This is a genomic window from Stenotrophomonas sp. GD04145, assembly GCF_029835135.1.
GTDB lineage: Bacteria > Pseudomonadota > Gammaproteobacteria > Xanthomonadales > Xanthomonadaceae > Stenotrophomonas > Stenotrophomonas maltophilia_P.
In genome coordinates this window covers 113,800-198,851 of the sequence record NZ_JAODZG010000003.1, presented here as the reverse complement: position 1 = coordinate 198,851, position 85,052 = coordinate 113,800, and the positions used below count along the sequence as shown (strand labels likewise).

87 protein-coding genes, 3 tRNA genes, 1 other RNA gene and 1 pseudogene (1 of these 92 running past the window's edge) are annotated in these 85,052 nt (G+C 62.8%); 29 read left to right on the top strand and 63 right to left on the bottom strand.

The features are described 5' to 3' along the window. On the bottom strand, positions 1 to 675 hold a 675-nt coding region (locus N7367_RS03120; RefSeq protein ID WP_279941706.1), incomplete at its 3' end, for a YitT family protein. A gap of 158 nt (positions 676 to 833) precedes the next feature. Here N7367_RS03120 and N7367_RS03115 point away from each other — a divergent pair. After that, positions 834 to 1,736, top strand: a complete 903-nt coding sequence (locus N7367_RS03115; protein ID WP_279941705.1) for a LysR family transcriptional regulator — start codon at positions 834 to 836, stop codon at positions 1,734 to 1,736. A gap of 30 nt (positions 1,737 to 1,766) precedes the next feature. Here N7367_RS03115 and N7367_RS03110 read toward each other — a convergent pair whose 3' ends face one another. The 3 genes from N7367_RS03110 to N7367_RS03100 form a co-directional block, all read right to left on the bottom strand. Continuing rightward, positions 1,767 to 2,750, bottom strand: coding sequence for an aldo/keto reductase (locus tag N7367_RS03110; RefSeq protein ID WP_065175975.1), 984 nt, complete (start codon positions 2,748 to 2,750; stop codon positions 1,767 to 1,769). Between the two features lie 157 nt (positions 2,751 to 2,907). Beyond that, positions 2,908 to 4,050 carry a PilT/PilU family type 4a pilus ATPase gene (locus N7367_RS03105; RefSeq protein ID WP_074900446.1) on the bottom strand — a complete coding sequence of 381 codons (1,143 nt, stop codon included), beginning with the start codon at positions 4,048 to 4,050 and terminating at the stop codon, positions 2,908 to 2,910. 99 nt (positions 4,051 to 4,149) lie between these two features. Next, positions 4,150 to 5,187 (bottom strand): type IV pilus twitching motility protein PilT, encoded by a 1,038-nt coding sequence (locus N7367_RS03100; RefSeq protein ID WP_053519259.1) that lies wholly within the window; start codon positions 5,185 to 5,187, stop codon positions 4,150 to 4,152. Between the two features lie 87 nt (positions 5,188 to 5,274). On the opposite strand from N7367_RS03100, the gene N7367_RS03095 reads away from it, so the two are divergent. Beyond that, positions 5,275 to 5,952 carry a YggS family pyridoxal phosphate-dependent enzyme gene (locus N7367_RS03095; protein ID WP_128989763.1) on the top strand — a complete coding sequence of 226 codons (678 nt, stop codon included), beginning with the start codon at positions 5,275 to 5,277 and terminating at the stop codon, positions 5,950 to 5,952. A gap of 18 nt (positions 5,953 to 5,970) precedes the next feature. Further along, positions 5,971 to 6,792 carry a pyrroline-5-carboxylate reductase gene (gene proC, locus N7367_RS03090; protein ID WP_279941703.1) on the top strand — a complete coding sequence of 274 codons (822 nt, stop codon included), beginning with the start codon at positions 5,971 to 5,973 and terminating at the stop codon, positions 6,790 to 6,792. An 18-nt stretch (positions 6,793 to 6,810) separates the two neighbouring features. Here proC and N7367_RS03085 read toward each other — a convergent pair whose 3' ends face one another. After that, positions 6,811 to 7,686 (bottom strand): LysR family transcriptional regulator, encoded by an 876-nt coding sequence (locus N7367_RS03085; RefSeq protein WP_111187135.1) that lies wholly within the window; start codon positions 7,684 to 7,686, stop codon positions 6,811 to 6,813. A 100-nt stretch (positions 7,687 to 7,786) separates the two neighbouring features. On the opposite strand from N7367_RS03085, the gene N7367_RS03080 reads away from it, so the two are divergent. After that, positions 7,787 to 8,389 carry a short chain dehydrogenase gene (locus tag N7367_RS03080; protein ID WP_065175971.1) on the top strand — a complete coding sequence of 201 codons (603 nt, stop codon included), beginning with the start codon at positions 7,787 to 7,789 and terminating at the stop codon, positions 8,387 to 8,389. Positions 8,390 to 8,430: 41 nt separating this feature from the next. On the opposite strand, the gene soxR is transcribed toward N7367_RS03080, so the two are convergent. Then, a complete protein-coding gene (soxR, locus tag N7367_RS03075; protein WP_053519250.1) occupies positions 8,431 to 8,865 on the bottom strand; it encodes a redox-sensitive transcriptional activator SoxR in 435 nt (144 codons plus the stop codon). An 81-nt stretch (positions 8,866 to 8,946) separates the two neighbouring features. Between soxR and N7367_RS03070 the strand changes: the two genes are divergently transcribed. Continuing rightward, on the top strand, positions 8,947 to 10,314 hold the full coding sequence (locus tag N7367_RS03070) for an MFS transporter (RefSeq protein ID WP_279941701.1): 1,368 nt from the start codon (positions 8,947 to 8,949) through the stop codon (positions 10,312 to 10,314). Positions 10,315 to 10,359: 45 nt separating this feature from the next. Here N7367_RS03070 and N7367_RS03065 read toward each other — a convergent pair whose 3' ends face one another. Both N7367_RS03065 and N7367_RS03060 read right to left on the bottom strand, forming a co-directional pair. Then, a complete protein-coding gene (locus N7367_RS03065) occupies positions 10,360 to 12,384 on the bottom strand; it encodes an alpha/beta hydrolase (RefSeq protein ID WP_279941700.1) in 2,025 nt (674 codons plus the stop codon). Continuing rightward, positions 12,384 to 13,358 (bottom strand): DUF4105 domain-containing protein, encoded by a 975-nt coding sequence (locus N7367_RS03060; RefSeq protein WP_053519243.1) that lies wholly within the window; start codon positions 13,356 to 13,358, stop codon positions 12,384 to 12,386. Before N7367_RS03060 ends, N7367_RS03065 begins: the two co-directional genes overlap by 1 nt. Before the next feature lie 174 nt (positions 13,359 to 13,532). On the opposite strand from N7367_RS03060, the gene N7367_RS03055 reads away from it, so the two are divergent. The 4 genes from N7367_RS03055 to N7367_RS03040 all read left to right on the top strand — a co-directional run bounded on the left by N7367_RS03055 (position 13,533) and on the right by N7367_RS03040 (position 17,040). Continuing rightward, on the top strand, positions 13,533 to 13,937 hold the full coding sequence (locus N7367_RS03055) for a GFA family protein (RefSeq protein ID WP_053519241.1): 405 nt from the start codon (positions 13,533 to 13,535) through the stop codon (positions 13,935 to 13,937). Positions 13,938 to 14,304: 367 nt separating this feature from the next. After that, positions 14,305 to 14,979 carry a class I SAM-dependent methyltransferase gene (locus tag N7367_RS03050; RefSeq protein WP_279941699.1) on the top strand — a complete coding sequence of 225 codons (675 nt, stop codon included), beginning with the start codon at positions 14,305 to 14,307 and terminating at the stop codon, positions 14,977 to 14,979. Positions 14,980 to 15,118: 139 nt separating this feature from the next. Further along, a complete protein-coding gene (locus N7367_RS03045; RefSeq protein WP_065175969.1) occupies positions 15,119 to 15,895 on the top strand; it encodes a DeoR/GlpR family DNA-binding transcription regulator in 777 nt (258 codons plus the stop codon). 11 nt (positions 15,896 to 15,906) lie between these two features. Next, positions 15,907 to 17,040 carry an MFS transporter gene (locus N7367_RS03040; protein WP_279941698.1) on the top strand — a complete coding sequence of 378 codons (1,134 nt, stop codon included), beginning with the start codon at positions 15,907 to 15,909 and terminating at the stop codon, positions 17,038 to 17,040. A gap of 9 nt (positions 17,041 to 17,049) precedes the next feature. On the opposite strand, the gene N7367_RS03035 is transcribed toward N7367_RS03040, so the two are convergent. The 4 genes from N7367_RS03035 to N7367_RS03020 all read right to left on the bottom strand — a co-directional run bounded on the left by N7367_RS03035 (position 17,050) and on the right by N7367_RS03020 (position 21,782). Beyond that, positions 17,050 to 18,555, bottom strand: coding sequence for a PepSY domain-containing protein (locus N7367_RS03035; RefSeq protein ID WP_279941697.1), 1,506 nt, complete (start codon positions 18,553 to 18,555; stop codon positions 17,050 to 17,052). Positions 18,556 to 18,566: 11 nt separating this feature from the next. After that, on the bottom strand, positions 18,567 to 20,702 hold the full coding sequence (locus N7367_RS03030; protein ID WP_279941696.1) for a TonB-dependent receptor: 2,136 nt from the start codon (positions 20,700 to 20,702) through the stop codon (positions 18,567 to 18,569). Between the two features lie 120 nt (positions 20,703 to 20,822). Next, a complete protein-coding gene (locus N7367_RS03025) occupies positions 20,823 to 21,209 on the bottom strand; it encodes a DUF2946 family protein (protein WP_253118943.1) in 387 nt (128 codons plus the stop codon). Positions 21,210 to 21,401: 192 nt separating this feature from the next. Next, the gene (locus tag N7367_RS03020; protein WP_279941695.1) at positions 21,402 to 21,782 is read right to left on the bottom strand and encodes a tautomerase family protein; all 381 of its coding nucleotides are present in this window, start codon (positions 21,780 to 21,782) and stop codon (positions 21,402 to 21,404) included. Between the two features lie 567 nt (positions 21,783 to 22,349). Between N7367_RS03020 and N7367_RS03015 the strand changes: the two genes are divergently transcribed. Further along, the gene (locus N7367_RS03015) at positions 22,350 to 22,766 is read left to right on the top strand and encodes a hypothetical protein (RefSeq protein ID WP_279941694.1); all 417 of its coding nucleotides are present in this window, start codon (positions 22,350 to 22,352) and stop codon (positions 22,764 to 22,766) included. A 114-nt stretch (positions 22,767 to 22,880) separates the two neighbouring features. Beyond that, a complete protein-coding gene (locus N7367_RS03010; protein WP_279941693.1) occupies positions 22,881 to 23,726 on the top strand; it encodes a DNA adenine methylase in 846 nt (281 codons plus the stop codon). On the opposite strand, the gene N7367_RS03005 is transcribed toward N7367_RS03010, so the two are convergent. The 17 genes from N7367_RS03005 to N7367_RS02925 form a co-directional block, all read right to left on the bottom strand. Next, a complete protein-coding gene (locus tag N7367_RS03005) occupies positions 23,701 to 25,545 on the bottom strand; it encodes a nucleoside triphosphate pyrophosphohydrolase (protein ID WP_279941692.1) in 1,845 nt (614 codons plus the stop codon). The two genes, N7367_RS03010 and N7367_RS03005, sit on opposite strands and share 26 nt — an antisense overlap. Before the next feature lie 728 nt (positions 25,546 to 26,273). Continuing rightward, on the bottom strand, positions 26,274 to 26,810 hold the full coding sequence (locus N7367_RS03000) for a hypothetical protein (RefSeq protein ID WP_279941691.1): 537 nt from the start codon (positions 26,808 to 26,810) through the stop codon (positions 26,274 to 26,276). A gap of 155 nt (positions 26,811 to 26,965) precedes the next feature. After that, positions 26,966 to 27,628 (bottom strand): hypothetical protein, encoded by a 663-nt coding sequence (locus N7367_RS02995; RefSeq protein ID WP_279941689.1) that lies wholly within the window; start codon positions 27,626 to 27,628, stop codon positions 26,966 to 26,968. 152 nt (positions 27,629 to 27,780) lie between these two features. Then, a tRNA-Val gene (locus N7367_RS02990) sits at positions 27,781 to 27,855 on the bottom strand. 113 nt (positions 27,856 to 27,968) lie between these two features. Beyond that, positions 27,969 to 28,322: a PilZ domain-containing protein gene (locus tag N7367_RS02985; RefSeq protein WP_053520428.1), complete on the bottom strand. Its 354-nt coding sequence runs from the start codon at positions 28,320 to 28,322 to the stop codon at positions 27,969 to 27,971. Continuing rightward, complete coding sequence (locus N7367_RS02980) at positions 28,319 to 29,275, bottom strand: DNA polymerase III subunit delta' (protein WP_111187151.1); 957 nt, start codon at positions 29,273 to 29,275, stop codon at positions 28,319 to 28,321. The genes N7367_RS02985 and N7367_RS02980 overlap by 4 nt, the downstream gene beginning before the upstream one ends. Next, on the bottom strand, positions 29,272 to 29,937 hold the full coding sequence (gene tmk / locus N7367_RS02975; protein ID WP_065182455.1) for a dTMP kinase: 666 nt from the start codon (positions 29,935 to 29,937) through the stop codon (positions 29,272 to 29,274). Before tmk ends, N7367_RS02980 begins: the two co-directional genes overlap by 4 nt. Then, positions 29,934 to 30,995, bottom strand: a complete 1,062-nt coding sequence (gene mltG / locus N7367_RS02970; protein ID WP_065175958.1) for an endolytic transglycosylase MltG — start codon at positions 30,993 to 30,995, stop codon at positions 29,934 to 29,936. The genes tmk and mltG overlap by 4 nt, the downstream gene beginning before the upstream one ends. A 155-nt stretch (positions 30,996 to 31,150) precedes the next feature. Next, positions 31,151 to 32,515: an aminodeoxychorismate synthase component I gene (locus N7367_RS02965; RefSeq protein ID WP_065182457.1), complete on the bottom strand. Its 1,365-nt coding sequence runs from the start codon at positions 32,513 to 32,515 to the stop codon at positions 31,151 to 31,153. A gap of 101 nt (positions 32,516 to 32,616) precedes the next feature. Continuing rightward, entirely contained in the window at positions 32,617 to 33,879 is a 1,263-nt protein-coding gene (gene fabF / locus N7367_RS02960) for a beta-ketoacyl-ACP synthase II (protein WP_053519103.1), read from the bottom strand. A gap of 142 nt (positions 33,880 to 34,021) precedes the next feature. Beyond that, positions 34,022 to 34,261 carry an acyl carrier protein gene (gene acpP, locus N7367_RS02955; protein WP_053519101.1) on the bottom strand — a complete coding sequence of 80 codons (240 nt, stop codon included), beginning with the start codon at positions 34,259 to 34,261 and terminating at the stop codon, positions 34,022 to 34,024. A gap of 152 nt (positions 34,262 to 34,413) precedes the next feature. Continuing rightward, positions 34,414 to 35,157: a 3-oxoacyl-ACP reductase FabG gene (gene fabG / locus N7367_RS02950; RefSeq protein ID WP_279941687.1), complete on the bottom strand. Its 744-nt coding sequence runs from the start codon at positions 35,155 to 35,157 to the stop codon at positions 34,414 to 34,416. Positions 35,158 to 35,239: 82 nt separating this feature from the next. Then, positions 35,240 to 36,184 carry an ACP S-malonyltransferase gene (fabD, locus tag N7367_RS02945; RefSeq protein WP_279941686.1) on the bottom strand — a complete coding sequence of 315 codons (945 nt, stop codon included), beginning with the start codon at positions 36,182 to 36,184 and terminating at the stop codon, positions 35,240 to 35,242. A gap of 188 nt (positions 36,185 to 36,372) precedes the next feature. Further along, the gene (locus N7367_RS02940; RefSeq protein WP_065182460.1) at positions 36,373 to 37,155 is read right to left on the bottom strand and encodes a serine/threonine protein phosphatase; all 783 of its coding nucleotides are present in this window, start codon (positions 37,153 to 37,155) and stop codon (positions 36,373 to 36,375) included. A 75-nt stretch (positions 37,156 to 37,230) separates the two neighbouring features. After that, the gene (locus N7367_RS02935; RefSeq protein ID WP_053519093.1) at positions 37,231 to 38,208 is read right to left on the bottom strand and encodes a beta-ketoacyl-ACP synthase III; all 978 of its coding nucleotides are present in this window, start codon (positions 38,206 to 38,208) and stop codon (positions 37,231 to 37,233) included. A gap of 93 nt (positions 38,209 to 38,301) precedes the next feature. Next, the gene (gene rpmF, locus N7367_RS02930; protein WP_005408308.1) at positions 38,302 to 38,496 is read right to left on the bottom strand and encodes a 50S ribosomal protein L32; all 195 of its coding nucleotides are present in this window, start codon (positions 38,494 to 38,496) and stop codon (positions 38,302 to 38,304) included. Between the two features lie 107 nt (positions 38,497 to 38,603). Beyond that, positions 38,604 to 39,113: a YceD family protein gene (locus N7367_RS02925; protein ID WP_049404889.1), complete on the bottom strand. Its 510-nt coding sequence runs from the start codon at positions 39,111 to 39,113 to the stop codon at positions 38,604 to 38,606. Between the two features lie 113 nt (positions 39,114 to 39,226). Between N7367_RS02925 and N7367_RS02920 the strand changes: the two genes are divergently transcribed. Then, positions 39,227 to 39,796, top strand: a complete 570-nt coding sequence (locus N7367_RS02920) for a Maf family nucleotide pyrophosphatase (RefSeq protein ID WP_065182461.1) — start codon at positions 39,227 to 39,229, stop codon at positions 39,794 to 39,796. Positions 39,797 to 39,813: 17 nt separating this feature from the next. Here N7367_RS02920 and N7367_RS02915 read toward each other — a convergent pair whose 3' ends face one another. Continuing rightward, positions 39,814 to 41,655: a glycosyltransferase family 39 protein gene (locus tag N7367_RS02915; protein WP_053519089.1), complete on the bottom strand. Its 1,842-nt coding sequence runs from the start codon at positions 41,653 to 41,655 to the stop codon at positions 39,814 to 39,816. A gap of 42 nt (positions 41,656 to 41,697) precedes the next feature. On the opposite strand from N7367_RS02915, the gene N7367_RS02910 reads away from it, so the two are divergent. Genes N7367_RS02910 through N7367_RS02895 form a run of 4 tightly spaced genes read left to right on the top strand, consistent with a single transcriptional unit; the run spans position 41,698 to position 46,061 of the window. Continuing rightward, a complete protein-coding gene (locus tag N7367_RS02910) occupies positions 41,698 to 42,651 on the top strand; it encodes an AAA family ATPase (RefSeq protein WP_065175954.1) in 954 nt (317 codons plus the stop codon). Positions 42,652 to 42,653: 2 nt separating this feature from the next. After that, a complete protein-coding gene (locus tag N7367_RS02905) occupies positions 42,654 to 43,598 on the top strand; it encodes a DUF58 domain-containing protein (RefSeq protein WP_053519085.1) in 945 nt (314 codons plus the stop codon). Next, a complete protein-coding gene (locus N7367_RS02900) occupies positions 43,591 to 45,540 on the top strand; it encodes a DUF3488 and transglutaminase-like domain-containing protein (protein ID WP_279941685.1) in 1,950 nt (649 codons plus the stop codon). The genes N7367_RS02905 and N7367_RS02900 overlap by 8 nt, the downstream gene beginning before the upstream one ends. Continuing rightward, positions 45,537 to 46,061: a Slp family lipoprotein gene (locus N7367_RS02895; protein WP_053519081.1), complete on the top strand. Its 525-nt coding sequence runs from the start codon at positions 45,537 to 45,539 to the stop codon at positions 46,059 to 46,061. The genes N7367_RS02900 and N7367_RS02895 overlap by 4 nt, the downstream gene beginning before the upstream one ends. A 78-nt stretch (positions 46,062 to 46,139) precedes the next feature. On the opposite strand, the gene N7367_RS02890 is transcribed toward N7367_RS02895, so the two are convergent. The 4 genes from N7367_RS02890 to dnaX all read right to left on the bottom strand — a co-directional run bounded on the left by N7367_RS02890 (position 46,140) and on the right by dnaX (position 49,566). After that, the gene (locus tag N7367_RS02890) at positions 46,140 to 46,499 is read right to left on the bottom strand and encodes a histidine triad nucleotide-binding protein (RefSeq protein ID WP_128989833.1); all 360 of its coding nucleotides are present in this window, start codon (positions 46,497 to 46,499) and stop codon (positions 46,140 to 46,142) included. Between the two features lie 64 nt (positions 46,500 to 46,563). Then, on the bottom strand, positions 46,564 to 47,163 hold the full coding sequence (recR, locus tag N7367_RS02885; protein WP_053519077.1) for a recombination mediator RecR: 600 nt from the start codon (positions 47,161 to 47,163) through the stop codon (positions 46,564 to 46,566). Positions 47,164 to 47,223: 60 nt separating this feature from the next. Beyond that, positions 47,224 to 47,544: a YbaB/EbfC family nucleoid-associated protein gene (locus N7367_RS02880; protein WP_010483846.1), complete on the bottom strand. Its 321-nt coding sequence runs from the start codon at positions 47,542 to 47,544 to the stop codon at positions 47,224 to 47,226. Between the two features lie 6 nt (positions 47,545 to 47,550). Continuing rightward, entirely contained in the window at positions 47,551 to 49,566 is a 2,016-nt protein-coding gene (gene dnaX, locus N7367_RS02875) for a DNA polymerase III subunit gamma/tau (RefSeq protein WP_279941684.1), read from the bottom strand. A gap of 132 nt (positions 49,567 to 49,698) precedes the next feature. Between dnaX and N7367_RS02870 the strand changes: the two genes are divergently transcribed. Both N7367_RS02870 and N7367_RS02865 read left to right on the top strand, forming a co-directional pair. Further along, positions 49,699 to 49,791 (top strand) — tRNA-Ser (locus N7367_RS02870). 82 nt (positions 49,792 to 49,873) lie between these two features. Beyond that, complete coding sequence (locus N7367_RS02865; RefSeq protein ID WP_279941683.1) at positions 49,874 to 51,295, top strand: DUF6538 domain-containing protein; 1,422 nt, start codon at positions 49,874 to 49,876, stop codon at positions 51,293 to 51,295. A gap of 493 nt (positions 51,296 to 51,788) precedes the next feature. Here N7367_RS02865 and N7367_RS02860 read toward each other — a convergent pair whose 3' ends face one another. The 6 genes from N7367_RS02860 to N7367_RS02835 all read right to left on the bottom strand — a co-directional run bounded on the left by N7367_RS02860 (position 51,789) and on the right by N7367_RS02835 (position 57,496). Next, complete coding sequence (locus N7367_RS02860) at positions 51,789 to 53,357, bottom strand: MobA/MobL family protein (protein WP_279941682.1); 1,569 nt, start codon at positions 53,355 to 53,357, stop codon at positions 51,789 to 51,791. 175 nt (positions 53,358 to 53,532) lie between these two features. Next, entirely contained in the window at positions 53,533 to 54,726 is a 1,194-nt protein-coding gene (locus tag N7367_RS02855; RefSeq protein WP_279941681.1) for a hypothetical protein, read from the bottom strand. A gap of 41 nt (positions 54,727 to 54,767) precedes the next feature. Next, positions 54,768 to 55,886: a nucleoid-associated protein gene (locus N7367_RS02850; RefSeq protein WP_125429706.1), complete on the bottom strand. Its 1,119-nt coding sequence runs from the start codon at positions 55,884 to 55,886 to the stop codon at positions 54,768 to 54,770. 276 nt (positions 55,887 to 56,162) lie between these two features. After that, complete coding sequence (locus tag N7367_RS02845; RefSeq protein ID WP_125429703.1) at positions 56,163 to 56,693, bottom strand: hypothetical protein; 531 nt, start codon at positions 56,691 to 56,693, stop codon at positions 56,163 to 56,165. A gap of 34 nt (positions 56,694 to 56,727) precedes the next feature. Next, positions 56,728 to 57,027 carry a hypothetical protein gene (locus tag N7367_RS02840; RefSeq protein WP_279941680.1) on the bottom strand — a complete coding sequence of 100 codons (300 nt, stop codon included), beginning with the start codon at positions 57,025 to 57,027 and terminating at the stop codon, positions 56,728 to 56,730. A gap of 13 nt (positions 57,028 to 57,040) precedes the next feature. Then, on the bottom strand, positions 57,041 to 57,496 hold the full coding sequence (locus N7367_RS02835) for a hypothetical protein (protein ID WP_279941708.1): 456 nt from the start codon (positions 57,494 to 57,496) through the stop codon (positions 57,041 to 57,043). Positions 57,497 to 57,599: 103 nt separating this feature from the next. Between N7367_RS02835 and N7367_RS02830 the strand changes: the two genes are divergently transcribed. Further along, positions 57,600 to 57,956 (top strand): helix-turn-helix transcriptional regulator, encoded by a 357-nt coding sequence (locus tag N7367_RS02830; RefSeq protein WP_312023527.1) that lies wholly within the window; start codon positions 57,600 to 57,602, stop codon positions 57,954 to 57,956. A gap of 420 nt (positions 57,957 to 58,376) precedes the next feature. Here N7367_RS02830 and N7367_RS02825 read toward each other — a convergent pair whose 3' ends face one another. From N7367_RS02825 to N7367_RS02800, 6 genes are all read right to left on the bottom strand, one after another. After that, positions 58,377 to 59,321 (bottom strand): hypothetical protein, encoded by a 945-nt coding sequence (locus N7367_RS02825; protein ID WP_279941679.1) that lies wholly within the window; start codon positions 59,319 to 59,321, stop codon positions 58,377 to 58,379. A gap of 185 nt (positions 59,322 to 59,506) precedes the next feature. Beyond that, a complete protein-coding gene (locus N7367_RS02820) occupies positions 59,507 to 60,844 on the bottom strand; it encodes a hypothetical protein (protein WP_125429691.1) in 1,338 nt (445 codons plus the stop codon). Position 60,845: 1 nt separating this feature from the next. Further along, the gene (locus tag N7367_RS02815) at positions 60,846 to 62,828 is read right to left on the bottom strand and encodes a DUF87 domain-containing protein (RefSeq protein ID WP_279941678.1); all 1,983 of its coding nucleotides are present in this window, start codon (positions 62,826 to 62,828) and stop codon (positions 60,846 to 60,848) included. A 10-nt stretch (positions 62,829 to 62,838) separates the two neighbouring features. Then, the gene (locus N7367_RS02810; protein WP_125429685.1) at positions 62,839 to 63,735 is read right to left on the bottom strand and encodes a Dam family site-specific DNA-(adenine-N6)-methyltransferase; all 897 of its coding nucleotides are present in this window, start codon (positions 63,733 to 63,735) and stop codon (positions 62,839 to 62,841) included. 152 nt (positions 63,736 to 63,887) lie between these two features. Further along, entirely contained in the window at positions 63,888 to 65,009 is a 1,122-nt protein-coding gene (locus N7367_RS02805) for a DUF4062 domain-containing protein (protein ID WP_279941677.1), read from the bottom strand. 129 nt (positions 65,010 to 65,138) lie between these two features. Then, positions 65,139 to 65,528, bottom strand: a complete 390-nt coding sequence (locus tag N7367_RS02800) for an H-NS family nucleoid-associated regulatory protein (protein WP_279941676.1) — start codon at positions 65,526 to 65,528, stop codon at positions 65,139 to 65,141. A gap of 524 nt (positions 65,529 to 66,052) precedes the next feature. On the opposite strand from N7367_RS02800, the gene N7367_RS02795 reads away from it, so the two are divergent. From N7367_RS02795 to N7367_RS02785, 3 genes are all read left to right on the top strand, one after another. Then, on the top strand, positions 66,053 to 67,450 hold the full coding sequence (locus N7367_RS02795; protein ID WP_279941675.1) for a site-specific integrase: 1,398 nt from the start codon (positions 66,053 to 66,055) through the stop codon (positions 67,448 to 67,450). A gap of 693 nt (positions 67,451 to 68,143) precedes the next feature. Next, positions 68,144 to 68,428: a hypothetical protein gene (locus tag N7367_RS02790; protein ID WP_279941674.1), complete on the top strand. Its 285-nt coding sequence runs from the start codon at positions 68,144 to 68,146 to the stop codon at positions 68,426 to 68,428. A gap of 80 nt (positions 68,429 to 68,508) precedes the next feature. Continuing rightward, positions 68,509 to 69,279, top strand: coding sequence for an NYN domain-containing protein (locus N7367_RS02785; protein WP_279941673.1), 771 nt, complete (start codon positions 68,509 to 68,511; stop codon positions 69,277 to 69,279). A gap of 209 nt (positions 69,280 to 69,488) precedes the next feature. Here the strand turns inward: N7367_RS02785 and N7367_RS02780 are convergent, their stop codons facing one another. The 6 genes from N7367_RS02780 to N7367_RS02755 all read right to left on the bottom strand — a co-directional run bounded on the left by N7367_RS02780 (position 69,489) and on the right by N7367_RS02755 (position 73,656). Further along, positions 69,489 to 70,289: a hypothetical protein gene (locus N7367_RS02780; protein ID WP_279941671.1), complete on the bottom strand. Its 801-nt coding sequence runs from the start codon at positions 70,287 to 70,289 to the stop codon at positions 69,489 to 69,491. A 9-nt stretch (positions 70,290 to 70,298) separates the two neighbouring features. Next, the gene (locus N7367_RS02775; RefSeq protein ID WP_279941670.1) at positions 70,299 to 71,132 is read right to left on the bottom strand and encodes an abortive infection family protein; all 834 of its coding nucleotides are present in this window, start codon (positions 71,130 to 71,132) and stop codon (positions 70,299 to 70,301) included. Positions 71,133 to 71,144: 12 nt separating this feature from the next. Beyond that, positions 71,145 to 71,450: a hypothetical protein gene (locus tag N7367_RS02770; RefSeq protein ID WP_279941669.1), complete on the bottom strand. Its 306-nt coding sequence runs from the start codon at positions 71,448 to 71,450 to the stop codon at positions 71,145 to 71,147. Between the two features lie 18 nt (positions 71,451 to 71,468). Then, positions 71,469 to 72,083 carry a hypothetical protein gene (locus N7367_RS02765; RefSeq protein WP_279941668.1) on the bottom strand — a complete coding sequence of 205 codons (615 nt, stop codon included), beginning with the start codon at positions 72,081 to 72,083 and terminating at the stop codon, positions 71,469 to 71,471. 64 nt (positions 72,084 to 72,147) lie between these two features. After that, entirely contained in the window at positions 72,148 to 72,561 is a 414-nt protein-coding gene (locus tag N7367_RS02760) for a hypothetical protein (RefSeq protein ID WP_279941666.1), read from the bottom strand. Between the two features lie 9 nt (positions 72,562 to 72,570). Next, positions 72,571 to 73,656: a tetratricopeptide repeat protein gene (locus tag N7367_RS02755; RefSeq protein ID WP_279941665.1), complete on the bottom strand. Its 1,086-nt coding sequence runs from the start codon at positions 73,654 to 73,656 to the stop codon at positions 72,571 to 72,573. Between the two features lie 177 nt (positions 73,657 to 73,833). Here N7367_RS02755 and N7367_RS02750 point away from each other — a divergent pair. Then, positions 73,834 to 73,986: pseudogene (locus N7367_RS02750) on the top strand (transposase); the annotation flags it as partial. A gap of 40 nt (positions 73,987 to 74,026) precedes the next feature. Here N7367_RS02750 and N7367_RS02745 read toward each other — a convergent pair. Further along, positions 74,027 to 74,326 carry a hypothetical protein gene (locus N7367_RS02745; protein ID WP_185695358.1) on the bottom strand — a complete coding sequence of 100 codons (300 nt, stop codon included), beginning with the start codon at positions 74,324 to 74,326 and terminating at the stop codon, positions 74,027 to 74,029. 571 nt (positions 74,327 to 74,897) lie between these two features. Further along, positions 74,898 to 75,125, bottom strand: a complete 228-nt coding sequence (locus N7367_RS02740; protein WP_241874594.1) for a hypothetical protein — start codon at positions 75,123 to 75,125, stop codon at positions 74,898 to 74,900. Positions 75,126 to 75,353: 228 nt separating this feature from the next. On the opposite strand from N7367_RS02740, the gene N7367_RS02735 reads away from it, so the two are divergent. Next, positions 75,354 to 76,379, top strand: coding sequence for a HipA domain-containing protein (locus N7367_RS02735; RefSeq protein ID WP_241874593.1), 1,026 nt, complete (start codon positions 75,354 to 75,356; stop codon positions 76,377 to 76,379). Positions 76,380 to 76,947: 568 nt separating this feature from the next. On the opposite strand, the gene sugE is transcribed toward N7367_RS02735, so the two are convergent. Next, complete coding sequence (sugE, locus tag N7367_RS02730) at positions 76,948 to 77,265, bottom strand: quaternary ammonium compound efflux SMR transporter SugE (RefSeq protein WP_279941664.1); 318 nt, start codon at positions 77,263 to 77,265, stop codon at positions 76,948 to 76,950. 300 nt (positions 77,266 to 77,565) lie between these two features. Here sugE and ffs point away from each other — a divergent pair. Then, positions 77,566 to 77,662: signal recognition particle sRNA small type (gene ffs, locus N7367_RS02725), an RNA gene on the top strand. A gap of 65 nt (positions 77,663 to 77,727) precedes the next feature. Here the strand turns inward: ffs and N7367_RS02720 are convergent. The 3 genes from N7367_RS02720 to N7367_RS02710 are packed head-to-tail and all read right to left on the bottom strand — an operon-like array spanning position 77,728 to position 79,630. Continuing rightward, positions 77,728 to 78,117: a nuclear transport factor 2 family protein gene (locus N7367_RS02720; protein ID WP_053519070.1), complete on the bottom strand. Its 390-nt coding sequence runs from the start codon at positions 78,115 to 78,117 to the stop codon at positions 77,728 to 77,730. Then, entirely contained in the window at positions 78,114 to 78,881 is a 768-nt protein-coding gene (locus N7367_RS02715; protein ID WP_065175949.1) for an MBL fold metallo-hydrolase, read from the bottom strand. Before N7367_RS02715 ends, N7367_RS02720 begins: the two co-directional genes overlap by 4 nt. Further along, positions 78,881 to 79,630 (bottom strand): 3-deoxy-D-manno-octulosonic acid kinase, encoded by a 750-nt coding sequence (locus tag N7367_RS02710; RefSeq protein WP_053519066.1) that lies wholly within the window; start codon positions 79,628 to 79,630, stop codon positions 78,881 to 78,883. The genes N7367_RS02715 and N7367_RS02710 overlap by 1 nt, the downstream gene beginning before the upstream one ends. Positions 79,631 to 79,650: 20 nt before the next feature. On the opposite strand from N7367_RS02710, the gene N7367_RS02705 reads away from it, so the two are divergent. Next, complete coding sequence (locus N7367_RS02705) at positions 79,651 to 80,697, top strand: glycosyltransferase family 9 protein (protein ID WP_111187162.1); 1,047 nt, start codon at positions 79,651 to 79,653, stop codon at positions 80,695 to 80,697. 46 nt (positions 80,698 to 80,743) lie between these two features. Here N7367_RS02705 and N7367_RS02700 read toward each other — a convergent pair whose 3' ends face one another. Together N7367_RS02700 and N7367_RS02695 are read right to left on the bottom strand one after the other, a co-directional pair. Then, complete coding sequence (locus N7367_RS02700; protein ID WP_053519062.1) at positions 80,744 to 81,148, bottom strand: DUF6165 family protein; 405 nt, start codon at positions 81,146 to 81,148, stop codon at positions 80,744 to 80,746. Positions 81,149 to 81,281: 133 nt separating this feature from the next. Beyond that, positions 81,282 to 81,372: transfer RNA gene (locus N7367_RS02695), tRNA-Ser, on the bottom strand. Positions 81,373 to 81,534: 162 nt separating this feature from the next. On the opposite strand from N7367_RS02695, the gene N7367_RS02690 reads away from it, so the two are divergent. Further along, a complete protein-coding gene (locus N7367_RS02690; protein ID WP_053519060.1) occupies positions 81,535 to 82,239 on the top strand; it encodes a protein phosphatase 2C domain-containing protein in 705 nt (234 codons plus the stop codon). 35 nt (positions 82,240 to 82,274) lie between these two features. Here the strand turns inward: N7367_RS02690 and dnaQ are convergent, their stop codons facing one another. From dnaQ to N7367_RS02675, 3 genes are read right to left on the bottom strand one after another with little or no spacing between them, the layout of a single operon-like run. Beyond that, the gene (gene dnaQ / locus N7367_RS02685; protein WP_053519058.1) at positions 82,275 to 83,006 is read right to left on the bottom strand and encodes a DNA polymerase III subunit epsilon; all 732 of its coding nucleotides are present in this window, start codon (positions 83,004 to 83,006) and stop codon (positions 82,275 to 82,277) included. A 4-nt stretch (positions 83,007 to 83,010) separates the two neighbouring features. Further along, positions 83,011 to 83,463, bottom strand: coding sequence for a ribonuclease HI (rnhA, locus tag N7367_RS02680; RefSeq protein WP_053519056.1), 453 nt, complete (start codon positions 83,461 to 83,463; stop codon positions 83,011 to 83,013). Positions 83,464 to 83,476: 13 nt separating this feature from the next. Beyond that, positions 83,477 to 84,121: a methyltransferase domain-containing protein gene (locus N7367_RS02675; protein WP_053519054.1), complete on the bottom strand. Its 645-nt coding sequence runs from the start codon at positions 84,119 to 84,121 to the stop codon at positions 83,477 to 83,479. 11 nt (positions 84,122 to 84,132) lie between these two features. Between N7367_RS02675 and gloB the strand changes: the two genes are divergently transcribed. Both gloB and N7367_RS02665 read left to right on the top strand, forming a co-directional pair. Beyond that, entirely contained in the window at positions 84,133 to 84,897 is a 765-nt protein-coding gene (gene gloB / locus N7367_RS02670) for a hydroxyacylglutathione hydrolase (protein WP_279941662.1), read from the top strand. Then, a protein-coding gene (locus tag N7367_RS02665) for a lytic transglycosylase domain-containing protein (RefSeq protein WP_279941661.1) crosses the window boundary here: on the top strand, positions 84,894 to 85,052 show its 5' portion. The gene runs 1,047 nt beyond the window's last position; the window shows 159 of its 1,206 coding nt (coding positions 1-159); the start codon lies at positions 84,894 to 84,896; its stop codon lies off the right edge, out of view. The genes gloB and N7367_RS02665 overlap by 4 nt, the downstream gene beginning before the upstream one ends.

Sequence of the window (85,052 nt, the reverse complement as noted above, 5' to 3'; positions counted from 1 at the left end):
GAACATCAGCACCAGGCTGAGCACCACCGCGCCGATCGCCGAATACATCACCTTGGACGGCGAAAGCACGAAGAACGCGGCGATCATCAGACAGGCATCGTAGGACATCTGCACCTTGCCGGCGCTCCAGCCACGGGTGCGCTGCAGGTAGACCGCCAGGATGCCAATGCCGCCCAGGCTGGCGCGGTGGCGGATGAAGAACAGGATGCCCAGCCCCGACAGCGCGCCGCCGACGATCGCCGAGTACAGCGGATGGATATGCGAGAAATCGATCCAGCGCGGCAGCAGATCGGTCAGTACGCCGCAGGCGGTAACCGCGGCAAAGGTCTTCAGGGTGAACTCCCAGCCCATGCGCCGCAGCGCCACCCAGTAGAAGGGCAGATTGACCAGCACGAACACCAGCCCGAAGTTCCAGCCCATGGAGTAGTGCAGCAGGAAGGCCATGCCGGCCATGCCGCCGATCATCAGCCCGCCCTTGGCAAAGATGGCCAGGCCCAGCGAGGCCACCATCGTCGCCAGCACCATGCCCTGCACGTCCTCGGCCACCGAGTGGCGCAGCGCTTTCTCGTCGGCGGTGGTACCGGCGCTGTCCGGCGGCGGAGTCAACGGACCGGCGGTGACCAGGTGGCCGTCAGCGTCGTCGCACGGCGCGGGGCCATGGGAAGGATGGGACATGCGGGTGGGGGGACAGCGGGGGGAGGCGGTATTAGACACGATCCGCATGACAGTTGCAGATGAAATCGTTCAGCTGGATGCGCCGCCCTGCCTGAGGGCTCCCCGGAAAGCATCAGCCTGCGCGGCAGCGGGCAGCGGCGGCGCCGTATCATTCCCGCATGCCGCGCGAAAACCTCAACGACCTGCAGGCCTTTGTCCACGTCGCCCGCGAGGGCAGCTTCACCCGCGCGGCCGCCCAGCTGGGTGTCTCGCAGTCCGCGCTCAGCCACGCCATGCGCGGCCTCGAAGAGCGGCTCGGGGTGCGCCTGCTGACCCGGACCACTCGCAGCGTCTCCACCACCGAGGCTGGCGCCAGCCTGCTCGCCACGCTGGCACCACGCCTGGCCGAGATCGAGCACGAACTGGCCGCGTTGGCCGAGTACCGCGACCGCCCCGCCGGGACCATCCGCATCAACGCCACCGGCCACGCCGCTGAGTATCTGGCGTGGCCGCGGCTGGCCCCCCTGCTGCAGCGCTTCCCCGACCTGAAGATCGAATTGACCACCGACTATGGCCTGGCCGACATCGTCGCCGAGCGCTATGACATCGGCATCCGCCTCGGCGAGCGCCTGGCACGCGACATGATCGCCGTGCCCATCAGCCCCCCGCTGCGGATGCGCGTGGTCGGTGCCCCGGGTTACTTCCGTCAGCACGCCGCCCCCGCGCATCCGCACGACCTGGCCAGCCACAACTGCATCACCCTGCGCCTGCCCACCCATGGCGGACTGATGCCATGGGACTTCGGCCAGGATGGCCACGAACTGAGCGTGCGCGTGAGCGGGCAGTGGACCTTCAACACGATGGGCATGACCCGCAGCGCAGCACTGGCCGGCAGCGGGCTGGCCTGGCTGCCGGAAGACCAGGTCCTGCCGATGCTGGACGATGGCCGCCTGCAATCGGTGCTGGACGACTGGTGCCCGCCGTTCGATGGCTACTACGCGTACTACCCCTCGCGCCACCACGTGACCCTGGCGATGCGCACGGTGCTCGATGCCCTGCGCGGGCCGATGATGGACCGATGAGTGCGGGCCCAAGGCCCGCACCCACCACGATCAGCCCTTGACCTGCGCCGCACGCTGGGCGTTGTAGCGCTCGCCGACGATCGACACTTCATCCAGCGCCTGCGCGATGCGCTGCCGTTCTTCGCTCGACAGCTGCAGGTCCACCGCTCCCAGGTTCTCTTCCAGGCGATGCACCTTGGTGGTACCCGGAATCGGCACGATCCAGTCCGCCTGCGCCAGCAGCCAGGCCAATGCCACCTGTGCCGGGGTGGCACCGCGGGCGGCGGCAATGGCGCCGATCCGGTCCACCAGCGCCTGGTTCGCCCGGCGCGCTTCGACTTCAAACCGCGGCACGGTGTTGCGGAAGTCGTCGGCCTCGAACGTGGTCTCTGCATTGATCGTACCGGTCAGGAAGCCCCGGCCCAGCGGACTGAACGGTACGAAGCCGATGCCCAGCTCCTGCAGGGTCGGCAGCAGTTCGCGCTCCGGCTCGCGCCACCACAGCGAGTACTCGCTCTGCACCGCAGCCACCGGCTGCACGGCATGTGCGCGGCGCACGGTGGCGGCACTCGCTTCGGAGAGCCCGAAGTGGCCGACCTTGCCTTCGGCAATCAGGTCGCGCACGGTACCGGCGACGTCCTCGATCGGCACGTTGGGATCGACACGGTGCTGGTAGAACAGATCGATGTGGTCGGTACGCAGGCGCTTGAGGCTGGCTTCTGCCACGGCACGGATGTTCTCCGGGCGGCTGTCCAGCCCGGTATCGGCCTGGGCATTGCGGAAACCGAACTTGGTGGCGATCACCAGCCGGTCCCGATGCGGCGCCAGCGCCCTGCCCAGCAGTGCCTCGTTGGTGTACGGGCCGTACACCTCGGCCGTGTCGAAGAAGGTGACCCCGCGCTCCACGGCTGCGTGCAGCAGCGCGACGCCCTGCTCCAGTTCCACGGGCTTGCCGTAGCTGTGGCTCAGGCCCATGCAGCCCAGGCCGAGGGCGGAAACCTTCAGGCCGCTGCGGCCGAGTTCACGTGTCTGCATTGTCATGCTCCAGAGGGGGAGCGCTGACGATACGCCTGCGGCGCCATCGGATTGAACCGGCTGCGCCGCAGTCGGTCATGACTGGATTTCATGAATCCGGCCGCCCCGGTGACCTTCCGCGGCGCCGGGCGATGCCCGGCTGCCGTCCCCTGCTGCTTCAACGGATCTCGGAGATTTCCACGCCGTCCAGCCCCTGCGACAGGGTGCGCGCGTCACCGCCCTGGCTCAGCTTGATGCGCAGCCGCACTTCATTCTGCGAATCGGCATACCGCAGTGCATCCTCGTAGCTGATCTCACCGGCCTGGTACAGCTCGAACAGGCTCTGGTCGAAGGTCTTCATGCCCAGCTGGACCGATTCCTTCATCACTTCCTTCAGCTTGTGGATCTCGCCGTCGCGGATGTAGTCCTGCACCAGCGGCGTGCCCAGCAGGATCTCCATCGCAACCTTGCGCGAGCGGCCATCGGGGGACGGCACCAGCTGCTGGGCGACCACGCCCTTGAGGTTCAGCGACAGGTCCATCAGCAGCTGGTTGCGACGGTCTTCCGGGAAGAAGTTGATGATGCGGTCCATCGCCTGGTTGGCGTTGTTGGCATGCAGCGTCGCCAGCACCAGGTGGCCGGTCTCGGCGAAGGCGATGGCGTGGTCCATGCCTTCGCGGGTACGCACCTCACCAATCATGATCACGTCCGGCGCCTGGCGCAGCGTGTTCTTCAGCGCGGCCTCCCAGCTGTCGGTATCGATGCCCACTTCGCGCTGGGTGATGATGCAGCCCTCGTGCTTGTGCACGAACTCGATCGGATCCTCGATGGTGATGATGTGGCCGGTGGAATTCTGGTTGCGATAACCGATCATCGCTGCCAGCGACGTGGACTTGCCGGTACCGGTCGCACCGACGAACAGGATGATGCCGCGCTTGGTCATCGCCAGCGTCTTGATGATCGGCGGCAGGCTCAGTTCTTCCACGGTCGGGATGCGCGTCTCGATGCGACGCAGCACCATGCCCACCTGGTTGCGCTGATAGAAGCAGCTCACGCGGAAACGGCCGACACCGGACAGGCCGATGGCGAAGTTGCATTCGTGGGTCTTCTCGAACTCTTCGCGCTGTGCCGGCGTCATCACGTTCAGCACCAGGTCGCGGCTCTGCTGCGGCGTCAGGGGTGTCTGCGTGATCGGCGCGATCTTGCCATTGACCTTCATCGCCGGCGGCATGCCCGCGGTGATGAACAGGTCCGAGGCGCGCTGGTGCGCCATCAGCTTGAGGAAGGAGGTGAAATCGATGGTGGTGGCGGTGGTGTTCACGGCAGGCTCCCAGGAGGCATGTGCCAGGCTTCAGTCGATGGTCGGAACATCGCGGAGTCGCCGGCGCGGTCGCGCGCCGGGGCCCGCTTCTGCCTTGCCTTACTCGAACAGTCGCTTGTCCTTGGCGTACTCGCGCGCCTGGTTGCGGGTGATCAGGCTGCGCTTGACCAGGTCCTGCAGGTGCTGGTCGAGCGTCATCATGCCCTGCTGCTGACCGGTCTGGATCGCCGAGTACATCTGCGCCACCTTGTCTTCGCGGATCAGATTGCGGATGGCCGGCGTGCCCACCATGATCTCCCACGCTGCGGTACGGCCGCCGCCCACCTTCTTCAACAGTGCCTGCGAGATCACCGCGCGCAGCGACTCGGACAGCATCGAGCGCACCATCGGCTTCTCGCCGGCCGGGAACACGTCGATGATGCGGTCGATGGTCTTGGCCGCCGAACTGGTGTGCAGGGTGCCGAACACCAGGTGGCCGGTCTCCGCGGCGGTCAGTGCCAGGCGGATGGTTTCCAGGTCGCGCAGTTCGCCGACCAGGATGATGTCCGGGTCTTCTCGCAGTGCCGAGCGCAGTGCCTCGTTGAAGCCATGCGTATCGCGGTGTACTTCGCGCTGGTTGATCAGGCACTTCTGCGAGGTGTGCACGAACTCGATCGGATCCTCGACGGTGAGGATGTGGCCGTATTCGCTCTTGTTGATGTAGTCGATCATCGCGGCCAGCGTGGTCGACTTGCCCGAACCGGTCGGGCCGGTCACCAGGATCAGGCCCTGCGGCTGCTGGATCAGTTCGCGGAAGATCGGCGGGCAGGCCAGATCCTCCAGCGTCAGCACCTCCGACGGAATGGTACGGAACACCGCGCCCGCACCCCGGTTCTGGTTGAACGCATTCACGCGGAAACGTGCCAGCGACGGGATCTCGAACGAGAAGTCCACTTCGAGGAATTCCTCGTAGTCGCGGCGCTGCTTGTCGGACATGATGTCGTACACCAGCGCATGGACCTGCTTGTGGTCCAGTGCCGGGATGTTGATGCGGCGAACGTCGCCGTCCACGCGGATCATCGGCGGCAGGCCTGCGGACAGGTGCAGGTCGGACGCTTTGTTCTTTACGGAAAACGCCAACAGCTCGGCGATATCCATGAGCGGCTACTCCCCAATAACGGCTTCGACTGGAAGGATCTTTCCCCGGGCGGCAGTATAGCCTCCTGATCGATTGGAACGCGTTACGTGGCCACTGCCCTGCCCCAGATCCTGAGTACCCTGCACGCTGCGGCCGAGGCCGCAGGACGTGCGCCGCCGCGCCTGCTGGCGGTCTCCAAGACCCAACCGGCCGAGGCCGTGGCCGCCCTTGCTGCACAGGGCCAGCGCGCCTTCGGCGAAAACTACGTGCAGGAGGCGCTGGCCAAGATGCAGGCGCTGCAGCACCTGGACCTGGAATGGCACCTGATCGGCCATCTTCAGTCCAACAAGGCCGAAGCGGTGGCCACGCATTTCGACTGGGTGCAGAGCGTGGACCGTCCCAAGCTGGTGACCGCGCTGGCCCGCCATCGACCGGCGGCGCGCGGAGCGCTGAACGTGCTGATCCAGGTCAACATCGATGATGAATCGAGCAAGCACGGCTGCGCGCCAGAGGACGTCCAGGCCCTGGCCGAGGCCATCGCCGCCGAGCCTGGCCTGCGGTTGCGGGGTCTGATGGCGATCCCGGCGCCGTGGCCGGAGGCGGAACGCCGCCGCGACGCATTCGTGCGCATGCGCACACTTTTCCAGACACTGGCCGACCGCTTCCCGCAGGTCGATACCCTTTCGATGGGCATGAGCAGCGACTACACCGAGGCCATCGCCGAAGGCGCCACCCTGGTGCGCATCGGCACCGCCCTGTTCGGCGCCCGTCCGCGGCCGGCCTGACATTCCGAGGAGACTTCCATGGCAGCAGATTCCATCACCTTCATCGGCGGCGGCAACATGGCGCGCAGCCTGATCGCCGGCCTGATCCGCCAGCGCGTGCCTGCCACGCGCATCCACGTGGCCGAGCCGGTCGCCGCCGTGCGCGATGCGCTTGCCAGCGACTTCGGCGTGCATACCCACGACAGCGCCAGCGCGGCCGCCGCGCAGGGCCAGACCTGGCTGCTGGCGGTCAAGCCACAGGTACTGCGCGACGTCTGCCAGTCGCTGCAGCCGCTGGCGCAGGACAACCGACCGCTGGTGGTCTCGATCGCCGCCGGCATCACCAGCACGCAGCTGCAGCGCTGGCTGGGCGGCACGTTGCCGGTGGTGCGCGCGATGCCCAACACGCCCGCGCTGCTCGGTGCCGGCGTCACCGGCCTGTACGCAACACAGGCAGTGGATGCACCGCAGCGGGCCCAGGCCGAGCACCTGCTGGCCAGTGCCGGACGCACGGTATGGATCGACAGCGAGCCGTTGATGGATTCGGTCACCGCTGTCTCCGGCAGCGGTCCGGCCTATGTGTTCCTGCTCGCCGAAGCGATGGAAGCGGCAGGCATCGCCCAGGGTCTGCCCGCCGACGCCGCACGCACGCTGGTGGTGCAGACGCTGCTCGGCGCCTCGCGCATGCTCGATGAAGCGGGCGAAAGTCCCGCCGAGCTGCGCCGCCGCGTGACCTCGCCCAACGGCACCACCCAGGCTGCAATCGAAAGCTTCCAGGCCGGTGGCTTCGAGGCACTGGTGGATGCCGCGCTGCGCGCCGCACAGGTGCGCGGCCAGGCACTGTCAGCGGCAAACGACTGACCCCATCTCCCCCGATGCTCATTGCCCCAACGTGGTCATGACGAAGTCGACGAAGCACTGCAGGCGCGGGCGCGGGCGACGGTCCGGCAGATAGATCAGGTGCATCGGCCGCGGCGCCGGCAGATGGTCGCGCAGCAGCGGTTTCAGCCGGCCCGCGGCGATCTCCGTGGCCAGCAGCGCCGTCGGTTGCAGAATCAATCCTGCGCCCGCCACGGCAGCCTCGCGCAGCGCGAAACCGTCATTGCTGGTGAGCCGTGCCTCCCAGTCCACATGCTCGCCACTGGCCAGCTGCCAACCGTGCCCGCCACGCCACGCCAGGTGGCTCAGGCAATCGTGCCCCTGCAGATCCGCGGGCGTCCGCGGCGTGCCTCGACGGCGAAGGTACGACGGCGCTGCGCACAGGCTCATCGCATAGGGGGGCAGCGGACGCGCCACGATGTCCGCCGAGGGCAGCGGACCGACCCGGATCGCCGCGTCGAAGCCGTCTTCGATCAGGTCCACCCGGCGATTGCTCAGATCCAGTTCGATGTTCAGCAGCGGCTGTGCGCGCAGCAGTTCGGCCAACCGGGGCGCCAGCACGCAGCTGCCCCAGGTGGTGGGAGCACTGACCCGCAACACACCGCGCGGCTGCAGCTGCAGGCCGGCCACGTCCGCCTCGGCCTGCTGCACCTGTTCCAGCACCTGCCGGCAACCGGCCAGATAGGCGCTGCCCGCTTCGGTCAGGCGCTGCCGCCGCGTGTTCCGCTGCAACAGCGCGGTGCCGAGGTGGCTTTCCAGCTGCTGGATGTACTTGCCCACCATCACCGCAGACACCTGCAGGTGCTCGGCGGCAGCGGCGAAACTCCCGCGCTCGGCCACGGCGACGAAGGCCTGCATGCAGCGCAGCATGTCCATTGCTAAGTCCTGATTAGTAATCAGCGAATGATACGCGGCTTACCAAACCGCGTCGTCACGGCGCAGACTGCGCTTCATCTCCCCAAAGCAAGGAACCGTCATGAAGATTCTTCTCGTGGGCGCCACCGGCACGCTCGGCCAGGCCGTCGCGCGCCAGCTCGGCCAGCAGCACCAGATCCTGGACGCAGGGCGCAGCAGCGGCACGCTGCGCGTCGATCTGACCGACGATGCCAGTGTCAACGAACTGTTTGCCCGCACCGGCGCGGTCGATGCGGTGATTTCCACCGCAGGCAAACTGCATTTTGGTCCTCTACGTGAAATGACGCCCGAACGGTTCAACGTCGGCCTGCAGGACAAGCTGCTCGGTCAGGTACGGCTGGCACTGGCCGCCCAGCATCACCTCACCGCCGGTGGCTCGATCACCCTGACCAGCGGCATCGTCAGTGCCCAGCCGATCCGCGACGGCGTCAATGCAACCTCGGTGAACGCCGCGCTGGAAGGATTCGTGCGCGCAGCGGCCCTGGAGCTGCTGCCCCGCGGGCTGCGCATCAATGTCGTCAGCCCGAATGTGCTGGTCGAATCAATGGATGCCTACGCGCCCTACTTCCCCGGCTTTGAAGCGGTGACCGCCCAGCGCGCGGCACTGGCGTACCAGCGCGCGGTGGAAGGCATCCTGAGCGGTGAAACGATCACCGTCTGGTGATGCATGATCCAGCCTGGCGTGCCCTCCGATGTGCCGGGGCCTCAGCCCCAGCGCATCGGACCGTCACCCCGTTCCCCGAGGACATCTTCGGGGTTGGCCAGCCGGCAGCGCTTCAGTGACAGGCAGCCGCAACCGATGCACCCGGTCAGCTCGTCGCGCAGCAGCTGCAGCATGTGGATGCGCTCATCCAGCTCGGTCCGCCAGCGTGCAGACAGCGTGGCCCAGTCGGCCTTGGTCGGTGCCCTGCCCTGCGGCAGGCTTTCGAAAGCGCGCGCCACCGCCTCCAGCGGCATGCCCACGCGCTGTGCAACGCGTATCACCGCCAGCCGGCGCAGCACGTCGCGGCTGAAGCGGCGCTGGTTGCCCGAGGTACGCAGGCTGCTGATCAGGCCCTTGCGCTCATAGAAGTGCAGTGCGGATACGGCCACGCCACTGCGCTGCGACACCTCACCCACACTCAGTTCCTGCGACACCATTGCTTGACCTCAACTATAGTTCAGGTGTCATGCTGCGGTCTTCGCCGCCGGATGACAAGCGCGGCCTCCCAGACTTTCCGCATGACCCCGACTCCACCTGCTGCCGACGCCGCCCCTCCTGCCGAAACCTCCATCCTCTCCGCGCGCTATCGTGCGACCACCCTCGGCATGGTCGCCCTGGTTTCGCTGCACGCCTTCGAAGCGCTGGCGGTGGCCGCAGCCATGCCCACCGTCGCCGCCGCACTTGACGGGCTTCGCCTGTACGCGCTGGCCTTCGGCGGAACCCTCGCCACCAGCGTCATCGGCATGACACTCGCTGGCCTCTGGGCCGACCGGCACGGGCCCGCGCGGCCGCTGTGGTGGGGCCTGGCGTGCTTCGTACTGGGCCTGCTGCTGGCCGGCCTGGCCACGCACATGGGGATACTGGTGGCCGGGCGGCTGCTGCAGGGCCTGGGCGCGGGCGCGATCTCGGTCTCGCTGTATGTGATGGTCGGCCGTACCTATCCCGAATCGCTGCGGCCGAAGGTGTTCGCAGCATTCTCCGCTGGCTGGGTGGTGCCGTCGATGATCGGCCCGGCTGCGAGCGGGCTCATCGTGCAGCACCTGGGCTGGCGGTGGGTGTTCCTGGCCGTGCCGCTGCTGGCGCTACCCGCTGCATTGCTGCTGCGACCTGCACTGTCACGCCTGCAGCCCTCGCCTGCGGGCGACAGCGGCAATCGCAGCCGGGTGGTGCGCTGGGCCAGCGGCGCGTCGCTGGCAGCGCTGCTGCTGTATCTCGGCGGGCAGCAGCAAGGGATGGCGGCAGTGCTGTGCATCGCTGTGGCGATGCTTGCGCTGCTGTTCTGCGTGCAGCGGCTGCTGCCCGCCGGCACCTTGCGCCTGCATCGCGGCCTGCCCAGTGTGATCGCCCTGCGCGGCATCGCCGCTGCGGCATTCTTCGCCTGCGAGGCCTACCTGCCACTGCTGCTGCAGCGCGAGCGCGGGCTGTCACCCAGCGGGGCCGGCGCGGTGTTGAGCCTGGGGGCATTGGGCTGGTTCGCCGGGTCGTGGCTGCAGGGCCACCAGCGCAATGGCTGGTCACGCCAGCAGCTGCTGCGCGCGGGAACGCCGCTGATGGCGATCGGTATCGCGGCCACGCTGGCGGTGCTGTTCCGCACGGTACCGCTGCCGGTGGCTCTGATCGGCTGGACGCTGACCGGCTTCGGCATGGGCATGATCTACGCCAGTCTTTCGGTACTGACCCTGTCCCTTTCCGCACCGCACGAACAGGGAGCCAACACCTCGGCGCTGCAGTTGAGCGAGGCGCTGGCGGTCACCACCGCACTGGCCGTCTCCGGCGCGCTGTTTGCCCTGTTCGTGGACGACAGGCCGCACACCGGCTACGTGCTGTGCCTGGCGATCACCCTGGGCCTGGCTCTGCTGTCCACGCTGATTGCACGCCGGGTGTAACGCCACCGGTTGATGCGGCCGGGCGTGGCCCGGCGATCAGTGCAGTCATAGCGTGGCCGCCGCACCCACATCATCGATGTCCCGATGCAGGATGCGGCGCACTTCCAGCACGGCCTGTGGCGATTCCTGCACGCTGTGTCCGGAGATGATGACCTTCTCCGACAGCGCCCCCGGCAGGTGCGCGCTCCAGTACGGCACCAGCCCATCGTCGGATTTCTCAAACGGCAGTTCCGGTTTGCGCTGGGCGATGATCGAGTGGTACTTCAGGCCCGCTTCGATCGGCAGCTGTGCGGCCGCCTTCACGAACGGATCGCTGGCCTTGAGGTTGTCGATGCTGTTGGGAATCTTCGGCTTGGCGGTACCGTCAACCTGCTGCTCGGCCTGCGCCAGCGCCAGGAACACATCCTCGAACTTGCCCAGGATGGTCAGCGGCAGGCGCACCAGGCGGCCGATCAGGCGGCCGACCCTGTTGCCGGCGATGTCGGTGCCCTGATGTGGAGCGGCGATGAAGATCGCCCGTTCCACATTCGGCTGCGCCTTGAAGTGCAGCAGCGGGCCCAGCTTGTTCTGCACCCGCTTCAGTCGTTCACCCTTCAGGTCATAGTTGGCCAGCAGGTCGTTCCACAGCACATCGCCCGAGTCGCTCACCAGCAGGCGGGCCAACACGCCGCCCATGCTGTGACCGATGTAGACCATGTCCTTCGATGCGCGCGTGCTGCCATCCGGGTCGAAATGCTTCAGCGTGTCGTTGAATGCAGTAGCGATCTCATAGCGGTTCAGCGCGATCGGCGCGTTGGTCGGGTAATACACCTGCCACACCTGGAACTGCTGGCGCAGCTCGGGATCGCCCATGATCTCGTTGGCCAGGTTCACCCACGCTTCCGGGCTGCTGGCCAGGCCATGCAGCATGAAGATGATGCGGCGGTTCGGATCCCACGGCTGCATCAGGTAGATGTGCGGCTCACCGATACCCTCGCTCATGCCGAACAGCGTGCGCAGCGATTGCCGGGCGAAGCCACTCTGCGCCAGCCACAGGCCGTAGGCGGCAGTAAAGTTGCCGGCCAGCGGCACCTGCTCGCCGTGCAGGGTGATGCGCTCGGTCGCTTCGGGCGAATAGGCGTCCAGCTCGACCCGGCGGGTACGCATCACGTCCTCCAGCGTGCTGCCCTCGAAGCGCAGCAGCGCGGTGACGTTGATCGAGGACATCTCGCTGAACTCCGGCACCGCATCATCATGGCGATGGCGGCGACCACGACGCGCATCGCTGTCGTCGTCCTGCCCGCCGTCCGCCTTCGGGCCATCTGCGGAGACCGCCGGAGTGACCAGCTTCGGCGGGTCCATCACCATCACCAGCTCCGCACCGAAACCGTCGCGTCGATAGGTACTGCGCAGGCCGACGAAGCTGACCGTACCGGCGGGTACCAGCTGCGCCGGAATGCTCTTCAGGGCCAGCTGCTGGTAGTTGGAGGCCAGCGACCAGCTGCCGACCGTGATCGGCTTCGTATAGTCCTCGCCGGCGAGCGCGGCGGCGCGCGCCCGCACGAACAGAACCACCGCGGCCTTCTCGGCTGCATAGTTGTAGTAGTCGCGCACCTGCGTCTGCCGGTCCTCGAACGCCCGATCGGACGGCGAACGGCCGCTGTAGAACAGGTAGGCGTAGGCATAGCGCGCCGCTTCCAGCCACGCATCCAGTGCCGCATCGCTCATCGGTGGATCCCCCGCCGCCGTCTTCTTCGGGGTCAGCGCCAGCGCTGCCTTCACCCACAGCTCCGACAACGCGGACAGCCGCTGTTCGACGTTGAGATCGTCGGTCATCAACAGCGTGCTGCGACAGACCACGAAGTCCTTCTCGCACTGCGACTCATCCAGCCCGGCTGCACTCAGCGTTTCCCGGGCCGCCGGGCTGAGCTTGCCGGTGTTGAGCACATCGGCACGCTTGTTGACCAGCGAGTCACTGGATTTCACCTGCTTGACGGTGACCATCGCGCAGCCGCTGCCGGCCAGCAGCATGAAGATCGCCAGCGACGCCGGCAGCACGCGCTGCCAGCGGGAAAGTATGGACATGAGCATCACTGCGGGTCCTGCTCGGTGCCGGGCACGCCCTGGCGGATCACGGTGGAAAAGTTGCCGCCGTCACCCAGGTCCAGCGCGCGCTGGGTGATCCGGCCCTTGGCATGCAGCACTGCGTACGGCACCCCCGGCGTCAATGCCCCGACCTCCTGCGCGTACTCGGCCAGATAGCCGGACAGCAGCAGGCGGTAGTCCAGCGGCAACCGCGGCGCGATATGCCTGGCCAGATCGAAGACGATGGTGGTGCAGTTGCTGGTCAGCGTGTTGTAGAAGCCGGGCTTTGCATCCAGCTCGCGTGCCTGCGCGATGTAGGCAGCGAACAGTTCCTTCAACTGTGCGCGGTCCATGCCATGCAGGCGGTACAGATAGACATCCTCGCCACGCGCGTTGGTACGCGTGCGGATGATGTCGGTCTCTTCGGAGGCCACCAGGGTCATCTCGAACTTGCGGAAGAATCCCCCCAGTGCCGAGAACGATTCCCCGCGTTCCTTGCGGATCTCCAGCGAGAACACGACATGGCGGCCATCGTCGAAGCCGAACGAGATCAGGGTGTGGGCGATCGCCGGCCCCATCCAGTACGAAAGCACCAGGTCGGCCGAACGCAGCTGGTCCAGGTCGTACGTGCGGCGCACCCAGCGCGCGTCATAGTCGGTTTCGCTGCGCCAGGTGAAATCGCGCACGTTGTCCAGCACCACATGCCGCCCATCGAAGGAGACCACGTGCAGGCGTTGCGCTACGTCATCGGCCCAGACGCGATCCTGGCGCGGGGTCAGCAGCATCCACCACCCCAGCGCCAGGGCCAGCGCCACGCCGAAGGCCATGCCGAGCCGTCGCGTGCCATGGCCACGGGCAACCCGCCAGGACGCCCACAGGGCGGACAGCACCCACAGTACCGCCACGGCCGACGCCAGCCAGCCCGGCCCCGGCAGCTGATAGAGCAGCAGGCCAGCCACCCACAGTGCCAGCAGTGCCATCACACTTCCTGTCATCCAACGTCCTGCGGCTTTCACTGGCGTCCTGTCGTGGTCCCGGGGGCGCATAGTTAGCCACAAGCGGGTTCGCCCTGGCATCTACGGCCCGTTCAGGCTGCTGGGTGCACCGTCTGCAACGCCGTTTTCCACATACCGTTCCCTCTTCCAGGAGCATCGATGGGCATTACCTCCGTGGCCGGTGTTGCGGTCCAACCCCAGCACAGCGCCCGCTGTCATTGCGGTACGGTCGAACTGCTGCTGGACCTGCCGGACGGCATCGTCGACCCGCGCCGCTGCGACTGTTCGATGTGCCGCCGCCGCGGCGCCATCGCCGCCAGCGTCGCCCTCGCAGGGCTGCAGGTGGTGCGAGGGCGGGACCATCTGCGGCTGTACCAGTTCAACACGCATGTGGCCGAGCACTACTTCTGCGATGTGTGCGGCATCTACACCCACCACCGTCGGCGTTCGAACCCCGACCAGTACGGCTACAACGTCGCCTGCCTGGAGGGCATCGATCCCTTCGCGCTGGGCGTGATTCCGGTCAGCGATGGCGTGAACCATCCGGCCGACCGCCCCGCCTAGTGCCGGGTACGGCGTGACGGCGCGGCGACCTTCTGCCAGGGCGCCATGCCGCTGCGGCCGGCCCGCGCGGGGCGTTTGCGCCAGGGCCGGCGTGGCGCGGGCTCCGCTTGAACGGGGCGCGGCGGAGGCGCGGGCCGGCGTGCAGGCCAGAGATGATCAAGCAGCCACATGGTCGGTCTCCGTGGGGGCGGGGACGATCAAGCGTGGACGCTGGCCTGCATAGCCGGCGTGAGGCATCGACGACGCCACGATGACAGGCGGCGAAGCCCTGCGCGCGCACCACGCCGCAGCCGCATCGCGGACTGGGCGGCACCTCTTGACGCCCGCGCTACAGTGATAATTCCCCTCCTGCTGCAGGTGCCCCCGGATGCCTTCGTTCTCCGATGCCCAGGCTGCGGCCCGCTATCACGTGGGACCGCTGCGGCAGGTACCTGGATTCCTCGGTCTGCAACAGATGGCCCACCTGCTGCTGGCCGAGCACGTGCCCGAGCACGGCGACGTGCTGGTGCTCGGCGCCGGTGGCGGCCTCGAGCTGAAGGCCTTCGCTGACGCCCACCCATACTGGCGCATGCTCGGAGTCGATCCGGCCGGCCCGATGCTGGCGCTGGCCCGCGAAACGCTCGGCACACGGATGAACCACGTGGAGCTGCTGGAGGGCTACATCGAGGATGCCCCGGCCACGATCTTCGATGGCGCCAGCTGCCTGCTGACCCTGCACTTCCTCGATATCGACCAGCGCCGGCATACCCTGCGCGAACTGCGCAGGCGGCTGCGTCCGGGCGCGCCATTGGTGGTGGCCCACCACAGCGTCCCGCAGGAGCCGGAGGCGAAGCTGCGCTGGTTGAGGCGCTATGCGGCCTTCGGCGAGGCTTCCGGCATTGCCCGTGCGGATGCACAGCGCGCGATCACCGCCATCGCCGAGCGCCTGCCGCTGCTGTCACCGGAACAGGAGGTGGAGGTGCTGCAGGAGGCAGGCTTCCAGGACATCGAGCTGTTCTACGCCGGATTCACCTTCAAGGGCTGGGTCGCCTACGCGGCCTGATGAACCTGCAGAGCCGGCGCTCGCCCGGCCGGCCCCCGCACCTCGCACTTTCCAAGGCCGCCCGGGAGAAGGGGCTCCCGTGCGTCGATCCGGAATGCACGTTATTGCATGTTCATGCACGAATATGCACACTTATCCCATGAACGCCGATTCCAGCCCCCTCCCCGCCGAACGTACCCGGCAGATCCTCGAGGAACTGCGCCAGCAGGGCCGCGTGATCGCCGCGGAACTGGCGCGTCGTTATGCGGTTTCCGAAGATTCGATCCGCCGCGACCTGCGTGAACTGGCCGCCCAAGGCCTGTGCCAGCGCGTGTACGGCGGCGCCGTGCTGCCGCCGCCGAAGGAGCGCCCGCTGCGCGAGCGCCTGACCCGTGATCGTGGCGACAAGGCCGAACTGGCCGCGCGCGTCTGTGCCCTGCTGCAACCTGGGCAGGTGGTGCTGCTCGATGCCGGTTCGACCAACCTGGCCATCGCCCAGCAGTTGCCGCCCGAACTGGCACTGACGGTGATTACCAACGCGCCGCAGATCGCCACCGCCGCCAGCGTGCATGAAGGCACTTCCGTGCAGCTGATCGGCGGCCGCCTGGCCAGCGGCGGCGGGGCGGTCGGTGCTGAAGCACTGGCCCAGGTGCAGCGCCTGCGCGCCGACGTGTACCTGCCCGGCCCGTGCGCGGTGGACGGCGACACTGGTGTGTGGGCGATGGACGCCGAAGAGGCCACATTGAAGCGCGCCATGGTGGCCTGCAGCAGCCGCGTCATTGTCGCCGCCACCACCGAAAAACTCGGTGCCCGTGGCCACTGGCAGATCGCCGGCCTCGACGAGATCGACGACCTGGTGCTGACCACATCAGCCCCGCCCGCACTGGCAGCGCGCTTCCTCGCTGCCGGTATTGCGGTGCACCCCACCCCGCCCTGACCGAACCGCCCATGTCCGTTGCCTACCGCGCGCGTGCCGAACAGCACGCGACCCGCGCTGCATTCTTCATTCCCGGTTTCGCCACGGCACTGTGGGCGACGCTGGTACCGTTCGCCAAGGCACGCGCGGACCTCAACGACGCCACGCTCGGCGTGGTGCTGCTCTGCCTGGGTGCCGGTTCGCTGCTGGCGATGCCAGTGGCGGGCGTTCTGGCCGCGCGGCTGGGCTGCCGCCGGGTGATGGTGGCCAGTACGCTGTTGATCTGCCTCACCGTGCCGGGCCTGGCCCTGGCCGGTTCAGCGTGGCTGCTGGGCCTGGTGCTGTTCGTGTTCGGTGCCGCGGTAGGCGCGATGGACTGCACGATGAACGTGCAGGCCGTGGTGGTCGAGCGCGAAGCGCGACGTGTGATGATGTCCGGCTTCCACGCCTTCTTCAGCATCGGCGGCTTCCTGGGCGCGGCAATGATGACCGTGCTGCTGTCCCTGCAGCTGCCACCGCTGGCATCGGTGCTGATCGGCGTGGGCGCGATGCTGCTGGCGATGCTGCTGTCGGCGTCGTACTGGCACCGCGAGCGCATGCCGCAGGACACGCCGATGCTGGCCATGCCGCACGGCATCGTGCTGTTCATCGGCGTGCTGGCCTTCGTCGCGTTCCTCGGCGAAGGCGCGATGCTGGACTGGAGCGCGGTCTTTCTCAGTGACGTGCGCAGCGTCGATGCGCGCATGGCTGGCATCGGCTATGTGATCTTCACCCTGACCATGACCGTGGCCCGCCTGCTCGGCGATGCACTGGTGGCGCGGGTGGGACGCGAACGCGCCATCGTGTTCGGTGGCCTGCTCGCGGCCAGTGGCGTGCTGGTGCTGACGCTTGTCACGCCCTGGCAGGTCTCACTGGCCGGTTATGTGCTGGTCGGCCTCGGCTGCGCCAACATCGCGCCGGCGCTGTTCTCGCTGGCCGGCCACCAGACCCGCATGCCCGGCGCGCTGGCGATCACCGCCGTGTCCACGCTGGGCTTTGCCGGCATTCTCGCCGGCCCGGCACTCATCGGCTTCGCCGCCAATCATTTCGGCCTGATCGCTGCATTCATCGGTGTGGCCATCGCGCTGCTGCTGGTGGCGGTGTCCACGCGCTGGCTGCGGGTGTAGCGCGCGGCATCAACGGCGCCGACGCCGGACCTTCATCCGCAATCGTCGATAACCGATCACCGTAGCCGTCGCGCACAGCGCGGTGCCGGCGGTGCTCAACAGCAGCAGCACGCCCAGCCGGGCCGTCTCCTGCCGCAGCATTGCCGGCAGGTCCCAGCTGTGCAGGAAGTAGAACAGCCAGCGCCCGACGCGCTCACGATGCCCCAGGGTCAGCAGTGGATCGCCGCTGGCCAGATCGAAGTAGACGCGCGTCGCCTCGGCATCACCGAAGTCCGCCACCGCCACCGGGAAGCGGCGCACCGCCGCGCCGTTCATCGCCTCCGGCGCACGTGGATAGAAATAGGCATCCGCTGCATGCAGTAGTGCGAACCGATGCATCGGCGCGGCAGACATCGCCTGCGCCTTCTGCTGCAGCCATGCCACCGGCAGCAGCTGCATCATCCGAAGATGCCCTTCGTCTGCGGATACGATGCGCGTATCGCCCTGCCCGTCCAGCAGCAGCGCGAACAGCTCACCGCCGATGCGCCGCCACTGGATCTCCACCGGCATGAACAGCCCATCATGGGCCGCAGCCAGCAGCGCTGCCGGTTCGCCCAGTGCGCCATTCACCGCCACCGCATCGCCGCGATACTGCGCCGTGTCGATCGCCGCGCGCGTACTGCTGAACACGCCCAGCGGATTCATCGACATCAGCCCGCTGAAGATCCAGGTGAACACGAACGCCGCAGCCGCCAGACCGATCAGATGATGCCAGCGCATCCACGGCTCGACGTACGGCGTCTTCGCACCGGAACGATAGTGGCCAGCGAAGCGCCAGCGCCACACCCCCACCACGATGCCGCTCACCGCCGCCACCGTGCACAGTGCGGACAACACGATCACCACCCACGTCCACACCGGGTCCACCGATTGCATGCGCAGGAAGTACAGCCAGTGCAGCCAAGCGCCCACATAGTTCCAGCGCTGCTGCACATGCGGTGCATCCAGCACCACTTCGCCGGTGCGAGAAGACACATACAGGTCACCCGGCCGCGCACCGCCCACCTCGACCCGGTACAGCGGCCGATGCGCATCCAGCGCACGCGAATGCGTCCAGCGGTCCTCATCCACGCGCATCGCACCCACGAATGCCGGGCCGCCGGCAAACTGCGCCGCCGAGGCTTCGGCGCGCTGTGCCGATACTGGCAGCAGGACCTGCCCGGTGCGCGCCGACCAGGCTCCCACGTGGCTGCCACTACGCACCACATAGGCGGGCTCGCCACGCAGCGTGGTCAGCGCCACGCTTTCCGGCTCAGCCTGCACGGCCGCTGGCAACGCCGACAGTCCCAGCAGCCCATGCGCGTCTCCCAGCACCGGCAACGCCGCCAGCCGCTCGCCGGGCGTCAGCTTCGGGTAGCCGACGAACAGCATCACCATGCCGCTGACAAACCACAGCAGCATCAGCAGGCATCCGCCGATGCCCAGCCAACGGTGCACCAGGTAGGTCCAGCGCTTGGCAGTGGATCGCAGCGACATGGTGTGCGTCCTCAGAAGCGATGGTCGAGCGTGAACTCGACGCGGCGGTCCGCACCCAGCAGCCACTGCGTGCTGGTGTAATACGCCGTCGCGTAGTACGCCTTGTCGAACACGTTGAACAGGCGCGCGCTCACCCGCGTGCGCGGTGCCGCCTGCCAGGTCAGCGCCAGATCGGTGGTGCTGTAGCCCGGCAGCTCCAGGGTGTTGGCGTTGTCGGCGTAGCGCTTGCCGACGTAACGCGCACCGCCGGCCACGGTCCAGTCCGGCAGGACCTGCCAGCTCAGCCACACATTGGCCAACCGCTCGGCCACGTTCGGCGGCACGTTGCCATCGCGCGAGACCAGCACGGCCGGCGAACCGGTGGTTTCCAGGAAGTCCTCGAACTCGGCCTTCAGCGCCGTCGCGTTGGCATCGAGCGTCCATTGCGGCGCGAAATTCCAGTTCAAGGACGCCTCGATTCCGCGTGAGGTCTGCGCGCCCACCTGCACCCGACGATCCGGCAGCAGCGGATCACGGCTGAGCAGCCCGGTCTTGCGGATCCGGTACGCCGCCAGCGTCCACTCGCCACCGTCGAAGGCCTGCTTCAGGCCGAGTTCGACCTGACGCCCCTTGGCCAGGTCGAAGGCACCGTTGGCCGGACTGATCATCAACAGGCCGCTGACCGGGTCGGCCGCCTGCGAATACTGCGCGTACAGGCTCAGCGTCGGCTGCAGCGCGAATACCGTGCCTGCTCGCCAGCCGGTGCTGCTGTAGGTCTTCGAGAATGCCTTCTGGCCGCTGATCAGATCGGTACGATCAATGCGCGCGCGGTCGTGGCGCAGCCCGCCCAGTACCGACCAGCGCTCGCTCAGGGCCAGCCGGTCTTCCACGAACAGTGCGTACTGCTCGGCACCGTTGCGGTAGCGCGGCAGGTTCGGCGCATCGCTGGCAAACTGCCCCGGCACCGGATGGAACGGATCGACCGGGCCGGAGCTGCCGGCATAGGTGTTGTTGGTGTGCTTGAAGTGCGCGCGGTTGGCATCCATCCCCAGCGCGAAACTGTTGGCAAGACCGCCCACCTCACCCTGCACGCGCAGCGTCGAGGTCAGCCCGGTCTGGTCCTGGTTATGGGTGATCTGGGTATTGCCGGAGCGATCGATCAGCCCGGTGCGTGGGTTGTAGACATAGGCCTCGGCATTGCGCCAATCGCGCTGGCTGTCGATCTGGTAGAGGCGCGTGCGCCATTCCACGTTCGCATTCGGTGTCCACAGCGCATCAAGCTGGGTCCAGCGGTCGCGGTAGCGGATCTCGCTGTCGTCCACGTTGTAGTTGCGGTGGCGCAGCGCTTCCAGCTGGCGGCCCTCGACCAGCGGCGTGCCGAAGTAGCGCATCGGCTGCTGGTAGCCTTGCGCATGGGTGAGCGTCAGCTGCAGATCCGCACGCGGCTGCCACAGCAATGCCCCGGAGAAAGTCGCGTCACTGTTGCGACCACGGTCCACCCAGCCACCGCTGTAGTTGCCACTCACATCCAGCCGGTAGGCCAGCTCGGGGGTCAGCGCGCCACCACTGCCGAAGCCCAGGCGCGCGGTGTCCTCGCTGCCCACCGTCACACTGATCTCGTTCTCGACGGCACCGCGCGAAGGCTTCTTCGGCACGATGTTGATCACACCGCCGATCGCACCGTCGCCGTGGATCACCGAGGCCGGCCCGCGCAGCACTTCGATGCGCTCGATGGACCAAGTATCGAACGGGAACGTGATGCCGACGCCCCCGTACTGGCGCAGCCCGTCGTACAGGCGCATCACCGACGCCCCATCGGTGAAACCCCGGCTGGACAGTGCGCTGAGGCCATTGCCCGGATGCGGCATCGCGCTGATCGCACCCGCGCGGCTGATCGCATCGTTGAGGTTGGAGTCACCGCGCTGCTCCAGCTGGTCGCGGTCGATCACGGTGAGGGCCGCAGGTGTCTGCAGCACGTTCAGGCCCAGCGCGGAACCTGCGCCGGGGGTGGCCGACAGCGCACCGTGCCGGGTATCGACCACGCGTACGGTGTCCAGGGTGGTCGGGCCCGCCACTTCGGCACGGGCAGGTGCAACAGGCAGGGCGCAGGCGCACAGCGCCGGCAGCGTCGCCCAACGCAGGGCAACGCGCTTCGGATGTCTTTTCATTTTTTCACGGCATGCAATGCCACCCCGCACTGCGGGGCAGCAGGAAGGAAAGCGCACGCGGTAGCGTCAGGCCATGCCTGGCGGCTTCCATCAGAGGGAATGCACGGCCGCGTGCGCGGCTCAGCCCGCCAATGCCGCCGGTGGTCCCCGCGCCCCGAGGGTTCCCGCCAGGCGCGCGGGCACTGCCAGCACAGCGCCCAGCCGCGCCCGGCAGACCGGCGCCAAGGGCACCAGCAGCAGGAACGTCGCCACCAGCAGGGTGATCAGCCGCGCCGCGATCAGGCAGTAATCGCAATCCACGCCCATTTCATGGTCGGCGTGTGGATCGGCGGGCGGATTCTTCGCGGCCTCATCGTGCGGCGTCGCCATCGCATGATGGTCGTGATGGCCTTCCATCGTGTGCTGCGCATGCAGCGAATGATCCATCGCCGCCACCGGCGCCGCCGCTGCCACGCGGCCATGCGCCACCCAGCGGCTCACCAGCGGGGCAAGCAGCACCAGCAGCAGGGCGAGCCATGCCAGGGCCTGGAACCGGCGGTGGAATCGGGGGCGGTGCACCCGGGCATTCTACGGCGCGGCGCCGCAACCTTGGACCACGTTCAGGGTTTTGCCCCTGCGACAGGGTGACGCAGGGCTGCCCTTCCCCGCGCACGTCCTCCATTCAGTAGATCCACGCCATGCGTGGATGCTTTTCGCGCATCAACTCACGTACTGGGCCACACCATTACCGAACGACCAATTTTCCCGCTTCACTTCCACCAGATTGATGAACACATCCTCGCGGCGGATGCCCACCGCCGCATGCAGTCCATCGGCGATGCCGGCGTACAGCGCCTTCTTCTGCTCCAACGTACGCCCCTCGTTCCAAGTGATCTGGATGCAGATCAAGTCATCGGTACGGTCCACATCCAGGTAACCCGGGTCGTAGATCAGCGTGCCAGGGGCGTGCTCCTGGAGGATCTGGAAGCGATCGTTTTCCGGCACGCCCACCGCGCGCATGGCCTGGTAGATGGTTTCACCGACGCGTTGCAGGTAGTCGGCGGATTTACCTTTGCGAAGATCGATGCGGGCGAGCGGCATGGTGGCACTCCAGAGTGGATGGGCACGGCAACGGGCTGAGACTACGCCTGCCCGGGGCGGTGGGACAGCGCAGGGATGGAACCTTCTGGCTCCATGCGTGGCATGGTCCCGCCTCCGCCGCGCGGGGTGACGTGATTGCCGTGGCGGCGCCGCTCTGGAGTCGCCTCGTGCACGGTCGGCAGGGGCGGCGATGCGCGCCATCAGTGATGGGCCGCACTACTCGCAGGTGTCGGACGGCACACAACGGGAAATGTCTGCCCTGCCTAGGGACGGTTGAGAACTTTCCTTACAGACCGATGTGATTGCCCGGCTTGAAGATCGCCGCGCCGAGGCAAGACGCCTTGGCCGGGATTGGCGTCTCGAATAAACGAACAGGCTCACAGGATGTTGCGATATCGATCGCAGCAAAGAGAATGCACCGATTGCCTTCAATGGCGGGCGGTGCGTGGGGATCGCAAGATCCGCCGGGCCTTTTCTCCCTGTGAGCTTTTCAGCCTTGGTACGCCAACCCGCACCGTCCGCCACCTTCACTCCGGAAGGTGGCCTTACGCCAATGAGGGTTTAGCCATGACCAACCGCACCGCCATCCATTCCCGCCTGCACGCCCTGATCGGCGACGTCGCAGCCGACGTGCCCGAAGACCTCGCGCGTGAGATCGAGTGCGCGCTGAACGAAGATCAAGCCTCTACTACTGGATCTTCCTTTCTGGAACGATTGAATGCAATTCGGCAGGGCGATTGCGCAGATGGACGAGGCTGGACGGGAGAGGCTCTTGGGTCGAGGGAAATGGCTTCAATCAGCCGATCAGTAAACGGTCTTGAGACAATCTTGGATGTGCTCCACGCAGCATCGCGCACCCATTCGGATGGATTGCCCAGCGAACACATCGGTGACTTCTACAGCGATGGACTGATCCTAGCCGCCAGGCAAATAGTGTGTGCGTTGCGGATTGCCGTAGACCGCTCCCGTACAATGCCGACCTAGACGGAGAGCCTTGAAGGAATCAACTACGAGGCCACTTCTGGCCCGTGCTCGCTATCCGGTCAGGTAGCCCATTCGCCCGATGTCATAGGTAAAATGCACCGAACCGGAGATCCTATGTCATTCGATACACCACTCAGATACCCCGGCGGCAAAGGCAGACTTGCGATCTGGCTAAGGGACGTGCTTCGCGCAAATGACCTCACGCGCGGAACGTATATTGAACCATACGCCGGGGGTGCTGGAGCTGCGATTTCGCTCCTTGTCAATAGACACGTAGATCGCATCCACATCAATGATATAGACCCAGCAATCTATCTCTTCTGGAAGAGCGTAGTTGAACGCCCGCGCGAGCTCGCAAGCCTTGTCCGCAACGCAGAGATTTCAGTTGATACCCGCCAGGCCGCGAAAAATATCATCCGCAATCCCAGCAATTACGACGAGACAACGATAGCGTTCTCGACGCTGCTACTCAACAGAACCAGTCGCTCTGGCATCCTTTCTGGAGGTCCGATTGGAGGAACACTGCAAAAAGGAAAATACAAGATAGATGCAAGATTCAACAGAGAAGCAATTGCCTTAAGAATAGAAAAAATAGCATCGTTGCGAAAAAAAATAACGGTAACAAATGAGGATGCAAAACATCTTATCGAATATACCGGGAGACAGCGCAGAAAGACAATAATCTACTGCGACCCTCCCTACTTCATCAAGGGATACCAGCTATATAGAAATCATTACCAACAAGCGGATCATGAAAATTTCGCAGCGATCGTGAAAAGTCTAAAATGCCCTTGGATTGTGACTTATGACGACCACCCCGAAATTGAAAGAATCTACCAGCCCTTCACCCCAACAAAGTTCAACCTTTTCTACTCAACGCACCTATCCAGAGAAAAATCGAGCGAACTACTTTTTCATGGAAATATAAGAATCCCTACCCCCCCTTTCCTTCATCGTTAGCTGATGCTCCTTCACCATCTCCAAAAAGATTCAATTGATAGGGCGCATTAGAAAGAACAAGCTTAAGACGCAACTCGCCACCACTTCTGGTGGCGGTGGCCTCCAAGCGCATAGGGTGACTTTGGCCAATTGGTGTTTCCAAATCAAACACCGGACGAACCAGCGAGAATTCTGGGCTAGAGACGGGCATTGACCACCTAATTATGCGCTCCGCCCCAACTCCGACTTTTCTTTTATCTATATTCACAACTGAATCGTGCTTCGGTATTTGCCGCACCGAACTTATGATCGGAAGATCTTCAACCTTCGACTCAAGTCCTTCTTCTGGAAGGGCAGTTAGTCTCGTCTGCAAAAGCATCAGACCTTGCGAGAACCCTCCTCTCGCATCCCTCTTTCGCCTCCTTACTCTCTCTACCGTAGCGCGATCTATGCCAAGTACGGACTCCACCCCCTCTACAACCTCAAGGAGATCGGCAAGCTCCTCAACGATTGAATCGGAATCCGATGCATCTACGACCTCCAGAGCTTCTTCGACCAATTTTTCCTTCAAAGCATGAAGAAGTGCATCACCTTTGAGGCGAACCAATTCAACCGCTTCGCCTTTCGATTCAATTGTGGCTGGAATATTGTCTCTGACCAGCTTGTTGAATTCGAACGTTTCATCGTCGGTCCCAACTTCGTCCACGCAGAGAACATCACAACCGGCTCTTTGCAAAGTATAGTAAACGTGCGAAAGCATTCCGCCTCGAAGCTCGACGCTATAGCCACGCTCTTTCACGACATCGGCTAGGCGATCAATGAACTTTGTATCGCGAACGATCGCACTATCCTTAGGAACGACAGCGACCCGAGAGACCCCGAGATGAACTTGCTCGTCGTTTCGCAAAGATTGCAAATCATCCTCACAAGTGATGGTAAAAATCTTGAAGGACTTTGAGATTTTCCCAAGACTACTGACTTCCGAGCTCTCCTGAGCACGCCACTCCTCATGGTACCAGGGAATTACCGCATCTCTCCCATCCTTGAGACCTATAAACCACATGACCACGACTGGATGCCCAGCGTAATCAGCAATCCTGCGAGTGGTTTGAGCAATTTCCTTTACCCAATCTTGGCTCGAAATACTTGGAGCCCAATCGTGTGGCCGAGCAACCTGATGAATATCCCATTGCCCCGCCGCGTTGGGAGCGATGAATTTTGATTTAAATCTAAAGCGCTCCAGTATTATATTGGCCCCAGCAACTTCATTCTTATTGCTTGAAACTTTCGCTACATCCACCTCAAACACATCATGAGGGAAATAGTACAAACCTTCCGGAATACCCCAGAGTGACTCAATACGAACCCGTCTCGCTCCAGGATATGATCTAGCCCATGCAGACGAAATAGCTGGAACGAAGTGATGCCCAATCAACGCAGCATTCACTTCAGCAACATCAATACCATTCAATTTTTCAAGAAAAACTTCTTCTAGCCATTTTTTTGCAGCCATTTCGTCACGCAGCTCATCGCTACGGGGGAGCATCTGACGACGCTCCTCAGGAATATCCTCCCCATCCGTACGAATGACAAAGGGACTCTTACAAAGCAGTTGCAGGTCGCTAAGCAGTGAATCAGGAACTCCCTGACCACTTTGAATCGAAGCGAGCAAATCGCGATCCTGGCACACATAAAACTTCGGCAACGAGTATCCAAGCTCTCTATAGAGTCTTGCATTTGCCAGCTTTCTGTATTTTACAAAATCATCTTCGCCAGCGATTTTAAAATGATTAAGCTGGTCATTTGATAGATCAGGGGCAAGTGGAGACTCTTTGACCAAGCTAGATGGTTTTATCCCAGAACCTCCATCCGCAGGTTCGCACTGGACAATCCAAATTCGCCCCCCGTCCCAAACCCACTCCCAATGCAGGCGCCGATCACCAGCCCAAGCAGCGACATAACGAAGCGTTCGATATATGTTTGCACGTAGCTCACAGGGCAAAGCAGGCGACAAATCAATGCCATCTCGCCACCTCCTGACTGCGACGCTTCCACAGCCGGCGATCTGCCCTGGACTCGGTTCAATTTCAGCCCGCCAATCCCTAGCCTTCTGCGAGACGCGCCGCTCATTCGAAAGGTGCCCTTTAGCGACCGTCCTCACCCGTCTCTGAACTATAAAGTGAACATTTTGGGACTTGGAAGCATCTGCAATCGCCGGCAATCGCCGAAGTGATCGGAGAGTCGAGGCAGCTTCTCCCAACGTCGTTGCTTCACTGTGGAGGGTGCCTCGTTCATCGATCCCCTCCTGGGTTCCGCTAGATCTCACTAGCACAGGATCTGTCGGTGCCATTCCGATCATTGAACCAGCAAGATTCAAGGATGCCTGAGAGGGAAAGCATCCAGCCGAAACGCAAAAGAAATCCGGAACCCAATCCTTGGGCACTCGAGACAAGCCGAATGCCTTCACACCCACCCGCTCGACACTAATCGATTCAATTGCGAATAAAACAGGCCCAGACTTTTCCAAAATTACAAGCCATTCCCGCAGCCGGTAAGATTTCATTCGTCTCAGTTCTTTCTTGGCTTCACGGCCGGATGGCCAAACAGAGTTTCCGCGACCTCCTGAAGCTTTCGCGAGGCACTATCCGCGAAGTATCCGACGATGAATCCCAGCGCAACATATGATGAACCACCGGATGCATAGCTTGTAGCAAAGCCAAATACGCCCGCATCCGTCAACGCACCTGATGCCAAAGCTAATCCACCTGACAGAAGCGGAGACGTATAGCGCCAGATCGCCCGATCCTGATTCCAGTAGCCGCGGGCGACAACTTTATACAGATATTTCAGCCCAAATAACGCGCCACCCAGAACGCCAGAAACGAGCAGGTACGAGTATTTCTTCAGCGTTGGCAACTGGCAATTGGGCTGGCACGTATCGACAAGGGCTCTTACGGAGCCTCCGTGCCAGACAATAAATAGAAGTGCAAGACAAATAGTAATAACAGAAACTACAAATATAGTTTCACGGCGAATTTTCTTTCTCGCTTCCTTATCTGGGTAGCGAGTCTGCCAATAGAGAAACTTTCGCTCATCGTCATTCAACACCTCGTCCTCGGGGCCGGGCGAGACAGACTCTCTCTTTGCCAAATTAGACCTCTCGGCCACCCCATCGTTGACGCCATATTGTTTGGTTCGGAGCAATTTCCGCCTAGCCCCAAAAGATCCCGATGCCGAACTCCTTGGCAAGTGGCTCATGATTACGCAGCCAAATCTTTCAACGAATTCATTTCAGCCCTCAGAATTTCAGCCGTACGCACACTTTCAGAACGATTTGGGTGAGTTCGGTAATTAAATTCTGACGGCCTGCCAAGATGGAGAGCTATAACCCGCCGAAAGAACTGAGAGCGCCCTTCACTGAGACATGCCAGCATTCCACGGGTTTCTCGACCGTTAAAGGCCGAAGCGACAAATAGATACTCAGCCTCTCCGGCCACCCTAGGGATTTCTCTAACAGGACACTCTATCCAGTCCAAATCAGCGTCGAAGCTACGACTAGCCTGCTCAAGGTCGAAGCTAACGGGAACAATATGAAGATGTGCGTGAGCAGTGCCACAACTTGTAAGTGAAGACGAAGAGGTACAACCATGCTCAAAAATGGCTACTCGACCAAACTTCGCCTCCACGACCCGCACTGCTCTTTCGACAAAAGCCAGGAAGTCATCGGTCTGCAGATGCAGACCTAGGTTCAAGCAGTGATTACGGGGCAGTACGAGGGACCAGCCCGGGACTAAGCCACCCACTGAGGCAAGCGCGAAGTTGTTCTCGTCTGCCATCCATGGCGAATCCAGTTCAGCATCTGTCAGCGCACCACCGGCGATGGCGCAGAACCTGCACTCTTGACTGGCGGCGAACTTAGACATGGTCTTCTCCTATCATCTAGCGCCACGATAGCGCTGCTCTGCACGCTTGGGAAGATGGTCATGAGCGTCAACTCAGCCTCTATCAATCAATTCACCGCAAAAGAAGCAACAAAAAAGCCCCCATTGCTGGAGGCTTTTTTCGTTCTGCAACATGGTGGGCGGTACAGGGATCGAACCTGTGACCCTTGCCGTGTGAAGGCAATGCTCTACCGCTGAGCTAACCGCCCGGTGTGTTGCTGAGCCGCTCATTATAGGAACTTTTCAGAGGCCGTCAACAGTTTTCACATTCGTCTTCACGGGTGTTTTCGAGGCGTGCCGCCGGGCGTGGCCCGGCGCTGCCTCACATCGTGTGGGTAGGCTTGTCCGAGCTGGTCAGGCCGGCCAGCTGGGTCTCGATCTTGTGGCGCACGCCCTCCCCTTCAGCGCCGTCTGCCAGCTGCACGCCGATGCCCGCGGTACGGTTGCCCTGCGCCCCTGCCGGGGTCACCCAGATCACCTTGCCGGCCACCGGCAGGCGCTCGCTGGAATCGGGCAGGGTCAGCAGCAGGAACACCTCGTCGCCGAGGAAGTAGCGCTTGGGCGTGGGCACGAAGATGCCGCCATTCTTCACGAACGGCATGTACGCGCTGTACAGCGCGGCTTTGTCCTTCACGGCCAGGGACAGGATGCCCTGGCGGGCGTTGCTGGCACTCATCGATTTCCCCTTGCGGCAGGCCGCTCGTTCACCTTGTTCCAGGCCAGCAGCAACTCGACCACCGCAAGGTCTGCACGCACCGTGGTGCGCAGCAGGTCGCGGGTGCGGTTGGCAGCGTCGAACCAGGCTGCCAGCTTGTGCAATCGCTCCGGCGCGGTCAAGGCGTCCGTGCTGGCCTGGGCCAGCGCCAGGTCGGCGGCGAAGCGCAGGCGCAGCGCCGCGTTGTCGTCACCGCACCATTTCTGCGCCAGCTCCACCGCGCCGGTCCTGCCGGTGGCCAGCTGCTCCAGGTCGCGGGCCACCTCACGGCGCAGGCTCAGCCCGTCCTCGCGCAGCCAGTTGTCGGCCTGGCCGGGATGGCCGCGCGCGGCGTCCAGCGCTTCGCGTGCGGAGGCGTCGCTGTGGCCCTGCTGCTGCAACCAGGCCAGCGCTTCCTCGTGCGGCGGCAGCTTGAACTCCAGGCGCTGGCACCGGCTGCGGATGGTCTGCGGCAGGCGTGCCGGGTCGCTGCTGATCAGCCACAGGTAGCGGCCGGGCTGCGGCTCTTCCAGCGTCTTGAGCAGTGCATTGGCCGCGGAGCGGTTGATCGCATCGGCCGGATCGACGATCACCACCTGGGCCACACCGTACTGCGGGGTCAATGCCAGTTTGTCGGTGATCTCGCGCACCTGCTCGATGACGATCTCGGTACGCAGCTTGTCGCCGCTCTTGTTCGGAATGAAGCTCACCAGCTGCAGGTCCGGGTGGGTACCGGCAGCGATCAGGTGGCGGGTGCGCGTGGCGTGCGCGGCATCGCCCTGCGCCAGCACGTGGTCGGCCAGCGCCAGTGCAACCTCGCGCTTGCCCAGCCCGGCCGGGCCGCAGATCAACAGGCCATGCCCCAGCCGGCCCGCGTCGAGCGCGGCCACGGTCTGATCGAATGCGCGCTGCTGCCAAGGCGAGAAGGTGCTCATGCGCCCTTTCCTTCCTGCAGCCAGCGCTCGACCTGCGCGATCACGTCGGCGGCCACGCGTTCCTGCACCTGGCCCGCGTCGATCACGGCGAAGCGCTGTGGGTCCTGCTGGGCGCGGCTGCGGAACACTTCACGCACGCGCTGGAAGAAATCGTCCTGCTCGCTCTCGATGCGGTCCGGCCACAGGTCGCGGCCATTGGCGCGCGCACGACCGACCGCCACGTCCACATCCAGCAGCAGGGTCAGGCCCGGCAACAAGCCAACGGCACGGCGCTCCAGCTCGGCAATCCACTGCGGGTCCAGGCCACGTCCCCCTCCCTGGTAGGCGTAGCTGGAATCGGTGAAGCGATCACTCAGCACGTAGGCACCGCGCTGCAGGGCCGGCTGGATCACCTCCCGCACGTGCTGCGCGCGGGCGGCGAACACCAGCAGCAGCTCGGCCTCGGCGCTGAGCGGCTCGGCGGCGATCTCGGCATCGGGCTTCAGTATCAGGCTGCGGATGCGCTCGGCCAGCGGCGTGCCGCCCGGTTCACGCGTCAGCACGACCTCATGGCCATGCTGGCGCAGGCACGCGCGGATGGCATTGATCGCAGTGGTCTTGCCGGCGCCTTCGCCGCCTTCCAGGCTGACGAAACGTGGGTGGCGTAGCAGCGCGGGACTCATTGCGCCGGGGTCTCCTGGGTGCGTTGCTGGCGCAGCTGCTGCAGGTAGCGCGCTACCGCAGCGTTGTGCTGGTCCAGGCTGGACGAGAACACGTGCGCGCCACTGCCATCGCCAACGGCGACGAAATACAGTGCATCCCCCGCTGCCGGCTGTGCCGCGGCCATCAGGGCGTCGCGGCTGGGCATGGCGATGGGGGTCGGGGTCAGGCCCGCACGGGTATAGGTGTTGTAAGGCGTATCGGTGGTCAGGTCGCGGCGGCGGATGTTGCCGTCATAGGCCGCGCCGATGCCATAGATCACGGTGGGATCGGTCTGCAGGCGCATGCCGATCTGCAGGCGGCGCATGAACACGCCGGCAATCTGCGGGCGCTCGCTGGCCAGCGCGGTTTCCTTCTCGATGATCGATGCCAGCGTCAGCAGCTCGTACGGCGTGTTGATCGGCAGGTCCGGTGCACGGCTCTGCCAGGCCTCGTCCAGCGCCTTTTCCATTGCCGCATGCGCACGCTTGAGCACATCCACGTCGCTGTCACCGCGCTGGTAGATGTAGGTCTCCGGCAGGAACCGGCCTTCCGGATGCTGGCCGCCGAAGCCCAGGCGCTGCATCAGTGCCGCATCATCAAGATCATCGGTGGTGTGCAGCAGTGGATCGGCACGCTTCAGCGCCGCGCGCAGCTGGCGGATGTTCCAGCCTTCGATGATGGTGACGCGGTGCTGCAGGACCTTGCCGGCGCGCATGCGCAGCAGCAGCTCGCGCGGGGTCAGCTGGCTGTCCAGCGCGTACTCACCCACCTTCAGCTTGCCGGCGGCGTCGAGCTGGCGTGCCAGCAGCTGCCACTGTGCGTCCTGGCCTTCGTCCACGCCCGCCTCGCGCAGCTTGCGCAGCACGGTGTTCAGGCCATCGCCGCTGGCGATCACCACGGTCTCTGCGGAGGGGGAGATCCGGGCATCGGCGAACTGGGTCTGCTTGTAGAAGAACCACGCGCCCGCGCCGGCCACGACCGCGACCAGCACCACCAGCAGCGTTACCACGAACAGACACCCGCGCTTGGCTCCCGCCATGGATTACCTCAGAACTCGATTCCGTCGTGCAGGATACCGTGCCGGTGGTGTGGGGTCATGGCCGGATGAGGCGCTCAACCCCGCTTCGCTCGCCGGGCATGGCCCGGCGGTGATGCATCGGTAGCGCCGGGCCATGCCCGCCGGGGGTCGATCGCCTACCCTTGCTGGCCCAGGGCGCGCAGCAGGCCACGCGCTTTGGCGCGGGTCTCGTCCAGCTCCTTGTCCGGGTCCGAATCGACCACGATGCCGGCACCGGTGCGGAAACTGACCTCGTAGCCGTCCACCTCGGCGGTACGGATCAGGATGTTCAGGTCCAGGTCGCCATCGCGGTTCAGCCAGCCGAACGCCCCGGTATAGGCACCGCGCGGCACCTGCTCCAGCTCGCTGATGATCTGCATGCAGCGCACCTTCGGGCAGCCGGTGATGGTGCCGCCGGGGAACGTTGCGGCGATCACTTCGCCGGGGGTGACCTCCGGGCGCAGATGGCCGCTGACGTTGCTGACGATGTGGTGCACATGGGCGTAGCTCTCCACCGTCATCAGTTCATCGACCACCACGGTGCCGGGCAGGCAGATGCGGCCCAGATCGTTGCGCTCGAGGTCGATCAGCATCACGTGCTCGGCGCGCTCCTTCGGGTGCCCGACCAGCTCCTGGATGCGCGCGGCATCATCGTCACCCTCGAAACGTGGGCGCGTGCCCGCGATCGGCCGGGTCTGCGCGTGGCCGGCATGCACCGATACCAGCCGCTCCGGCGAGGAGCTGACCACGTGCCGCCCAAACGCACTGAACAGGCCGGCAAACGGTGCGGGGTTGGCGCGGCGCAGCTGTGCGTACAGGGCCTGCGGGCTGACCGGCGTGGCGAACTGCGCGCTCCAGCGCCGCGACAGGTTCACCTGGAACACATCGCCGGCGCGCAGGTAGTCGATCACCCGGCGCACGCCGTCGGTGAAGCGCTGCGGCGCGTCTTCGCCGACCGACTGCGGCGGCTGCCAGCCCTGCCCCGCCTCCGGCAGCGCCTGCGCGGCCAGCGCCACCAGCGAGTCCAGCAGCGCCTGCTCGCCCGCTTCGGCGATGACGAAGCTGGCGTGGTTCTGGTGATCGTGCAGCACGGCCGCCGGGCAGCGCAGCGCCAGTGCCGTCGGCCGGCCATCATCGCGCGCACGCGCCGGCAGCACCGGCTCGATCTGGCTGGCCACTTCGTAGTCGAGCATCAAGGCCCAGCCGCCGCGGAACGGCAGGCTGTGACTGCCATCGTGCGGCAGCCGTGCCTGCTGCCAGGCGCGGTCCAGCGCCTGCAGGAAACTGCCGGGCTGCACCGTATCCTGCTGGTCGCGCACGCAACCATCGGCATCCAGGCGCAGCGTGTCGCCCTGTGCGGCCAACAGCAGGCTCCAGCGCCCCTGCGCGGTGCCGGAAGCGGTGGACTCCATCAGCAGCGGGAAACGTTCCGGCGCTTGCTGCTGCAGGGCCAGCAGATCGATCGGATGCGGCAGCGGGTGGATCAGCGGGGCGTGGGTCATGGTGGCCTGCAGGGGAATTCAGATACACGGAAGCCGCCTTGCGGCGGCTTCCTCGTGCGTGGAGCACGTCCGGTCGAGCATGGCCCGACGCGACAACCCGGTCAGACGCGCTTGAAGATCAGCGTGCCGTTGGTGCCGCCGAAGCCGAAGCCATTGGACATCACCACGTCGACCTTGGCCTGGCGCGCTTCATTGGGGACGTAGTCCAGGTCACAGCCCTCGCCCGGCTCCTGCAGGTTGATGGTCGGCGGGATGACGTTGTCCTGCAGCGCCATCACCGAGAAGATCGCCTCCACACCGCCGGCCGCGCCGAGCAGGTGGCCGGTCATCGACTTGGTGGAGCTGACCATCATCTTGTAGGCGTGGTCGCCGAAGGCGGTCTTCATCGCCATGGTTTCGCCCAGGTCGCCCAGCGGCGTGGAGGTGCCATGTGCGTTGAGGTAACCCACCTGTTCCGGATTCAGGCCAGCGTCCTTCAACGCCATGGTCATGCAGCGGGCAGCGCCTTCGCCGTTCTCGCTCGGCGCGGTCATGTGGTACGCGTCGGAGCTGGCGCCGAAGCCGGCCAGCTCGCAATAGATCTTCGCGCCACGGGCCTTGGCGTGCTCGTACTCTTCCAGGATCAGGATGCCGGCACCGTCGCCCAGCACGAAGCCGTCGCGGTCCTTGTCCCAGGGGCGCGAGGCCTGTTCCGGTGCGTCGTTGCGGGTGGACATGGCCTTCATCGCGCAGAAGCCGCCCACGGCGGTCGGCGAGGAGCCGCGCTCGGCGCCGCCCACCACCATCACGTCCGCATCGCCGTACTGGATCATGCGCATGGCGGTGCCGATCGAGTGGTTCGAGGTGGCGCATGCCGAAACCGCCGAGAACGACGGGCCCTTCAGGCCGGTGATGATGCTCAGCTGGCCCGGCAGCATGTTGATGATGGTCTTGGGCACGTAGAAGGGCGAGATCTTCTTGCCCTCGTGGAATTCGATGGTCTGCTCTTCGATGCCGAGCAGGCCGCCGATGCCGGCGCCGACGATGGCGCCGATGCGCTCGGCATTGGCGTCGGTGATCTCCAGGCCCGAATCATGCAGGGCCATGAACGAGGCACCGAGGCCGTAATGGATGAACGGGTCCATCTTCTTGGCATCCTTGCCGCTGACCCGATACTTGCCGAACAGTGCATTGTCGGCGGTGATGTCGAAGCCCTTGACCTCACCTGCAATCTTGGTGGTGAACCGTTCCAGGTAGGAATCGGCGACGTTGGTCAGCGGACCGATGCCCGAACGACCATGGGTGATGCCTTCCCAGCTGCTGGCCAGATCATTGCCCAACGGCGAGACGATACCCAGGCCGGTTACGACGACGCGACGCTTCATTGCTGATTCTCCTGACCCGAAGATGCTTTCGGGCAACGCGGTTTGCTTCGGTGTGATGCGCAAACACACGGGGCCGCAACAGCGGCCCCATGGGGTGCGGTGCGCGCCGGGCGGATGCCCGCACGCGCACTGCCGTCTGACATCAGGCCTTGACGTGGGCCTTGATGTAGTCGATGGCGGCCTGCACGGTGCTGATCTTCTCGGCTTCTTCGTCCGGGATTTCGCACTCGAATTCTTCTTCCAGCGCCATCACCAGCTCGACGGTGTCCAGCGAGTCAGCGCCCAGGTCATCGACGAACGATGCGCTGGTGGTGACTTCTTCTTCCTTGACGCCAAGCTGTTCGACGACGATTTTCTTGACGCGTTCTTCGATGGTGCTCATGGGATCTCGCTCCAGATGGAGTTGTGGTTCAAAAGTGGTCGCCATCAAGGGCGATGGCCGTGGGATAGTGTAGTGGAAACCGGCGCGCCCTTGCATTGCAGCAAAAATCCACGCAGATCAACCACTTGCGGCGCAATCCGTGCGCCCCTTGCTTACGGCATGTACATGCCGCCGTTCACATGGAGGGTTTCGCCGGTGATGTAGCCGGCAGCCGGGCTGGCCAGGAAGGCCACCGCATGGGCGATGTCTTCCGGCGAACCCAGGCGTTCGAGGGCGATGTCGTTGATCAGCGCGGTGCGCGCTTCTTCCGGCAGTGCCTTGGTCATGTCGGTGTCGATGAAGCCCGGCGCGACCACGTTGACGGTGACGCCACGCGAGCCGATCTCCTTGGCCAGCGACTTGCTGAAGCCGATGATGCCGGCCTTGGCGGCCGCGTAGTTGGCCTGGCCGGCATTGCCGGTCACGCCCACCACCGAGGCGATGTTGATGATGCGGCCCTTGCGTGCCTTCATCATGCCGCGCATGACTGCCTTGCTGGTGCGGAACACGCTGGTCAGGTTGGTGTCGATGATCGAGGCCCAGTCATCGTCCTTCATGCGCATCAGCAGATTGTCGCGGGTGATGCCGGCGTTGTTGACCAGGATCGAGATCTGGCCGAACTCCTTGGCGATGCCATCCAGCACGCTGTCCAGTGCGGCGGCATCGGTGACGTTCAGCGCGCGGCCGTGACCACCGTGGGCCGCCAGGCGCTCGCCGATCGCAGCAGCGCCGGACTCGGTGGTGGCGGTGCCGATGACGGTGGCGCCCTGGGCGGCCAGCAGATCGGCAATGGCGGCACCGATGCCACGGCTGGCGCCGGTGACCAGTGCGATTTCACCCTGCAGGGGCTTGCTCATGATGGTTTCCTCAGACGGGGGCAGCCGCCCCACCCGCGCCGCGTGCAGCGGCCACTGGCAGGGTCGGCAGGAACAGGGGCGATCAGGCCGACCATGCCTCGCGGGCGCTTTCAAAGTCGCCCGGGGTCGCCAGCGAACGGCCGTCGATGGCCTTGTCGATGCGCTTGACCAGACCGGTCAACACCTTGCCCGGGCCACATTCGGCAACCTGGGTGATGCCACGGGTGGCCAGGGCCTGCACGCAACCGGTCCACTGCACCGGCTGGTACAGCTGCTGGACCAGCGCGGTGCGGATGGCATCCACGCCGTCGTGCACCTGGGCATCGACGTTCTGTACCACCGGCAGCTGCGGAGCCTGCCAGGACAGCCCGGCCAGCACTTCGGCCAGACGGTTGGCGGCCTCGCGCATCAACGGGGTATGCGAGGGCACGCTGACGGCCAGCTTCACTGCCTTGCGCACGCCCTTTTCGGCCAGCAACGCCAGCGCGCGGTCGACTGCTGCCGCATCGCCACCGATCACGATCTGGCCGGGCGAGTTGAAGTTGGCCGGTACCACCACCTGGCTGCCCGCTGCTTCGGCGCAGACGTCCAGCACCAGCTGGTCTTCGGCGCCGAGCACGGCGGCCATGGCGCCCACGCCGGCCGGAGCCGCGTCCTGCATCAGCTGGCCGCGCAGGCGCACCAGGTGCGCACCGTCATGCAGGCTCAGCGCGCCAGCGGCGACCAGCGCCGTGTACTCGCCCAGGCTGTGGCCGGCCAGCACCGACGGGCGCGGACCACCCGCGGCGTTCCAGGCGCGCCAAACGCCGATGCTCGCCGCCAGCAGGGCCGGCTGCGTGTATTCGGTACGGTTGAGCATTTCCTCCGGGCCACCCTGGGACAGCGCCCACAGGTCGACGCCGGCACCATCGGATGCCTCGGTGAAGGCCTCACGCACCTGCGGGTGCAGCTCGGCCAGCTCGGCCACCATGCCCACAGACTGCGAGCCCTGGCCGGGGAAGACAAAAGCGAGGGTGGATACGGTCACGCGGTCATCCGCTTGTTGCAATCGAAGCGGGCCATGATAAGGGTGAATCCGCCGTGTCGTCTGTACGTGCGCGTATGCAGGGCGTATGGAGCGCGCCAGCAATGCCGGGCCGGCGAACGGTTGCGGCAGCGCCAAGCCGTGCCCGGTGAACGGCTCCGGTAGCGCCGGGCCATGCCCGGCGGATGCAATCAGCAGAACAACTGCAGAATGTCCAGTTCGCCATCGGCAAAGAAGTCCATGCACAGCCCGACCACCATCAGCACCCCCATGGTGGTGGCGCCGTGCGCGATGAAGATCGAATGGGCCAGCGTGCGCGCCGAGCGTCCGAGCTTCATGCAGACCCGGGCCAGGCGCTGCAGGCGGCCGCTCACAGCGTGCACGTGCTCGCGTACCGGCGCCTGCACGGTGCCGATCGCCTCGGCCATCATCGCCTGCAGGCAGTCAGGCCGGTCGGCGTAGTACTTGGCCACGCCATAGCCGAACATCAGCCAGTCGCGCGCCTGGGCTTCGGCCAGATCCATCACTTCCAGCGGATCTTCCTCGAAGTCGATGAAACCGACCCGCTCGCCATCCCAGGTGAGGTTGCGCGGCAGCGGCTGGCCGAAATAGGCGCCACGGCTGTGTGCTTCGGCAAGTGCCCGCATTGCGGCCATCACCAGCCGGTCCCGCCCGGCGTCGTCGGCCTCGCGCAGGCAGGTGTTGAACGAGCTGCCGTTGTCCCCGATCACCAGCGCGGCATGGCCGCTGCCGATCACGTCGGGCACGTTCACCCCTTGTGCCTGCAGTTCGCCCAGGCGGCGGGCCTCGACCTCGCGTGCGGCGTCTCCGCCCCGGTGCGGCGGCGGGCGCAGCGCGTCCAGCTGGAACCGGCGGGCGACGAAATTGAGCAGGCCCAGGGCCATGGCTCGGCTTCCCTTGCCGTACTGCTTCAGCCAGGCGCGCTGCCCGTCGATGACGATGGGCTCAACCATGACAGGACCTCCTTAAACGCGTTACGGCCCCGGAGGGCCGCAACGACAGACTTCACGTTGTCGTAACTTGCACTATCAATAGCGCAACAGGGCCGAACCCCACGTGAAGCCGCCACCAAAGGCTTCCAGCAGCAGCAGCTGACCGCGCTCGACGCGGCCCGAGCGGACCGCAGCGTCCAGCGCCAGCGGCACCGAGCCGGACGAGGTGTTGCCATGCTGATCGACGGTGACTACGACCTGGTCCATCGACATTTCCAGCCGCTTGGCGGTGGCTTCGATGATGCGCAGGTTGGCCTGGTGCGGGATCAGCCAGTCCAGGTCCGACTTGTCCAGGCCATTGGCAGCCAGGGTCTCGTCCACGACCGAGTCCAGCGCCTTGACGGCGTACTTGAACACGTCGTTGCCCTTCATGTTGATGGTGCCGCCGCCATTGGCGCCGTCCTTGAAACCGGCCGAAACGCCGACCGGATTCCACAGCAGTTCCTTCTTGCTGCCATCAGAGTGCAGATGCGTGCTGAGGATGCCGGTTTCCTCGTCGGCCTTGAGCACGACGGCGCCAGCACCATCACCGAACAGCACGCAGGTGGTGCGGTCGTTCCAGTCGACGATGCGGGTCAGGGTTTCCGCGCCGATCACCAGCACGTGCCTGCAGTCGCCGGAACGGATGAACTTGTCGGCCACGCTCAGCGCGAACACGAAGCCCGAGCAGGCCGCGTTGACGTCGAAGGCGGGGCAACCGGCCACACCGAGCTTGGCCTGGATGAGGCACGCGGTGGACGGAAAAATCAGATCAGGCGTGGTCGTGCCGACCACGATCATGTCGAGCTGGGAAGCGTCGATGCCCGCCGCTTCAAGCGCACGCAGCGCAGCCTGGTAGCCGAGATCGCTGGTGGTCTCGCCTTCGGCCGCAATGTGCCGCTCACGAATACCGGTGCGCGTCTGGATCCACTCGTCCGAGGTTTCGACCATTTTTTCCAGGTCGGCGTTGGTCAGGACTTTTTCCGGCAAATAGCTGCCGGTGCCCGCGATCCTCGAGTAGATCCGCTTGCTCATCATGTTTCCTGTTGCGCGGGCCGCCGATCACCGGCACGCCCGGGGAAAGAAGGCAAAGGCCGCTGCCCGTCGGGCAGCGGCCTTCCCGGCACATCAATCTTCTTCGACGGCCGAGGTCTTGGTCTGGATGACCTTCTTGCCACGGTAGAAACCGTCGGCAGTGATGTGGTGACGCAGATGCACTTCACCGGTGGTCGGGTCGGTCGACAGCTGCTTGGCGCTCAGGGCGTCATGCGAACGACGCTGGCCGCGACGGGACGGGGTAACACGGGATTTCTGGACAGCCATGGGATTGCTCCAAACTCGGTTCGTTTTGCTTCGTCGTTTCGTCGCACAGGACGCCAGCGCCCAGCACACTTTTCGCTTTCGCCGCAGCCGCCGACGACAACCGGCTGCTATTGTTTCTTCAACGCCGCCAACGCCGCGAACGGGTTGGCCTTCTTCGTTTCTTCTTCGCTCGGTGCCCAGTCCTTGTCGACTGCTTCACCGTCGGGTGACAGCGGTACCACCGGCACCGCCAGCACCAGTTCGTCCTCGACCAGGTCCAGCGGACGCAGCTGGCCATCTTCCGGCACCAGCAACGCCTCGTACTCCTCCGGCAGGGACGATTCCTCGTCCTCGTCGCGGATCAGGCCAAGCCTCTGGGTCACCTTCACCGGCAACAGGAATCGCTGCATGCTGCGCTGACAGGTCAGCGGCAGCGCGGTGTCGATGGTCAGTTCCACATAGGATACCCGCAAGACGTCGTCGCGACCGAACTCAAGCGAGTACACGCACTCGCCGTCGGTATCTGCGACCAACCCCTGCAGGCGGGTCAATTCAGCCAGGGACACCTGACCGTCGAAGCGCCTTCGCGCTACAACCATCCGCCAGGCATCCAGCGTTTCGGGCACGTTCGCGGACATAAGCCGCTGAATACTAAGGATCCGGGCGGCGGCTGTCAAATGCCCGCCACATGAGGCTTGCCGCTGGCAGTCAGGCCGGGCCAGACTGCCGCACCCTGCCCCGGTATTGTTGCATGACCCTGGTCCTGGCCTCCACCTCCCGTTACCGCCGCGAACTGCTGCAGCGGCTGGCCCTGCCGTTCGGGTGCGCGCGCCCGGAGGTGGATGAAACGCCGTTGAGCGGTGAAGCCCCGCTGGATCTGGCGGTACGCCTGGCCGCGGCCAAGGCGGCCGATGTGGCCGCCCGCCACCCGGGCGCCTGGGTGATCGGCTCGGACCAGGTCGCCGATCTGGAAGGCCGGCCGCTGGGCAAGCCAGGCACGGTCGATGCCGCCTGTGCGCAGTTGGCGGCCATGGCCGGACGCACCGTACGCTTCCACACCGCCCTCAATCTCACACGCGACGGAGAATCTTTCGCAGCGCTGGATCTGACCGAAGTGCGCTTCCGTCATCTTGATGCCGCGGAAATCGCCCGTTATGTCGCTGCCGAGCAGCCCCTTGACTGTGCCGGCAGCTTCAAATGCGAAGGACTGGGCATCAGCCTGTTCGAAGCCATCGACAGCCGCGATCCCACCGCGCTGGTCGGCCTGCCCCTGATCGCCCTGTGCAGCCTGCTGCGCAGGGCCGGATTCCGGGTGCCCTGAGCCCCGGGGTAGCGCCTTCAGCGCTTCTCCACCACGAACGGCTGCTCCTGCCATGCTTCCACGCTGCCGTCGTGGCCGTACAGGCGCAGGCCCAGCCAGTGCTTGCCCGGTGCCAGCACGGAGGTATCGAGGCTGGCATCGAAGCCCACGGCCGGATGCTGCGGATCGGTGCTGTCCGGCCAGGCCGGGCGCAGGTCGAACTCGCGACCGTAGCGTGCATCGCCGATCGAGCGGCCATCGACCAGCACCTCCACGCGCGCCAGGCCGACACCGTCCTTGAAGGCCCAGCCCCGGATCGCCAGCGTGCCGGACACCTTCTCGCCATTGGACGGCGCATCCAGCCACGCCATCGCCGGCGTCACGCAGGGCCCCGGCGCGCGCTGCGCCGGCAGGCGGAACAGCAGGAAGCGCTGGAAGCCGTGGTCACTGCTGACAATCCGTGGTGCCGGCAGCGGCCCCACCTGTTCGCAGACCGCGTGATAGCGGTCCAGCAGCTCGCGGTACCGCTGGTCGCTGGGTGACAGCACCAGCAGCATGGGCGCGGTGCGCTCACCGGCATGCACCAGGTTCCACTGCGCCAGCTGCGCCGTGCGGCCATGCTTGTCGTTGAGCGGGTGCGGCAACACTTCGATATCGCCATCGCCCAGCTGGAAGCCCAGCTCGGCCCCCACCTTGAAGTTGCCGGCCAGGACACGCGTGCCTTCCGGCATCTGCTGCAGTTCCTCGCGGACCGCCGTGGCCAACGGCTCCCAGCCGGCGAAATTGCGCGGGTAGTACTTGCTGCCGGCCATCTGCTCGCGCAGTGCCGGCGTGGAGGCCATCAGGTAGTAGCCGAACGCCAGCACCATGCCCAGCCCTGCCAGCCACCACCCTGTCCTGCGCAGCCAGCGCGGCCATCCATTGAGCACCACCGGTACCGCGACCAGCAGCGCCAGGTAGCCCGGCAGCGGCCAGTGGAAACTGATGCGCTCGACATCGGTGAAGAACCCCAGCAGGAAGATGCCCAGCGTCGATACGCCGCCCACCAGCCCGAAGTAGCGCCACTGCACGCGCGCACCACCACCGCTGCGCGTGCCGGCCAGCGCCACCTTCCACATCGCGATGCACAGGATGGGGGTGACCAGCATCGGCTGGATCACCAGGAACCACAGCCCACCCCACTCGAACGCCCAGGGATGGCGCTCGACCACCTGGAACTTCAGCCCGGCATCGTGGTTGTCCGCATTCCACGCGAGCAACGGCAACCAGGCCAGTACACCGATGGCCAGCGCGACCCAGACCCGCGGATCGGCCAGCATGCGCCGGCCCTGCGGCAACGCCAGCAACGCGATGAAGCCGACGCCGATCACACCGATGAAGCGATAGTGGCTGAGCGCACCGATCAGCAGGCCCAATGCCAGCTTCATCGCCGATGATGCGTCCACGTTGTGCAGCAGGCGCGCACCCGCGTGCAGGCACAGCACGGCCGCCAGCGCCATGGGTACGTCCGGCACCGCCAGCAGCCCCAGCGTGGCCGACAGTGGCATCAGCAGAGTAAGGCTGCCTGCCTGCCAACCGGCCACGGCACCGAACCAGCGCGTGGCGATGCGCGAAACCAGCCAGGGCAGCAACGCTCCTATCGCCAGGAACGGCAGGCGCAGGGCCAGCACGTGATGACCGCCGATCTCCACGCCCAGCCGGGCCATCCACGCGGTCAGGCCCGGCAGATCGGAATAGGCCGCCGCCAAGTGCTGGCCTTCCTGCCAGTAGAACGCTTCATCGACGAACAGTGGCAGGCGCGCGGCCACCACCAGCTTGGCCGCTGTGACCAGCGTCCATAACCAGAGAAAAATCGTCCGTGCGCGCTGTTCGCCCTGCATTGCTCTATGGATAATCGAGGAGATTCCAGATCAGAGACGATCATGCCAGCTTCGTCCCCCAGTCCCAGCATGCTAACCGATCAACTGCGCCAGTCCCTGCGGGAGGCCCAGGATCAGGTCAACGCGCTGGTGCTGGGCAAGGTTCCGGAAGTGCGGCTCGCCTTCGTCGCTCTGCTGTCCGGTGGACATCTGCTGATCGAGGACCTGCCCGGCCTCGGCAAGACCACGCTGGCCCACGCGCTGGCCAGCAGTCTGGGCCTGGGCTTCCAGCGCGTGCAGTTCACCTCGGACCTGTTGCCGGCCGATGTGCTTGGCGTATCGGTGTATGAGGCAGGCAGTCGCCAGTTCCAGTTCCATCCCGGCCCGGTGTTCACCCATGTGCTGCTGGCCGATGAAATCAACCGCGCGCCACCACGCACGCAGAGCGCGCTGCTGGAGGCCATGGCCGAACAGCAGGTGACACTGGATGGACAGACGCATGCGCTGCCGGACCCCTTCTTCGTGATCGCCACCCAGAATCCGGTGGACCTGTCGGGCACGTTCCCCTTGCCCGACTCGCAGCTGGACCGTTTCCTGCTGCGGCTGGCGATGGGCTATCCCAGCCCGCAGGCCGAGCGTGAGCTGCTGCGCGGCACCGATCGCCGCGACCTGATCGCACGTGCGATGCCGAAACTGGACGAAGTGCAGGTGCGGGCATTGCGTGAGGCCGTAGGCCAGGTCCACGCCAGCGACGCGCTGGTCGACTACGTGCAGGCCCTGCTGACCCGCAGCCGCCAGCATGCAGGCGTGCGCGTAGGGCTGTCGCCTCGTGCCGGACTGGCGCTGCTGCGTGCAGCCCGGGCGCATGCGCTGCTGCTCGGCCGCAGCCATGTCATTCCCGAAGACGTGCAGACGCTGTTCGTGGCGGTGGCGGGGCATCGACTGGTGGCCGAAGCCGAGTCCAGCTCCGGGCCTGCGCTGGCACGCGCGATCCTGCAGACCGTCACGGTGGACTGAGCGTGGCCTCGCGCTGGGCGCGGCTGCAGCTGCTGGCACGCCCGCGTGCGCCGGAAGCACTGCCGCAGCGGTTGAACCGCCACCGCATCTACGTGCTGCCTACACGCTTCGGCCTGTTCGTCGCCACGCTGCTGTCGGCGATGCTGCTGGGTGCGCTGAACTACAACAACAACCCCGCGTTGCTGCTGGCGTTGCTGCTGGCGGCGGCGGCAATCGCCAGCGCCATTGCCGCGCACCTGCAGTTGTCGGGCGTGCAGATCGATGCGATCTCTGCCGAGCCGGTGCCTGCCGGCCAGCCGCTGCGGCTGCGCGTGGACCTGTCGCTGCGTGATCCGCGGCCACGACAGGGGCTGCACCTGCAACTGGGCGACAGCCAGGCCTGGACCTCGCTGCCGGCACAGGGGCGCGGCGAAGTGGAGCTGGACGTCCCCAGCGAACGTCGCGGCTGGCGGGAACTGTCGCGCATCCGCCTGTCCACCACGCAACCGCTGGGCCTGGTCCGTGCGTGGTCGTGGGTGTGGCCGGAACAGCCATTGCTGGTGTATCCCCTGGCCGAAGCGTTGGCCCCCGCGCTGCCGGAGCGCGGCAACGATCCATTGCACACCCGCGCCCACGCCAGCGGCGAAGAGCTGCACCAGCTGCGCCCCTACCGCGCCGGAGACGCGCCACGCAGCATTGCCTGGAAGCACTCCGCGCGCCGCGACAGCCTGCTGGTCCGTGAGTACGAAAAGCCGGTCGGCATCGAGGTCGTGCTGGACTGGCACACGCTGGCGCCACTGCCGACCGAAGCGCGCATCGCACGCCTGGCGCGCTGGATCGACATGGCCGAACGCGGCGGTCGCCGCTACACCCTGCTGCTGCCCTCGCATCCGCCACTGGGGCCAGGACAGGGCGCCAGCCATCACCATCTCTGCCTGCGCGCGCTGGCGCTGATGCCGCATGACTGACGCCGCGCCCACGCTCGACCGCAACGCCCGCACCTGGACCCTGGCCAGCGCTGCGCTTGCGCTGCTGCCACTGCTGCTGCAGTTGCCGCCGATGCTGGCCACGGTGATCGCGCTGGCTGCGCTGCTGACGGCTGCGCTGTCGTGGCGACGCGTGTTGCCGATGCCGGTGCGCCTGCTGCTCGTGCTGGGCATGCTGGCCGCCATCGTCTGGCAGATGGGCCTGGTCCGTCCCGGACGCGATACCGGCTGCGCACTGCTCGCCGCGATGCTTGCAATCAAGTCCAGCGAGCTGCGCAGCCTGCGCGATGCACGCAGCCTGCTGGGCTTTGCGCTGTTCTCGCCATTCGCCGCCTTCCTGCTGGACCAGGGCCCGCTGACCACGCTGCTGGCGGCGCTGGCCGGCCTTTGTGCACTGCTAGCCCTGCAGCGCCTGGCACAGGGCGAGGGCCACGCCGACGCCTTGCCGTTGCGCGGCCAGCTGAAGGGCGTCGGCCGGCTGCTGGCGCTGGGCCTGCCACTGGCGCTGGCGTCGTTCTGGCTGTTTCCGCGTCTGTCCACGCCGCTGTGGGGCGTACCCGAACGCGCGGTCAGTACGCCGGGCCTGTCCGACAGCATGGAGCCGGGGCAGTGGCTGGACCTGATGGCCGACGACACACCTGCGCTGCGAGTGCAGTTCTTCGGCGCCGTACCCGAGCCGGACCAGCGCTACTGGCGAGGACCGGTGTTGACCGACTTCGATGGCCGACGCTGGACCCGTGACCGTGCCCGCACGCAGCGCCCACCCGCGATCGTCGATGCCGGTGCGCGCGGCTGGGACTACCAGATCGACTACGAGCCGACCGACCGCCGCCAGCTGGTGGCACTGGATCTGCCCACCCGTGCGCCGGAAGGCAGCACGCTGGATGCGGACATGAGCCTGCTCAGCGACCGCACGCTGTCGGCGCTGAGCCGGTGGCGCCTGCACTCGGCGCCGCCGCAGCACTTCGACAGCGCGCTCCCCCCCTACCTGCGACGCGCAGCGCTGCAGTTGCCGGCCGGCTTCAATCCGCGCACCGCCACCCTCGCCCGGCAGTGGCGGCAGGAGGCAGGCAGCAACGATGAGGCCGTGGTACGTCGCGCACTGCAGTGGATCACCACCGATTTCTCCTACACGCTGGACACGCCCGTGGCCGGCCGCGACCCCATCGATGAATTCCTGTTCGGCTACAAGGCAGGCTTCTGCGAGCACTTCAGCTCGGCCTTCGTGGTGCTGATGCGCAACGCAGGCATTCCGGCCCGCGTGGTGACCGGCTTCGCCGGCGGCACGCGCAACCGGGTGGGCGACTACTGGGTTGTCCGGCGGATGGATGCCCACGCCTGGGCCGAGGTCTGGCTGCCGCAACGGGGCTGGGTGCGGGTCGATCCAACGGCGGCCGTCGCCCCAGAACGCATCCTGGATACCCTCGACGATCGCCTGCTGGCAGACGCCGGCAATCCGCTGCAGCAGCGCTGGCTGCAGCTGGGTCAGATGGGCGACTGGCTGCGCCGTGGCTGGAACGACCTGGTGCTGTCCTTCGATGCGCGCCGCCAGCAGCAGCTGTTCAAGCCCCTGGGCCTGGACGACATCAAGCCGGGACAGTTGCTGTCAGGCTTCGTGATGGCCGCGTTGGCAGCCGTGCTGTGGATGGCATGGCTGCTGGCCCGGGGCGAGCGCGAACGCGACCCGCTGCTGCGCGCCTGGCACCGCCTGGGCCGGCGCTACGCCCGGCTCGGCCTGGCCCGCGAACCGCACGAGCCGGCACTGCTCTGGGCCCGTCGCGTCCATGCGTGCCGGCCCGATCCGGCCCTGCTGGCACTCAGCCAGCGTTTCGCCGACGCGCGCTACGCTGGAACTTGCACCGACCTCGCTTCATTATTGCGGGACCTGCGCAGGCATCGCCCGACTTCCGGAGCCTCCCCATGAACACCAAGTTCCTTCTCACCGCTGTGGCCACGCTGGCCCTGTCGGCCTGCGCCACGGCCCCAAAGCCGCTGCAGGGACAGTTCAGCATGGTCTCCCCGCGCGATTCAGTCGCCACCCAGCAGGTCGGCACGCCCGTGCGCTGGGGCGGCCGCATCATCGAAACCAAGCCCGGCCAGGGCGAGACCTGCTTCCAGATGATCTCGCGCCCGCTCAACGCCTCCGGCCGCCCGAACACCACCTCGTCCGATGCCAGCGACGGCCGCTTCATCGCCTGCCGCTCCGGCTTCTACGATCCGGCGGTGTTTGAGCCCGGCCGTGACGTGACCTTCATCGGCAAGATCGATGGCTACCAGAACACCCGCATCGGCGAGTACGACTATCGCCTGCCGAAGCTGTCGGCCGATGTGATCTACTTGTGGCCGGAGCAGCGCCAGGTCGACGTCGTGCCCTACCCCTATGGCCCCTGGGGCCCGGGCCCGTATGGCCCGTACTGGGGCTACGGCCGCTGGGGCTGGTGGTAACCCCCCTCCGGTACGCATGACGCAGAAGGCCGCCCACCGGGCGGCCTTCTGCTTGCACGGCATCGCGCCGGCGGGCGCTTACTTCCCGGGCGCGCCGAAATGGCCCAGCGGCGCGCCGGCCAGCAGATGCATGTGGATGTGGAACACGGTCTGCCCTGCATCCTCGCGGCAGTTCATCACGATGCGGTAGCCCTGCTCGGCAAATCCCTCGCGGCGCGCATACTCGGCCGCCGCCAGGGCCAGCTTGCCGATCAGGTGCGCCTGCGAAGGCTGCAGGTCGTCCAGGGTCGGAATGATTTCATTCTTCGGAATGAACAGCACGTGCACCGGCGCCTGCGGCGCGATGTCCTTGAAGCCCAGCACGTCCTCGTCTTCATAGACGATGGTGGCCGGAATCTCGCGACGGATGATCCTGCTGAAAAGGGTTTCGTTGCTCATGGTCGGCCTCGGTGAAATGTCGCCTGCATTGTAGGCAACCCCCGCCCCTCAAAGGGCCAGGCCGTCAATCGCGGAATTCGCTGCGGGTGCCGAACGCGTGCGACAGCGTGCCGCGATCCACGTATTCCAGTTCGCCCCCCAGCGGCAGCCCCTGCGCCAACCGGCTCGGCCGGACCTGGCGGGCCCGCGCCAGCTGCGCCAGATAATGCGCGGTGGCCTCTCCCTCGACGGTGGCGCTGGTGGCGATGATCAGCTCCTGCACTTCGCCTTCGCCAAGGCGCTGCTCCAGCTGCTCCAGGCCCAGGTCGCGCGGACCGATGCCGTCGAGCGGCGACAGACGCCCCTGCAGCACGAAGTAGACACCCCGGAAGCCGGTGGCATTCTCGATGGCAAGGCGGTCGGCGGGCGATTCCACCACGCACAGCTGGCTGCGCTCGCGGCTACCGTTGGCGCAGGTCGGGCACAGTTCGGTTTCACTGAAATCGCGGCACTGCGCGCAGTGGCCGATGCGCTCTACGGCCAGCGCCAACACCTCGGCCAGGCGCTGGCCGCCGTCGCGTTCGCGTTCCAGCAGGTGGTAGGCCATGCGCTGCGCGGTCTTCTGGCCCACGCCAGGCAGCACCCGCAGCGCATCGATCAATTGTTCAAGCAGGGGTGCGGACACGGCAGCTTCTGGCTTTATGGGTGTGCGCGGCACCCGGCAACGCGGGCACCGCGCCGACGATCAGAACGGCAGCTTCATGCCCGGCGGAAGCTGCATGCCGGCGGTAGCCGAGCCCATCTTCGACTTCGATTCGGCATCGATCTTGTTGGAGGCATCGTTGAACGCCGCGGCGATCAGGTCTTCCAGCATCTCCGGGTCACTGGCCAGCGACGGGTCGATGCGCACCTTGCGGCACTCCTTGGCACCGGTCAGCGTCACGCTGACCATGCCACCGCCGGCACTGCCGGTCACTTCGATCCTGGCGATTTCTTCCTGGGCCTTCTGCAGGTTCTCCTGCATCTTCTGGGCCTGCTGCATCAGTTGGGCGATGTTGCCGCGCATAGTGTCTTACTCGTCAAAAGAACGGATGGAATCGGAAACGACCCGGGCGCCGTGTTGCTGGATCAGCACCTGCACTTCCGGATCGTCCATGAAAACAGCCTCTGCCACCTGTTGCCGCTCGCCGCGCTGGCGATCGGCGCGCTGGTGCAGGGTCTCGGCCGGAACGTGTTCGGTTTCCACGGTCTCGACCACGATCTTCAGCGCGTGCCCCAAGGCCTTTTCCAGCATTTCGCCAAGAGCGGCCAGCGCGCGTTCCGAGCGCAGGTACTCAAATCCGGGCGAAAGCCCCAGTTTCAAGGTCCCCTGCCGGCAGGAGATGAAGGCGGCATTGGCCGCAAGCTGCCGTGAAGGCCCGCTCAGGCCGCTGTTGGCGACCAGGTCCAGCCAGTCTTCCGCCGTCGCCAGCTCGCCGATGTCAGCCCGCGCGCCCGTCTCCGCCGACGCGACGGGCGCAGGTGGAGCGATGACGATGCCATCGGAACGGAACGGACGCTCGGGCGCGGCTGATGCAGCGACCGGAGGCGACGGCTCATGCCAGGGCGCGACCATTGCCGCGTCCGGCGTGGCGACATCCGCAGCCAGTGCCTGGTCGCGGGCCTCGGCCTCGTCCGTGGCCCACGGCGGAAGATCGTCGACGGCCACCGGCACCGGGATGCCGTCGGCCTTGACCGGCGGCGGCGACACCGGTTCTTCGACCGGAACCGGCTTCGGCTCAGGCGCCGGATCAGGTTCGGGTTCGGGCGCCGGCTCTGGTTTCGGGTCGGGTTCGCGTGGGGCGGCCTGCGCAGGCACGCGGGCCGGGATCGCGGCAGCGGCGGCCACCGGGGCCGTTTCCTGGCTGCCAGCACCCGCCCCACCACCGGGCATCGCCCCCCCGGCGGCACCGCCGGCGGCATCCACCGAACGCGGCACCGGCGGCACCGACGCTGCCGGGCGGAACGCCAGCATGCGCAGCACGGCCATTTCAAAGCCCGCGCGCGGGCTCGGCGCCAGCGACAGGTCGCGACGGCCGTTCAGGGCCATCTGATACCAGAGCTGCACCACCTCCGGACGCAGCCGCCCGGCGAACGCTGCCGCGTCCAGGCCTTCAGCCGCGGCGGCAACACCCGGTACCAGCTGCTGCACCTGGATGCGATGCAGGCCTTCGGCCAAGGCCTCCAGCACGCCACTCCAGTCGGGCGAGAATTCCGCCAGTGCCGCCACCACCTGCAACAGGCGCGAACCGTCACCTTCGGCGAGGGCATCGAGCATCGCTGCCACCTGGGTGCGATCGACGGTCCCCAGCATGGTGCGCACCACATCGTCGCGCAGCGCACCACCGGCGTAGGCGATGGCCTGGTCCAGCAGCGACAGACCGTCGCGCAAACTGCCGTCGGCGGCCTTGGCCAGCTGCACGATGGCACTGCCGTCGGCTTCGATCTCCTCGGCCGCCAGGATGCGGGTCATCTGGCCCTGGATCTGGTCCTCATCCAGGCGCTTGAGGTTGAACTGCAGGCAGCGGCTGAGCACGGTGACCGGCAGCTTCTGCGGATCGGTGGTGGCCAGCAGGAACTTGACGTGCTCCGGCGGCTCTTCCAGCGTCTTCAGCAGCGCGTTGAACGCCGCCTTCGAGAGCATGTGCACTTCGTCGATCAGGTAGACCTTGTACTTGCCGCGCGAGGGCATGTACTGCGCGTTCTCGATCACCTCACGGACGTCATCCACGCCGGTGTTGGACGCGGCGTCGATCTCCAGCAGGTCGATGTAGCGACCGGCATCGATGTCCAGGCAGGCCGGGCACTGGCCGCACGGATCGGCACTGGTGCCCTGCTCGCAGTTCAGCGACTTGGCGAAGATGCGCGCGATGGTGGTCTTGCCCACACCGCGGGTACCGGTGAACAGGAACGCGTGGTGGACCCGGCCACTGTCCAGCGCATTGCTGAGCGCACGGACCACGTGTTCCTGGCCCACCAGCTCGGCAAAACGCTTCGGACGCCACTTGCGGGCAAGGACGAGATAGGACATCAGGCCACCGTCTTCCATCGGATGCTCCATTGTGCCACGCCTGTCCATCCCCCTCCGCCTGCGACGCGCCCTGAATGGGTGCTTGTGTCCTGCCGCGCCGCCCGCTAGAATCTGCGCCCCTGCTGAGGCGTTTGCCGATGGCAGGGATCCGGAGAGGTGTCCGAGTGGTTGAAGGAGCACGCCTGGAAAGTGTGTAAGCGTCTAAACCGCGCTTCGGGGGTTCGAATCCCCCTCTCTCCGCCAGACTCTGCAAACCCCTGAGAAATCAGGGGTTTTGCTTTTCTGGGCCTACTAGGGGGCAGGACACAAATCGGGACACATCCCGATGAGAGTTCCCCATCACTTGATCAAGACGCCAGCGGGCTTTTCGTTCCGCCAGCGCGTGCCCGTCGACCTCCAGCCCCTTCTGGGCTGCCGAATTCTCAAGCGAAGCCTTCGAACACGCGAAATGCGCAGCGCCCAGGCTTGCGCCTTGGTCCTAGCCGCCCGCTATGCTGAAGTCTTCAGCGCCATCAGGAAGAACGGCATGGGCGAGAAGACGGCAGAGCAATGGCTCCAGGAGCTTCGGGGACAACGGCTCCAGGACTACACCCTGGAACGAGACGCCAATGGCACCCTGCGTATCCAAGCGGAGCCAGGCGAAGACACCGAGGCGCTGACTCGCGCCATCGAGAGTATCGGACGGATCAACCCTGCGTTCTTCGGCGCGGCAGCCGCCCCGGCAGCCCCCTCCAAGCCTCAGCCCAGCAAAGTTCTGTCGCTGATGGAAGCGCGTGATCTTTGGCTCAAAGCCATTGCCCCCGACACCATCCCCAAGACCTACAGCATCAAGAAGTCGGCGATTGACGGGTTCGTGCGCGTCACCGGCCCTGACTATCCCTTGCCGAGCATCAACCGGATCGACCTGTCGAACTTCTATCAGTCGCTCGCCGACGCTGGCATCTCAACCCCGACCCGGGTGAACAAACAGTCCTACCTGGGCGGCTTCTTCGATTGGTTGATTGCCGCTGGCTACTACACAGACAGCAATCCGGCCCGAAGCCATGTCTCATACGGCAATAGCGCCAAGCGTAAGCGGCGCAAGCTGGGCTTCAAGGCCTTCGACCTGAAGCAAATCAGCCTCCTCTTTGCTCCCTCGGCCTTTGCCACCTTGTCACCTGCCGCGCGCTGGGCAGCCTTGTTGGGCCTGTATACGGGTGCCCGGGCCTCCGAAGTTGGGCAGCTACTGGTGAGCGATGTGCAAACGGAGGGAGGGGTGGCCTACATCCATATTAATGACGACGGCGAGCACCAGCGCCTCAAGAGCGAGGCCAGTATCCGGACTGTCCCGATCCACGCTGACCTGATGGCCCTGGGCTTCGGCGACTATGTTGCCAGCCTGCCCACCTCAAGCCGTCTCTTCCCCCAAGCGAAGGCCAATGCCGTCAATGGCGCGGGGAACTGGATATCCAAGGCCTTTACCCGCCACCTCGCTGAGCACGGAAAGACCTGGCCCAAGGCCAAGCGCGGTTTTCATTCACTGCGCAAGACGGTCATTCAGCAAATGCAGGGATTCGGTGTTGCCTCAGAAATGCGCGCCCAGATCGTCGGCCATGAGCTTGATGATGAGCACCATCCCGTCTACAGCCGGGAATTCACCCCGGCAGAAAAGCTTAATGGGCTGATCACTCCTGAATTCAAAACAGCGGGCCTGTCATCCTTGAGCTTCAATCTTGAGCTCGCTGCACTGAAGAAGTTGCTTGGGTAGCGGATCTCCGCGCCAGGAAAATTACATGGAACGTCTAGGAGTATCTCTAACGGGCCAACATTGGCACTGACAAACGCCGCGACTATTGCGATCAACGCAAATGATGGTTTTATGAAAGCTCCCCCACGTTAGGAGCTTCATATGCCGTTAGAAAGAAAGCTGGCTATCGCTAGTCGAGTGCTATGCCCTTTGATTGCCCAAGACAGGACACGAGACACGCAAGAGCGAATCGAGGACATCATCCATGCCCTCGAAATTGCCGACGAACTGATCAACCGATGCATCACTCCAAAACCCCCGGCTGACGACCACACTCTGAAACCTGCAGTGAGAGTCAGGGAGAGCCTAGTAGAGCGCGATCAGGTGCAGCTCAGCGACATGATTTCAGAGCGCCGAGGCGCAGTGTCCAAGACCACTCGCGGACCTACCTACCACTGAGTCTTCGAAATGAGGTTGGCTAAAGCCCCGGCGAGCCGGGGCCTTCGCTTGTCTATCAGTGAAACCGCACTCCTGGTTCCTTGCTCTGCTTCATTACCGGTAAGACATCAGCCGGAATGGGGGCCGCAGGAGGGTCAATGAGCGCATCCTCCACCGGATATCTCCGCAGCAACACTTCGCTCCAATTCTCCAGCTGCGAGAGGGACTCATCTGTCTGACGGCTGTAGTCCTTCTGAGCGGCGGGGCCAGTGGCCTCGTGAGCGCGTTGATACTCCTCGCGCCCCAGCTCAACAGCCCTGACCCGGCGCGCCCGACGCCGCGACCAGTCTGAGCGACTCAAGAGGCCCGGCTTTGGGTTCTGGCTTTCGAAGCTCTCCAGAGCAAATTCCGCCTGTGCTAGCCCATGCTGAGCACGGTCTTCAGCTTTCAGCCTACGCTTGAAACGCAGCGCATCCCGCTTCAACTTCTTCAGTCGCGCGAGCAGTTCTTCCAAGTCGCCACGGAGCCTGGGCGTTGCGACATGAGTGGATATCAGAGCAGCACTGATGCGGAGCAGCCTGCGCGTAAATCTAAGCCGATCTCGAAGCGCCTCAATCCACGCCTCGGCCCAAATTTCTAGCACAGCTTTCAACGCCTGCTTGGATGCAGTGGCCTGCGGCTGCCGCGCCCCGTCGTCGGCAATCGCTTCAACTGGCAGGCTTCCCTCCACTGCTTCAACCACAGGGCTCACCAGGTCGGAAGACAGCATTGGTCCCATGGCGGGGCCTAGGGCAACCTGGCGCGAGCCAACCGGAACGGCCTGATCGGATACGGGGTCCATCAACCTGCCCTCTCCTGCCATCTGGGCCATGGCGCGATCCCAAGCAGCGCTGTTGGCCAGATGGATCCCGTCATTGCCCTGCTTAAGATCGGTATCCATACCTCGGCGATGCAAGGCAGTGGCGTCTTTGCCCATGTGAAGTCCTGGAGCACGGGAAAGCTCCGCTGCCGTAAGCTCATCCCCTTGCTCTGCAGCCTCAGCGGCCTGCTCTTTCAGGCTTCGGTGATCGACACGGGCCGAGACACCGGCTGCGGCCAGGTGAGCATTGATGGCTTCACCCACCATCGCGCGGATCCATTCGACTTCTCCTCGACCCGAAGGGCCGCCGTCTAATTCTCTGGTCTTGTCCTTCAGCCCCTCTGCGTCCACCCGCCTAGTCGTAGCCAAGATGTGGACGTGATAGTTAAGGCCATCTGCCGTTTGCGGCTCATGGATGCTGGATTGGACAGCGAACCTGTAACGCTGGACCAGACAGCGCGATATTTCAGCTGCCAGGTCTGAACGCTGCTCATTGCTCAGTTCGTGTGGCAGCGCCACTTCGAACTCCCTAGCGACCGTGGCGTCTTTTCGGCGCTCTGAAGCCTCTGCTGCTGGCCAGAGCTGCCGAGGATCGAAAGCCCAGTCAGGCGCTTCATCCGGCGCCAGACACCGGGTTTCGACAACGCCTCCTCGCCTTCGGTAATCGTGCCGGAGTCCGGTGCGTTCATCGATGATGAGCAGGCCTGCGCGGTAGGCTGCTGCAGCGGTGGATGCGTGCCCCTGGGCACGGCTGAAGGTCTTTACTCTGGTGTGATAAATGGCCATTGATGCTCCTTGTTCTGGCCCCCGCACTTGCCTTTATGCCTACGATTTAGGCTTTGGCAAGCGCTTTATTAGGGGGTCAAGGGGCACAGCCTCTTGCGCACGCATTGCCCGCAGGGCAATGCCTAAGTGCGCTCTTGCTTGTGACTCTCGCGCTTAGTTTTAGCCCTGGGAGGCCCTATGCCCACCCGATATCAGCGAGCAACTGCGTAAGCCACAGCGGGGGAAACTTCCAAATCACCACAGCCACGCCCAGCAGCGGGGGCACCCAAGCCAGCGTATTGAACGTCCCGATCACTCTGCTCGCGAACGTGCGTCGTTGGCGGAAGGTACCTTCCAGATCATCAAGGCTTTCCGAGACACCACCGCCAGCCGAAGCGCGCGCACGCATACCAGCGAGCGCAGCCTCAAATGCCGTTGTCGTTGTTGCCATCTGCAAACGCACAGCTCTAGCTACACCGCTTACAACGAGAGCAACGATCACAGCACCCGCACAGACAAGCAGGTCATTGCCGATAGAGCTCCCCCCAACCACCGCAGCGACGGCAACAAGGGATATAGGGATGCCCAAGAACTTCGTGGCATTATCCACCACCGCAGTATTCATCCGTCCAACGAAGTTTAACTCGGCCTCGACTATCTCGCGGCGAAGCCCTTCAAACGAAATTCGATCCACCAGGCATTCAACGTCATACCGGAATCGACGTAGAACGCCTCCCCAGTGATCCAACAAAACTCCAAATCTAGCCTCTGCGGTAGGCTCATCTGCACACGCACCGGCAACCGCGAGCCGGAAAATGGCTTTGTACTCCTCCGTTCGAACCTTCCCCTTCCCACTCTCTGTTAAGAGATCGCTCAAGACACCCAGATCAGGGCAATCTCCTTCGAGCATCTTCGCTTGGATGCGCGTAGTGATCTCAACCGTGACCGGAGGGGAACCGGAGGAGGCTGGCTTCACGAACACTAGGTGTGATGGTCGCCCGGCCTCGGCGGCAAGATCTCCACTCACACTTAACTCGCTCAGCAGGCGGATGAGCTCACAAAGTTTCTTCAAAACGAGCAGCTCGCGGACTTCTTCCCTTAGCTCTTCGCCGGAAAAGAAATCAAGCGCGGCAATGTAGAAATTCTCAGGAAACTGGCCGCGATGTATTGATTCGCACCTAACTACAAGATCATCCACTGAACCATAGAAGCGACCTGACTCGTTTACGGCGAGAGCCCACGTGAACTCAAGCTCATCGCCGTCATAGTCAGGGCCGTCCGCAAAGTGACCAAAGCCTGCACCTAGTTCCTGACACCGCTGAACCGCGCTCTTTAATAGCTCATCTGCCGGACCCTCGAAGGAAAACCGCCCCTCTGAGATCAAGGGCATGCCTGCCGCTCGATAGAGTTTGACAACATCGGAAAACATGGTTACAGCTGCCCACGAGCGCGAAGCGCCGCTTCGATGCTCTCAACGGTCTCCGGCGGCAGGTCGGTCAGCATAAGGCTCTTTCGCGCAGCGTCGTAGAGAAGTTCTGAATTGCTGGTGCCGACTATACCCGTCTCAAACCACAGCCCCCAGTTCGCCTTCTTAGCGTTGATCCGGATATGCGGCCGGAGCGCCTGGCGGCTAAGGGAGAACTCTTCAGGAATCTGGCATTCGTCCGAATTAAGAAACACTTTCAGAGGATCGAGATGCTGGGCAAATGTGGGATGAACCTTCGCCTTCGCAGCATGAACAACTTCGTCGAGCTTAACGACTTGGCTGCTATCGAGCGACTGCATGTAATCAACCACCCCTTGCTTGATCTCAGCATGAGAGTCAGCGATCTCCGGCACATTCCGTACGAACTGCTTGACGAACCTCAGCAATTTAGTGGTCAGCTGGGAAGAAGACGTTCCTTTTACGCAACCCAGCGCGTCCACGAAATAGTCCGCGACATCCTCTCTGCCCTTTCGATTCACAAAGCAGAGATAAGTCTTCTCCTCAGTCTCTGTAGCATTCGTGCTTTCCGCATCGTCGTTTCCACTGGGGGCGCTAAGGTGAACTTGGTAGCGCGCCAAGTTGATGCGAGCAGCTTGATGAAGCTTAGACATGTCGATCTCTTTGATCTCCGTAGGTCGAAGATCCTCAGATAAGGTGATCGCGCCTTTCTGCTTGATCATTGCCACCAAGAGGAAATCTGAACCCTTGCTTTGGTATTGACCAAAGAAGATATGACCTCCCGTTGCCCCAGTCTTTTTCTCAGCCTGCTCGCGCAGTTCCTTCATAGCGACTAGCGAAAGATCCATCAGCAGCGTTGGACAGAACTCTGCCGCAAGCAGCGTTCGAACCGAACCTGGAAAGTCACCCTCCCGATTGGCTGGGGCAAATTGCCCCCATAGCACTGCGCTGCCTTCCTTGCCAACGAGATCTGCCAATTGTTGGGCCAAGCGATTCACCATCTTGTCCGACACGTCTAGCGGATCATTGGCTTTCCGCACCGTCGTCATCGAGTCGTGCGCTTCCTTCTCCAGACTGTGAATTACAGCCCCCTTCAAAACATCCATTTCGCCCCCTGCTCCTCCGGCAAACCGCCGACCGGCCAATAGTACGGCAAGCGCAGCAGTTGAAAAACTATACCTACGGTCAATCTCATAGAGTGAGAGCCTCCCCGGTCCCTTGCCAGACCGGCAAAGTTCCGGGGTCCGCCCTCCCCTTAGGTGTTGGCGACGGGGGAGTCAATCACGCCTACGAGCAAAGGGCATGGATCCCGTATGGGAGCACTGCGACAGTATCGCTAACGGAAAAGATAGTGGTTACCTCAGACCCTGCCAACGCGCCCATTACAAGGTCTGAGAGATCCATGCCTTCATCCTAGCGAACCACTCGTCCCGCTCAGATTCATTGACTGCAGTGCTTTTGAGCCAACGATCAGAATGGCGCACGAAAGGAACCAGCCAGAGTGGGTGAACAACGTCCCGGACTTGGACTTCCAGGCGATGGGTGATCACTCCCTTGTAGTTGTATTCCCCAGTGCGGATTGCGAGCACTTCAGCCCGCCGCAGATAGCGCTCGCCCTTCCCAGGGTCCCGAACCCAGATGGTATCCCTGCCCAGGTCCAAGGCAATGTGATCATGAGATACCGTGGGTTCGAACTCTTCAGGCCTATGCTTTTTCAGCTTGGCCGTTCGGCGACGGAACAGCCACGGCAAACCCCACAACAGCGCAAGGGGCCAGAAGACCAGTTGCCCGAACAGCATCAGCCCGAAGACTGCCCCGTCAGCCGTCGTGCCCTCCTCAAACACCACGCTGCAAAGCCACCACAGGGCCGCGCCCGTGATGAGCCAACGGACTACCTTGAACAAGGTCCACATACGAGCTTCCTAGCTTTAGTTGGCGAGGCTTGGGTCAGCGACGGTCTACAACAGTCCAGTTGCCGCCAACTTTGTCGATAACGAACGTGCCAACGAGCTGCTGCTGCTCAATGCGAGTGCCAAGCTGATACCGCGCGGTTCCAGTGACACTGCACGCATAGCCCGGACTGTCCCCACGCACGCACTCGCCCACCTTGAGACTTTCAAAGGTCATCGTCGTGCCTGTTGCTTCTTTGAAATACGCCGTCAGCGCATTCTCAACATCGCCACTACCAGGGCCACCCGAGCAGGCGGCCAGCAGCACTGCGGCGGAAAGCGTCCAAAGCTTCTTCATGTCAGCTCCTTGATCAGTCAATGAGTAGGCAGTGACTGCCCGGATTCGTTGCAGTGCCGGGCAGGACTTCGCTATCAATCACTGACCCGACTTTGTTGATGACGATGACGATCTGACTAGGCCGCGCAGAGGAGTCCTCCTCACGCTCGCCGAGGTAAGCCAGAGCGATGGCGTCCTTGAAGTCATAAACCTTGCCGAAGCCAATGACGCTATGCGCTTCGGGAGGCAGCAGAACCAGCTTTCCATCGAGCGTGATAGCGCGCTTGTAGCCCCGGCCTTCTACCGGGTCGATGCGGCCGATCCTGGTTCGGATGGGCCCAGTGGGCGTTGCGGAGCCATGACCAGAGGCCCAGATGAACTCCGAGATCTTCGGCTTCCCTCCCCCACCCGCCTTGAACTCACCGCTCTGCAACTGGCATGAGAGGCTGGGCATAGCCTCAGCAGAAGCAGCGAACGCCAGTAGACCCACCAATGCCCAGCACCTCATATCCATACGATTGCCTACCCCAACGAATATTTGCGTTGAATGCAAATGACCGGGTAAGCTTAGGCGGGCACACTTCGGGGAGTCAATGCCTTTCTTGCTGCCCCGAATGCCCGCGCCGCTACCAACAACCACTGCTCTTGGCCAACGCCTCCGCGCCGCTCGCGCAGCCAAGGGCTGGACTCAGGCCCAGCTAGGGGAACTATTGATGGGAGTGGATGATCCAAACACCACCGCGCCCCGCATCAGCAGGTATGAGAGAGGCCTACATAAGCCCGATTTGGAGACCATCGAGAAGCTCGCAGAGCTTCTAGACCTTCCTGCGGCCTACTTCCTGGCGGCATCGGATGTTGTGGCTGAGGCCATCCTGGTGCTTTCCCAGCTTGATGCCAAAAAGCAGAAGCAAGCACTTGGGCTGATCAAGAGCCTGATAGACGCCTCATAGCAGCCGCAACCATCGCCACGTATTCCTAAATGGCTTCAACGACTACTACGCTACAGATGCACCGTTAGACCTTCACCCGCATTTGGCATGAAACCCAAGGGGTGTAAGTACCTATTTATTTTCCTGTGACCCAGGAAAATTAAAATTATCTATTGACGCGCGATCAAATGACCTTACTTTCGATGCCGGTCAATATTAAATGGCGACAATAGAAATGAAGAGGAAAAGAAAAGCGCTGAGTCAGAAAGATTTTTGGTTTGAAGCTTACATTGCAGCACTTCATCGCCTGGACCATGAATTGGCTTTGGTCGAGGCAGATAGGGCGCTAGAGGCATGCAATAAAAGGTGGATGAGGCTATCGAAAAAAGTTCAGATCTGGACAAGCCTCAGTGACTGCCCCGTTGGAACGGGTGAGTGGCATCAGGAGTAAGTCGGCCCCGGGTATTCGGGTTCCGGCTTGCAAGACAAATCAATGTTGAGCAACGTCGCGAGCTCTCGCAGACTTGACACTGCTTGCAAAAACCCATCGCCAGTCATAACAAGGCAGTTGATAGGTTGATCAACTCCACCATCTTCGCTGCAACTCTCGCAGAGCCAATTTACATACTGCTGGAATTCTTCATATTCTGCACCATACGCAGTTTTAATCGAATGCAAAGATCCGTCGGATTGGATGTCAAACTGAATTCGCGTGGATGTGGATAGCATTTCCTTCGCGGGCAGACGCTGGGTGCCATGCGTTTCGCCCTCGAACTGATAGTAGAGATGCTTGAGGCTTGAGATGCATCGATCACTGGTTAGCTCATCTACACGGCGCATAGAGATGCAGGCGTTGATATAGGGCTCAACTTTAATCATTCCGTCTCGCAGCTTTCCTCGATCTTCTCCTTCCCAGTACGCGACTTGGTGAACTCTCAATGAGCGTTGCAACATCCCGGCCTTCTCCACGTCAGCAGGATTGGCTTCAAAGCCCTCAACTAAGCGTTTCAAGGTGCGGAAGGCTGCCTTCGAGTGAACACTAGCTCTGCTTTTGCGCTTTCGCCTCTTTTTCAGTTTCCACTCATCTCTTATTCCTTGCCTAGAAGGTTTAACCTCTACTAAAAAGCAAAATCCTTTCACCGAGCTAAGAGCTACGTCAGCAGTCGAGGACTCGGCGTTGCCGTCTAGTGTGACGAAACCCGGCGGAATAACACCGCGAAGCGCCACATCATCGATAACGCCGCCCTGATTGTGAAACCGAGCACGAATCGAGTTGAGTCGATCCTCTCGGGAGAGTATTTCATGAAGCTGCAAGCGCCACTGCATGTCGCGAAGTCCAATCACAACCGACTCTTCCCAAAGTCTAGCCTTCTTCTTGCCTACCATCCCACCTCTCCTGTTGGCGCGTTAGTGGTTAGTCTCGCCCGACGACGATTCGTAAAATAGCAATGCGGGCTCCTTTGGTGAAGAGATCCATGACCACCAGTCCGGCGTTTAAGATTCAAAGCTTACCGTCAGTACCTGGGTTCATCCCAGGCAGGCGTCAGGCGGACAAGCAGCTATCCTTGGATCTACGCTGACTGGTCTTCCAAAAACTTGGCCAGAATTGCAGCAGACGGGTAGCTGGACATCGAGGCAATACCATTTGCCAACTCCACGGGAAACAGTGCCCCTTCGAATTTATGGCTCACGATAGATGGCAAGGTGGCTAAAATCCGCTGTAGCCCGATCAAATCCTCTGCAAGCGGACGTTCGCCCGCATCCAGATAGCTGCCGGTTGGCACATTAAGAACCATAGACATACCTGGGTCGAGCTTCACAAAGAGCTTTTCTCCCCAGTTGGTCCGCTTGCCGTAGGGGTTGGACAAGTCCGGGGAGCGGTAGACCTCACGACGGACATAGTTGTGATCAAGTGCGGCATAGCTGCCAGGTTCTCCTCGCTCGTGCGGTGACGCAAACTGCACAATTGATTGCAGGTGATCTACGAAGGCGCCGCTCTTTTCTTGTCCGATGATGTGCACACCACGGCCCTGGCTCACAGCGAATGCCAAGAACTCACGAATGTTAGGGACGAGCTTTGAATACTGACTGCGAAGCGATAGGGGTCCGTCCTTGATGAAAAGGGTCTCCCCTACCAGGGACTTATCCGTATGACCCCACGCAACTCGAATGGCTGTAAAGAGCATGAGATGCTCCATAACCAACATGTAGGAGGACGCCACTGAATCTGGAGCGCTGTCCTCATCCATGTCCAAATGAAAGCCAATCAGGTCCGAGACAAAGACTGTCTGATTGCAATGAGCACACACCCCCTCGTCTGCGTCATGCGGCAGCCCCTCGATCATGGAGTGACAATGCGGGCACTCAAAGGCGGGCGACGACGATGTCCCATCGGTCCATTTTTTGTAGACGAGCCATTTTAGAGTGTCAAAGAAAGCCCCATCTTGGTCAATCTTAAAAGAGTCCCTAACGATGTGACGGACAGCGTCGTAGTTGTTGCCTAGCGGGGTTCGCACATTCTTCAACGGGAACACCGTGGAATGGAAAATCGCACTACCCCTGAGAACGTCCTGCAGCAAAAGGGGGTGCGGGTTCTCCTTATCAATAGCATCAAGTTTGGCGCGATCTACCAATAGTAGTGCCGTTTTCACGAACGCCACCTCTTTAGGCGGCTTGCCCTCTGAGCGAACGGCAACGAACGAACCATCGACCGCCCAAACACTTCGGAGTGGAAGCGCCCCCTTGGTATCGATGGAGTGCCACAAGGTTCCGGACGTATCGGACACCAGCGGCTTGGCGTGTTCGAAATCGCGAACCAACTCCTTGACCCAAGCGCTCTGAACAACTGACAAATGACCCAGCTTCGATGCGGATTCGAAGGGTAAGCGCGTTCCGGCACTGTAGGGCATGTCAAATGGCCTCGAACTTGTTTGCCTGCACTGGAATGACGAACCGATGCGACATGGTAAGCATGCGCATATAACCAGGTGTCTTAGCCCTGAGGATGTCCTGCTCGATACCCTCGAAGGCGACCTGAACTCGTCCCAACGCACGGGCCTCATCCTGGCTGGATAGATGGCCGACGAAGAAATTTTCTGTCTGAGCCAAAAGGTCCTTGTTGATCGTGGAGGGTGACTGGGTCGAATACACCATTCCGATGTGGAACTTCGCCCCCTCCTTGGCAAAGCGCGCATACACTCCGGTCAAATCACGCGCATCAGGAGGAAATAGGTTATGGGCCTCCTCGAAATACAGCTGAACGAAGCGACCTCCCAGAGCGTTGCTAACAAACTTAGTCTCTTGATGGGCGAACACCGCCTTCGACAACATGTCGGCAAAGTAGCGACGGATTTCATCCGTTGCGTTACCCAGATCCAGTATTACAGTCTTTCCGTCGTCCAGAAGTTTGAGGATTTCGGCATTGAAGTCTCCAGCATGGGGAGAGTGAAAGACTCTGTAAGGACGCAGCATAGCTGGACCTGTCCCCAAGGCTCCGGGACTGAAGAATTTTAGAAGCGCGAGATGATCCGCTTCGAACATGGGCTTCCCAGATGAAGAAGTAAGCTCTGGGTGGTTAGGATTCTCCCTAACGAACTGAGCCATAACTTCAAGCTCAGCCCTCAACCCATCAGGTGAATCGATAGCTGCCGGCGCATCCGTGTCGCGAACAGCCCGATACGCGGCATTGCGCAAATTTTTATTGAAATGCGGATTGAAATTCTTTGCATTCTTTGAAACAAGCCCCAAGGCCCTCAACCTGGCCTCATCCATTTCGAAGCCAGCCTTTAAGAGAATTGCCCAGAACATCTGAATCTTTCGAATTGGCCTGACCTTTTCGCGATCAGGAAGTGCTTTTATGCCTTCGATGGAGGGCAGCTCAACGCTACTGAAGCTTTTGACGTAATCTGCGCTCTTGTTTGCTTGCGCAAGCATGGAGCCAATGACCTGGATAGCTGAATCAGTCTGCTCGTAGAAATTCAGTCGCAAAGGCTTAGAGGGTGTTTCCGCTCGACTCGTCAATGCATAGACTTCGCAGCGCTCTGCATTGGCCGAGCGGATGGACTTGTTCCCATCTTGCGGATTGTCGTTGGCATACTCGCCATTCACATCAAAGATCAACTGGCCTACTGACTTGTCATCCGCTGTTGCATCAAGCATGCCCTTAGCAATGAGCTTGACTACGTTGGACTTGCCAAGCCGCGTCTTACCGAACATCGCAGTTCGGCAGCCTTTAAAATCTCGCATGGAGATTGAGACGCCGATTCTGCTTGTAGTTGCGCTGGACAGACCGCACTCCATCGTCCTCAACGCCCCGATTTCGATCTGGCTCTCCGGCTTGACCATGCCATTGACGATCACCTTCAACAGAGCGTCATCCGGGGCAAAAACTTTGTATCGATGTGCGCTCACCACATTGTTCACATCACCGGAGTAGGCCAGACGCTGCATAGCGGCAGGATCGGCGTAAAACATCCCCAGCACATCACAGTCCAGAGCCCCCCACTGCAACTCGCTCTGTGTCCAAACATCCAGTTCTGGCATGGACTTCTTGTGTAGCTCAAAATACGTCTGCTGAACTTGATTACTCAGTGGCGTGGGTGATACGCCAGTCACTCGAAGAAGGGTGAAGTGCGCTGGTGCCGTCGCCGTATTTACCGGCGTCATGATCAAGAATGAGCCGCGAGGGATTCCGCCCACGGCCAGCTTGTAGGGATCGCTCGTGATGATCTTCGCAGTGTCGAAACCTAGCTCTAGCACGTAGCCCACAAAGCGCATCTTGCTTGTCTGCTTTGCAGCCTCATTACGCGCCTCCGTCTCAAGGAAACTTCGCAGGGCATCAATCGGATTGCCTTGCGTGGCCGAGGTATGCATCAAGCTTCCAAGCGTGGACATAGCGACTCCTTTAAATATTGCAAGTAATGATGAGTTCTTCGAATTGCTTGCGACTCGCACCGTCAGCAGATATCTGAGAGAACCGGCTTGCTGAACGCGTCAGAAAATCCCAGCTCTCATACAGTGCGCGGACAGAATGATGATTGGCATTGGTTGCCACGACTTTGGCACCACGCGCGGCTGCACGCTTGAGTGCTCTTGCTAGTCGTTCCTGGTCAGCCCAAGAAAAGAGAACTTCGTTGTACTTGATGAAACCATTAAGGTTGTGCCGAACGGTATATGGCGGGTCGGCAAAGACCAGATCGCCTTCCATCGCTTCATCGATCACCCTTTCGAAGTCACCGACACGAAGATCGGCCGTGGCCAGTAAAGCGGCCATGGATTTGAAGTCGTCGGTCTCCATCAACACGCTATCTTTGCTACCGCGAGGCACATTGAACTCACCTTGGCGGTTCACACGATAGATACCGTTAAAGCAGGTCCTGTTGAGATAGATCATCCGCGAGGCCTTTTGGACCAACTTCGTGGGCGTTCGCGCACGGACGGTGTAATAGTAATTGCCGTCTGCGTCGTGAAGTCGTTGGTGGTAGGCCAAGCTTTTCTTGAGGCCAACCCAGTGATCCTTCATAGCCTGGTAGGCGGCTATAACTTCCGGGTTAACGTCGTTGAGCACGGCCTGTTGCGGCCGCAAATGAAAGTAGACTGCGCCGCCGCCAAGGAACGGCTCGAAATACCTGTTATAGGTGGTCGGGAAGAGACCCGCATGATGCCTGACAAACCAGCGCTTCCCCCCTGCCCATTTTAGGAACGGGCTAAGCGTAGATTGGGCGCTCCTATCGAGACCTCCTCCCACTTCGGTCTCATCAGTGTTACGCCAGAACGACTTAGACTTAGCCCGCAGATTCATAACACCCCTTTCCTCTCAATTAAAGCATTAGGAGGGGCAATGTCAAGCTCTGACACAGGCTCCTTGGCTTAAGCTCACTGATGGCCTTCTCCGTAAAAGCTTGTGCTGCTATGACCATTGAGGCCACTCCTCCGTAGCTAGATCTAGCTTGATCAGTCTTGATTCCAGCGTCGCCTCAGCAGGACGACAAAGTCCTCGATCACTCGACGCGCGTCCATCGACAGCACCTGCCTGACTTGATGCGCGGGAGCCAGGAATACAGGCTCCTCATGCTCACCCTGTCGCCATGGAAATTGGCCCGAATTGGGGCTCGCATCATGCTCCGCCCTGGTGCGCCACGCGCCGCCACCATCCCCACTGAGCCTAACGGCTGGCACGATGTGGGTGATTCTCTCAGTTGGATCGATCCGCGAAAGCAGCCATGCCGCATATCCAACGGCGCTGGCCAGTTTGCTAGCTACGTCTTCTTCCAAGACCACGGGCAGCCCCATCCCCCGCGCCGGAGGTGGCACGGGAAGACCGATCAACAGATCACCGTTTGGCCAAAGGCGCACCGATGCCCCAGACCTGTGGCCGTCACCCTGATCCACGACGAGCGCCTCGCCCTCCAAGCGAGATCGGCTACCGGCCGCCCTATCGAAGATTGGGTGACTGCCAAAGAGTGCGCTCTGCTGCATCTCCGCAATCAGGGACGGGGCCTCCATCTCTGCAGGTCGAAGGATGGCTGAGACGGGACCGCTGGCTATTGCCAGCTGAAGCGTGTTCGCCCCATATCCCCGCTCCAGCGCAGGGAGGAGCCTAATCGCCCTTGCCTTCAACTCTTCAGGATTCAGCGGCGCTACGGCATGAGCTAACTCGTGCCGATGAATGGCGCGAGTCACCTTGTCCTCCAAGTCCTCTGGGGACACAAATTCCTGTCGGAAGAGGCCTCCCTCCCAACCTCCGACTTCATTGATCAAAGCAACCTGGCTATCTTCCGGCTCCGCACCTGCCTGCAGGAAGACAAGGATCGGCTTCCGGTTTCGCGCTTCCAGAATCTCTTCGTGAGTAGCCGAGACCCCGCCCGCTTGGGGCACACCGTAGCGAGGCCCCAAGATCAGGATCACAAGATCGGACTCTCGCACTCCGCCAAGGCAAGCAACTTGCGGAGAGCTGGGCCTAGCGCCGAAGTCCTCCGCCATGATGGGAGCGTGCCCCAGCCTCTCGATGGCACGCTTCACTGCGGCTCGCTCGGCTTCCATCCCGGAAATCAACGAACTAATGAAAACCTTCATCCCGACACCCCAGATACGACGGTTGAGCGCCAGCGTTATGCCGGACCAAGAGCCAAGGCTCCATTAGACGATCAGGCGGTCTCCCAAGATGAGACAGCAGGGGCACTAAGCTGCCCCTGCTTGGATGAATTATCCAGGGAAAGCCGGGAACTTCTCGTTTGGATGGGAGGCCTTCCAAGTTGTGTAAGCGGAAGTCCCTTCCCAAGCGGCGAAAGCACGAGGAGTCCTGCCCCGACCGGTCCAAGTCTCGCCGGTGTGGGGAAGCCAATACTTGGGCGCAACTTCCTTCTTTGCCGCCGCCCTCCTCTTAGGCACATCAGCCGCCAGCATGCTGACGATCTCGGCGCGCTGCTTCGCAGAGAAGCTCTTACCGTATTGGGAAACGAGGTTCGCGACCTCGGCGAAGGCATCAGCGGCCTGCTCTTGGAGAAGCTGGACTTCCTGCTCTTCCAGCTTGCGCAGCTCTTCAGCAAGCTTGGCTTTAGCGGAGGCAATGGAATCGAGTGACGGCTTGGTCATTCTTAAAACCTGAAATTGGTAGCAAAAAGAGAGAAGGTAGCTAGGAAGCTCTGGACGATAAGCGCCACTGCCCCATCCACCGGGAACAAACTATACGGTCTTTTCCGCCTAGACAACCGGCCCGGACTTGGAAGGGATGGAGCTCCCTCCACTCAACCCAGCCGGGGTTGCCACTTGCCATAGAGCTTGGGTGAGGCGATCCAACAAAGAGAATGGAGGATGGTGATGCCCGTCGCAAATCCGAAAAGATCTTGTATGCCTATTCTGTAAGAAAGCACGCTTAGGCGTAAGCACACTCAAAATCGTACAGTACAAAAATGACTGCAAGATAGAAGCGGTCACCCAAGTCAAACCCTTGCGCCGCAGCGCCTCGCAACGCACACACCCCTAATTTACTTTAAAAGTTTTCGCGCTAATTTCTACGTTTCGGCGAATGCCTAAGCAACGCGTCAACACTCTAGATCTCGTTTGACGAATCAAAGCCGGGCCTTAGCACTGCTCCCATCATCTACGGAGACAGTGCAATGCCAAAAACAGTAAAGAGCTTCCTTCAAGACTTCCCTTTCAATCCCGACGCCGATGATGCGCTGCACCTTAAGGGCATCAGGATCGGGCGCTTCCGGATTGATGAGCTGGTCATCACCGGACGCGAAGCGGCCATCCATGCGCAAGAGATCCTCAACGCAGCTATGGAGCGCTCCCGGCGCTCTCGCATCAATGCCGCAGGCACGCGCTACCTTGAGCCACTCTCTGCAGGCCACCCTGCCCGCCTTCTGTCCGTAGAGATCAAGGACTACTTGGGGGACCGGGAACGCCGCTGCCTCGCCCCAGAGACCATCGACTCTACGGCCCGAACCCTTCGGCTTCTCCAGATGACCTGCGGCGACATCCCGGTCTCGCGCATTGACCACCCGCACATCTACCGGCTCTGGGACCTCATGCGCTGGTCGCCCCCAGGCCTCTTCTCTGACCCCGCCTATCAACGTATCAGCTATGACGAAGCCATTGCCTGCGGCAAGGAGCTAGATGTTCCTCAGCTTGCCCCTGCAACGCTTGAACGTCATCGACGCTTCCTGGTCTCCTTCTTCAATCAGCTGGTCAAGACCAAAGCTATTGATGCGTCCCCCATGGCTGCGTTCGCGGAGATCAAGAAAGACCTGGTCACCGACCCCAACAAGCCTGAGCGCCTCTTTGATGAGGAAGACCTAAGGCGCATCTTCGACCCAAAGACCTTCATTCCTTGGGCAAACAAGTATCCCCACCGATGGTGGCTTCCCATGATCGGTCTGTATACAGGTGCCCGCATCAACGAAGTCGCTCAGCTGAAGGTCGCCGACATCGTCCAGGAGAGCGAAGTCTGGTGCATCCGCATCCAGAAGACCGTGGATCCTGACTTGGCGCACCGGACCCGGCTCAGGAGTCGGCAAAGCCTAAAAGGCAAGGCATCTATCCGAACGATCCCCATCCCGAAGCCCCTGTTGGACGCAGGCTTCCTGGACTTCATGGATGACATCAGGGACTGTGGCCACCCTCGCCTGTTCCCGCACCTTTCTGCAGGCGTGAACCGTAAGACCGGTGAGACCAATGCTCGCTACAGCCTGGCAGCGCTTAGCCAGTTCAGCCGCTACATGAAGGACCTTGGCTTCCCTAGAGGTGTTGGGTTCCATGCCTTCCGCCACACCATCGCTACAGAGCTTCACCATCAGAACGTCCCTGACGAAGACATTGCTCTGATCACAGGCCACTCTGTAAGCAAGCGCGTGCCGGTGCTTCACGAGGCTTACTTCCACAAAAAGCCCATCGTAATGCGCAGGAAGCAGATAGAGACCTTGGAGAAGTACCGGCCTGCGGTAGTGCTTCCGGTCTATGCCAAGGGGCAGTTCAAGCGCTGCTTGAAGGACAAGAAGAGGTTCTATCCTTAAGCATCGAAGCAGCATCAGCCCAGCCGGGAGGTAGTCCAGCCTTAACGCTGACTAGCCTTGCTACATGGGATACATTCGAGGCCTATGGGCAAGGCTAGGACGCCGCCAAACCGTGCCGATGACATTTCTGGTCCCAGAAGGAGCTGGTAGCTAAATGGATTCAACTCGATTGCGGGCACCTGTTACCCATCGTTTCAAGCCAGTTGGTGCCTGCATCTATTGTGGTGCTACACAAGGGCGCTTGACCGAAGAGCACATCGTGCCGAAAGGCCTTGGTGGAACTCTCGTACTGCCAGATTCAAGCTGCGATCCGTGTGCAAAGCTTACGTCCCAGTTCGAAATGAAAGTGCTTCGCGGATTTTTGGATCGCGGCCGCCAATCTTTGGGAATAAAGGGTCGAAAATCTCATCGACGGCCCGCCACGGAACCGATCAAACAGACCTTCATACGCGCCGACAATTCCTTGGTTGAACACGATCTGCCTTGGGATCAAAGCGTCAAAGTCATGCACCTCCCCGTCCTCACTCTCCCAGGCTTCCTCAACCCTAAATTTCCGCCCGATCCTTCTGCAGAGGGAATAGAGATTTCCGCCATGGATACGCTGACCATGGGACTTGGCGAAGGAGAGATAGTTCGGGAGCACGCCTCTGTAGGCATGCAGTTTCAGGACAGGATGGACATCTGTTCGTTCGGATGCTGGCCAAGATTGCACACGGCTACCAGGTCGCGGTGCACGGCGCTTTTCCTATTGAGCAAAGCCCACTGGTGCCCATCATTCTTGGTAAGCGATGGGATGCGCGAAATTGGATTGGTTGCACAGAGCAGGATCCGCTTCCATCTGATCGTCAGTGCTTGCACCTTCTCCAAGACGTTCCATTGACGGGCGGTGATGGCTCCAGCGCTTCGATGATCCGCATCAAGCTGTTCGCCGACTATCCGAGCCCGACCTACGCCTTAGCGGCCAGACTTCAAGCCTGACACGAGAACGTTGCCTTCCGACCAAGACGCGCTGCGCCTGGACTTCGAACTAGACCAGCGTAAAGACATAGGACACCTTCATGGCTCAACCGCAGGAATCGACCGTCGCAGTAATGATTGACTGCGACAACGTTGCTCCCGAAATCGTGGATTTCGCGCTCCTCATGGCCGCACAGGTCGGACGCGTAACGCTTCGGCGCGGCTACGGCAATCGCACTACCTTGGGCAACTCTTGGCAAGAGGCCCTGGTTCGCCAGGCCTTCACTCCATGTCTTCAGTTCCAATATGCAGCGAAGAAGAACACCTCCGATATCGCCCTGGCCTTGGATGCACTGGAGGCGCTCTTCGATCAGCGCGCAGACATCTTCTGCTTGGTAACCAGCGACTCGGACTTTGCCTACCTCTGCAGGAAGCTCCGCGAGCGAGGGGCCACGGTTCTGATCGTCGGCGAAGCCAAGACTCCCGACGCTTTGCGCAATGCCTGCGATCAGTTCTTCGAGTGGTCCGCCCAAGAAGCCTCATCGCCAGAGCCGCCAGATCTTCAGGAGCCGCCGCACCCTGCTGACCACAGTAGCGAAGCCAAAGCCACCGGTAGCGCGCCGCTTCCGAAGCGCCGTCCTCGCTTCGTCATCGAGGCCGTTTCACTGCTTGCCGGTAGCACCCCAGAGGGCAAGGTAAGCCTCAACTCCTTAGGCTCATATCTGAAGCGAGCAGATTCCGGCTTCTCGCCTGGCATCTATGGGCATTCCGGTCTTCTCAACATGGTGAAGACCTACGATCTCCTGTCGCTCAAGCAGGAAGAGAATGGGCAGTGGTCGGTGAGCCTGACGCCTAAGCCAGAGACAGCCTGACGCGAGCCACCACTGCCGTTTGGCGAATTGCCCAAAAATGGCCCCGCATCTACGGGGCCCTAGACTTCAGTAGCCGTAACCAGATCGACGCTGTTGCGTCCTCGGCTGGTTGTATGGACTAACGTATGGATAGTCAATTAACACTAGCAAAGGAAGATCACAATGAAGAGCCCATAGCGTTCTATCGGGCATCCTAAGAGCAGCAGGACCTAGGCATCAAATGACTGGATCACGGATCGCAGGCCACTCATGTCGCCCGGAAACAAAGGGGGAAGTCCATCTGGCACTCTCCTCCAAGCCAAATCCACAAAATCTCTATCCTGCTCGAAAGTGTGCATGACCCTGAACTCTGTCACTCCAATGGCATGAGATCTTCTCATGTTGTGCAGACTCATTGCCCGGAACTGGATTGTCCGCATAAGTAGAGAGTAGAGGGACCGCCTCGCCTCAGAGTTGAGCTGAGACGCGATGGCCTGAAGCTGTGGCTGCTTCTCTATATTTGGAATCAGTTCCAGCATCCCAATCAGTTGGGCCTTGTTAGTCTTTGAGTTGAAACTCACTGAGCAGTACTTACATAGCAGCTTCAAGTCTGCAACTTTCATCCGCTGCAACAAAGAAGAAACGGATGATCGCTGTGACGGCGGAGGCTGAGGAAAGTTGAGCGGGAAGCGACCCAGTTCGGAGAAGATGGATAGCCACTCCTCATGTTCTAGCCATCGCCAAGAGCGACCTGCGAAGTACTTCTCCCATACGTGCGCGTAGTATCCGTGAGCATTCAAGAAGCCGCCTTCAACTGCCATGATGTAATCCTTGATGGCATCTACGTCTTCCGCAGGGATACCCGATACCTTCGCCATGGCTTGGTCGAACACGGCGTCGTAGCAGTCGAACACGTCATCGCTTAGCGTGATTTCGAGCGCCTTATAGGCGGCCTCTTGCGACACTTGGCCTTGAGGAGCAGCACGACCCCTTGCCCACACAAGCGACTTCAGAAAGCCAACGATCCCCATAGCTCCGCCCTAAACCTTCAGCCTGCCTGTACCGCTCTTCTTGCGTTCCTTCCAGGTCTCCACAACAAACAAACACAGCGAGTGCGCTGAGTGGACAACTAGTCGAGCATGGCGCGGAGCGACCTTATACGTGCGCTTGTGCTGCCCATGGGCGCTGCCAGCGTGAGTTCGGAAGGCGCCGACGCCATCAATGATCGAGCTAAGCCCTGCGAGAACTCGCTTGAGGTCATCATCTTCCAGCTGCTCAGGCGACAGCTTCAGATGCTTAGCAACCACTACCCAAAGTGGCTTAACGGTCTGGTTTGACGGCAGTTCCAAGCCCTCCGTAGCGATGTAGTGCTTGCACAGCGCCTCAACAATCGCACATGCCGCTGTCACAGCAGAAGCTGGATCGCTCTCCACAGAGCGAAGTGCCCTCTCAAATTCTTCTTCGACTTCAGCTACAGAGAATTCTTTTAGCGCATCGGCGAACGCTCGGCTGGGCGCGGTCACGCTGTGCGCACCCAAAATCCTTCCGCCAAACGCGTAGCTCAGTTGGTAGCGAGCGAGGGCCTCGTTGATGCGCTTGCGAGCCGTGAGCTCGCGGTCGGGGTCCCAACGCGACACCTCGCCGTCCATAAGTGTCTCGATGAATTTCCCAAGAATAGTGAGCGACTTGGCAGGGTCATCCTTTCCCTCTCTCACAAACCACTCTGTCACCTTTCGAACGCAGCTACCTTCCGGTGGATCGCCAGATGCACCGGCCTCATACATCATGTTTTCAAGTGTCTGGTGATGCTGAGTGTGGTTGCCCACCACATCACCGATGACGGACGCCAGCGGGCGAGGAAAATCTTTCAGCATTGCGAATCTCTGTCAGTGGACTGGCGGCAGGGCAAGCAACTTGGCTTGCCCGTAGAGCATGAAGGCACTGCCCAGCGCGTAAACAAGCCATCCATACGCAGGTCGAACAAATGCAGTTAGTATCAGTCCGAAGAGCATGGGAAGCGCCGTAATCCCCAGATAGTAGGCCCACGTAAAAGGCAATCGGTCCAGCGATGCCGGCAACTCTTGGAACCGCACCAGAAGTCCGAAAGCTAACCAAGAGGCCAGCGGTCCGACGAACAGAAGCGCCAGTCCGTTCAACAGTCGGCAGCGGCGCGACACCTTGCTATGCGGCATAGCCACCTCCATGGTTGATCAGAAGGACGGTGCTGCTTTCTGCTTGCGCTCGTACTCCTCTTCGACAAAGGCGGTGGCCTTCGGCGTAAACACCGAGATGTAGCCGAAATCAATCCTGGAAACTATGCCGGAGAACTTGACTTCAAGCGCCGGGGTCTTCCAGACCGCTTCATGAGATCGGAATGATGCACCCATGCGGTTTTCCATCGCCTCTTCTTTAAGAGACGTGGGCTTGCCGAACTTCGTTTGAAGCGCACGAAGAATGCTGTCCTGGTGCTCGTATCCGTTTGTGGTGGCCTGCACGCCCTCCACTACGCCGTCAATAACGATGAGCGTGGAGTCCGTGCCAACACCGAGAGGCGTCTTGCCATCGCTGGTCACGAAGTCGATTTTGAAGCTGCTGTCCTTGTCCAGCTTCTCGCCCGGCTTGCCTTTAAGGATGCTGCGTTTCCAGCAGGGCCGAACCGGCTGATCGAAGACGAAGGTGTAGCGCGCGAGATAGCCCTCCCCGGTGAACTGGCACTCAGGCATGTCGAACTTTGCCCCAAGCTCAATACCCATGAAATCTGTCGCATGCGCGAACGCAGGAGCCATCAGCGCTGCGAACACGCTTGCCATTACCTTCTTCTTCATTGTGAAATCCCCTGTTGAATTTTTCTGATACTTCTCTCGAACCAAGAGCCGATTGGCATCCGTGTCACATCGGGACTCCCATCTCGTTCCCCTTCTCGATGAACACCTCGCCCGCCGCTTCAATCAGCGTCATGTCCAGGTTGTTAAAGGGGTAGAAGCCCGCATTCGTGTGAGCCTCTGACAACGCGGTTCCAAGGCAGGCCAACAGCGCAAATCGATTTGGGTCTCCTTCACTGCTAAGGGAGAGCGCCCTAGAAAGCACGATAGCGGTTACCGAAATTTTGTGGGGTCTGTGACCGAACTTGCCGTTGAATACATGCGGTCGCTCATCCCACGCCGCTTGAACAATAGCGCTCGCATAGCTCGCCGGATTTCCGGTGAAGTAGCCGATTCTCTGTTGTTGGTCCAACAAATTCTGGACGCAAACGGCTGCTTCGCTCTTCTTGAAGTTGTCTTTGATGCCGCTGAACAATCCCATTTGTCGCCCTCAGGTTCCCGAGCCGCTTTCCGGCATTCCGTTGAAAACAGACCAATCGTCATTCGAGACCGCATTGATGATCTGGTGATACGTCAGCGGAGTGGCTGACGACAGGTTCCACGCCCAAGTCACCGCGTCCTGAATCTTTGCCGCCTTTGCCAACGAAATCTGTCCAGTGGTCGCCGCCAGAACGAAGCCCTGGCGCACCTCCTCGTCATCGATCAGGGCTTTGAGTTCGTCAAGGTAGAGATGAGCGAGCTCGAAATCGACCAAGCCGGGAGCTTTTTGCTTACCAAGCTGCTGGTTCACAGCGTAAATTTCAAGGACTAGAGGCTTCTCCAACTCGATACGTCGCAAATTCTGCTGGGCATTCGAATGACCCTGAGCCGCTGCCAGCTTGAACCAATTCTCAGCCTGTCCAATATCCCGTTTGCAACCCAGTCCTTGGTAGTGAAGAACGCCCAAGTTGAACTGCGCGTTGGCGAACGATTGCTCTGCGGACTTCCCATACCATTGGTGAGCTAGCTTGTAATTTTTCGCGACGTAGACACCCTTCCCATAACAGAAGCCAATTTCGTTCTGCGCCTCAGCCTCCCCGTCCTCAGCTCTGCCCAAGAGCATCTGGAAGGCTTCGTCAGTTCTTTGCCGAGCGAGCGTGCTGGTGCCCATCAAACGGATATCGGGAACTTGCTCGACGGACTTCCCCGCAGCAATAACGCTATCGACATCGTTCTGAATCCACTTCTCCACTGCTGCATGATCTTGAAGCGTAATCGTCGTGCCACCATCCCGCTCCCTCAGAAAGACGGCGTTCCATGCCTTCCCATCAATCATCACCCCAGCAGATGCCGCCTCGTGGTCGGAAACGGTGCAACCTTTGGAGATGGCGTATGACCTGGCAGCCTCATAGTAGAGTTCGGAGAACGTCGCCATGTCCTTCTTTGCAGCAATCATTGCCCGAATCCGGCCCTCCACAGCTCGCTCCTTCCGGGTGTGGCGCGAGGCGTAGATGTAAATGAGGTAGCCGATCAGAACCAGCCACAGAGGCGGGAAGAAGAAGCCAAGCACGAGCAGAGCCAGGATACCCAGAATCATGGGGCCAGCCCTTGCGCACCCGGGCCGGAGGCCGGAGACGCCTCTCCCCCTGGAAAGCTTGCCGGTGCTAGGCCGAGCCTCAGGCTCAGAAAAATGGTAGAGCGCACGAACTTCCCCTGTTCACTGATGACCGCTCCATTGTAAGCGGAGCGTGAAGCCAGTCACATGTCAGATTCAGGCATCCTCGCCCATTTCCGATGCCTCCTAGGAACGAATCTGGTCGAGGGGATTTACAACAAGATCAAGGTCATCAAGCGCGTCACCTACGGATACCGAGACGATGCCCATTTCCTCCTCAGAATCCGTGGAGCCTTGCCCAGTGTTGGGTGAAGAACTATAAAAAAGCCCCGCGTCAGCAGGGCCCTAGACTTCAGTAGCCGTAGCCAGATCGACGCTGCTGCGTCCTCGGCTGGTTGTAGGGGCTACCGTATGGATTGCTCTGCGTCGGCTTGTAAGGATCTACAGTCCCGGACTTCCCGTTGTAGGGGTTGTAATTTCCTTGGGTGCTGTAGTTGTCCAGCTTGGTAGAGTTCGCATTGCTACGGTGGTGAGGCTGGACGTAGGTACCGTCCGAGCGATAGTGCCCCTTCACCGAATGGCTCTGAGCCGAAACAGCAAAAGAGCCCGCCAGAGCGACACCAGCGGCCAGGGTGAGCAAAAGCTTCTTCATTTCCTTCTCCTTGGATGGGGCATTAGTCCCCACAGCCTCGTGCCCCCTGTATAGGCTGCAGTCCCCTGCCATCCCCCGCTCTCCGAAGAGGGCTAAATCGGGATAGCAAGAACATGTGACGATTGTCGCACTTTTATCAACAGAGTGGATTAAGCCCGCAAGTTCTCCCACGATGGGCCGCTTTGCACTGATCCTCACGCTCACCCTCGCCATCGTTGGTGAGAAACCATGAAAAATGTCGGAACAGCAACTGTTTTCTTCACAATCTCAAAGGACCGCAGCACCTAACTCGTCAGGCTTGGATGCCACAGAAATGTAAACATAGATGTTGACATAAGGCCGGAAATTGTGTATATCTATGTTCATGCCAAAAGCCACCCTCGCGCTCAGTCAACTTCCACCGGCCACGTCAGCTGCGCTCGATCAGCTTGGTGCTGATCTTGCTGTGGCGCGGCTGCGTCGTGGCGAATCACTCCGGAGCTGGGCGGGCCGATTGGGCGTGTCGGTGCCAACACTCCAACGCTTGGAGGCTGGGGATCCGGGCGTTGGCATCGGAATTGTCGCCACTGCCCTATGGCTCATTCAAAGAGATGGCGAATTGGCGAAGCTGGCTGCGCCGGAACATGATCAGGGCGCTCTTCAACGTGACGTAGGGTTGGCCAAGAAAGTGGCGCGTGATCGCGCCCAAGCTGCGGCTGAAGCTCGCCTTACCAAGCAACGCCGAGGAAAGTAGGTGATATTCGATGATCTCTACCTTTGGTATCTCGGCGATCCTGAGCATCCCCGCTACATAGGCCATCTTGCCCTGTCAGGTAAAGGGGTTTCTCTCCAATACGACGACACATGGCAGCGCAGCGGCTTTGCCCTTAGCGAGGATCTTCCTCTCGGGGGGCACATATACTTTCCGCCTAGTCGCCTCAGCAGCACCGCAGGCCTAAGAGCGGTCGGTGCGGTCGATGATGCGCGTCCTGACCGATGGGGCGAGAGAGTCATCCGCTGTATCGATCAGCCGTCACGCCTGAGCTTGATGGAATATCTGTATTACGCTGGCGATGACCGGTTTGGGGCACTCGGGGTTTCAAGCTTGCGTGATCGATACGCGCCGAAGACAAACGGGCCGCTTCCGAGGCTCAACGCGGTTCAAGAGCTCAACGATGTCGCCATCAAGATCATCAATTCAGAGCCACTAAGCGAGACTGAGGAGCGCTTGTTTGCTGGCGTGGGGAGTCCTTTGGGCGGAGCAAAGCCCAAAGCCCTGATAGAAATCGATGGGCGAGAGTGGGTGATCAAGTTCTTCCATGGAGAGCAGGTTGATGCGCCGCTGATCGAGCATGCGTCGATGACCCTGGCTAGCAAGGCAGGTATCTGCGTCGCCCGCACCCGTCCTATTCGCCTCACTGGGTCGCATGCGCTTGCCATCGAACGTTTCGACCGGCACGGCTTGAGGCGCATTCACAGCATTAGTGCCGGCACAGCTCTTAGAGCGGCCACCCCGGATGGACAAGAGCCAGACCTGGGTTATCCGAGCTTGGCCCTTTTGCTTCGCCGGGCAGGTGATAGCAGCAATTCACTGAACCTGACGCAAGCCGCAGAGCTGTTTCGCCGCATGGTCTTCAACGTTTTGATTGACAACACAGACGATCACGAGAAAAACCATGCACTCCTGATCAAAGATCCCTTTAATCGACCGCGCTTTGAACTTGCCCCTGCCTACGATGTGCTGCCTTGCAACTCCGGCCAAGGCCGCCAAGAGTTCATCTGCGGAGATAAGGGGCTGGAATCGACCATAGACAACGCCATGTCCCAATGCGAGCTTTTCGGCCTCACCACAGTGCAAGCAACCCAAGAGGTCAAGCGGGTCATTGATGTCGTTAGCATCTGGCAATCTCACTTCCGCCAATGCGGCGTGACTGACCGAGACATCAGCGAATTGGCACGTCAGATTGATGGAGCGGCGCTACTGCGTCAGCGCAAGGGCTTTGATCCGGCGCGCTTTACTGCACGCAAAAAAGCAAAACGGACAAACCCCTTCGCGCCTGCGAAGGAAAGCTGATCGCCGCCTTCTACGTCTGATGCAATTGGCCACGGAAAAATGCATGGAGATCGACTTACTCAGGCAATGCATTCTAAGAATGGAGCGCTAGCAAACCCGCCACGCTCTTTCTGCTAGCCAGCCCTAGCTCGCGCGCTGAAGTCCCGCTCGACATGGACACTTCAGCCTCGTCGCTGTGGTGCTGAAAGCACGAGTCGGCTAGCATCCGGGACACACCACAGGACACAAATCCGGTTTGCGGACGCCTCCGGAGCTAGGCGGGACGGTCAAGGTACTGTTTCCCCCTCTCTCCGCCAGATGAATGAAAAAGCCGCCCATCGGGCGGCTTTTTTATTTGTCTGGTGGAGAGCATCGGGGTGAGAAGCCTCGCCGGGGTTCGACGGATCTGCAGGAGCAGATCCGGACCGCCGAAGGCGGGTCCCGAAGCGCAGCGCGCGCAGGGATCGGGTGCAGGGATGCACCCGACAATCCCCCTCTCTCCGCCAGATGAATGAAAAAGCCGCCCATCGGGCGGCTTTTTTATTTGGCGGGCAGCCAGGGTCGGTTGTCCAGGAAACTGCGCCCCATCTCAGCTGCTGGACAGCTTCATCAGCACCAGCCCGGACACGATCAACACCGCCGCGCCGATCCGCATCGGGCTGACCTGTTCACCCAGGAACACGATGCCGACCACGAAGGCGCCGACCGCGCCGATGCCGGTCCAGATCGTGTAAGCCGTTCCCAGCGGCAGGCTGCGCATGGCCACGGCCAGCAGCCAGAAACTGGCGATCATGCCGGCGAGGGTGACCAGGGTGGGAGTGAGCTTGGTGAAGCCTTCCGATTGCTTCATCGACACGGCCCAGACGATTTCCAGCAGGCCAGCGAACAACAGATAGATCCAGGCCATGACGGCCCTCCTCTTGGCAGGGCCAGGCCGTCCTGGTCATTGATTCCCGATGCGGGGGAGGTCGTTCCTCCTGGCCCGGGATTCTAGCAACGCCCGCGCCGCCCGGCCGCGAACACGCGCCGCGGGTTACAGCAGATTCAGCGCATGGCGCTGGCGTCGATACGCATGCCTGCGCTAGAATGCGCGCCTGCCATCGGCCAGCCGATGTGCAGTCCGGCTGTGGTCTCCGGCGCACCCCGCGCTGCTTCCCCTGATCCGTGAACAGGCCGCCTCCGGGCGGCCAACGTCTCTATGGTGGCCCCGTCGGCCCCTCGCGACGCTAGGTCGAAAACCCCGCCAGGGCCGGAAGGCAGCAACGGTATCGATCGACGCGGGCGCCGAGGTCAGCCGGCGGGGCCATCGCCTTTCTGGCAGTGCCGCGCTCTGGTAAGAGGTCAACCCTGGTTGGCCCCCTCGCCGGCGCTACCGTGCTTCGGGCGTCCCTTGATGGAATACCACCCGCCATCCCTGCCCATGCCTGCGCCACAACGAACTGCGCAGCACCCAGCGCTGCGGCTGGCCATCCAGGTGGTAGCGGCTGCGATAACGCACCTGGGCCAGGTCTGGTGCCAGCAACGAGACGGCGTACTGCTCCGATTCGATCTGCACCTGCGCCCGCTCCAGCGGAATCTCCGCCAGCGCAGCCGCACGGCCATAGCACTGGCCGGAGCTGCCGATCTCGCTGAAATCCTCATCCAGCAGTTCCGACAGCCGCGCGCGATCACCGCGCACCTGCGGGGTGTGCAGCGCGCGTTCCAGATGTTCCAGCTCGGCCGCCAGCGCCGCGTCGGCAGGCTGGCCAGAGGTATTCACGGCGGATCCTGCGCCAGCACGTGCGGCGCGGTCGGGGTCGCCAGCGGCACGCACTGGCCCGGCTGTGCCACGCGGTGTCCGCGCGCGGCCAGCGCAGCACCATCGGCCACGCTGGCGTAGTGGTACAGCATCATCCGCGCCTGCAGCTCAGCGCTGTACTCGCGCTCCAGATCATCGACCCCGGTATGCGATGGATTGCCGTGCAGGCCGCAGTCGTGGGCGATCAGCTCGTTGTCACTGGCGTACCGCGCCAGCATCTCCGGGATCGGCCGGGTATCACCGCTCCAGGTCAGCGCGCCCTGCAGGCGCAACCCATAGGCGGTCTCCGGCCAGTGGTGGCGTGCCGGGAATACTTCCAGGCGCACGCCTTCATGCCAGAACGCGTCGCCGACCACGACCAACTGGAACGCATCCCAGAAATTGGCACCGCCCTCGGCCAGCACATTGGGGTAATCGCCGATGCGCCTGTGCAGCAGCGGCACCACGGTGGCCGGCACATACAGGCGCACCTTCCCACGCCGCTGCGCGTTGAAGTAGGTATCCACGAACAGCCGCTCGAAACCGGCCACATGGTCCAGGTGGACATGCGTGATGAACAGCGCCTGCGGCATGTGGCCGTAGTGCGCCTTGAAGGCGGTCAGGCCTTCCCCGCCACAGTCGATCGTCAACCACGGCCGACCTTCGCGCTCGATCACCGACATCGGTGATCCCAACTCGACCGCCGACGCATTGCCGACGCCGAGGAAACGCAACGACCAGTCCATCAGGTGCCCCGGTTCCAGGCCATGTCATAGGCGCGGCGCAGCCGCGCGTAGTCCTTCTGCACGTCCTCTACGCTGCGCTCGCCGCGCAGCTTGATCAACGAGCGCAGCAGGCGCTTGAGGTTGCGCTCCCGCCAGGCGGTGGCCGGAATGCGGATGACGCCACGATCGAAGTCGATCAGCCAGCCATGGCCGTTGCTGTCGAACAGGATGTTGTGCGCGTTGAGGTCGGCATGGTCCAGGCCGGCACGGTGGAAGCGGGCGATCAGCCGACCGGTCTCTTCCCACGGCGCGCCACGTCCGGCAACCAGCGCGCGGTCGGCCAGCGAACGCACCCCTTCGATCCGTTCCATCAGGATCGCCGCCCGGTAGCGCATGCCCTGCCGCATGTAGAAAGCCGCCACCGGCCGGGGAACCGGCAGCTTCAGCGCGCGCAGGGCCCGCATCAGCCGGAACTCGGCAAAACTGCGGGTCCGGTCGGCGCCCCGCCACAGGTACTGGTCGTGGCTGATCCTGGCCACCAGGCCACCGCGCAGATAGTGGCGCAGCACGCTGGGGCCGAACGGCGCGTCGACGAACCAGGCGCTGCCACGTCCCCCTTCGCCCACCGGCCGGGCCCGGCTGCCCCAGTGCTGGGGAGAGAACAGGCCGATGTCGGCTTGCCGCAGGCGCTCGCGGTCGAACAGAATGGCCCCGATGCCGCGACCCTCGCGGCATGGCGTCAGCGCTTCATTGGCGTCGAATGCGACCATTTCTTTGAGTCTAACAACACATGGCATCAGCGTCCTCATCCTTGTGCCTTCTGCGCCTGTCCGCACTCGGCGATGTCACCCACGTGGTGCCCCTGGTGCGTACGCTGCAGGCCGCACGCCCGGACACGCCGATCCACTGGATCATCGACAAGGCCGGGCAGAAGCTGCTCGAGGGTCTGCCGGGCGTGACCTTCCATGCCTACGACAAGAAGAGCGGCATGGCCGGCGTCAAGGAGCTGCGCAAGCAGCTGCCACCGGGGCGCTTCGAGGCGCTGCTGCAGATGCAGGTGGCCTTCCGCGCGAACCTGCTGTCGGCGTTCATCCCGGCCGAACGCCGCATCGGATACGACCGCAGCCGCTCGAAGGACCTGCATGGGTTGTTCATCAACGAACGCATTCCGGACCGCCCCGGCATCCACGTGCTGGATGCGATCGGCAGCTTCTGCGAGCCGCTGGGCCTGCACCAGACCGACGTGAGCTGGGACCTGGCCGTGCCGCAGTCGGCCTTCGAGTGGGCCGCGGCGCAGTGGCAGGATGATGGCCGGCCGGTACTGATGATTTCGCCCTGCTCCAGCCACGTCCGCCGCAACTGGTACGCCGACCGCTACGCGGCCGTCGCCAACCATGCCACGCAGCGCGGCTGGCAGGTGGTGCTGTGCGGTGGGCGCAGTGAACTGGAACGCAGCATGGCCGACGCGATCCAGGCCCAGCTGCACACGCCGGCACTGGACCTGGTCGGCAAGGACACGCTCAAGCAGCTGCCTGCGCTGCTGGCACGCGCCAATCTGGTGATGACACCCGATTCGGGACCGATGCATATCGCCAATGCCATGGGAGCGAAGGTGCTGGGCCTGCACGCGGCCAGCAACCCGCACCGCAGCGGCCCGTATTCGGATCGCCGCTACTGCGTGGACCGCTATGACGACGCCGCACGCAAGTATCTCGGCAAGCAGGCCGCCGACCTCAAGTGGGGCACCAAGATCGAGTTCGATGATGTGATGGAACTGATCACGGTCGAGGACGGCATCGCCGCCTTCGAACGTTACGTGACCGACCACCTCACCTGAGTCGATGGATCATCGGTAGCGCCGGGCCACGCCCGGCGGATCCATCTCACCCACGCTGTGCGTAATCCTGGTACGACTTCTCTTCCACGTAGGCAGAGCCCAGTGCCAGGTTGATCGCCTTCTTGATGCGAGCGCGCTCGTCGTTGCGCAGATACACACTGCGTGCAAGGTCGATGAAGCCCTGGTCGAACGCCTGCGCCTTCTCCTTCAGGCGGATGTCGTCCTCGATGTCCCACAACTGCTCGTTGACGGCCTTGAGTTCACCGCGCAGCTTGGCGATGTCCTTGACCGCGGCCGGGTGCGCCATCCAGGTCTGCTCCAGCGCCGACAGCTCCTTGCGCACGTTGGCCAGCTTGCCCTCGTCGCTGATCCGCTCGGACTTGATCTGCAGGATCGAAATCTTGTCGAGCAGTTCGCCAAAGGACACGGGAACGAGGATTTCAGCAGTCATGGGGGAGCTCCAGCAGGTGATGCGTACATGTTAACCCGCAGCACCCCGAGGGGAGATCCATTGCCGCCCCGCAACGCGCGCGGCCAGCCGGACAACGAAAAAAGCCGCCCGGGGGGCGGCTTTCTTCTTCATCTGGCGGAGAGGGGGGGATTCGAACCCCCGAGGCGCTATAAACGCCTGCCTGATTTCGAGTCAGGTACATTCAACCACTCTGCCACCTCTCCGGGTGGTCCCCGGCGAACCGGGGACGCGCATCATACGAGGAAGTGAGGCTGCCGACAAGTCTCCCGGGGCCTGCGGCGCAATTTTCCTGCCGCCATGCCTTGCCGGATGCCGGTCACGCCGTGATGATGCCCTCTCCCCCGCGCTACTCCGCCCCGCACACCATGATCGAATTCGGACATCTCACCCATCCCGGCCTGCGCCGCGAGCTCAACGAGGACACCTATTACGGTGACAGCGAGCTGGGCGTGTGGCTGGTGGCCGATGGCATGGGCGGGCACGCCTGCGGCGAGGTCGCCAGCGCGCTGGCGCGCGAAGCCATCGTCCGCGAGATCCGCCGCGGCGCGTCGCTGGAGCAGGCCATCCGCACGGCCGACGAAGAGATCATCCGCGCCTCGCGGCGACGCAACGATACGCTGCCGATGGGCACCACCGTGGTCGCCGCGCGCGTGCAGGGCAATCGCTACGAAGTGGCCTGGGTCGGTGACAGCCGGGCCTACCTGTGGCGCGACGGCCAGCTGGCCCAGCTCAGCCAGGATCACAGCGTGGTGCAGGAACTGGTCACGCAGGGCAACCTGACCGCAGAGCAGGCGCGCGCGCATCCGCACCGCAATGTGGTCACCCAGGCGCTGGGCGTGACCGATCCGGCGCACCTGAACGTGGCCACCACCCGTGGCGAACTTCGTCCCGGCATGCAGCTGCTGCTGTGCAGCGATGGCCTGACCGAGGAAGTCGATGATCGTGGCATCGCCCGCACGCTGGCGTTCGACGACGCCAGCGCACAGGAATGCGTGGATACGCTCGTCGCCGCCGCGCTTGATGGCGGCGGCCGCGACAACATCAGCGTGATCCTGGTCCGCTGCCACTGAGCCAGCGGACCGCACGTGCACCCTGCGCCGAGGGTCTACGCGCTGGCGGGCTCTTCCACTTTCGGGCCGTCCCACAGCGCGTGACCGGCCTTCTTGCGCAGGCGCTCCAGTCGCGCGGCGTGCGCTTCACGTTCCGATGCGGTGGCGACCACGCGCGGACGGGGCAGCAGCTTGGCAGCATCGAACGCCTGCAGCACCGCGCCACCCGCGCCGGCCTCGTCCTCGCCCAGACCGAAGCCGATCTCTTCCTGCCCTGACGTCAGCGCGATGTAGACATCGCCCAGGATCTGCGCATCGAGCAGGCCGCCGTGCAGTGCACGGTGCGAATTGTCCACGCCCAGCCGCTTGCACAGCGCGTCCAGCGAGTTGCGCTGGCCCGGGAAACGCTCGCGCGCCATCGCCAGGGTATCGATCACGGTGCAGCGATCAGTGATCTTCCCGTACTGCGGCCCCAGCAGGGACAACTCGTTGTCGAGGAAGCCCAGGTCGAATGCCGCGTTGTGGATGATCAGCTCGGCGCCGTCGATGAACGCCAGGAACTCATCGGCGATCTGCGCGAACTCGGGCTTGTCGGCCAGGAAGTCCAGGGTCAGGCCGGTGACCTCCTGCGCGCCCTGTTCGAACTCACAGTCCGGCTTGATGTACTGGTGATAGTTGTTGCCGGTGGGGCGACGCTTGAACAGCTCCACGCAGCCGATTTCGACGATGCGGTTGCCCTTCTTCCACTCCAGGCCGGTGGTTTCGGTATCGAGAATGATCTGACGCATGGGCTCAGTTTACCGGGCTGGCATCGCGGATCTGGATGGCGGCATTGCGCGCCAGCGTATCGACGCGTTCATTGTCCGGATCGCCGGAATGCCCCTTCACCCAGCGCCAGTCGATCTGGTGCCGCAGCGTCGCCGCATGCAGCCGCTCCCACAGCTCGCGGTTCTTCACCGGATCACCGCCGGCGGTCTTCCAGTTCTTGCGGATCCAGCCCGGCATCCATTGGGTCAGGCCCTGCCGCACATACTGGGAGTCGGTGAACAGCACGATGTTGCAGGGCTCGGTCAGCGCCTCCAGGCCGGAAATGGCCGCCATCAGTTCCATCCGGTTGTTGGTGGTATGCGCTTCGCCGCCGCTCAGTTCACGCTCGTGGTCCTTGTAGCGCAGCAACGCGGCCCAGCCGCCGGGACCGGGATTGCCGAGGCAGGATCCGTCGGTATGGATTTCGATGGTTTTCAATACAGCTCCAGAATCAGGTAGCAACGGTGCCATGCCAGCGCACCGGCAGCGGTGTCGGCCCGGGCAGGGCCAACGTACGTTTTTCGGCATGGAACAGGCAGGCCGCGCGCAGCGGGGCCCAACCCCCGCGGCCACGACTGCCGGCGCCCTGCCAGAGCGGGCCCAGGTAGCGCATGTCGTCGCAGTCCAGCCCGTGACGACCCAGCAGCTGGCGGATCCGCTGCGGCGTACGCACCGTCAGGCCATGCTGGCGCCAGTGGGTGCGGAACGGACTGAACGGATTAAGGCTGCTCAACCACAGATGGCCGCCGGGCATCAGCACCCGCTCGCACTCGTCAAGCAGCTGGTCGGCATCAGCGGCCGTCACGTGCTGCAGCACGATGGCATTGACGCTTTCGGTGGCCAGCGGCAGCGGCAGACCGCAGCACGCATCGCCGGCGTAGCGGCCGCCATTGCGGTACAGGCGCAGGCCGCGCCCGCCCGGCTGCGCATCTTCCAGCCAGGCAGCGCTCGGCGCGATCCACATCCAGGGCTGTGCGGGCAGCACCGACAGCTGTGGCAACAGCAGTTGCCGCTCCAGCACGCGCAGGGCCGCCGCCGGCTCGCTGTCGAACCACGGGGCCAGGCTCGCTTGACGGGTGCTCTGCAGCGCGGGCATGGTCCAATTCTATGCGACTGACTGCCCTGCCCGCATTTGCGGACAATTACATCTGGGTGCTGATCGATGATGAAGGCGCTGCCATCGTCGTCGATCCCGGTGATGCCGCGCCGGTGCTCGCGCTGGCCGAACAGGGCCTGCGCGTGGATACCATCCTGCTGACCCACCATCACGACGACCACATCGGTGGCGTGCCGGCCCTGCGTGCCCGTTTTCCCGGCGCGCGGGTGGTCGCACCGGTGGAGGAACGCATCACCACCGCCACCGAACGCGTCGGCGAAGGTGAACGCGTTCAGGCACTGGGCCGGACGTTCCACGTACTATCCGTGCCCGGGCATACCCGCAGCCACATCGCGTTTCACACTGCTGAACATCTTTTCAGCGGAGATTCGTTGTTCAGCCTGGGCTGTGGACGCCTGTTCGAAGGTACGCCGTCCCAGCTGCTGGCATCGATGCGCACGCTGGGTACCTTGCCTGCACGACTGCTGCTTTGTTGTGCCCATGAGTACACCGTGTCAAATGCCGTCTTCGCGCGGCATGTCGACCCCGCCAACGCTGCCCTGCGGCAGCGCCAAGAGGAGGCTTTGGCCATGCGCCGCGATGACCGTTCCACCCTGCCGGTAACCCTGGCCAACGAACTGGACTGCAATCCGTTCCTGCGTGTGCACACCGCGCCGATCCGCGCGGCGGTGTCGGCGTACCTGGGGCGCGACATCGTTGACGATGTCGATGTCATGGCCGGTCTCCGGCATTGGAAAGACGGCTTCCGCGCATGATGCGCCGAAGTCTGCCGCTGGCCCTGGGCATCGCTCTGGGGCTGGCTGGAACCGCAGGCGCGCAGTCGCTGGGCGCTGGCATCGGCCAGAATCTCACCGCCGCTGCTGCGTTGCCCCTGGACGCCTCTTCGCTGCCACCTGCATCGGTGCGCAAT

Bases quoted from the DNA above. Each gene is read 5' to 3' on its own strand.
- N7367_RS03115 (WP_279941705.1), top strand. From the start codon at position 834: ATGCCGCGCGAAAACCTCAACGACCTGCAGGCCTTTGTCCACGTCGCC.
- N7367_RS03110 (WP_065175975.1), bottom strand. From the start codon at position 2,750: ATGCAGACACGTGAACTCGGCCGCAGCGGCCTGAAGGTTTCCGCCCTC.
- N7367_RS03100 (WP_053519259.1), bottom strand. From the start codon at position 5,187: ATGGATATCGCCGAGCTGTTGGCGTTTTCCGTAAAGAACAAAGCGTCC.
- proC (WP_279941703.1), top strand. From the start codon at position 5,971: ATGGCAGCAGATTCCATCACCTTCATCGGCGGCGGCAACATGGCGCGC.
- N7367_RS03085 (WP_111187135.1), bottom strand. From the start codon at position 7,686: ATGGACATGCTGCGCTGCATGCAGGCCTTCGTCGCCGTGGCCGAGCGC.
- N7367_RS03080 (WP_065175971.1), top strand. From the start codon at position 7,787: ATGAAGATTCTTCTCGTGGGCGCCACCGGCACGCTCGGCCAGGCCGTC.
- soxR (WP_053519250.1), bottom strand. From the start codon at position 8,865: ATGGTGTCGCAGGAACTGAGTGTGGGTGAGGTGTCGCAGCGCAGTGGC.
- N7367_RS03070 (WP_279941701.1), top strand. From the start codon at position 8,947: ATGACCCCGACTCCACCTGCTGCCGACGCCGCCCCTCCTGCCGAAACC.
- N7367_RS03065 (WP_279941700.1), bottom strand. From the start codon at position 12,384: ATGCTCATGTCCATACTTTCCCGCTGGCAGCGCGTGCTGCCGGCGTCG.
- N7367_RS03060 (WP_053519243.1), bottom strand. From the start codon at position 13,358: ATGGCACTGCTGGCACTGTGGGTGGCTGGCCTGCTGCTCTATCAGCTG.
- N7367_RS03055 (WP_053519241.1), top strand. From the start codon at position 13,533: ATGGGCATTACCTCCGTGGCCGGTGTTGCGGTCCAACCCCAGCACAGC.
- N7367_RS03050 (WP_279941699.1), top strand. From the start codon at position 14,305: ATGCCTTCGTTCTCCGATGCCCAGGCTGCGGCCCGCTATCACGTGGGA.
- N7367_RS03045 (WP_065175969.1), top strand. From the start codon at position 15,119: ATGAACGCCGATTCCAGCCCCCTCCCCGCCGAACGTACCCGGCAGATC.
- N7367_RS03040 (WP_279941698.1), top strand. From the start codon at position 15,907: ATGTCCGTTGCCTACCGCGCGCGTGCCGAACAGCACGCGACCCGCGCT.
- N7367_RS03035 (WP_279941697.1), bottom strand. From the start codon at position 18,555: ATGTCGCTGCGATCCACTGCCAAGCGCTGGACCTACCTGGTGCACCGT.
- N7367_RS03030 (WP_279941696.1), bottom strand. From the start codon at position 20,702: ATGAAAAGACATCCGAAGCGCGTTGCCCTGCGTTGGGCGACGCTGCCG.
- N7367_RS03020 (WP_279941695.1), bottom strand. From the start codon at position 21,782: ATGCCGCTCGCCCGCATCGATCTTCGCAAAGGTAAATCCGCCGACTAC.
- N7367_RS03015 (WP_279941694.1), top strand. From the start codon at position 22,350: ATGACCAACCGCACCGCCATCCATTCCCGCCTGCACGCCCTGATCGGC.
- N7367_RS03010 (WP_279941693.1), top strand. From the start codon at position 22,881: ATGTCATTCGATACACCACTCAGATACCCCGGCGGCAAAGGCAGACTT.
- N7367_RS02995 (WP_279941689.1), bottom strand. From the start codon at position 27,628: ATGTCTAAGTTCGCCGCCAGTCAAGAGTGCAGGTTCTGCGCCATCGCC.
- N7367_RS02985 (WP_053520428.1), bottom strand. From the start codon at position 28,322: ATGAGTGCCAGCAACGCCCGCCAGGGCATCCTGTCCCTGGCCGTGAAG.
- N7367_RS02980 (WP_111187151.1), bottom strand. From the start codon at position 29,275: ATGAGCACCTTCTCGCCTTGGCAGCAGCGCGCATTCGATCAGACCGTG.
- tmk (WP_065182455.1), bottom strand. From the start codon at position 29,937: ATGAGTCCCGCGCTGCTACGCCACCCACGTTTCGTCAGCCTGGAAGGC.
- mltG (WP_065175958.1), bottom strand. From the start codon at position 30,995: ATGGCGGGAGCCAAGCGCGGGTGTCTGTTCGTGGTAACGCTGCTGGTG.
- N7367_RS02965 (WP_065182457.1), bottom strand. From the start codon at position 32,515: ATGACCCACGCCCCGCTGATCCACCCGCTGCCGCATCCGATCGATCTG.
- fabF (WP_053519103.1), bottom strand. From the start codon at position 33,879: ATGAAGCGTCGCGTCGTCGTAACCGGCCTGGGTATCGTCTCGCCGTTG.
- acpP (WP_053519101.1), bottom strand. From the start codon at position 34,261: ATGAGCACCATCGAAGAACGCGTCAAGAAAATCGTCGTCGAACAGCTT.
- fabG (WP_279941687.1), bottom strand. From the start codon at position 35,157: ATGAGCAAGCCCCTGCAGGGTGAAATCGCACTGGTCACCGGCGCCAGC.
- N7367_RS02940 (WP_065182460.1), bottom strand. From the start codon at position 37,155: ATGGTTGAGCCCATCGTCATCGACGGGCAGCGCGCCTGGCTGAAGCAG.
- N7367_RS02935 (WP_053519093.1), bottom strand. From the start codon at position 38,208: ATGAGCAAGCGGATCTACTCGAGGATCGCGGGCACCGGCAGCTATTTG.
- rpmF (WP_005408308.1), bottom strand. From the start codon at position 38,496: ATGGCTGTCCAGAAATCCCGTGTTACCCCGTCCCGTCGCGGCCAGCGT.
- N7367_RS02925 (WP_049404889.1), bottom strand. From the start codon at position 39,113: ATGTCCGCGAACGTGCCCGAAACGCTGGATGCCTGGCGGATGGTTGTA.
- N7367_RS02920 (WP_065182461.1), top strand. From the start codon at position 39,227: ATGACCCTGGTCCTGGCCTCCACCTCCCGTTACCGCCGCGAACTGCTG.
- N7367_RS02915 (WP_053519089.1), bottom strand. From the start codon at position 41,655: ATGCAGGGCGAACAGCGCGCACGGACGATTTTTCTCTGGTTATGGACG.
- N7367_RS02910 (WP_065175954.1), top strand. From the start codon at position 41,698: ATGCCAGCTTCGTCCCCCAGTCCCAGCATGCTAACCGATCAACTGCGC.
- N7367_RS02900 (WP_279941685.1), top strand. From the start codon at position 43,591: ATGACTGACGCCGCGCCCACGCTCGACCGCAACGCCCGCACCTGGACC.
- N7367_RS02895 (WP_053519081.1), top strand. From the start codon at position 45,537: ATGAACACCAAGTTCCTTCTCACCGCTGTGGCCACGCTGGCCCTGTCG.
- N7367_RS02890 (WP_128989833.1), bottom strand. From the start codon at position 46,499: ATGAGCAACGAAACCCTTTTCAGCAGGATCATCCGTCGCGAGATTCCG.
- N7367_RS02880 (WP_010483846.1), bottom strand. From the start codon at position 47,544: ATGCGCGGCAACATCGCCCAACTGATGCAGCAGGCCCAGAAGATGCAG.
- dnaX (WP_279941684.1), bottom strand. From the start codon at position 49,566: ATGGAAGACGGTGGCCTGATGTCCTATCTCGTCCTTGCCCGCAAGTGG.
- N7367_RS02865 (WP_279941683.1), top strand. From the start codon at position 49,874: ATGAGAGTTCCCCATCACTTGATCAAGACGCCAGCGGGCTTTTCGTTC.
- N7367_RS02860 (WP_279941682.1), bottom strand. From the start codon at position 53,357: ATGGCCATTTATCACACCAGAGTAAAGACCTTCAGCCGTGCCCAGGGG.
- N7367_RS02855 (WP_279941681.1), bottom strand. From the start codon at position 54,726: ATGCCCTTGATCTCAGAGGGGCGGTTTTCCTTCGAGGGTCCGGCAGAT.
- N7367_RS02850 (WP_125429706.1), bottom strand. From the start codon at position 55,886: ATGGATGTTTTGAAGGGGGCTGTAATTCACAGTCTGGAGAAGGAAGCG.
- N7367_RS02845 (WP_125429703.1), bottom strand. From the start codon at position 56,693: ATGTGGACCTTGTTCAAGGTAGTCCGTTGGCTCATCACGGGCGCGGCC.
- N7367_RS02840 (WP_279941680.1), bottom strand. From the start codon at position 57,027: ATGAAGAAGCTTTGGACGCTTTCCGCCGCAGTGCTGCTGGCCGCCTGC.
- N7367_RS02830 (WP_312023527.1), top strand. From the start codon at position 57,600: ATGCCTTTCTTGCTGCCCCGAATGCCCGCGCCGCTACCAACAACCACT.
- N7367_RS02825 (WP_279941679.1), bottom strand. From the start codon at position 59,321: ATGGTAGGCAAGAAGAAGGCTAGACTTTGGGAAGAGTCGGTTGTGATT.
- N7367_RS02820 (WP_125429691.1), bottom strand. From the start codon at position 60,844: ATGCCCTACAGTGCCGGAACGCGCTTACCCTTCGAATCCGCATCGAAG.
- N7367_RS02815 (WP_279941678.1), bottom strand. From the start codon at position 62,828: ATGTCCACGCTTGGAAGCTTGATGCATACCTCGGCCACGCAAGGCAAT.
- N7367_RS02810 (WP_125429685.1), bottom strand. From the start codon at position 63,735: ATGAATCTGCGGGCTAAGTCTAAGTCGTTCTGGCGTAACACTGATGAG.
- N7367_RS02805 (WP_279941677.1), bottom strand. From the start codon at position 65,009: ATGAAGGTTTTCATTAGTTCGTTGATTTCCGGGATGGAAGCCGAGCGA.
- N7367_RS02800 (WP_279941676.1), bottom strand. From the start codon at position 65,528: ATGACCAAGCCGTCACTCGATTCCATTGCCTCCGCTAAAGCCAAGCTT.
- N7367_RS02795 (WP_279941675.1), top strand. From the start codon at position 66,053: ATGCCAAAAACAGTAAAGAGCTTCCTTCAAGACTTCCCTTTCAATCCC.
- N7367_RS02790 (WP_279941674.1), top strand. From the start codon at position 68,144: ATGCTGGCCAAGATTGCACACGGCTACCAGGTCGCGGTGCACGGCGCT.
- N7367_RS02785 (WP_279941673.1), top strand. From the start codon at position 68,509: ATGGCTCAACCGCAGGAATCGACCGTCGCAGTAATGATTGACTGCGAC.
- N7367_RS02780 (WP_279941671.1), bottom strand. From the start codon at position 70,289: ATGGGGATCGTTGGCTTTCTGAAGTCGCTTGTGTGGGCAAGGGGTCGT.
- N7367_RS02775 (WP_279941670.1), bottom strand. From the start codon at position 71,132: ATGCTGAAAGATTTTCCTCGCCCGCTGGCGTCCGTCATCGGTGATGTG.
- N7367_RS02770 (WP_279941669.1), bottom strand. From the start codon at position 71,450: ATGCCGCATAGCAAGGTGTCGCGCCGCTGCCGACTGTTGAACGGACTG.
- N7367_RS02765 (WP_279941668.1), bottom strand. From the start codon at position 72,083: ATGAAGAAGAAGGTAATGGCAAGCGTGTTCGCAGCGCTGATGGCTCCT.
- N7367_RS02760 (WP_279941666.1), bottom strand. From the start codon at position 72,561: ATGGGATTGTTCAGCGGCATCAAAGACAACTTCAAGAAGAGCGAAGCA.
- N7367_RS02755 (WP_279941665.1), bottom strand. From the start codon at position 73,656: ATGATTCTGGGTATCCTGGCTCTGCTCGTGCTTGGCTTCTTCTTCCCG.
- N7367_RS02745 (WP_185695358.1), bottom strand. From the start codon at position 74,326: ATGAAGAAGCTTTTGCTCACCCTGGCCGCTGGTGTCGCTCTGGCGGGC.
- N7367_RS02740 (WP_241874594.1), bottom strand. From the start codon at position 75,125: ATGGCCTATGTAGCGGGGATGCTCAGGATCGCCGAGATACCAAAGGTA.
- N7367_RS02735 (WP_241874593.1), top strand. From the start codon at position 75,354: ATGGAATATCTGTATTACGCTGGCGATGACCGGTTTGGGGCACTCGGG.
- sugE (WP_279941664.1), bottom strand. From the start codon at position 77,265: ATGGCCTGGATCTATCTGTTGTTCGCTGGCCTGCTGGAAATCGTCTGG.
- N7367_RS02715 (WP_065175949.1), bottom strand. From the start codon at position 78,881: ATGGACTGGTCGTTGCGTTTCCTCGGCGTCGGCAATGCGTCGGCGGTC.
- N7367_RS02710 (WP_053519066.1), bottom strand. From the start codon at position 79,630: ATGGTCGCATTCGACGCCAATGAAGCGCTGACGCCATGCCGCGAGGGT.
- N7367_RS02705 (WP_111187162.1), top strand. From the start codon at position 79,651: ATGGCATCAGCGTCCTCATCCTTGTGCCTTCTGCGCCTGTCCGCACTC.
- N7367_RS02700 (WP_053519062.1), bottom strand. From the start codon at position 81,148: ATGACTGCTGAAATCCTCGTTCCCGTGTCCTTTGGCGAACTGCTCGAC.
- N7367_RS02690 (WP_053519060.1), top strand. From the start codon at position 81,535: ATGATCGAATTCGGACATCTCACCCATCCCGGCCTGCGCCGCGAGCTC.
- dnaQ (WP_053519058.1), bottom strand. From the start codon at position 83,006: ATGCGTCAGATCATTCTCGATACCGAAACCACCGGCCTGGAGTGGAAG.
- N7367_RS02675 (WP_053519054.1), bottom strand. From the start codon at position 84,121: ATGCCCGCGCTGCAGAGCACCCGTCAAGCGAGCCTGGCCCCGTGGTTC.
- gloB (WP_279941662.1), top strand. From the start codon at position 84,133: ATGCGACTGACTGCCCTGCCCGCATTTGCGGACAATTACATCTGGGTG.